This window comes from Streptomyces sp. NPDC057694 (assembly GCF_042799415.1).
Taxonomy (GTDB): domain Bacteria; phylum Actinomycetota; class Actinomycetes; order Streptomycetales; family Streptomycetaceae; genus Streptomyces.
In genome coordinates, this window is sequence record NZ_JBHVIX010000006.1 from 248,368 (window position 1) to 355,608 (window position 107,241).

The following is a 107,241-nucleotide window of genomic DNA, read 5'->3' on the forward strand; positions in this document are numbered from 1 at the left end:
CTCGTCGTCGCGCGGGCCCGTCCCGCCCTCAGCCCGACCGTCGCGATCGCCGAGAGCACCGCCCCCGATCTGTACCGGCTGGTGCGCGACCTGGCCGACCGGCTCGACGTCCCGGCGCCGTCGGCGATAGCGCTCACCCCGGACTGCGACAGCTGGCTGGAGGACCGGACGCACCCGGCCCACGGCCCGCCCCGCGGCCGCCGCGGGACACCGGCGGACACGACACCGGGGGCCACCGCCCCCGTCGGCCCCGTCGCTCCCGTTCTCGTCATCGGCTCCCCGTTCCTGTGGTGGATGCGGGTGGGCGAGCTGCGCGCGGTCCTCGCCCCGGTCGTCGCCGGTACGGGACCGAGCGCCCACCCCGACATAGCCGCCGCCCGGCGCTTCGTGCGCGGCCTGGACGCCGCCGTGGCGGTCGGCTCGGCACCCGAGCGCGGGCCCCTCACCCGGAGCGTCCTGGGCGCCGTCGGCTGGGTCGCCCGGCAGATGCTGAGCGGCTGCCGGATCCACGCCGCCGAGATGGAGCGCGGGGTCGCCGCGGCCGCCGCCGAGCGCGCACAGGCTGTGGACTACGGCCTGCGGATCGTCGCCCAGGAGCAGGTCGGACTCGCCTACGCGGGCTGGGACCGCCTCCTGACCCGGGTCGCACTGCCCGCCTGGCGGATGGGCCGCTGGCCGTCCCGCCTCGACGCCGGCGTCGTCGCCGCCCTGACCGAGCTGTCCCGCCGCGACCGCCTGGCCGCGCAGAACGGGACCTTCGCGTCCCGGCTCGGCGAGCGCCCCGCCTGCGATCTGCTGGAGGAGCCCGGCACCATCGACGAGGCGGCCAGCCTGCTCGCCGCCCGCCTCTTCCACGGCGGCCCCGCCGAGTCCGGGCCCGACTGGGCCCCGGTGGACTGGCAGGAGTACCCGGACGAGGTCGTGGACCGCAAGTGGCGCACCGACGCCGCCCGCCTGCACCGGGTGCTCGACACCCTCGGCGTGGACTCCGGGACCGCCCCCGCGGCGACCCCCGAGGCCCCGACCCTGGCCCGGATCCTCGACCACCTGGCGACGCCCGCCGACCCTGCCGCGGACGCCCCCGAGACCCTGGTCGGCACCACGGACACCCACCCCGCGAACCAGTCGTCCACGGACGGCTCCGAGGGCCGCCTCCCCCAGAACCCGATCGACACCGACCCGGACGCCGTCGCCCCGGACGCCGTCGCCCCGGACGGCACCGGCCTGGACCTCGACCTGGACCCCGACGCCATCCCCCGCCCCGAGGCGGACAGCCTCTCGGCAGGGCTCACCGCCGAGCTGGCCCGCGAGGAGCAGGAGCGTCCGGCGCCGCCGGTCACCGCGGCGGGGCAGGGCCCGGACGGCGCGCTGTGGGACGAGGGCGCTCTCCCGCTCTTCCCGCTCCAGCCCCCGCGCAGCGGGCGCGAGCTGCTGGCCGACCACGTCACCGCGATGGTGTGCTGCGCCGCCGTGGACACGGCCGGCGCGGCCCCCGGCCTGGACTGGCTGGACGGCCCGTCGCTGCTGGTCGGCGGCGAGCGGGCGGCCGACCTCGCGCCGCGCGTCCTGAGCCTGGTGGAGGACGGCGACCCCGAGCCGCTGAAGGGCTGGCTCACCCGCCTCGGGATCCGGCCGGAGAAGCCCGTACGCCTGGTATGACCCCATGCGTGCCGAAGCGCGCCCCGGAGGGAATCGTTCCTGTCCCGTCAATTCACGACGAACGGTGACGGACCGCGTGCGTAATGTGATGTGCTGGGACCGGTCGCGGACACAACAGACGGACGTGACGGACGGACCTGACGGACGGCCGTGACAGACGTACGTGACGGACGGCCGTACAGGCGGACGTGACAGACACGGACGTGACAGACACGGACGTGGAGAAGTGCGCGACGAGCGGGCGTGCCAGACCGGCGCGCCGAGCGGACCCGACATCCGCGCTCGGCTCGGGGGAGCGAGGGAGGGGAACACACATGGCGCTGGGTCCGGACAGGGCAGAGCACCCCGAGGAGCCGACCGGACGGGGCCCCGCGCCGCGCCCCCGCACCCGCCGCTGGGAGTCCGGCGCGATGGCGCACGCCGTCAGCGACCCCTTCGGCCAGGGCCCGCTGCCCTGGCTGCGCGGCAGTGAGCACTACTTCGACGACACGGGCCAGGTCGTCGCCTGGTACGTCGATCCGGACCACACCGCGCAGCCCGGCTCCACGAACACCGCGGCCATCCCCAGCCCGCGCACCGGCGGCCCCCGCACCGCCGACGACGTGCACCGCCAGATCAAGGGCTTCACGTCCACCGGCGCGGCCGCGCCCGGCGAGGCGATCGACTTCCACATCACGGTCGACCCGCCCCAGCAGTTCAGCGTGGACATCTACCGGATCGGGCACTACGGCGGGGACGGCGCCTCGAAGATCACCACGAGCCCCCGGCTCTCCGGCATCGTCCAGCCCGCGCCCCTGTCGGTGGACCGCACGGTCTCCTGTCACAACTGGTGGCAGTCCTGGCGGCTGCAGATCCCGTCGTTCTGGAACGTGGGGGCGTACGTGGCCGTCCTGACCACCGTCGGGGGCCACCGCTCGCACGTCCCCTTCACGGTGCGGGACAACCGCCCCGCGGATCTGCTCCTGCTGCTGCCGGACATCACCTGGCAGGCGTACAACCTGTACCCGGAGGACGGCCACACCGGCGCCAGCCTCTACCACGCGTGGGACGACGAGGGCCGGCTGCTCGGCGAGAGCGAGGCCGCGATCACGGTCTCCTTCGACCGCCCGTACGCGGGCGCGGGCCTGCCGCTGCACGTCGGCCACGCCTACGACTTCATCCGCTGGGCGGAGCGCTACGGCTACGACCTTGCGTACGCCGACGCCCGCGACCTGCACGCGGGCCGGGTCGACCCGACGCGCTACCGGGGCCTGGTCTTCCCCGGCCACGACGAGTACTGGTCGGCGAACATGCGGCGTACGACCGAGCTGGCCCGCGAGCACGGCACGTCCCTCGTCTTCCTGTCGGCCAACACCATGTACTGGCAGGTCGAGTTGGCCCCGTCCGCGTCCGGCGTCCCGGACCGGCTGCTGACCTGCCGCAAGCGCCGCGGCCCGGGGAAGCCGACGCTGTGGCGGGAGATCGACCGGCCCGAGCAGCAGCTCATGGGCATCCAGTACGCGGGCCGGGTCCCCGAGCCGCACCCGCTGGTCGTGCGCAACGCGGACCACTGGCTGTGGGAGGCGACGGGCGCGCACGAGGGCGACGAGATCGAGGGCCTGGTGGCCGGCGAGGCCGACCGCTACTTCCCGCGCACCGCCCTGCCCGACCACGAGGACCGCATACTCCTGGCCCACTCCCCCTACCGGGACGGCGACAAGGTCCGCCGGCACCAGGAGACCTCCCTGTACCGGGCACCGTCCGGGGCGCTGGTCTTCGCGTCCGGGACGTTCGCCTGGTCCCCGGCCCTGGACCGGCCCGGGCACGTGGACCCCCGTATCCAACGAGCGACGGCCAACCTCCTGGACCGCATCTGCAAACGGGACTGAGAGCGGACCCCTGGCCAGAGCCCACCCCCTCGTACGGGACAATCAACAGCACTCGTACAGAACCACGGGGAGGAACCGTGTCCGGATTCGTCGAAAAGCCCGAGCCGCTTCAGGTGCCGGGCCTGGTGCATCTCCACACCGGCAAGGTGCGGGACCTGTACCGAAACGAGGCGGGCGACCTCGTGATGGTCGCCACCGACCGCATCTCCGCCTACGACTGGGTGCTGCCCAGCCCCATCCCGGACAAGGGCAAGGTGCTCACCCAGCTCTCGCTGTGGTGGTTCGACCAGCTCAAGGACCTGATCCCGAACCACGTGCTCTCCACCGAGCTGCCCGAGGGCGCCCCCGCCGACTGGGCGGGCCGCACCCTCGTCTGCAAGAGCCTGGACATGGTCCCGGTCGAGGCGGTCGCCCGCGGCTATCTCACCGGCTCGGGCCTGCTGGAGTACAACGCGTCGCGCACGGTCTGCGGCCTCGCCCTCCCCGAGGGCCTGGAGGACGGCTCGGAGCTGCCCGCCCCGATCTTCACGCCCGCCACCAAGGCCGAGGTCGGCGAGCACGACGAGAACGTGAGCTACGAGGAAGTGGCCCGCCAGGTCGGCGCGGAGACCGCCACCCAGCTGCGCCAGGCCACCCTCGCCGTGTACAGCCGGGCCCGGGACATCGCGCGCGAGCGCGGGATCATCCTGGCGGACACCAAGTTCGAGTTCGGCTTCGACAAGGACGGCACGCTGATCCTCGCCGACGAGGTGCTGACCCCGGACTCGTCCCGGTTCTGGCCGGCCGACCAGTGGCAGCCGGGCCGTGCGCAGCCCAGCTACGACAAGCAGTTCGTACGGGACTGGCTGACGTCGCCCGCGTCCGGCTGGGACCGCAAGAGCGAGACCCCGCCGCCGGCCCTCCCGGACGAGGTCGTCGCGGCGACCCGCGCCAAGTACATCGAGGCGTTCGAGCTGCTGACCGGGACGCCCTGGACCCTGTAGCGGACAATCTGCGGCGAACAGCGAGAAGGCCCCCGGTCCGTGGACCGGGGGCCTTCTTAGTGCGGAGCGAACGACCGGGTTCGAACCGGCGACCTCAACCTTGGCAAGGTTGCGCTCTACCAACTGAGCTACGTTCGCAAAGCGCCGCTTTCGCGGTGCTCCGTGCGCCGAAGCGCGACGCCAACTATACCCAACCCCGCTCGCGTGCGAGACGCACGGCCGCGTGCCGGTTCTCGACCCCGAGCTTCGAGACGGCCGACGACAGATAGTTGCGGACCGTCCCCTGGGACAGGGCGGCGCGCTCGGCGATCTCCGCGACCGGCGCCCCGTCCGCCGCCAGCTCCAGCACCTCGGCCTCGCGCGCGGTCAGCGGGGAGTCGCCCGAGGAGATCGCGTCGGCGGCCAACTCCGGGTCCACATAGCGGTTTCCCGCGTGCACGGTCCGGATGATCTCGGCGAGCCGCTGGGCGCTCACGGTCTTCGGCACGAAGCCGCGCACCCCGGCGGCGAGCGCCCGCTTGAGGTGCCCGGGCCGCCCGTGGCTGGTGACGATCATGGTCCGGCAGTCGGGCAGCTCCGTCCTGATCGATGTGGCCACCCTCACACCGTCGGCGCCCGGCATCTGCAGATCGAGCACGGCGACGTCCGGCCGGTGCGCCCGCGCCATGGCGAGCGCCTCGGGCCCGGTGGCGGCCTCGGCGACCACCACCAGGTCCTCCTCAAGGGCGAGGAGGGCGGCGAGAGCACCGCGGATCAGGTGCTCGTCGTCGGCGAGCAGTACGCGTACGGTCATCGGGCGCTCTCCCTCTCCTGCCGGTGTACGAGGTCGGGTGCGGCCCCGGGCAGGGGGACGCGTGCCCGCACCCGGAACACCCCCTTGCGGACCGCTCCCGCGGTCAACTCCCCGTCCAGGACGGCGAGCCGCTCCCGCAGCCCGGCGAGCCCGGAGCCCGAACCGCTCTCCGTGCCGTCCCCGGCCCCGTCGTTCTCCACGGTCAGCACCACTTCCTCCGCCTCGGTCTCCAGCTCCACCCGGCAGGTCTTCGCGTCTCCGTGCCGCAGCACATTGGTCGTCGCCTCCCGCACCACCCAGCCGAGCGCCGCCTGCACCTCGTCGGGCAGCCCGGCCGCCGTCCCCGTCACCGTGCAGGTGATCCCGGCGGCGTCCAACACTCCTTGCGCGCCGGCCAGTTCGACCGTGAGATCGGCCTCGCGATATCCCCGTACGACATCGCGCACCTCCTTCTGCGACTCGCGCGCGATGCGCTGCACCTCGACCATCTGTGCGACGGCCGCCTCGGTCCGCCCGCGCCGGGCGAGCTGGACCGCCAGCTCGCTCTTGAGGGCGACGACGGAGAGATTGCGGCCCATGACGTCGTGCAGATCCCGGCCGAACCGCAGCCGCTCCTCGGCGACGGCGAGCAGCGCCTTGGTCTCGCGGGCCCGTTCGGACTCCCACATGACGGAGAGGTTCCAGGCGCTGCACCGGTAGGAGCCGAGCGCCAACGCGGCGCCCAGGGTGAGGACCGCGGCCTCGGCGATCAGGCCCGTCGAGACGTTCCCGAGGGCCGCGCTGACCGCGAGGACGACCACGATGACCACAGCCGACTCCCGGACGAACCGGCGGACCGGCACCATCAGCGAGTACGCCCCGCCGAAGGGCATCGGCGCGAACAGCAGCGGCATCGCGATCAGTCCGCCCCGGTTGCTGTCGGTGGTCACGATGGCCGCGATCAGCGCGAACGCGACGACCGTGAGGGCCCCGGCGGTGGCCGTCAGGGCCCGGGGCACCTGCCCGCGCCCGAGGTACTGGTCGAGGGCGAGGCCGGTGTGCCGCCCGGCGACCAGGCACTGCGCGATGTTCACCACGACGAGCGCGATCCCGAGGGCGAACGCGGTGGACTCACCGCGCAGGCTGCCCGCGAGGCCACTTCCCGACCACGCGAGCAGGAACAACCAGTTCACCGCAGCCAAGGTGAAGCGGCTCTGCCACTCCACCCGCTCGATCTTGCTGCGGTCCCGCCACCGAACCCGCGCCACCGAAGATCCTCCCGCCGTCAGCGCCGCGGTTCCCACCGGAACCGCTTCTGGACAGCAAACACCGCGATCCCGATCCAGGCCACCGCCAGCACGATCGCCTTCAGGGCCTCCCCGCCGGACAGGGATCCGCTCCAGCCGCCCCGTACGAGCGTGAGCGCCGAGGTCAGCGGCAGGAACTCGCACACGGCCGCCAGCCGGTCCGGGAAGATCTCCAGCGGCACGACGCCGCCGGAGCCGATCATCGAGACGATCAGCATCGGCATCGCGGCGACCTGCGCGCTCTCCACGCTGCGGCTGAACACCGTGGTGAGGGCGGCGAGCGCCACACACAGCGGGATGCCCAGGAGAACGCCGAGCAGTACCAGTTGGGGCGCGGCGGGCGTCCCCGCGTCGAGTGCCGCCGCGCACACGGCGGCCACCGCGGCGCACTGGACGAGCCCGATCGTCACGGACGGCACCGCGGCTCCGGCGAGGATCTCCAGATCGCGCAGCTCCCCGGTGCGCAGCCGCTTGAGGACGAGTTCCTCGCGCCGTGACGCGTAGACGCTCACCAGCGAGCTGTACACGGCGAACAGCAGGGAGAAGGCGATCGCCGAGGAGATCATGACGGTGCCGAGGTTCAGCCCGGCGTCCTTCAGAGCGCCCTTGTCGACGGTCCGGGAGACGCTGAAGGGCAGCACCAGCGGTACGAACAGTGCTGTGAACAGGACGCCCTTGCTGCGCCCGAGGAGGGTGAACTCGGCCCGCGCGAGCGAGGCGAGCCGCCCCGGGGAGGTCGTCGTCGCCACCGTGCTCATGCCGCCATCTCCTTCTGCTCCTTCTGCCGGACCGGTTCCGTGCCGTCCTGCGGGTCCTTCGCTTCTCGCGCGATCCGCAGGAACGCCTCTTCGAGGGAGGCCCCGCGCACATCGAGCCGGCGCAGCTCCACCTGCGCGTCGCGGGCCCAGAGCAGCAGCCCGGTCGCGGCGCGCTGCAGTTCGTCGGTGCGCAGCCGGACGGTGCGGCCCTCCATCTCGTGCCCGGTGATCCCGAGCGGGGCGAGCGGCGGCAGATCGCCGGGCAGATAGCCCTCGGGCAGTTCGAAGGAGATGTGCGAGGGCTGCGCGGCGACGACCTCGGCGACGCGCCCCTCGGCTGCGATCCGCCCCTCGTGCAGGATCGCGAGCCGGTCGGCGAGGTCCTCGGCCTCTTCGAGGTAGTGCGTGGTCAGCAGCACGGTGGTGCCCTCGGCACGCAGCCCGCGCACCAACTCCCAGGTCTCCCGGCGCCCTTCGGCGTCGAGCCCGGTGGTGGGTTCGTCGAGGAAGAGCACCTCGGGCCGCCCGAGCAGCGCGAGCGCCAGGTCGAGGCGCCGCTTCTCGCCGCCGGACAGCTGCTTGACCCGGACCGTGCCACGGCCGCCGAGTCCGACCATCTCCAGTGCTTCCCCGACGGGCCGTGCCCCGCTGGTGCAGCCGGCCCACATCCGGACGGTCTCGGTGACGCTCAGCTCCGAGGGGAATCCGCCCTCCTGGAGCATCACGCCGATCCGCGGCCGCACCCGGTCGCGCTCGGTGTACGGGTCGTGCCCGAGGATCCGCACCTGTCCGGCGGCCGGGGCCGCGAGCCCTTCGAGGAGCTCGACGGTGGAGGTCTTGCCCGCGCCGTTGGTGCCGAGGAGTGCGAAGAGTTCGCCGCGCCCCACGGAGAAGCTCACTCCGCGAACCGCCTCGAAGGAACCCCGTTCGTCCCCGTACACGCGGCGCAGATCAGTGACGTCGATCACGCGCTCGTTGTTGGTCATGACTCAAGCCTTCCGCCGGCCGGGGCCGGGCGGCAGTGCGCGCTGTCATCGACGTACATGACAAATGTCAGAGGGCCAGAAGGAGCGGCGGGGAACGCCGAAGGCCCGGATCCCTGGGGGATCCGGGCCTTCGGAACTGGAGCGAACGACCGGGTTCGAACCGGCGACCTCAACCTTGGCAAGGTTGCGCTCTACCAACTGAGCTACGTTCGCACTGCATCCGATCAGCTCTCACTGAGCGGCGCGAGCATCAGCCTACCGCACCCCCAAGGGGGTTCGATACGCGATGCGGAGCGGGTGACAGGAATTGCACACTGCGCCTTCCCCCTGGAAGGGGGATGTTCTACTACTGAACTACACCCGCATGTACTCCGTGGGGTCCGGCCCTGCGGCCTTGCCCCTCGGCGTGCTCCGAACTGTAGCCGACCGTCGGGGGTGCAGCGCAAGTCGGTTGCCGCGAGGGGCATCTGACGGGGTGGCCGCGGGCCGCGCCCCGCCCTCAGTTGGCCTTGGCGAACTCCTCGTAGATCCGCTTGGGGATGCGGCCGCGCGGCGGCACGTCCAGCTGGTTCGAGCGGGCCCAGGCGCGCACGGCGGCCGGGTCCGGGCTCACGGCTGTGTGCTTGAACACCTTGGCCGCCCTGTCCGGCCTGCCCGCCTTGCCGTTCCGCTTGCGGCCGGCCTGGAGGTACGGGGCCAGCGCCTTGCGGAGCTGTTTCGCATTGGCCGGGTTCAGGTCGATCTCGTACGACTTGCCGTCGAGACCGAAGGCGACCGTTTCCGCCGCTTCTGAGCCGTCGATGTCGTCAAAGAGAGTGACTACGACACGCTGCGCCACGAATATCGGTCCCTTCGTCCGGCATCCCGCTTTGACGTGCGGAGATGTCGACTGTTCCGGTCTGTTTCCGGTTTCTGCCCATTCCTTTTTACCCTGTCCGGCAATGTAGAGGGAAGACCATTTAAAAACCTCCGCGTGTCCGCCCTCGTGGATATGCCAGGGTCTTTCGGTGTCTTTCCCTTAATTTTCCGTGCGGATCTCATGTCGTTGCCGTAACGTGATCCGGCTCTCGTAGATTCCTACCGTCTACGCGAGTAGAAGATTTGGGCGGGTACTCTGAACGGACCTGCTCAGCACCACACACCGGGAGTGCCAGTGGCACGCGTCGTAGTCGACGTCATGCTCAAGCCGGAGATCCTCGACCCCCAGGGCCAGGCGGTGCAGCGTGCGCTGCCGCGCCTCGGTTTCGACGGCATCTCCGACGTCCGCCAGGGAAAGCGTTTCGAGCTCGAAGTGGACGGGCCGGTGGATGACGCCGCGCTCGCCCGTATCCACGAGCTGGCGGAAACCTTCCTCGCCAACACCGTGATCGAGAACTTCACCGTCAAGGTCGAGGAGCTTGTCACGGGAGCCGAAAAGTGACCGCTCGTATTGGCGTCGTCACCTTTCCGGGCTCCCTCGACGACAGGGACACCCAGCGTGCGATCCGCCTCGCGGGCGCTGAGCCGGTCGCTCTCTGGCACAAGGACAAGGACCTGAAGCAGGTCGACGCGGTGGTCCTGCCGGGCGGTTTCAGTTACGGCGATTACCTGCGCGCGGGCGCCATTTCGCGGTTCTCGCCGGTCATGGAGACCTTGATCGACCAGGCGAAGGCCGGCCTCCCGGTGCTGGGAATCTGCAACGGGTTCCAGGTCCTCACCGAGGCCCACCTGCTCCCGGGCGCGATGCTCGGCAACGACCACCTGCACTTCATCTGCCGCGACCAGAAGCTGCGGGTGGAGAACGCGGGCACGGCCTGGACGTCCGACTACGAGGCGGGCCAGGAGATCCACATCCCGCTGAAGAACATGGACGGCCGCTACGTCGCCGACGAGCACACGCTCGACATGCTGGAGGCGGAGGGCCGCGTCGTCTTCCGGTACGTGGACGTCAATCCGAACGGCTCGCTCCGCGACATCGCCGGCATCACGAACGAGGCGGGCAACGTCGTCGGTCTGATGCCGCACCCGGAGCACGCCGTCGAGCCCCTCATCGGGTCCGGCCGCACCGACGGCCTCCCCTTCTTCACCTCGATCCTCAAGAAGCTGGTCGCCGCCTCATGAGCCTCGACACCGTAGAGAACGCAAGCAAGACCCCCGACGTCGAGCTCCCCTGGGCCGAACTCGGCCTGAAGAAGGACGAGTACGAGCGCGTCGTGGAGATCCTCGGCCGCCGCCCGACCGGCGCCGAGCTCGCCATGTACTCGGTCATGTGGTCCGAGCACTGCTCCTACAAGTCGTCCAAGGTGCACCTGCGCCAGTTCGGCGAGAAGGCCCCGCAGTCCGACGCGATGCTCGTCGGCATCGGGGAGAACGCGGGCGTCGTGGACGTCGGCCAGGGCTACGCGGTCACCTTCAAGGTCGAGTCGCACAACCACCCCTCCTACGTCGAGCCCTACCAGGGCGCGGCCACGGGCGTGGGCGGCATCGTGCGCGACATCATCGCGATGGGCGCCCGCCCGGTCGCGGTCGTGGACCCGCTGCGCTTCGGCGCGGCCGACCACCCCGACACCAAGCGCGTGCTCCCGGGTGTCGTCGCGGGCATCGGCGGCTACGGCAACTGCCTGGGCCTGCCGAACATCGGCGGCGAGGTCGTCTTCGACTCCTGCTACCAGGGAAACCCGCTGGTCAACGCCGGCGCGATCGGCGTCATGCGGCACGAGGACATCCACCTCGCGAAGGCGTCCGGCTCGGGCAACAAGGTCATCATGTACGGCGCCCGCACGGGCGGCGACGGCATCGGCGGCGCCTCCATCCTGGCCTCCGAGACCTTCGACGACGCCAAGCCGTCGAAGCGCCCCGCCGTGCAGGTCGGCGACCCGTTCCAGGAGAAGCTCCTCATCGAGTGCACCCTGGAGGCGTTCGCCGAGAAGCTCGTCGTCGGCATCCAGGACCTCGGCGCGGCCGGTATCTCCTGCGCCACGAGCGAGCTGGCGTCGAACGGCTCGGGCGGTATGCGCGTCGAACTGGACGACGTACCGCTGCGCGACTCCACGCTCTCTCCTGAGGAGATCCTCATGAGCGAGTCGCAGGAGCGCATGTGCGCCGTCGTGGAGCCGGAGAAGGTCGCCCGCTTCCTGGAGATCTGCGAGAAGTGGGACGTCATCGCCACCGTCATCGGTGAGGTGACCGACGGCGACCGCCTGGAGATCTTCTGGCACGGCGAGAAGATCGTCGACGTCGACCCGCGCACGGTCGCGCACGACGGCCCGGTCTACGAGCGTCCCTACGCCCGCCCCGAGTGGCAGGACGCGCTCCAGGCGGACGACGCGAACAAGCTGCCCCGGCCTTCGTCGAGCGACGAGCTGAAGCGACAGGTCCTCGCGCTCGTCGCGTCGCCGAACCAGGCGTCCAAGAAGTGGATCACCTCGCAGTACGACCACTTCGTGCAGGGCAACACCGTCCTCGCGCAGCCCGAGGACTCGGGCATGATCCGCATCGACGAGGAGTCCGGCCTCGGCGTCGCCATCGCGACGGACGGCAACGGCCGGTTCGCGAAGCTCGACCCGTACACGGGCGCGCAGCTCGCGCTGGCGGAGGCGTACCGCAACGTCGCCACCACCGGCGCCAAGCCCCTCGCCGTCTCGGACTGTCTGAACTTCGGTTCGCCCGAGGACCCGGCCGTCATGTGGCAGTTCGCGGAGGCCATCCGTGGTCTCGCCGACGGCTGCCTCCAGCTCGGCACCCCGGTGACCGGCGGCAACGTCTCGCTGTACAACCAGACGGGCGAGGCGGCGATCCACCCGACGCCGGTCGTCGCCGTCCTGGGCGTCATCGACGATGTCGCCCGGCGCACCCCGGTCGCCTTCCAGGAAGAGGGCCAGCTCCTCTACCTGCTCGGTGACACGAAGGAAGAGTTCGGCGGTTCGGCCTGGTCGCAGGTCGTGCACGACCACCTCGGCGGGCTGCCCCCGCAGGTCGACCTGGAGCGCGAGCGCCTGCTCGGCGAGATCCTGATCTCCGCCTCCCGCGACGGCATGATCGATGCCGCGCACGACCTGTCCGACGGCGGTCTGATCCAGGCCGTGGTCGAGTCGGCGCTGCTCGGGGAGAAGGGCGCGCGCCTGGTCGTCCCGGACGGGCTCGACGCGTTCACCTTCCTCTTCTCGGAGTCGGCGGGCCGCGCGGTCGTGTCCGTGCCGCGCAGCGAGGAGCTGCGGTTCAACGACATGTGCGGGGCGCGCGGGCTGCCCGTCACCCGCATCGGTGTCGTGGACGGTGCCGGCGACGACGCGGCGGTGGACGTGCAGGGCGAGTTCGCCCTGTCGCTCGCCGAGCTGCGCGTGGCGCACGAGGAGACGCTGCCGGGCATCTTCGCCTGACGGCTCTGCCGCTTGTACGTGGTCGAAGGCCCCGCCCGGTTCGTTCCGGGCGGGGCCTTCCCGCCTTTCTTCGGCCACGGCTGTGCTGTCAGTGGCAGTTGATAGCTTCGGCGGTGCAGGGGACCACGGGGGACGGGGGAGCGGTGCGGGTACCGGAGCGTGCGCGGAAGTTCGTCAATGTGCTGTTCTGCCTGGTCGCCGTTGTCGGCATCGGCTGGAGCGGCAAGGAGATCTGGCAGGTCCTGAGCGCTCGGCACCAGATCGACGAGGCGTGCGCGGGCCTGGTGCCCGCCGGCCGCGTGCTGGCCCTGTCCCCGGCGGGCGGCACCGTCACGCACCGGGTCGCCGACGAGGGCACCGTGCAGCTCGACAGCCTGATATCGGGCGAGGACTGCGAGATATTCAGCACCGAGGCCGGGGAGAAGTCGGGCACGAGCAGCGGCGAGCGCTGGTTCTTCACCGGGGCGATGGGGTCGGTGGTCCGGGAGTCGCCCTACACCCCCGAGGATCCCTGGGACGACCTGCTCGATGCCGGCGGCCCCTACACCTCTCACGTCTACCCGGACCAGCCGCTCGGCGGCGGCATCGCGGGCACCGTCAGTGACACCGGGGTGACGGTCCAACTGCCGTGTTCCAAGGGCTGGTTGAACGGGGAGCCGGTGGGGTCGCTGTGGGCGTCGGCAGGTCTCATGGAGCCCGACTCGCCGTTCGCCGACGAGGGCCAGCTGACCGGCCACGACCGGGCGGTCCTCGCGGACACCGCCGTGATCACCGCCAACCGTCTCGCCGAGCGCGCGGGCTGTGCCGACCGGCTGCCCGACGCCCCGGACGACATCCCCGCGCTCACCGAGGGCCCGACGCCCGCCGCCGAGGCCGACGGCACCTGCGCCTGGTACCGGAGCAGCGGTCTCGCGGAAGGGGGCGAGTCCGCCGACCAGATCCTGGAGAGCCGCACCGACGCCAGGGCCTGGGACGAGCGGTGCGCCCTCGTGTTCTCCGCGCAGCGGGCGAACACCATGTGGAAGGTCCGGGGCGACGGCCTGGACAGCGTCTACTCCCCGGACCGTCCCGGCAAGTACTTCGTGTCCTTCCACACCTACTCGGGCGACGCCGCGCGGAACGTCCGGTTGCGCAGATCGACCGCTTCGCACGCCTCGGCCGAGGCCGAGCCGGGCGAAGCGGGCCGAGACGTAGAGGAGCCGGTCTGGTGGGCCTCCTCGGTCTGCGCCGGGAAGCCCCGGATCCACACCATGACCATGTCCTTCGGGTTCGGGAGACTGGCCTCGCGCCAGTACGAGCGGATCTTCCGGACCTACATCGACGACCAGGCCCGCCGCCACGGCTGCACCGACATCACCTTCCCGGACACCGCGACCTTCGACGAGGAGTACTGAGCCGGGCTCAGCCCTGTCCGGCGACCGCCGGTGCCGCCTTCGTGAAGCTCACGGTGTCAAGCGGCCGCCGCCGACCGCGCCGAGCGGGCGTTCGCCCTGGTCGAAAAGGGCCTGAACGGCTTCGCGGTACGGGCGTAGGGTCACCGCCATGGCCCCGCCCAGGACACCCAAGAAGCGCCCGCGCACCTACGATGCCGCCAAGATCCGCACGGCGGTCCTGACCCAGTTCGGGCACGTACGGGAAGCGGCCGCGGAGCTGACGCCGCAGCAGCTCGACGCCCCGACGCGGCTCGACGGGTGGACCGTACGGGACCTGCTCGCGCACACCTCGATGGCGCTCGGCGCGGTCGACCGGTTCCTCGCGCTGCCGGAGCCCGCCAAGGCGGAGAAGGCCGCGCTCGACTGGCCGTTCGCCACGGCCGCGAACGCGCCGGGCATCGCGGACCGCAGCCGCGAGATCGCCGCCGAACACCCGGATGTGACCGCCCTGCTGGCCGCCACCGAACAGCGCTTCGCCGAGATCCTGGCCGCGACCGCCGACACCCGCGTGCTCCCGGTGCAGGCCGGCCCCATGACGCTCGCCGACTACCTGGTCACCCGCACCGTCGAACTCGTCGTCCACACCGACGACCTGAACGACGCGGTGCCCGGCCTCGACGTCCCTCTCGATCGCCAGGCGCTGGCCGCCTGCACCCGGCTGCTCGCCGACGCGCTCGCCACCAAGGCACCCGGGGGCTCCACCGAGGTACGGATCCCGCCGTTCGCGGTCGTCCAGTGCGTGGAGGGCCCCCGGCACACCCGCGGCACCCCGCCCAACGTGGTGGAGACCGATCCGCTCACCTGGCTCCGCCTGGCCACGGGACGTACGTCGTGGAAGGCGGCGCTCGACGACGCGCTCGTCAGCGCCAGTGGCGAGCGGGCCGATCTGGAAGCCCTGCTGCCGATCATGGCCTGAACCGGGCAGCCGGACGGAACCGATCGGCGGGGCGATCCCGTCGAATCGGCATGTTCACGCAACGCAAACCCCGCGCCCCCCGTTTCCTGCTCCTCGCGGCCCTGCCCGTGGCCGCCCTCGGCACGGTCACGGCCTGCGGAAACGAGAAGGCTCCCGGCTCGGTGAAGGTCGGCGGAGCCCCGGTCACCGGCGTCCACTGGACCGTGCGGAGCATGACGGTGGACGGGACGACGACCAAGGCGCCGAACGGCGCGTACCTGCAGTTCGTCTCGGACGACCGTGTCAGCGGCAACTACGGCTGCAACCGGTTCGACGCCCCGGCCACCGTCACCGACGCCAGCGTCGAACTGGGCAGGTCCACCGCCACGAAGATGTACTGCGAGGACGCCAAGCAGCGCGCGTTCGAGAAGAGCCTCGCCCACGCCCTGGCCGCCGAGAACACCGTCAAGTCCTCCGGCGACCACGCCCGGCTGACCCTCACCGGCCCGGACGGCGCCACGATCTCGCTGGTCAAGCAGCGCGACGCCCGGCTCGTCGGCACCCGGTGGACCGTCACGGAACTGGGCGCTAACGACGACGCCGCCCAGGCCCTGCCGAAGGCCGCCGAGGGCCGGGCCCGCCTCGTCTTCGCCAAGGACGGCACGGTCAGCGCCCGCCTCGGCTGCAACAGCGGCGACGCCAAGGCCACGGTGGCGGACGGCCACATCACCTTCGGCCCCCTCACCTCCACCAAGATGGGCTGTGTCGGCGAGGCGTCCGACGTGGAGCAAACGATGCGGACCGTCCTCAAGGGCAGGACGACCTACGACATCCAGGGCGACGCCCTGATCCTGACGGGGGCCGACGGCACCGCGATCACCCTGACCGCGGGCACCTGACGGCGGGCACCCGACCGCGGGCACCTGACGGCGCCACCGGCTCAGGACGGGTATGGCAGCAGCGTCTTGTCCGTCTTCTCCCACACCGCCTTCAGCTCGGCCAGCAGCGCGGGCTCGTCGGCGGCCCGGTCCGCCTGCTCGCGCCGGTCGGCCGCGAGGTCGAACAGCTGGTCGGTGCCACTCTTGCCCCGGTAGTACTTCCAGTCGCCCCGGCGCACGGCCCGCTCCCCGCGCACCCGCCAGAACAGGTCGCGCTCCTTCAGCTCCGCGCCGCGCAGCAGATATCCGGCGAGGCTGGTGCCGTCGAGCGGGTGGGCCGGGTCGGGCCGGGCGCCGCCGATCTCCAGCAGCGTCGCCGTCCAGTCCGGCGTGAAGACCGGCTCGTGGCTGACCTGCCCGCCGTCGATCCGGGCCGGCCACCGCACGATCGTCGGCACGCGGATGCCGCCCTCCTGGAGCGACGCCTTGTTGCCGGACAGCGGCCAGTTGTACGAGAAGCGCTCTCCGCCGTTGTCGGAGGCGAAGAAGACCAGGGTGTCCTTCTCCTGGCCCGACTCCTTCAGCGCGGCGAGCACCTTGCCCACCGACCGGTCCAGGTCCTCGACCATCTCCGTGTACTTCTCCACGGACCCGCCGTCGGTGTGGAAGAGCGCCCGCGCGTCCCCGGCCCTGATCTTCCGCGCGACCTCGGCGCTCTCCTTCTCGTCCCCGTCGGCGATCCACGGCCAGTGCGGGGTGGTGAAGTTCAGGTTGAGCAGCCACGGGGTGTCCCCGTGGTCGCGGCGCACGTACTCGCTCGCCCGCTCGGTCAGGATCCGCGTGTAGTACCGCAGGTCCTTGTACTCGGCGTCGCCCTCCTTCACGTCCCCCTCGAACAGGTCGTACTCGCCGCCGAGCCCCAGCTTCGAGTAGTACTCCAGGGCCCCGCCGAAGTTGCCGAAGAACTCGTCCCAGCCCGACTTGGTGGGCGAGTAGTCCGGCAGATAGCCGCAGTGCCACTTGCCGATCAGCGCGGTCGCGTATCCGGCGCCGCGCAGCAGCGAGGCGAGGGTGGGGTGGTTCGGGTCGAGCCCGACGGACCGGTCGGCGATCGGCTCGGCGAGCCCGCCCTTCGTGCGCCCCGGAAAGCGGCCCGTATACAGGCTGAAACGGGTCGGCGAGCAGGTCGCCGACCCGCTGTAGGCATCGGTGAAACGGACACCCTGCCGGGCCAGCCTGTCCAGGTTCGGGGTCTTGATGTGGGGCGCGCCGTACGAGGACAGATCGGCCCACCCCAGGTCGTCCCCCAGGATGAACAGAATGTTGGGCCGCCGGGACCTGCGGTGATCGGCGGCACGGAACGGCCGCTCCTGAGCGGACGCGGAGGGGGCTGAAACCCCGAGTGCGGCAACGGCGGCCCCACCCAGGGCAGCACGACGGGACAAGGCATGCGGAGGCATAGAAGGAACTCCGGGGGAAGTGGCGCCCCGTAAGGGGCGCGGGGAACGGCGCGAGCAACCACGGAAAACCGGCAGCCCGGCACAAAGAGGACGGGGCACGTGGAACCGGCCCCAAACAGCCCTCAGCCGCGCATCACGGCCAAGGGAAAAAGATCAGGCGACGAGCGGAGCTCACACGCAGCGACAGATGGCGCTCGCGACACGGACCAGGTCGACGTGGCGGCGCTCCACAAGGGTGACCGTGCGATCACTGAGGGGCTGCATGACCCGGAACCTTGCCGAGAGTGACGTGCCACTGTCAACGGGGCGTCCGCACTCCGGACCGCGGCCCCGCCGTGGGCAGCGACATGGGTCACATTCGGCGCCGCGACCGCCCGGCCGCCGTACTCATGGAGTTCGTGCTGGTCAGAAGGGTGGGCTTGGATCTTCGTCCAGCTTCGGACGGCACCGCCGACACCACCGCGAACCGGTGCACCGACGCGCTGCCACGGCCTGTCAACGGTCAAACCCCATGTCCCCAATTCGGACCAGTGGTCGATCACGTCTACACTCGGTCGCGTGCCACGTGGTGACGGTCGACTCAATCATGATCTGCTCCCCGGCGAGAAAGGCCCCCAGGACGCTTGCGGCGTCTTCGGTGTCTGGGCTCCGGGTGAAGAGGTCGCCAAGCTCACTTACTTCGGGCTCTACGCCCTCCAACACCGGGGTCAGGAATCCGCGGGAATCGCGGTCAGCAATGGCTCCCAGATCCTCGTCTTCAAGGACATGGGCCTCGTGTCCCAGGTCTTCGACGAGACTTCCCTAGGTTCCCTCCAAGGTCATATCGCGGTCGGTCACGCCCGCTACTCGACCACCGGGGCCTCCGTGTGGGAGAACGCCCAGCCGACGTTCCGCGCCACCGCGCACGGTTCGATCGCGCTCGGTCACAACGGCAACCTGGTCAACACGGCGCAGCTCGCCGAGATGGTCGCCGACCTCCCCAAGGAGAACGGCCGCGCCACTCAGGTGGCGGCCACCAACGACACGGACCTGGTCACGGCGCTGCTCGCCGGTCAGGTCGACGACGACGGCAAGCCGCTGACCCTGGAGGAGGCGGCCGGCAAGGTGCTGCCCCAGGTCAAGGGCGCCTTCTCGCTCGTCTACATGGACGAGCACACGCTGTACGCGGCCCGCGACCCGCAGGGCATCCGCCCGCTGGTCCTCGGCCGCCTGGAGCGCGGCTGGGTGGTGGCCTCCGAGTCCGCCGCCCTCGACATCTGCGGCGCCGCGTACGTCCGCGAGATCGAGCCGGGCGAGTTCGTCGCCATCGACGAGAACGGCCTGCGAACGTCCCGCTTCGCCGAAGCAAAGCCCAAGGGCTGTGTCTTCGAGTACGTGTATCTGGCCCGCCCGGACACCGACATCGCGGGCCGGAACGTCTATCTCTCCCGAGTGGAGATGGGCCGAAAGCTCGCCAAGGAAGCTCCCGCCGAGGCCGATCTCGTCATAGCGACTCCGGAATCGGGCACTCCCGCCGCGATCGGATACGCGGAGGCGTCCGGCATCCCGTTCGGCGCGGGCCTGGTGAAGAACGCCTATGTGGGCCGTACCTTCATCCAGCCCTCCCAGACGATCCGCCAGCTCGGCATCCGTCTGAAGCTGAACCCGCTCAAGGAAGTCATCAAGGGCAAGCGTCTGGTCGTCGTCGACGACTCGATCGTGCGCGGCAACACCCAGCGCGCCCTGGTCCGCATGCTCCGCGAGGCCGGCGCGGCGGAGGTCCACATCCGGATCTCGTCCCCGCCGGTGAAGTGGCCCTGCTTCTTCGGCATCGACTTCGCGACCCGCGCCGAGCTGATCGCCAACGGCATGTCGGTCGAGGAGATCGGCACCTCGCTCGGGGCGGACTCCCTCTCCTACATCTCCATCGACGGCATGATCGAGGCCACGACCATCGACAAGCCGAACCTCTGCCGCGCCTGCTTCGACGGCGAGTACCCGATGGATCTCCCCGACCCGGAACTGCTCGGCAAGCAGCTCCTGGAGACGGAACTGGCCGCGGGACCCGCTGCCACGGCTGCGGCCGACGCGATCCGTCGCCCGTAGACCCGTATTTTCACCAACCCGAAAGATCCCAGGCAATGTCTGAGACCACTGGTGCCAGCTATGCGTCCGCAGGCGTGGACATCGAAGCCGGCGACCACGCCGTAGAACTCATGAAGGAGTGGGTGAAGAAGACGCGGCGCCCCGAGGTCCTCGGCGGCCTCGGCGGCTTCGCCGGCCTCTTCGACGCCTCCGCACTCAAGAAGTACGAGCGCCCGCTCCTCGCCTCCGCCACGGACGGCGTCGGCACGAAGGTCGACATCGCCCGGCAGCTGGGCGTCTACGACACGATCGGCCACGACCTCGTCGCGATGGTCATGGACGACATCGTCGTCTGCGGTGCCGAGCCGCTCTTCATGACCGACTACATCTGCGTCGGCAAGGTGCACCCCGAGCGTGTCGCCGCCATCGTGAAGGGCATCGCCGAGGGCTGCGTGCTCGCCGGCTGCGCCCTGGTCGGCGGCGAGACGGCCGAGCACCCGGGCCTGCTGGGCCCCGACGACTTCGACGTCGCGGGCGCCGGTACGGGCGTCGTGGAGTACGACAACCTGCTGGGCCCGGACCTTATCCGTACGGGTGACGCGGTGATCGCCATGGCGTCCTCCGGTCTTCACTCGAACGGGTACTCGCTGGTCCGCCACGTCCTCTTCGACCGCGCGGGCATGACGCTCGACCGGCACGTGGACGAGCTGGGCCGCACGCTCGGCGAGGAGCTCCTGGAGCCCACCAAGATCTACTCGCTGGACTGCCTGTCGCTCACCAGCACCACCCAGGTCCACGCCTACAGCCACATCACGGGCGGCGGCCTCGCGGCCAACCTGGCCCGGGTGATCCCGGACGGCCTGCACGCCACGGTCGACCGCGCCACCTGGACCCCGGACCCGATCTTCGACCTCGTCGGCAAGGCCGGCCAGGTGGAGCGTCTGGAGCTGGAGAAGACGCTGAACATGGGCGTCGGCATGATGGCGATCGTCCCGCAGGACTCGGTGGACGTCGCCCTCGCGACCCTCGCCGACCGGGGGGTCGACTCCTGGGTGGCCGGCGAGATCACCGAGCGCGGCGACCACGCGACGGGCGCCGAGCTCACGGGTACGTACGCGAGCTGAGGCGCCGCGAGGCAGCACAAAACCCGGTCCGGCGTGGTGACCACCCTGGACCGGGCAAGTGCAGCGTTCGCCAGCAGCGGGTTACGCGCTGAGAACGCTCAATGTGATCAATGTATTCAATGTGCTCTGTGCTCGATGTATTACGAGGTCAAGCGCCGCGGCGCTGCGACGAAGGGCCTGACTCGTCAGAGTCGTCTTCCTCGTCGTCGTCGTACATATCCGCATAGCGGGCGTACGGGTCGTCTTCCTCGTCGTCGTCCTCGAAAGGCTCGCCGTTCGGCGGCTGATTCGATACTGGATCCGACGTCGATGCGCCCAGCTCATTGGCCAGACGCGAGAGGTCAGTCCCGCCGCTGCTGTACTTCAGCTGGCGGGCGACCTTCGTCTGCTTGGCCTTTGCCCGGCCGCGCCCCATGGCTCGACCCCCTCGGTGATGGGGCTTCACGGCCCCAGAGTCTTGACACGCGTTCATGATCTGGAACGGGCTCTCCGCAGAGAGACCGGTCCGTAGGGCTTCCACGGTACCTGAGCCCACGCCCATACGGTACGTCGCCCGCAGGACGCGCCTGTGCACAGGACCAGCCAGGAGCCCCGTCCTCGCTGGTCAGCTGCGATTTTAACCTCTTCTCGGCGGGCGACCCGCCGATCGGCGTGACTCTTCTTACGCGAGGAGCCGCGATCACCCCCTGCCGCGTGCCTCCGCCATCCGCTGTTCGGCGATCCGGTCGGCCGCCGCGGCCGGCGGAATCCCGTCAGACTTTGCGCGAGCGAAGATTCCGAGCGTGGTGTCGAAGATCTTCGCGGCCTTCGCCTTGCAGCGGTCGAAGTCGAAGCCGTGCAGCTCGTCGGCGACCTGGATGACGCCGCCCGCGTTGACCACGTAGTCCGGCGCGTAGAGGATCCCGCGGTCGGCGAGGTCCTTCTCGACGCCCGGGTGCGCGAGCTGGTTGTTGGCCGCGCCGCACACCACCTTCGCGGTCAGGACGGGCACGGTGTCGTCGTTCAGGGCCGCACCGAGGGCGCACGGCGCGTAGATGTCGAGACCCGGCTCCCGGATCAGCGCGTCCGTGTCGGCCGCGACCCGCACCCCGGGGTGCTGATCGGTGATCCGGCGCACCGACTCGGGGCGCACATCGGTGATCACGACCTCGGCGCCGTCGGCCAGCAGATGCTCGACCAGGTGGTGCCCCACCTTGCCCACGCCCGCGATGCCGACCGTGCGCCCGCGCAGCGACGGGTCGCCCCACAGGTGCTGGGCGCTGGCCCGCATCCCCTGGAAGACGCCGAAGGCGGTGAGCACGGACGAGTCGCCCGCCCCGCCGTTCTGCGGCGAGCGTCCGGTCGTCCAGCGGCACTCGCGCGCGACGACGTCCATGTCGGCCACATAGGTGCCGACGTCGCACGCGGTCACGTAGCGCCCGCCGAGCGAGGCCACGAACCGGCCGTAGGCGAGCAGCAGTTCCTCGCTCTTCACGATGTCCGGGTCGCCGATGATGACGGCCTTGCCGCCGCCGTGGTCCAGCCCGGCCATGGCGTTCTTGTACGACATGCCGCGGGCGAGGTTGAGCGCGTCGGCGACGGCCTCCGCCTCGGAGGCGTAGGGGTAGAAGCGCGTGCCGCCGAGGGCCGGGCCCAGGGCGGTGGAGTGGATGGCGATGACGGCCTTGAGGCCGCTGGTCCGGTCCTGGCAGAGAACGACCTGCTCGTGGCCCCCTTGATCCGAGTGGAAGAGGGTGTGCAGAACGTCAGCAGGCGCGCCGGTCACATCGGTCACTGTGGTGACTCCCAAGTACATAGCGGCGGTTGAGCGGATTCCCGTGCGGGTGGCGGGCGTCCGTGGTGGTGCGTGAGCAAGAGATTAGAACCTGTGCGGGCCCGCCACGGGCGCAGTGCCGAGGATCACTCTCTCGCGTCGTGGGCCCGCGGACGTACCGTCGAATCCCGCCGTGTCCCGGCGCCGGGGCGGGTGGGACGATATGCAGTGCTTTCAGGGTTTCCAGCCTTCGGGCGGGGGAGGGAACAACCGTGCCCAAGGTGTCGTCGGTGACCGTCCCGTACGCGGCGTATCTGCGCGTCTATGAGCCGCTCGCGGCGTTCCCGCAGCCGGAGCGCGGCCACTGGGAGCGTTATGCGCGCCGTGAGCGCCGTCCGTCGTACCAGGACGAACTCCGGCGCTCTTTGGCCGACTTGCTCCCCACGCCGCCCGTCGCGGTGCCGGTGCACGAGAGCGACGACGCGTTCGTGATCGAGGTCGGGGGCGTGCTGTGCGTGTGCCCGTGGCGGACCCGGCTGCGCGGCTGGCAGGCGCTCGGCGAGCTGCCGGAGCAGCTGCCCGCCCCGGTCCTGGACGCGGTGCTGCCGCCGGTGGTGCGCCGGCAGGCGGCGGCCGACTACGAGCGCTGGCTGGAGCGCAACCCCGACGCCCGTCCCTGGATCCGTACGTCGATCTGGCAGGTGCCTCTGAACTGGTTCGTGCTCGTCGCGGACGAGGAGCGGGAGTACGAGCCGAAGGGCGGCGAGGGCGGTGAGGGCGCCGAGGCCGGAGCCGCCGCCCCGTATCTGCGCTACCGGACCCCCATGGTGCAGGCCCGGCGGCGGGTGGCGCGCGGGCTGCGGGCGCTGCGCGAGGCGATCGACGAGGGGCCGCTCATCGACGGCCTGGTAGATGTGGGGCGCTGGCTCGAGGAGTTCCACCCGCGTTCGTACGTCGAACTGGACTACGGCGGTCTGGTGCACGCGCTGCCGGCCGGGCTGCTCGACGAGGACCACTCGGCGGCGGACGTGGCCGAGGGCATCGCGGCGCTGCGCTCCGGTGACGGGGACGGCGCGGGCGAGGCGTACACGCGGCTCGTGGAGCGCTGGCGTGCGGTGCGGGACCGGCAGTACGCCAACTGACGCCTTGTGCGGAGGTCTTAGGACCTACGTCCTGATCCGGGCTTATGACTCAAGCGTGACGGACCGCACTTACAGGGCTCTTGCGCCCATCACCCCTCCTCGTGCCAAAATAGGACAAGGAGTCCGGGGAGGGCTCCATCCGTCCATCTAAGTCCAACCATGGACGGATTACTCAGCATTGCACTGTCTGTGGGGGGTCTGACGACTCCTGATCGCTCTGTGACTGATCGTCACTGTGGCGTGACTGTCCGCTATGGCATGGTCCATCGGCTTCCGTCGCTGATGAACACCTGGGAGGGCAATTCCATCGGTTTGGCCGACGCGGCTGGACGGATGGTGTAGTTGTAGTGCCGAGGACAAGCCGTTCGTCCTATAACCGACTCGACCCGTGTCCGCCATATCGGGCAACGCGGGTCAAGGTGCAGAATTTAAAGGAAAGAACCGAGAAGGTTCGGTTCTCCCGAGGAGGCCGCTCATGACCGCTCGCACCCCTGATGCCGAGCCGCTGCTGACCCCGGCTGAGGTCGCCACGATGTTCCGCGTCGACCCGAAGACGGTCACGCGCTGGGCGAAGGCTGGCAAGCTCACGTCGATCCGCACGCTCGGCGGACACCGCCGCTACCGCGAGGCCGAGGTCCGCGCACTGCTGGCGGGCATCCCCCAGCAGCGCAGCGAGGCCTGAGGCATCGCATATCGCTGCATTACCGGGCGTTTCGGGTCCCCCAACCCGTACCGCGCCCACCCCTAGCTCCACTTGACGCGGGTCTGCCCCAACAGACCCCCTTCTTTCGAAGAGCCCGCTGAAGCGTCATCTCCACAGCATCACGGGCGCGTCGTCGATCGCGCTGGACTCCGCCGGGTCCAGCGCGATCTTTTTTGTGCGCCCGGCCCGGCCTGCGGCGGGGATCTGTGCGTGCTCTTGTCGGACCTTGATCGGTCCCTGGGGGATGCCTGTGAAGGTAGTGCAATTGCACATATTAAATTGAGCAGTTGTAGGAGGGGTGTAAGAAACGGTGTTTCCAAAACTAGTTCGGTGACACCCGTCACACGCCCGGCGGCTTGTTGAGGATGACACGGGTGCGCTAGAGGAGGTTCCGGTGCCTCCGTGCCGCTCCCGCTTCTCCCGACTCTCCTCAGGCTCCCACCAGTTGAGGGGCTCGTGGGTCGGCTTTGGTCATGCCTTCGGGGGACTTTCGTCCCCGCCGCCCTCTGGGGTGCTCTCACGGCCCTCCAGGGCCTCTCCCGCGGCACCCCTGGCCGGATCCGCCGGATGATCCGCCGCCGGGGCCATGGCGAGCCGCAGGAGGCGGTGGCAGACCGGGCAGTGGCGGGTGAGGTGGCGGTGACCGGACGCGGCGGAGAGGTGGGCGCGCAGCAGGGCGCGCGTCTCGTGCCCGGGTTCGTGCCTCGCCGCCGTCATGTGCCACCTCCTGGCCTCGGCCGGCTCGTGGTTCCGGCCTACCGGGAGGGCGGAACGCCGTCAAGAGCGCCCCGGGCAACGCAAGAAGCCCCGCACCAACGGTGCGGGGCTTCTCTACTGCGGTCCTGACGGGATTTGAACCCGCGGCCTCCACCTTGACAGGGTGGCGAGCACTCCAAACTGCTCCACAGGACCAGGCTTTGCGGCGCTTTGTTCGTTCCCTGCGCTGCGAGAAGGACTCTACAGCAGTGCTGGCCCAGCGGTCGAACTCACCCACCGTGCCTGCTCCGTCACGGCACTTGGGCGTCGATCGCCTTCACGATCCGCTTGTCCGAGACCGGGTACGCGGTGCCCAGCGCGTGCGCGAAATAGCTGACCCGCAGCTCCTCGATCATCCAGCGGATGTCCAGGACCTCCCGCGGCACGGGCCGGCCCTGCGGCATCTGCTCCAGCAGCCACGCGTACTCGTCCCGCATCTCGTGGACCTTCTCCATGCGGGAGGTGTCCCGCTGGGCGCCCGTCGGCATCTGCTGAAGGCGCCGGTCGGCCGCGACGAGATAGCGCATCAGGTCGCCGAGGCGCCGCAGCCCGGTGGCCGTGACGAAGCCGGGCTTCACCAGGGCGTCCAGCTGGGCCCGCACGTCCTGGAGGTTGGCCAGCAGCGTCGGGCTCCGCATCGACTTCAGGCGGCGCTCGCAGGCCTGCCAGGCGGCGAGCACCTGCCGCACCTGGTCGACGGTGTGCACGGTCGTGTCGACGATCTCCGCGCGCACCTTCTCGTACAGCTTGCGGTACGACTCCTCGTCCCAGGCCGGGCCGCCGAAGTCCGCGATGAGCTTGTCCGCGGCGGCCGTCGCGCAGTCCTCGAAGAGGGCCTGGACGGAGCCGTGCGGGTTCGCCGACAGGGCCAGCTTCGCCGCGTTGTTCAGCTTGTCCGAGGCGAACTTCGCCGGGTTCACCGGGATGGAGCGCAGGATGAGCCGGCGGGTGCCCTTCCACATGGCCTGCGCCTGCTCGGCCTCGCTGTCGAAGAGCCGTACGGACACGGTGTTCGCCGTCGGTCCGTCGTCGACCAGGGCCGGGTACGCCTTCACCGGCTGGCCGGCCCGCCGGGTCTCGAAGACCTTCGACAGGGTGCCGATCGTCCAGTCCGTCAGGCCCTGCTGCTCGACCGACGGGCCGCCCGCGCGCTCGGCCGTGGCCGCCGCGGCCTTGGAGATGGCCTGCCGGGCCTTCGGCCGCAGCTGGAGCTTCAGCGCCTCCAGGTCCTTGTCCTCGGCGAGGTTGCGGCGCCGCTCGTCGACGATCCGGAAGGTGATCTTCAGGTGGTCCGGTACGCGCGTGAGGTCGAAGTCCTCGGCCTTCACCGGCACCCCCACCATCCGCTGCAACTCGCGCGCCAGCGTGAGCGGCAGCGGCTCCTGGAGCGGTACGGCGCGCTCCAGGAACGCCTTCGCGAAGTTCGGCGCGGGCACGTAGTTGCGCCGGATCGGCTTGGGCAGCGAGCGGATCAGCTCCACCACCACGTCCTCGCGCAGGCCCGGGATCTGCCAGTCGAAGCCCTCGTCCGTGACCTGGTTGAGCACCTGGAGCGGGATGTGGACGGTGACACCGTCGGCATCCGCGCCGGGCTCGAACTGGTACGTCACCCGGAACTTGAGCCCGCCCTGCCGCCAGCTGTCCGGGTAGTCGGCCTTGGTGACCGCCTCCGCGGACTCGCGGATGAGCATGGAGCGCTCGAAGTCGAGGAGTTCGGGCTCCTCCTTCTGCTTGTGCTTCCACCACGAGTCGAAGTGCGCGCCCGAGACGACGTGCTCGGGGACCCGCTGCTCGTAGAAGTCGAACAGGGTGTCGTCGTCGACCACGATGTCGCGGCGCCGCGCCCGGTGCTCCAGCTCCTCGACCTCGGTGAGGAGCCGGCGGTTGTCGGCGTAGAACTTGTGGTGCGTACGCCAGTCGCCCTCCACCAGCGCGTTGCGAATGAACAGTTCGCGCGAGACCTCGGGGTCGATCCGGCCGTAGTTGATCTTCCGCTGGGCGACGAGCGGGACGCCGTACAGCGTCACCTTCTCGTACGCCATCACGGCGGCCTGGTCCTTCTCCCAGTGCGGCTCGCTGTACGTGCGCTTGAGGAGGTGCTCGGCGAGCGGCTCGACCCACTCGGGCTCGATCCGCGCGTTCACCCGCGCCCAGAGCCGGGACGTCTCGACCAGCTCGGCCGACATCACGAACCGCGGCGGCTTCTTGAAGAGGGCCGAGCCCGGGAAGATCGCGAACTTCGCGTTGCGCGCGCCGATGTACTCGTTGCGCCCGCGGTCGCGGCCCGCCTGCTTGGGGTCCTTCTGCGCGGACTCCTTGGTCTCCTTCACGTCCTTCATGCCGATGTGCGAGAGCAGGCCGGCGAGGAGGGAGACGTGGATGGAGTCGCCCGGGGCGTCGTCCTCGTTGAGATGGATGCCCATCTGCTTCGCCACGGTCCGCAGCTGCGTGTAGATGTCCTGCCATTCGCGGATGCGCAGGAAGTTCAGGAACTCGCGTTTGCACATGCGGCGGAACGCCGAGGAGCCCAGCTCCTTCTGCTGCTCGCGCACATGGCGCCACAGGTTCAGGAACGCCAGGAAGTCACTGGTCTCGTCCTTGAAGCGGGCGTGCTGCTGGTCGGCCTGCGCCTGCTTGTCGGAGGGGCGCTCGCGCGGGTCCTGGATGGACAGCGCGGCCGCGATCACCATGACCTCGCGCGCACAGCCGTTCTTGTCGGCCTCCAGGACCATCCGGGCCAGGCGCGGGTCGACGGGCAGCTGGGAGAGCTTGCGGCCCTGCTGCGTGAGGCGCTTGCGGTGGTCCTTCTCGGCGGGGTCGAGCGCTCCCAGCTCCTGGAGGAGCTGCACGCCGTCGCGGATGTTGCGGTGGTCCGGCGGGTCGATGAAGGGGAACTTCTCGATGTCGCCGAGGCCGGCCGCGGTCATCTGGAGGATGACGGAGGCCAGGTTCGTGCGCAGGATCTCGGCGTCCGTGAACTCCGGACGTCCGAGGAAGTCGTCCTCCGAGTACAGCCGGATGCAGATGCCGTCGCTCGTCCGGCCGCAGCGGCCCTTGCGCTGGTTGGCACTGGCCTGGCTGACCGGCTCGATGGGCAGCCGCTGCACCTTCGTACGGTGGCTGTAGCGCGAGATGCGGGCGGTGCCCGGGTCGATGACGTACTTGATGCCCGGGACGGTCAGCGAGGTCTCCGCGACGTTCGTCGCCAGCACGATCCGTCTGCCCGTGTGCTGCTGGAAGACGCGGTGCTGCTCGGCGTGCGACAGCCGCGCGTACAGCGGCAGCACCTCGGTGAACCGGTACTTCTTCTTCTCCAGCGCGTCCGCCGTGTCACGGATCTCGCGCTCGCCGGAGAGGAACACGAGGATGTCGCCGTCGGCGCCCTCGGCCATCAGCTCCTCGCACGCGTCCGTGATCGCGGTGATCTGGTCGCGGTCGGAGTCGTCCGAATCCTCTTCGAGGAGCGGGCGGTAGCGCACCTCCACCGGGTACGTGCGGCCGCTGACCTCGACGATCGGGGCGTCGCCGAAGTGCCGGGAGAAGCGCTCGGGGTCGATGGTCGCCGAGGTGATGACGACCTTCAGGTCCGGGCGCTTCGGCAGCAGCTGGGCCAGGTACCCCAGCAGGAAGTCGATGTTGAGGGACCGCTCGTGGGCCTCGTCGATGATGATCGTGTCGTAGGCGCGCAGCTCGCGGTCCGTCTGGATCTCGGCGAGCAGGATGCCGTCGGTCATCAGCTTGACGAACGTACCGTCCTGGTCGACCTGGTCCGTGAACCGGACCTTCCAGCCGACCGCCTCGCCCAGCGGCGTGTGCAGCTCGTCGGCGACGCGCTCGGCGACCGTGCGGGCCGCGATCCGGCGGGGCTGGGTGTGGCCGATCATGCCGCGTACGCCGCGGCCGAGGTCCAGGCAGATCTTGGGGATCTGCGTGGTCTTGCCGGAGCCGGTTTCACCGGCCACGATCACGACCTGGTGGTCGCGGATCGCGTCGGCGATCTCGTCCTTCTTCTGGCTGACCGGAAGCTGCTCGGGGTACGTGACGGCGAGGGCCTCGCGGCGCTCGCGGCGCACGTCGGTGCGCCGCGAGGCCTTCTCGGCCTCGGCGTCGATCTCCGCCACGACGGCGGCACGGGCCTCTGGCTTACGGATCTTGCGGGCACCCTCGAGCCTGCGCCCGAGCCGGTGCGCGTCGCGGAGGGACAGCTCGGACAGCCGCCGCGCGAGGGCGGCGAACTGATCGGCGGCGGCGGGAGCAGGCTGCGTAGACATACGTGCTCCAGGATCTCACCTCGGGGAAATCCGTGGCGAACGGTTTTGGCTGCGTCCGAGTTACGTGCCGCTCTCGGGATGTATGCGGCTTATGACTGAATTAGCGTGCAGGTATGTCGCACTTGCCCGACGAGGAACAGCCGCGCCCCCACCCGCCGCACGACGAGGGCGGTGCCCCCGGCGATCAGGGCGCGCACGACGCACACGGCGGGCACGGTGCGCACGGCCGTCCGCCGACCCGGGCGGACCGCTGGGCGGGCTTCAAGAAGTCGCCGTTCCTGCCCGCGCTCGTCCTGACGTTCATCCTGGCGGCGGCAGCGGCCCTGTTCGCGGCGTCCTATACGTACTCCATGGCGAACCCGACCCCGCACCACATCCCGACCGGCGTCACCGGCGAGCGGGACGCGGCGCGACGCAGCGCGTTCGTCGGGGCGATGGAGAAGGCGCTGGACGCCCAGCTCGACCTGAAGCACTACGACACCCGGGAGGCGGCCCGGAACGCCATCGACGAGCAGCGGATCTACGCGGTCCTGGACGTGCGGGACGACGGCGCCCGGGTCGATCTGGAGGTCTCCGGCGCGTCCGGGGTCTCGGTCGCCCAGGTCTTCACGGAGTCGGCGCCCCAGGTCAGCAAGGAGACCGGGATCCCGGTGACGGTGAAGGACCTGAACCCGTTGCAGAGCGGCGATCCGCGCGGCCTGGCGATCTTCTACATCTCGCTCGCGGCCGTGATCATCGGCTTCGTCGGGGCGATCCAGCTGAGCGTGCACGCGCGCGGCCTGAACCCGGCGGAGCGGATCGTGGCCACGGTCGCGTACGCGCTGCTCGGCGGGTTCGCGGTGGCGGCGGTCGTCGACTGGGGGCTCGGCGCGCTCGATCTGCCGTTCGTGGAGTCCTGGCTGATCCTCGCGCTGACGATGTTCACGTGCGGAATGGTCTTCACGATGTTCAACACGTTCTTCCACCGCTGGGCGATGATCCCGACCTGGGGCCTGCTGGTCCTGGTCGGCAACCCGGCGTCGGGCGGCGCGGTGGCGCCCCCGCTGCTGCCGACGGTCCTCGGCCGCATCGGCCAGTGGCTGCCGCCGGGCGCGTCCGTGAACGCGCAGCACACGGCGGTCTACTTCCAGGGCCACCAGCACGCGTTCCCGTTCCTGGTGCTCGGGGGCTGGGCGCTGCTCTCGTCGGGCCTGTTCTGGTTCTGGCGGCACCGGCATCCGGGCGGCCGGGGCACCCAGCCGCTGCACGCGGCGGCCGTCTGAGCCGTCCCAGGTGCGGCCTGGTAACGCCGAAGGCCCCGTCCGCGGACGGGGCCTTCGAGGAAGTGGCTGGGGCCGGGATCGAACCGGCGACCTATCGCTTTTCAGGCGATCGCTCGTACCAACTGAGCTACCCAGCCACGCAGTTCACAAGAAACTGCAGCGGTCCTGACGGGATTTGAACCCGCGGCCTCCACCTTGACAGGGTGGCGAGCACTCCAAACTGCTCCACAGGACCAAGCTTTGCGTGCAACAGTGTCGCACACGGTTTTACGTGCCCCCAACGGGATTCGAACCCGTGCTACCGCCTTGAAAGGGCGGCGTCCTAGGCCGCTAGACGATGAGGGCTATCGGCCCGCCTGCGCGCTTCGCAGCGCGTCGGGGACGTGAGAAGCATATGGGATGCGGGGAGCTATCGCCAAAACGGTTTACGGGGACCCGCTGGGCGCGCTCGGCGAGGGGGTGGCGCCGGGCTGGTTCTCCTTGGGGAGATGGCGGCTGACCTCGGCCTTCGTCAGGCCCAGACCGCCCAGCCGGATCTCGTCCCAGGCCTGGAGGCGCTTGGTGTCGCGGTCCAGATAGAGCACCGACGCCTCGACCGGATCGGGATGGCCGCCCGCGTTCTCGACGGCGCGCAGGCCGCTGCCGCCGGTCGAGCCCTCGATGCGCAGCCGGGTGCCGAGCGGGAGGATGTCCATCTCCTCGTGGTGGACGTGCCCGGCCAGGACCAGCGGGACGGTGCCGTCGACCTCCTTCGCGGCGGCCGGCTCGTGCGCGAGGGCGATGTCGACCGGGGTGCCCGCCGCCTCCTGGTCGCGGATGGCCGAGGCGAGGCGCAGCCCCGCCATCCGTTCGGCCGGGTCGCCCTGGGCCACGGTGGAGCGGTCCGGGGTGTACTGCGGGTCGCCGGTGCCGGCGAAGCGCAGACCGGCGACCGTGGCCGCCTTCCCGTCGTCGAGGACGTGGACGTTCTTGAAGCGCTTCTTGTCGGAGAGGTACTTCTGCGTCGCCGTCTTCGAGTCGTGGTTGCCGCGGATCCAGACGTAGGGCGCGCCGAGGTCCTTGATGGGGTCGAGGAAGGCGTTCTCGGCGGCCGAGCCGTGGTCCATCGTGTCGCCGGTGTCGACGATCACCGAGATCTTGTACTGCTCCACGAGCGACGCGATGATCTTCCAGGACGCCGGGTTGAGGTGGATGTCCGAGACGTGCAGGACGCGGATGGTCGAGGGGTCCGGCTGGTACGTGGGCAGCGTGGACGTCACGTCGTAGAGCTGGGTGACGTTGGTGACGAGCCGGGCCAACTCCTTTTGGTAGACGTCGAATTCGGTGACGATCGAGCGCGCGTTGCCGACGACGGACGGCGCCGAGGAGAGCAGTCCGGAGAACTTCGGCTCCAGGACCGACTTCGGGTTCCAGGTCGCGTACGCGGTCGCGCCCGATGCCGCGAGGAGGGCGAGGGCCAGTCCGCCGGCGGCCAGGGCGCGGCGCGGGCGGCGGTAGACCGCGAGGCCCAGCGCCGTCGCGCCGGAGACCACCGCCACGCAGGAGCGGATCGCCAGATCGGCGGTGCCGTGCTCGACGTCGCGGGCCACCTCGTCCTGGAGCCCCGACAGGCGCTCCGGGTGGTCGACCAGTGCCTGGGAGCGGGCCGGGTCGAGCTGGTCGACGTCCACGTCCAGACGGATGGGGGCCGTGTGGGAGTCCAGCTCCAGGGCGCCCAGCGGGGACACGTTGATCTTGGTGCCGCCGGTGAGGGACGGGCGCAGGGTCATCTTGGTGTCCATGGGGCCCACCGGCGCCCGCACGCTGCCGACGATCAGCAGGCCCAGCCAGGCGCCCAGCAGGACCACGGCGACGAGGCCGAGGGCGCGGGCGAAGGGGTGGGGCTGGTGGACCAGTTCCAGGGTGAGGCGCGAGGGGCGGCGGGCCCGCGATGATCTCGGGCCGCCGGCGGTCTCCTGTGCGCCGCGGACCGGGCGGAGCGCTCGGATCCGGCGGAGGGCTCGACGTGTCGCTGCTGCGGGCGAGCGGGCCATTGCTCCCGTATGCCCAAGTGGACGGGTCGATATGCGGGTTGTACCGGACAATGGACGGGTGCTGGAGATGACGCGCGAGGAGTTCGAGGAACTGGTGGCCGAGGCGCTCGACCGGATTCCGCCCGAGTTGACGCGGCTCATGGACAACGTCGCGGTGTTCGTGGAGGACGAGCCGCCCGCGGACGATCCCGAACTGCTCGGGCTCTACGAGGGCACGCCGCTGACCGACCGGGGCGAGTGGTACGCCGGGGTGCTCCCGGACCGGATCACGGTCTACCGGGGGCCGACGCTGCGCATGTGCGCGTCCCGGGAGGAGGTGGTCGCGGAGACCGAGATCACCGTGGTGCACGAGATCGCGCACCACTTCGGGATCGACGACGCGCGGCTGCACGCCCTGGGATACGGCTGACGGTCGCCCGTGACTCGCCGCGCGACCCGCTCCGCGTCGCCGCTCGTGCCGGGTTTGTGTGGTGCTCGTGACGGGCGTGTCCCGTCCGTGTGCCGCTGCGTGTCCTCCCGAGGGGCGTGCCAGTTGGGGACGGTGACCTCGTCTCCTGCCGGATTCCCCGGAGGTGCTCGCCCGTGCGCCAGCTGTCCGTTCCCCGCGATAGTTCCCGCGATACCCGTTCCCGCGATCCCCGCGCGCTGCTCCGGTCCGTCGGCCGGCTCGCCGTGACCACGATGGCCGTCGCCGCGGCCGCCGGGTGCATGAGCGTCGCCGACGACGGCCGTCCCGCGGCGCCGTCGCCGTCCGCCTCGCCGCGGAGCGCGGGCACCGCCCCGGACGGCGGGACGGTGGTCTCCGACGGTGGGGACGGGGTGGGGACGCAGGCCGGCGCGTCCTCCCCGTCGCCGGGCGAGACCTCCGGCGCCGCCACCCCGACGCCCTCGGCGACCGGGTCGGGGCCGGCCCACGCGTCGCCGAGCCGGGGGGCCGTGACGTCCGCGCGGGCCTCGGCGTCGTCGGCGAAGCCTCCGTCGCCGCGCGATACGCCGTCCTCGCCGGAGCCCACCCAGGAGCCGCCGACGCCGTCGCCGACCCCGTCGCCCACGACCGCCGAGCCCTCGTCGTCCGCCCACGAGCAGTCCGGGCCCGCGGCGGACGGGGTGCCCGAGCCCCGGGCCGGGGACCCCGTCTAGGCGGGATTCCGGGGGTCTGTGACCCGAGTCTCAGGGAGGCGGTTTGCCTTGGGGGGTGGGGGGTGCGTATGGTGGTAGATCGTTTGATCCCATTTGCCCGGCGCCGTTAAGAGAGCGCCGTGTGGCGCGTACTCTCCCTTGCCGTGGCTGGACCGCATTGAGGCGGTCGACTTGCGAAAGCGCAATTACACGGAGTTGACGGGCGCGTGCCGAAACTCCGGAAGGTTTCGCATTTCGCATGTCCATTTCCACTGAAAACACCGTGTCCGAGCAGGCCGAGTCCGAGCAGCCCGTCGTGGCTGTCGAGACCGCCGTCGCCATCGACACGAACGACGGCACGACCGTCGAGAACACCGAGAACACCGAGATCGTCACCGACGAGGCCGTCGAGTCCGACGAGGACGCCGAGCCCAGCCTCACCTTCGCGGACCTCGGCCTGCCCGAGCCCGTCGTGCGCAAGCTCGCGCAGAACGGTGTGACGACCCCCTTCCCGATCCAGGCCGCGACCATCCCGGACGCCCTGGCCGGCAAGGACATCCTCGGCCGTGGCCGCACCGGCTCCGGCAAGACCCTCTCCTTCGGCCTCCCGGTCCTGGCGCGCCTGGAAGGCGCCCGTTCCGAGAAGCACAAGCCGCGCGCCGTCATCCTCACGCCGACGCGTGAGCTCGCGATGCAGGTCGCGGACGCGCTCCAGCCGTACGGCGACCAGGTCGGCCTGAAGATGAAGGTCGTCTGCGGCGGTACCTCGATGGGCAACCAGATCTACGCCCTGGAGCGCGGCGTCGACATCCTCGTCGCCACCCCGGGCCGCCTGCGCGACCTCATCAACCGCGGCGCCTGTGACCTGAGCAACATCGAGGTCGCCGTGCTCGACGAGGCCGACCAGATGTCCGACCTGGGCTTCCTGCCCGAGGTCACCGAGCTGCTCGACCAGGTCCCGGCCGGCGGCCAGCGCATGCTGTTCTCCGCCACGATGGAGAACGAGATCAAGACCCTGGTCTCGCGCTACCTGAACAACCCGGTCAGCCACGAGGTCGACAGCGCCCAGGGCAACGTCACGACGATGTCGCACCACATCCTCATCGTGAAGCCGAAGGACAAGGCGCCGGTCACCGCGGCGATCGCCGCCCGCAAGGGCCGCACGATCATCTTCGTCCGCACCCAGCTGGGCGCCGACCGCATCGCGGAGCAGCTGCGCGAGTCCGGTGTGCAGGCCGACGCGCTGCACGGCGGCATGACGCAGGGCGCGCGTACGCGCGTTCTCGAGGACTTCAAGAAGGGCTACGTCAACGCGCTGGTCGCGACCGACGTCGCCGCCCGAGGCATCCACGTCGACGGCATCGACCTGGTCCTGAACGTGGACCCGGCCGGCGACCACAAGGACTACCTGCACCGCGCGGGCCGCACCGCCCGTGCCGGCCGCACCGGCACGGTCGTCTCCCTGTCGCTGCCGCACCAGCGCCGCCAGATCTTCCGCCTCATGGAGGACGCGGGCGTCGACGCCGGTCGCCACATCATCCAGGGCGGCGCCGCGTTCGACCCGGAGGTCGCCGACATCACCGGCGCCCGTTCGATGACCGAGGTCCAGGCCGAGTCCGCGGGCAACGCCGCGCAGCAGGCCGAGCGCGAGGTCTCGTCCCTGACCAAGCAGCTGGAGCGCGCCACCCGTCGCGCCGCCGAGCTGCGCGAGGAGGCCGACCGCCTCACCGCTCGCGCCGCCCGTGACCGTGGCGAGGACGAGGAGGGCGTGGCCGCGGCCGTCGCCGCCGCGACCGAGGCCGCCGCAGCGGCCGTCGCCGCCGCCGAGGTGCCGCGTCAGGAGGAGCGCACCGAGCGCTCGAACTCGTACGAGCCGCGCCAGCGTCGTGACGAGCGGGGCAACTTCGAGCGCCGTGACCGTCGTGACGGTGACCGTGGCGGCTTCCGCCGTGACAACGACCGGGGTGGCGACCGTGGCGGTCGTTCCTTCGAGCGTCGTGACGACCGTGGCGGCGACCGTGGTGGCCGTCCCTTCGAGCGTCGTGACAACGACCGTGGCGGCTTCCGCCGCGACGACCGTCGTGACAACGACCGGGGTGGCGACCGTGGCGGTCGTTCCTTCGAGCGTCGTGACGACCGCGGTGGCGACCGTGGTGGCCGTCCCTTCGAGCGTCGTGACAACGACCGTGGCGGCTTCCGCCGCGACGACCGTCGTGACAACGACCGCGGTGGTTTCGAGCGTCGTGACAACGGCGGCGACCGGGGTGGCGACCGTGGTGGCCGTCCCTTCGAGCGCCGTGACAACGACCGTGGCGGCTTCCGCCGTGACGACCGCCCCGCCGGCGGTCACCGGGGCAGCGACCGCCCGTTCAACCGCGACCGCCGCGACGACCGCCCCGCCAGCGGCCACCGTCCCTACGGCCGCCGTGACGACCGCGCCGGTTCCGGCTCGGGTGCCGGTGCCGGCTCGTCGTTCCGCCGCGACGACAAGCCGCGCTGGAAGCGCAACGGCTGACACGTACTGATGTGAAAGGGCCGTGGCCCCCACCCTCGCGGGGTGGGGGCCACGGCCTTTTCCGTGGACCGGGGCGGGAGAGCCGGGGCGGGAGCTAGGATCGGACGACTTCTGGGGAGGAAGCGACGGCCGGGGGTCACGAGGCCGTTCCGCTGCACCGCACACGCGCCTCCCTGCGCCCTGGGGAGGGAACTCGTGGTTCGTCACGTCCTTGTACGTCGCCGTGGAGCGAGACGGTTCGGCGTCGCCGTGGCCGTCGCCCTGGCGGCCGGAACGATTCCGCTGCTGCCGACGGTGTCCGCGGCGGCGGTGCCGCTCGCCGAGGCGGTGGTCCCCGCGACGCCACGCACCGCCGACCTGGCGGCCACGCTCTTCGCTCCCGAGCAGCTCAAGGGAGCGGACGGGGCGGGCGCGCAAGGGGTCTTCCACCGGATGGAGACCGCCGAGGACACCCGGGCGTCGGAGATCTACTGGACGCGCTACGCGGACGGCAGGTCGTTCCCCGTCCCGGCGGCCTACACCACGACCACGGCGAAGCCCACCGGCAGCGACCTCCTCGCGAGAACGCGGGACGACGGGGCCGTCGAGCTGTGGGACGCGACGGACGACACCACCCGCATCGTGCAGGTGCCGGAAGGGCAGACGTTCCTCGCCGTCTACGGGTCCACGGTGGTGACCTACACGAAGACCACCGCGTCCGACGGCACCTCGGTCAACACCCTGCACCTGCTGTCGCCCGGCTCGGACGGGGCGGCCCGGGACGTGTCCGTGCACGGGCTGCCCGACGGCAGCACCGTCGGCGCCCCGGTCGGCGGCGACGAGAAGTCCGTGTTCTTCCTCGCGCGGGTGGACGGCACTCCGCGCGTCGTCGAAGCGGATCTCACCGACGGCGAGGTGACGGACCGGTCCGGTGCCCTGCCGGACGGTTACACGCTCGCGGCGCTCTCGTCCGGCCGCGTGGCCATGTTCAGCCGGAGCGCCGCGGAGGTGCTGGTCCTCGACCGCGACGACCTGTCCGCCGCTCCGGTGTCCGTACTGCTCGACGGCGGCGCGGTGAAGCCGGCGTACGACCTCGCGGTGGTCGGCGACCGGCTCCTGTACCGCCCGTACACCGGCGCCAACGCCGGGACGGTGCGGGCTGCGCCGATCGCGGGCGGCAGCCCCGTCACGCTCGTCACGAAGATGAACCGTGCCGCCATCTCGGCGGGCCCCGGCGGTACGGCGGTCGTGATCGCCAAGACCGGCGCCGACCAGGCGATCCAGCGCATCGTGGCCGACGACACGGGCCGCCCGGTGGTGAAGACGGCCAAGACGCTGCCGCGGCCGGTGTCGGAGATCCGTGGAGTGGCCCTGAGCCAGGGCAGGCTGCTCGTCACCGACACGTCCAGTGGACGGCGCGACGACTACGTCCGCACCGTGGACGGCCTGCCGTCGACCGGCACCCCGCAGTTCGGTGGCCGCTCGGACTTCACGCCCGGCTCGAACATCGTGATCGGCACCGACTGCCAGGCGACGGACGCCGCGTGTTCCGCGATCCACAGCACGACCGACGGCCGGATCGTGTGGCAGGAGCACCAGCAGACCGACGATCTGATCCGGGTGGACGGGCCGGGAGACTACGACTTCTTCCAGTACTCCGTCCCCGCCGGCGGCACGATCACCGACGTGTCCGGCGACTACATCGTCTACACGACGGACACCAAGCAGTACGTCCAGCGCATCGGCAACTCCGCCGCGCCCACGGTCACCCGCGCCGCGGGTGCCGCCGCCGTCTGGGGCGATGTGCTCTGGACGCCGGGTGACACCCCCGGCACGGTCACGGGGTACGACCTGACGGCGAAGAAGACGGTGGCGACCGTTTCGACCGGGGCCGACTGCGACCCGGCCGAACTGCAGGCCCTGGGGCGCCTGTTGTACTGGAACTGCGGTCCCGCCGGTCCTGCGGGGGTGTACGACCGTACGGCGGGGACGACGGCCTCCGTTCCCTCCGGCGAGGCCCTGCTCGGGGACGGTTACGTCGTCACCCACGACAAGAAGGCCGGAAAGCTCGAACTGACCACGGTGGCCGGTGCGGCGACCTCGACCCGCGCCGTCGGGGACCTGCCCGACACCGGTGTCTCCCAGCGCCATGTGCGCTGGACGGTCGACAAGTCCGGGTCGACGATCGCCTATGTCGACGCGCAACAGCAGGTGCACCTCGTCGCGTCCGGTCAGCCCACGCAGAACCTCGCGCTGATGGCGTCGCCCGAGAACGCGACGGCCGTCGACGCGACCACGGACGACGTGACGCCCGACACGCTCACGACACTGCTCCTGTCCAAGCCCACGGCCGACTGGACACTGACGGTCCGCTCCCGTGTCACCAAGGCGGTGGTGGCCTCCAGCACCGGCAGTTCGGCGCACGGTCGCCTGACGGTGGGCTGGCACGGCCGGGACAACCGCTACATCGGTGATCGGTTCCTGCCGCGGGGCATGTACGACTGGACGCTGACGGTGCGGCCCGCCGACGGGACCGCCGGGCTGGAGACGCGGGGCTCGGTGGAGCTGCGCAACGGCGCCGCCGTCCAGCGTGACCACGCGGGCCCCAACGCCGCGCCCGACGGCATCGGCGACCTGCTGACGCTGAACTCCAGCGGCACCTTCACCTTCCAGCAGGGCAACGGCGCGGGGGCGTTCAGCGGCAAGACGTACGCCTCGGGCTGGGCCACCTCGGCGGTCGCCGTGCCGTTCGGGGACCTGAACGGCGACAACTGCAACGACGTGCTCGTCCGCCTCTCCAGCGGTGAACTGCGCGGCTACCGGCCCGGCTGCGGCAAGGCGCTCACCACGTCGACCGCGTACACCAAGCTCGGCACCGGCTGGAACGCGTACGACGTCCTCACCTCGCCCGGCGACCTGAACCGCGACGGCCTGCCCGACCTGCTCGCCCGCAAGACGTCCACCGGAGACATCTACGTCTTCGCGGGCAAGAGCGACGGGACGCTGGCGGCGGGCAAGAAGATCCGCTCCGCCTGGACGACGTACACGCACATCGTGGGCGTCGGCGACCTGAACGGTGACGGGATCGGGGACGTCCTCGCCCGGCGCGAGGACGGCACGCTGTTCCGCTACGACGGCGCCGGGGACGGGACGCTGAAGGACCGGGTCACCGTGTTCACCGCCTGGGGGTCGACGTACAAGACGATCGTCGGGGTCGGTGACATCACCGGCGACGGGAAGAACGACCTCGTCGTGCGGGACACGTCGGGGAACCTGTACCGCAATGACGGCAAGGGGAACGGTTCGTTCACGTCCCGGACGAAGATCGCGAGCGGCTGGAGCACGTACAAGGGCGTTTTCTAGCCGCACAGTTGGGGCTTGATCGCCCGCATGTCACGCCCCCGGCGAGGGAATCGCTGGGGGCATGACAAGAGATGCAGGCGACGCCGCTGACGTGAAACCGCCCCCGGAGCAGTCCCCGAACCAGCCCCCGGCACCGCCCGGCTCCGACGAGGAACGTCTCGCTCAGCTCGGGTACACCCAGGTCCTCGCCCGCCGGATGTCGGCGTTCTCCAACTACGCCGTCTCCTTCACGATCATCTCGGTGCTCTCCGGCTGTCTGACGATGTACCTGTTCGGCATGAACACGGGCGGCCCGGTGCTGATCACGTGGGGCTGGGTCGGGGTCGGCCTGATGACGCTGTTCGTCGGGCTCGCGATGGCCGAGATCTGTTCGGCCTACCCGACGTCCGCCGGGCTGTACTTCTGGGCGCACCGGCTGGCACCGGAGAAGAGCGCCGCCGCGTGGGCCTGGTTCACGGGCTGGTTCAACGTGCTCGGGCAGGTCGCCGTGACCGCCGGCATCGACTTCGGCGCGGCGTCCTTCCTGGGCGCGTACCTGAACCTCCAGTTCGACTTCGGGGTGACGCCGGGCCGCACGATCCTGCTGTTCGCGGCGATCCTGGTCCTGCACGGCCTGCTCAACACCTTCGGCGTCCGCATCGTCGCGTTCCTGAACGCGGTCAGCGTGTGGTGGCACGTGCTCGGCGTCGCGGTCATCGTGGGCGCTCTCGCCTTCGCGCCGGACAGTCACCAGTCGGCGTCGTTCGTCTTCGGCGAGTTCGTGAACAACACCGGGTGGGGGAGCAGCGCGTACGTCGTCCTCATCGGTCTGCTGATGGCGCAGTACACCTTCACCGGCTACGACGCCTCCGCCCACATGACCGAGGAGACGCACGACGCCGCGACGGCCGGGCCGAAGGGCATCGTCACCTCGATCTGGACATCTTGGATCGCCGGATTCGTCTTGCTCCTGGGCTTCACCTTCGCGATCCAGTCGTACAAGGGCGCCCTCGACTCACCGACGGGCGCGCCTCCGGCGCAGATCCTGCTCGACGCGCTGGGCGCGACGGCGGGCAAGCTCCTGCTCCTGGTGGTGATCGGCGCCCAGCTCTTCTGCGGCATGGCGTCGGTGACGGCCAACTCCCGCATGATCTACGCCTTCTCGCGCGACGGCGCCCTGCCGTTCTCCCGCGTGTGGCACACGGTCAGCCCGCGCACCCGGACACCGGTCGCGGCGGTGTGGCTGGCGGCGGCGGGCGCGCTGGTCCTCGGCCTGCCCTACCTGATCAACGTGACCGCGTACACGGCGGTGACGTCGATCGCGGTCATCGGCCTCTACATCGCGTACGTCATCCCGACGCTGCTGCGGCTGCGCAAGGGCTCGTCCTTCGAGCGCGGGCCGTGGCACCTGGGCCGCTGGTCCGGGGCGGTGGGCGTGGTCGCGGTGACCTGGGTGGCCGTCATCACGGTCCTCTTCATGCTCCCGCAGGTCTCCCCGGTGACCTGGGAGACCTTCAACTACGCGCCCGTCGCGGTGCTCGTGGTGCTCGGTTTCGCGGGCGTGTGGTGGCTGGCATCGGCCCGCCACTGGTTCCTCAACCGCTCCTGACCCGCGCCGGAACACCGATACCCGATCGGTGTTCCGGGCCCGGCGGGCTATGCTCGGGAGTGCGTCGGCCCGGGCCGGCGTGTGGACCGTTAGCTCAATTGGCAGAGCAGTGGACTTTTAATCCATTGGTTGTGGGTTCGAGTCCCACACGGTCTACGGGTGCGGGGGAGGGGATGAACCCCCTCTGACCTGCTGAGCAGCGCCTGAGTCGGCTTCGGTCGGCTCGGGCGCTGTCTCGTTTCCGGGGCGGGTCCTCAGGAGCCGAGGACCCGCGCCTTCTCGGTCTCGAACTCCGCGTCCGTCAGCAGTCCCTGGGCCTTGAGGTCGGCGAGTGCGGTGAGCTGCGAGACCCGGTCCGTCGCCGGGGCCGGGGCCGGGGCGACTTCCGGCGCGGGCGGGGGCGCGGGCGCGGCCTGGGCCTGCTGGCGCATGTCGCGCTCGGCCATGCCGCGGTTGACGCGGTTGGAGACCGCCGAGGCCGTGCCGGAGATCACCGCGGTGCGTGCGATGGTGCCCAAAAGGCCGGGCCGTCCGAATCGCTGGGGCATGTCGATCCTCCCTCTGTTTGGCTCGCCGTCACTCGTCGCCGAGCGCGGCGACGGCTTCGGCGACGGCATCCCGCGGGACGCGCTCGAAGAGCAGCAGTTCGCCGCTCGATTCCCGCACCGCCGTCGCGAGCCGCGCGGCCCAGGTGTTCTCCCAGGCGACGACCAGCGCCGACGAGTCCGGGGGGAGGTTGTCCGCGACGGTGCGCAGGTCCTCGTCGCTGAGCAGGTCGAACTGTGCGTCGGTGACCTCTCCGAACGCTTCCGCCACTTCGTCGTCGGCCAGTTCGACGACGTCGACGGAGCCGGCGCCGGTCTTGTGGATGAAGCTCAGGTCCAGGATGCGTACGGTGCCGCTCTCTTGCAGCTCCCGCAGTGCCGGAGCGACGTCACCGTTGAAGCGGTTGCCTTCGAAGGCGACCACGGCGACATCGACCGGTCCGACGGCGTCGGCGTTCAGGTCACTGGGCACGAGCGGGACCGCCTTCCCTGAAGTGCATAGAAGTGCATAAAAGTGCACAACTGACAATTCGCAGCATAAGGCGACGGGTGTGGGTGGCGCGAGCCGCGCCCAGGAGGTGTGCGCAGGGGCCGTGGCCGACGTCGTCGTGTTGTTCCGCGTCATATCCTCGCGGCGGTCCTGCCGGGACGCACCGCCATTCCGCGCCACCTGCTGATCGTCCCGGCGGCGGGGCGGTGTGGCCGGTCAGACGAGGACGGGGACGGTCTCTGAGGGGTCGGTGGACCAGTTGGTGACGATGGGCTTGTCGACGGTGGCGGTGCGGGGGAGCTTCAGCTCGGCCGGGTTGGGATCGGCGTCGGTGAGGGAGACGATGACGTTCTCGAACTGGACGCCGCCGTTGGTGTCGGTCGACTTGGGGCTGATGCCGGTGTACGCGACGGCGGACCCGCTGAGCTTGATGGGGTCTTCGCCGCCCTGCCCGACGGGGGAGGCGACACCCTCGGTGCCCGAGCCGAAAGCCACGCTGGGGGTGTTGACGTCCAGGTAGCAGCTGATGCCGGACTTCGCCCTGGCGGCCACCTGGTAGTAGCCGCCGGCCTGGGTCTCCTCGGTGAGCGTGAAGGTCAGGTCGTTGGTGCCGCAGGACTGTCCGTAGCCGCTCTTGCCGTCGCCGGTCCCGGACCCCGTCCCGGTGCCGGAACCGGTCTTGTCCTTGGACGCGGTCGAGCCGGAGCCGGAGTCGCCGGACGGGCTCTTCTCGGAGAGCGTCCCGGTCCTGCCGCTGTCCGCGGAGGTGGGCGAGGAGGCGCCGGCGCTCTTGGTGTCGTCGGGGCCGCACGCGGTGGCGGTCGCCGCGAGGGCCGTCACCGCGACCGCGGCGAGGACGAGGCGGGTGGACCGGGCGGCACGACGCGAGCGCATGAGGATCTCCAGGACTGTCGGTGGTGGTGGCTCCTGCTGACACCACCGACATTAGGTCCGCCGTGATCTTCAACTGATCCTGAGAGTGTCTGCGTTCTGTACCAGCGACCACGCTGCCGCGAAGTGGTGTTGGTGCGGTGATCCGGACCCGTCCGGCAGGCGTGTGGCAACGGATTACCAGTGAGAGCCCCTGCGGCACCGGTGAGGTGAGTGCGATGACGAAGGAAGAGTTCAGGCGGCTCATGGAGCAGGCCCGTGCGGAGGCGCGGCGTACCGCCTTCGTGCGGCGGGATGTCAGCCCCGGCGATCTGTACGAGGCGCGGGCGCGGCACGCGGAGTTCGGGGCCGGCGCGCACTGAGGCCGGTCCCTCGGGGCCGGTACGCACGGGCGGGGGCGGTGACACCGGTTGCCCGGTCGTCACACGCCCCCTCCCGCCGGACACGACCGGCCGAGCAGGCACCGCAACCCGCCCGGCCCGTCCCCGCCTGCCTCTGTGCCCCGGACTCCCCAGGAACCGTCCGGGGCGGGCACGTGTGGGGGCCGTTCGACGCGGACCGGCCCGCCGGCCGGTCCGCGCGGTCGTGTCAGCTCTCGGGCCGTCAGCCCTTTGGCATCAGCCCTTTGGCATCAGCTCCATGGCAGTCAGCTCTTGGGCATGAGGACCGAGTCGATGATGTAGACGTTGGCGTTGGCCGTCTTCACGTTGCCGCAGACGACGTTGGCCGAGTCGTTGACCTTGTAGGACTCGCCCGAGCCGGACGTGGTGAGCTTCGACTTCTCCAGGGTGTCGAAGGAGCCGTTCGCCAGGTCCTTGGGCGCGAGCTTCTGGCCCACGACGTGGTACGTGAGGATCTGGGTGAGCTTGGCCTTGTCGGCCAGGACCTTGTCCAGGTCGGCCTTCGGGATCTTCGCGAAGGCGTCGTTGGTGGGCGCGAACACGGTGATGTTCTTGGCGTTGTTGAGCGTGTCGACCAGGCCGGCCTTCTTCACGGCGGTGACCAGCGTCGACAGGGCCGGGTTGTTGGACGCGGCGGTGGCGACCGGGTCCTTGGCCATCCCGTCGAACGAACCCGCACCGTCCTTGGGCACGGACGAACAGGCCGAGCCGAACGGCTCGTCCGCGGTGTTCGTGTCGCCCGACGGGCTGGCCATGTCCGACCCCTTGGAGGAGGCCGCGGACGAACTGTCGGACGCCTTGTCCTTGGAGTCGCTGTCGGAGCACGCGGTCAGGGCCAGCGGCAGCATGGCGGCGGCGGCGACGGCTACGGCAACACGACGAACTCGACTCTGCATGGAAATCCCTCGACGATCGGCTCTGTGAAGGCCATCCGCCTCCATCGCCGGGAATCCGGTGCGGTCGCCGGTGCGGATTGGTGGAGTTCTCGAAAGAGTGACGCCGTGGTGACAGAGCCGCTCTCGGGGCGCCGTGGCCCCGGATCCGAAGAAATTCGCAAAAAAGGGCAATCCATACCAATCCGCCTCTCGTGCGGTGACGAATTCCTGATGTGAGGGCGTGAATGACGCGCCGGCCCCCGGTAGCCCGCGCCCTCACCGGCCCCGGGCCGCTCGGGGGCCCGGCGGGTCCGCAGCCCGCCGCAAAGGAGTGTTGATCATGACCGCTCATCGAGTAAGCACCCGGATCCTGGTCGGAGCGGCGGCGCTCACCATGCCGCTCTCGCTGGCCGTACTGGCTCCGTCCGCCTCCGCCGACGACATGTCCGGCCCGTTCGGCCCGGCCTGTTCGTCGGTGCCCAAGGACGGTGCCGGTTCGTTCGACGGTATGGCCAAGGACCCGGTGGCGACGGCGGCGTCCCACAACCCCGACCTGTCGACGCTGGTCACAGCGGTGAAGAAGGCCGGTCTCGTGGACACGCTGAACAACGCCAAGGACATCACGGTCTTCGCGCCCACCAACGAGGCGTTCGCGAAGATCCCGAAGGCCGACCTGGACAAGGTCCTGGGCGACAAGGCCCAGCTCACCAAGATCCTCACGTACCACGTGGTGGGTGAGAAGGTCACTCAGGACAAACTGGCCGACGGCAGCTTCAAGACGCTGGAGGGCAGCAAGCTGACGACCTCCGGCTCCGGCGCCACGTACAAGGTCAACGACACCGCGAACATCGTCTGCGGCGACGTACAGACCTCGAACGCCACCGTCCACATCATCGACAGCGTCCTCATGCCCAAGAGCTGACCGCCTGACCGCCTGACCGAAGCCGAGGGGTGCGCCGTGGCCGTGGCGCACCCCTTTTCACGTGCGCGAGAAGACAGCCCGGCTCAGTCCACGGTGACGACGACGGAGTGCCAGCCGGAGGCGCCGTCGGGGATGGTGTTCGTACGCTTCTCGGTCTGGGTCTCGCCGGTGCGGTCGGTGGCCCGCACGGTCAGGGTGTGGCCGCCCTTGGTGGCGTCCCAGGGGTAGGACCACTGGCGCCAGGTGTCCCGGGTGTCCTCGGTGGCGAGCCGGGCCTCCTCCCACGCCCCGTCGTCGACGCGCACCTCGACCTTGTCGATGCCGCGGTGCTGGGCCCAGGCGACCCCGGCGACCATGACCGTGCCGGACTTCGGGCGGCCGAACGGCTTGGGCGTGTCGATGCGCGACTCGGTCTTGATCGGCGCCTTGCGCGCCCAGTCCCGCTTGACCCAGTACGAGTCGTAGGAGTCGAAGGTGGTCAGCTCGATGTCCTGGATCCACTTGCAGGCCGATACGTAGCCGTAGAGACCCGGCACCAGCATGCGCACGGGGAAGCCGTGCTCGAAGGGGAGCGGCCGGCCGTTCATGCCGAGGGCGAGCATCGCGTCCCGGCCGTCCATCACGTCCTCGACGGGACTGCCGATGGTCATGCCGTCGACGGAACGCGCGACGAGCTGGTCGGCGGGGCCGCCCTTCGACGGCGGCTTCACTCCGCACTGCTTGAGCAGGTCGGCCAGACGGACGCCGATCCAGCGGGCGTTGCCGACGTAGGGGCCGCCGACCTCGTTGGAGACGCAGGTCAGGGTGATGTTCCGTTCGATGAGCGGCATCTTCAGCAGGTCGGCGAAGGACACGGTCAGCTCGCGGTCGACGCCCTTGCCGTGGATCCGGAGCTTCCAGGTGGTGGCGTCGACCTTGGGCACGACCAGGGCGGTGTCGACGCGGTAGAAGTCGCCGTTCGGCGTCATGAACGGGCTGATGTCCTTGATCCGCAGGGCGGCGCCGCGCGGCACCGGGGCCGCCGCCGACGCTGGTGCGGGCAGTACCACCTTGTTGCGGGAGGCGACGGCGCCCTGTCCCTGCGAACTGTTCAGCGCGCGGCCCGCGAGCCCCGCGCCGGTGGACGCCGCCGCGGCCGCGGTCGCGGCGAGGATGAAGCCGCGCCGGTCCCACCCGGATTCCGGCGTGTCCGCCACCGGCTCGGCGGAGTCGCTGTCCGGTGCCGAGGCCCGGCGTCCGAGCCGCCCGACGAGCCAGTACAGCAGCCCCGCGCCGACCAGACAGCCGATCACGGACGGCAGCGCGTCGGTGACGCTGGTGGAGTCGGGCCGGCCGGTGGCGGCCAGCGCCCCGACCACGCCGAACGCGAGCACCCCCAGCGACCCGGCCAGCCGCCACCGCGTCGCCAGCATCCCCAGGACCAGCGCCAGCACGGTGAGCACGGCCAGGATGCCGAGTTGCAGGACGAGTTTGTCGTTGGTGCCGAAGTGCCGGATCGCCCAGTCCTTCACCGCCGGCGGCGTGCGGTCGATCGCCGCGCCGCCCACCGCGATGACGGGCCCGGACTCGGGCCGTACCGCGGCCGAGACCAGCTCCGCCACGGCGATCGCCGCGTAACCGGCGAGCAGGCCGCTCAGCGCGCCCAGGGACAGGCGCTTGAAACCGCGCGCCGGTTGGTGTGATGCGTCGTGGTCCATGCCGGGAATCCGTCCTGCCGACCCGTTCGGATTGGTCGTTCACGCCAACGGGGCATGAAACGCCTCGCCGAAGCAGTACCAACCCGGAGCATCGATCCGCCGTGACGGCTCCGCCGGGCAGGGCCGGTTCCGCTGATCGGACGCACTCCGGGCCCCGGCCGTCCGGATTCAGTCCGCGTCCCCCGCGGGCAGTTCGAGCCGCAGCACGAAGCCGCCCTCCGGCGTCGGCCCCGACGTCACGCTCCCGCCCAGGAGTTCGGCGCGCTGGCCCAGGCCGATGAGGCCGTGGTGGGCGCCGGGCAGGCGCAGGGCCGGGCGGGTGGGGGTGGTGTTCGTGACGGTGACGCGCAGCCGCGGGCCGCGGCGCTGGATGCGGACGGTGGCGGCGGCGCCGGGCGCGTGTTTGCGTACGTTGGTGAGGGCTTCCTGGACCGTGCGGTAGACGGCGCGCTGGAGTCTCGGGGGCAGCTCGCCGGAGAGGTTGGTCACCACTTCCGTCTCGATTCCGCTGGCCCCGATCAGCTGATGGAGATCGGCGAGGGAGGGCTGCGGGGTGAGTTCGGTGGGGCGGCTGCCGGAGGCGCGCAGCACCCCGATCATGTGCCGCAGCTCGTCCAGGGTCTGCACGCTGAGCCGCCGGATCGTGGCCCCCGCGGCCCGGGCGTCGGAGTCCCGGCTGCTCACCTGGAGCGCCCCTGCCTGCACGGCGATCAGGCTGACCTGGTGCGAGACGACGTCGTGCATCTCCCGGGCGAGCTGGGCGCGCTCCTTCGCCAGCACCGCCTGAGTGGTGAGCAGTTGCTGGTGCTCACGGGCCTCGGTGATCTCGGCGAGGCGGAGCGAGAGCTCCCGGTGGGCCTGGACGAGCTGGCCCAGGAAGACCGGGGCGGCCGCCGTGGCCAGGGTGTACGTGATGTTGACGAGGACATGGGGCCGGCCGAGATCGCCGGTCTCCAGGGACGACCACGGCCACGGCATGAAGTCGCAGACCGTGAACGTGAGGGCGCAGCCCACCAGCAGGCTGCGGTGCCGGGAGAGCGAGGAGAGCGTGTAGAGCGCGGCCAGGGTGGCGAAGACCGCGTCGGTGAGCAGGGCCGTGGGCAGGGTCAGCGCGAAGGCGAGGAGGGGCTGGTACCGGCGCAGGGTGAGCGCGGCGACTCCGAGGAGCGCGGCGGCGACGGCGCCCCGGTCCCCTTGGTCGACATTGGCCCATACGTCCGCCAGGGCGACGGCCACGAGCGCCGCGTCGGAGGGCTTCACCGCTCGTCCCGGCCCCGGTCGCGGCAGAGGACGCCCGCACGCTCGGCGAGCAGCGCCGCCTGCACCCGGCTGCCGACCTCCAGCTTCTCCAGCAGGGCGCTGACGTGCCCTTTGACCGTGCCGACGCTCAGGTGCAGCCGGTCACCGATGTCCGCGTTCGCGAGCCCGTCGGCCATGAGGACCAGGACGTCCCGCTCGCGCTCGGTCAGCCGTCCGACGAGCAGGGCGGCGCCCGGCTCGCGCCCGCCCTGGCCCAGGAACCCCTTCACCACCGTGCGCGTCACCCGCGAGGACAGCACGGTCCCGCCCTCGGCCAGCGTCCGGATCAGGTACGGCAGTTGCTCCGGATCCGTGTCCTTGAGGAGGAAGCCGGCGGCGCCCGAGCGCAGCGCGGCGTCGATGTACTCGTCGGCGTCGAACGTGGTGAGCATGGCCACCACCGGAGGGCTCTCCAGTCGGCGCAGCTCGGCCAGCACGGTGAGCCCGTCCACGTCGGGCATCCGGATGTCCAGGAGGACGACATCCGGATCAAGCTCCCGCACCGATGGCAGGGCTTGCCCGCCGGAGACCGCCGCCACCACCTCGACGCCGTCGGTCGCGTCGAGGATGTGCGTGAAGCCCGTACGGACGAGTGCCTCGTCGTCGACCACCAGAACCCGGATCATGCGCGCTCCACTCGCCACCGGCCGTCATCCGATGCGTACCACGCGCGCGGGCGGCCGTCTGCGGTGTCCGTGGATACGCGGGCGGGTGGACCGCAGAAATCCGGCCGGTCGGCGGGCGGGTCCCCGTCGACCGGCCGGAGAGGCTTCGGCCGGTCGACGGGTGGGGCCGGGCGGGCCGAGCGCCCAACCCTGGGAGCCATGACAGATGAAAGCTCTCCGGTCTTGCCGCTCGCGGCGCTGCGCGAGGCGGCGGCGGTCCCCTCTCCTCTCTCCTCCGCCGCCGCCTCTCCCTCTCCGTCGGCCTCACCCCCGACGCCGACTCCGGACACGACATCGGTCCCGGCCGCGAAACCGGTGCGGGCCTCGGCCCAGCCGGGCCGCCTGATCGGTGTCGATCTGGCCCGTGGCCTCGCTGTCTTCGGCATGTTCGCCGTCCACATCGGTCCCGAGCCCTCGGTGGGCGGGCCCATGGGCTTCCTGATGGAGGCGGCGCGCGGCCGTCCGGCCAACCTGTTCGGCGTACTCGCCGGGTTCTCGCTGGTCATCATCATGGGCAGGCCCCGCCCGCACACGGGGCGGGCCGGCCGGCGGGCGGCGGTGCGGATCGTGATCCGCTCCGTGGCGCTCATCGCCCTCGGCTACGCCCTGACGGCGCTGGACACCGACATCGACGTGATCCTCAGTGCCTACGGACTGCTCTTCCTGATGGTCCTGCCGCTGTACCGGTTGCGGGCCGCGACACTTGCGCTCCTCGCCGCCGCCGGAGCACTGCTCCTGCCGCAGATCCTCTACGCGGTACGGGTGGCCCTCGACGAGGGATCGTGGGGAGACACGCTCATCTCCTGGGACCCGCTGGCCCGGCTCACCGGCACGGACGGCTTCGTGGAACTGCTGTTCACCGGCGAGTACCCGGTCCTGACCTGGGCGCCGTTCCTGCTCGCGGGCATGGCGGTCGCCCGCCTGGACCTGAACCGCCCGGGGATCCGTGCCCGGCTCGCCATGGTCGGCACCGGCCTCGCGGTCGCGGGCTACGGCCTGTCGTGGCTGGCCCTGCACCTCGTCCCCGGCGCGCTGAACATGATCGCCTCGGCCACGGACGGCGGTTCGGCGTCCTCGGCGTGGTGGTCCGACACGGTCGGCGAGCCCTACAACGCGGCGAGCACCCCGCTCGCCTGGCTGCTGGTGGCCGTCCCGCACAGCCAGACCACGTTCTCCATCGTCGGCAACACCGGTGTCGCGCTCGTGGTCCTGGCCGGCTGCCTGTACATCGCCGACCGTATGCCGCGCCTCACCCGGGCCACCGCGCCGATCGCGGCGGTCGGCAGCATGGCGCTGACCGTCTACACCCTGCACGTCGTCGCGCTCTGGCTGCTGACCGAGGTCTGGTACGTGCCCGCGGCCGACAGCGACACGATGGCGGCGCTCCCGACGCTGCTCGCCTTCATCGCGGGCGCGGCGCTGCTCGCCGTCCTGTGGTCCGCCCGCTTCCGGCGCGGCCCGCTGGAATACCTGCTGCACACCGCCACGCTCCCGGCGCGCCGCGTCCGGTGACCCCGCTAGGGCCTGTCTTCAAACTCCCCTCTGCCTCGCGACGCCTGGCACGCACTCTCGCCGCACCGGGCACAAGGCCAAGTACGTCCAGTACGAGGCCTTGCACCCGGCGCACCGAGAGCACGCACCAGACGCCGCGAGGCCGCCCTCCGGGCGACGAGGGGAGTTTGAAGACACGCCCTAGGGCCGGACCGGCCGGCCCGGACACACGTGTCCGCTGTCAGCGGCCGCACGCGGCGGCGCTGACAGCGGACACGCGAGCTACGGTGTTTAGCCGTTCACGCAGGCGTTGCCGAACGCCGGGTTGAGCAGGCCGATCACGTCGATCGAGTTGCCGCAGGCGTTGATCGGAACGTCGATCGGAACCTGGACGACGTTCCCGGACAGGACGCCCGGGCTGTTCGCGGCGAACCCGGCGGCGGTGGCCCCGTCGGGACCGTCCTGCGCGGAGGCGACGGCAGCGGAGCCCAGAACAGCGGTACCGGCGAGGACCGCGGCGGCTGCGAATGCGCGAAGACGCATCGTTTCTCCCTAAAAGGTTGAGGGAATATGACTCGCCAATCACACCGCCGCCGGGCGCGCGGAACAGCGAATTGAGCCGTAGGCGGGCGTGTCCCGCCGGCGCTCAGTGCCCCCGGTGCGCCGCCGGATCCACCCGCACCCAGCCGCGCGAGGGCCGGGCCGGCCGGGAGGGCGCGGCCCCTGGCACCGTCCTCCCGTGGGCCTGCCACAGGCGCACCACGGTCTCGTAGATCGGAGTGTCCGACGGATGATCCGACATGGTTGTCGGATCGTTTCTCTTCATCTCCATGGCCTGCTCAACGAAGTGCGGCGGCCGGAAGAACGGACCGTTATCCCGGTGCAATCAAAGTGGCCGACATCCGCCAATGACGGACATCGGCGTCGGTCGTTCGGTCAGTCCTTCTGAAGGAACCGGGCGAGATGCGGGCCGAGCCGGCGCTTCAGTGAGCGCAGCGCACCGCTCCCGTCGACCGCCCTGTTCACCTGGTAGTACAGCCGGGGCGGGACGTGCGGCAGCAGCGGGGAGTGGCGCTGCCCGAGCAGGGCGAACATCTGGGCCGGGGGCAGACCGACGTAGCGCGGCAGGTTCTCGTACCAGGCGGCGCTGTGCCGGGCCGCGCTCTGCACCGGCAGCAGCGCGTGCCGCCGGGTCCGCTCGTAGCCGCCGAGGGCGGAGGCGAGCGGGGCGTCGCCGTGCAGGGCCCGCGCCAGTGCCATCGCGTCCTGCATCGCCAGGGTGGTCCCCGCGCCGATGGAGTAGTGCGTGGTGTGGGCGGCGTCGCCCAGCAGGACCAGATTGCCGCGGGACCAGGTCCGGTTGGTGACCGTGCCGAACCGCTGCCACTGCGCGGGGCCGTCCACATCGGTCCGGCCGATCAGGGGGTGCCCGCGCAGCGGTTCGGCGAAGAGGCCGCCGAGCAGCTTCAGGGCGACGTCCCGTTCCAGCGTGTCGAGGCCGAGGCCCTCCCAGGTGGCGGGCGAGCACTCGACGATGAAGGTGCTGTGCTCGCCGTCGAAGCCGTACGCGTAGGCCCAGATCCAGCCGTGGTCGCTCTCCACGAAGGCGAAGGTGAAGGACCGGAACACCTGGGTCGTGCCGAGCCAGACGAACCGGTTGTGCCCCGGCACGACCCGGGTGCCGAAGTGCTCGGCGTGCGCGTCGCGCAGCACGCTGCGGGCGCCGTCACCGGCCACGATCAGATCGCCGTCGAGGTCGGGGTCCCCGGGCGCGACCGTCCGGTCGAAGGACACCTCGACGCCCAGCGAGGACGCCCGGTCGCCCAGGATCTCGAGGAGGCGGCGGCGCCCGATCGCGAAACCCGTGTCGCCGTGGTGGACCGTGGTCCGGCCGCCGATGTGCGCCACGCCGTCGGTCCACCGCACCGAGTGCTCCTCGATGGCGCGCGCGGACACCGGGTCGTGCTCGGTGAGGGTGGCGAGCATGTCCGGCCAGTAGGTGACGCCCCAGCCGTACGTCGCCCCGGCGGGGTTGCGTTCGTGGACGGTGACCTCGCGGCGCCGGTCCTGCAGTTTCAACAGGATGGACAAGTACAGCGACGCGGGCCCTCCACCGGCGCAGACAACCTTCATACGTCCTCCTCCACTGCGGGCGACTACGGGGGATACCCGGGAAACGACGCGGCGCCCGTCTGGTTCCTGATGCACAGTGGGACGGGGGCGACGGAAAGGCGTACCCAAGGATGTTCCTCACTCGGTGTGCGGCCCTGCTCGCGGCAGCGGCCCTCGCCTGGCTTCCCGTGTCCGCCGCGGCGGACCCCCAGAACGACCAGGACCCGCCGGCGCTGCTGACGGCGGCTCAGTGCCGGGCGCAGGGCGGCGCTCCCGCCTTCCGCGTCTTCGGCGGCGGCGACGCCTACCGGTGCGTCAAGCACGCCGAGGGAGCCGGTCCCACCGCCGGCGGCACGGACACGGGGTTCGCCTATGTCCGTCGCCCGCGCTTCGACCTGGACTATCTGGCGCCCGCCGAATGCCAGGCCGGCGGTGGTGTCCTGCGCTGGGAGGACGACGGCGACGCGGGCGGCGGGGCGCAGATGTGCCGGGGCGGCGTGTACGACAAGAAGACGGTGGCTCCCGCCTTCTGAGGTGCGCAGGCCGCCGAATTCCTGCCCTTTTCAGGATGTATCCGCGTAAAAGCCGTTACTGCTCATGGGGCGCGGCCGTTGAGCACGCCGACGGCTGCGACCACGCGGCCGCACTGCCAAGCAGAAGGAGAACGTGATGTCTCGCATCGCGAAGGCAGCCGCTGTCGCACTCGGCACGGGTGCCGTGGTGATCAGCGGCGCCGGTCTGGCCATGGCCGACGCGGGCGCCCAGGGCGCTGCCACCAACTCGCCCGGCGTCCTGTCGGGCAACCTGGTCCAGGTCCCCGTCCACGTTCCGGTCAACGCCTGCGGCAACACCGTGGACGTCATCGGCCTGCTGAACCCGGCGTTCGGCAACACCTGCGTGAACAGCGACGGCGGCGACGCCGGCTACGGCGGCTGATTCACCGCAGCGTACGCGGACTGACGAGGGCCCCCGGCACACGGTGCCGGGGGCCCTCGTGCGCGTACCCGAGGTGAGGCGTCGTCAGCGGGCCCTACACGTACCGGTACAGGCTCTTGTGTTCGAGCATGTCGCGGATCGGTGTGCCCCAGGGCCGCATGGTGTCCTTGGCGGCCAGGACCCGGTTGCGCTGCGCGTCGCCGAGCCCGGGGCGCTCGGCGGGCAGATAGGGCGCCGCGTCGGGGTTGCGCTGCCGCCACCGCGACCAGCACAGGTCGACGAAGGCGTGGTGCAGCCAGAACACCGGATCGTTCACCGAACCGGCGCCCAGCATGTGCCCGCTCACCCAGCGGTGCACCCGGTTGTGGTTGTACCAGGTGCGGTCGCCGAGACGGCTGGGCCATCCCTCGAACGCGTTGCGGAACCCGCTGGAGGACGTCGAGTTCCACGGTGACGCGTCGTACGCGGACTCCCGCATCGCCGACGCCAGCTCGGCGCTGCTCGGCAGCTCGACCGGGGCCTGCGGCCGGCCGAAGTCCCGCATCAGGAAGTCCCCGTCGGTCACGGCCACCGTGACGGTCCAGTGGCCGTGCCCGCGCGCGAACGGCCCGGTCGTCACCCGCCGGTCGCCGCCGCTGCCGTTGCCGCCCAGGAAGTCCTCGCTCCACAGCGACGCGGCCGACGTACGGTCCGCCGTCCAGTCCCAGTACGGGACGGTGACCCCCGAGTCCACCTTCTGCAGGGCCCTTTCGAACTCCAGCAGGAACTTGCGGTGCCAGGGGAAGAACGACGGGGCCATGTGCGCGACGCGCAGACCGCCGTCACCGTCCCCCTGGTAGAACTCGATGTGGGTCTTCACGAACTCGTCGTAGCGGCCGCTCTTCTTGACCGCCAGCACGGCGTCGACGAAGCGCCGCTTCTGCGCCTTGGTGAGCGTGTTCTGGTTCTGCCGGGTGTGCACCATCGGTCCTCACACCTCCCCGACGTGGGGGCGGAGTTGCTGGCCGCCGAGCTCGGCCACGGCCCCTCTCGCCGCGGCGAGAGGGGTGGCGTACGAGTCGTAGTGGTCGACCATGCTCAGGTACGAGCCGTCGGCCCGGCGCATCAGGTGCAGCGGCCGGCCGTCCACCATGACCTGCCAGGCGCCCGCGGTCCGGCTCCCCGTGATCCGCCGCCCCCGGTACATCTCGTCGAACACCTCGGCCGCCCCGGCCCCCGCGGCCCCCGCGGCCTGTGGGGCGGACGGCTGCGGACGGGGACGCATCCGCAGGACGGCGGCGGTGGCGGAGAGCGCGCCCAGAAGGACCAGGCCCGCGCTGCGCCGGGTGAGCAGTGCTCTCCCGGTCGTCGTCCGGCCCGTGGCCAAGGGAAGTTGGGGTTTCACGACCATGTCCTCCTGGAGTTCCGGGGGCCGGGGGACCGGCCCCTCTCGGTTCAGCCCATCGCCAGGTCCGCCCCCGGCTCGGCCTGGACGTCGGGGGCGCCGAGCGCGGCCTGCGGGGCCGACACCTGCGGCAGCCCGAGGCGCTCGGGCCGGGGACCGCTCAGCGGCGGGTTCACGGAGGCGCCCGGCGTCAGGGTGTGCACGGGGGACCCCTCGGTGCTCAGCCCGATCCGGTCGGTCCGCTCGGCGGGCAGAAGCTGAGGCACCGTCATACCGGCCTCGGTGGCGGGCAGATCGGTGCTCACCGGCAGCCGCGGCAGCGTGTGCTGCGGCAGTACGTGGTCCTGGGAGTAGCTCGGTCCCTCGGGAGCCCCCGGGATCGGGACGGGAGCCTCGGTGCGCAGCTCCGGCAGGTCCGTGTGCAGCGCGCTCTCCACGCCGCCGAGGGGTACCTCGATGGGCACGTTCGCCGACGCGAACGCGGGCGTGGCGCCGGTTGCGGCGGCGAGGCAGCCGGCCAACACAGCGATCGTTCCTCGTACGTTGATGCTCATTTGGGATGCTGTCTCTTTCCATTCGGGATTGATGACGCATCAGGGACAACGAACCTTCTTGCGTATCAGTGCAGAATTCCCTCAGGGGGACTAATCCGCAGATAGTGCACCTCCCGAACCGCCGATCTGCAGGACAATCAATCTGTCGGCGCGGCGGAAAAGATCGAGGTCTTCCAAAGTGAAAATTCTGCTGATCGATGAATGCGCCTTGGGCATCAAGGCGTTGGAGGCGGCGCTCGTCCCGCTGGACGTCCCGACCGCCAGTGCCTCTTCCAACGACGCGGCGCTCAAGTCGCTGATACGGGGCGGCGTGGGCCTGGTCGTCCTGGCGATGGGGCGGCCCGGGGCGGACCGGCTCGAAGTCGTCCGGTACATGCGGCGGATCGGCCCCATGCGCTGCATCCCGGTCATCACGGTGTCCGACCGCCGGTATCTGCCCGGGTTCGTGGTCGAGGCGGCCCAGTTGGAGGTCGCGGACGTGCTGACGACGCCGCTGGACCCGCAGGCGCTGCGGTTCAAGGCCCGCTACCTCCTCACGGTCCACGGACGCTGCGCGACCGATCACCCGTCCTGTCCCTGAGGGCCGTCAACTGGCCGCGAGCAGGGGCGATTACATGGAGTCACGATCTGTGACGCTCGGCGCGACAAGGGCGGGTCGCGGCATTAGCGTCGCTTGTGTCCCGAAAGAACACAGATTGGACTTCCCTCATGAAGCAGATCGTCCGGCGGACCTCCGTGGCCGCCCTGATCGCTGCCGCCGCCCTCGTGCCCCTCTCGGGTGCCGCTCAGGCGGCCACGTCCGAGGCGCCCGCCCGGTCGGTGGCCGCCGCCCACCCGTGCGACGACCACTGGGGCTGCCACGACCACTGGCACCACCACGGTCTCGACCTGGGTCTGGGCCTCGGTCTGGGTCTCGGCTGACCGAGTCACAGGGAAGCAGTGCGCCGCGGTGCGGCGGGGCAGGCCGTCGATCGGCCCGCCACCGCCGCACCGCGGACGCGTGTGTACGGCCTCAGTTGCGGATGCGCCGGATGGGCAGGATGCAGTGGGCGGCCGCCGTCAGGGTCTCCTCGGCGCCCGCGAACTTCTCCAGTTCGCCCTCGGCGACCGGCTGTCCGGGGGGAGCGGTCGGCCAGGGGCGGGTGGTGAAGACGAAGTACGCGCTGCCCCGGGCCTCGGCGGCCTCCAGCCACTCGGGGGGCACCTGGCACTGGGCGTTCAGCATCGGCATCGTGACGACGGCCTGGCCCGCCTCGACGAGCAGCGAGACCGGGAAACTCGGATGCCGGGAACCGTCGTGGACCGTGGTGCCCACGGTCAGCCCGTTGTTGAGCAGAAGCGCCCGCACGGCCGCCTCCGAACCTTCGGGGCCCGCCGGGGAATCCCCCATGGAGTAGGCGAGGAGGAAGGGCATGTCGTCTTCCTCACCGACGTGTTCCCCACTCCAGGCGATGACAGCGAGTGTCCCCAGATCCGCTGCCCGAAACGTGGTGTCAATACTCGACGTTGAAGTCACCGAGGAAGCCTAGCGAGACAAAGACCGCCGCTTGCCGCGCTGTCACTCCATTGGTGGAACGCGGTGCACTCGAATTGATGTCGGAGAACGCCGAAGGCTGGTTCGGGAACAGGTGAGTTCCGAACCAGCCTTCGATACGTGGCTCGACGTGCGCGGGGAAGACGCTGCGTCGTGACGTCGTCTCAGTTGTTGGCGGCCGTGTTGCCGAAGGCCGGGTTGAGCGCGCCGATCACGTTGGCGGTGTTGCCGGAGACGTTGACCGGGACGTGGACCGGGAGCTGGCCGAGGTTGCCCGAGGCGACACCGGGGGACCCGATCGCGGCACCCTCGGCACCGGCGTCGGCGAAGGCGGCACCGGAAGCGGCACCCGCCGCGAGGCCGGCGGTGGCGAGGACGATGGCGGCCTTCTTGGCAGTGTTCATTTCACGAACCTTCCTTCGGGGGGTTTCCGGGATCGTATGGGCGCGCTCCGTGCGAAAAGCCGCAAAGACACACCCTCGTGGACCCTTCGCCCGTTCGGATCAACGGACGGGGGGTGCTCAGTTGCCGAGCGGGAGACCGCCGAGCAGGTCGCCGGGGGCCGCGGCGCCACCCGGGTTCAGCTGGTCCGCGGCGCCCGTGACGGTGTCCACGGCGCCGCCCTTCGGGTCGAGCAGGTTGCTGCTCACCGGCTGGGCGTCGAGCGTCGGCTGGCTGGCGATGGTGTCCAGGGCGCCGTTCAGGCTCATCGGGGTGAGGTCCGAGGCAAAGGCGGGGGCGGCGGCACCGGCGATGACCATGGAACCGGCGATAACGGCAGCGGCCTTCAAAGACTTCATTGTTTACCCTTTCTTCGATGACTTCTTCGCCATCGGCGTGGAATATTCACCGCAGGGCATTCTGAATGCGCGGTGTCCGGCTTCTGCTTGCTCAACGATCGTCTTCGCCGACGGAAACTCCGGTGTGCGCCTGTTCATTGATCCCCACTCGAAAGAACGGTTCAGCGCCGTAAATATGAAGGTACGTGCGCATGCCAAAAACCCCGCCGGGGCAGGTCGTGTGACCTGCCCCGGCGGGTTCTGTGGACCGGGGTTACGGGAGGGCGGGCGCCTGCGGGAGGGCGGCCGGCGCCTGGGGGAGGGCCGGGGCCGCCGGGACGGCCGGCGTCTGCGGCAGGGACGGCGTCTGGGGGAGCGAGGGGGTGCTCGCGGCCGGCAGCGTCGGCAGCGCGGGCAGGCCCGGCAGGTCGGGGGCCGGGAGCGCGCCGCTCAGCAGCGTGGCGGCGAGGAAGTTGACCAGGCCGGTCACGACGGCGGGCGCCTGCGTGGCGATGGCGGTGACATCACCGGCCGTCGCCGACTTCACCAGGGCGTCGACCGCGGACTGCAGTGCGGTCAGGGCGTCGCCCTTCACGTCGAGCGGTGCTTTCGAATCGTCGGGGACGGCCTTCTCGGGAACCTTCGGCACCGGAGCCGCGGCGGCCTGTGTCTTCGCGGTGTCGATGGCGGACTTGATCGCGTCGGCGTGCTTCTGGGCCTCGTCCGCGGGCAGCTTGCCGTCCTTCGTCTTGAGGACGGCGTCGAGCAGGCCGGTGACCGGGGTCAGGACGCCACCGGTGTCCTGAAGGGTCTTGACCTGGTTCAGCAGGGCGGCGGCGTCGGGAACGGCGGCGGATGACACAACCGTGCGGCTGGCGCGCTCATCGTGGGAGTCCGTGGCGAACACGGGGGCCGCCGCACCGATCAGGAGGGACGCGCAGAGAGCGGAGGTCGCGAGGCGCCGTACGGGCAGAGCAGGCATGTCTTTTTCCTTTGCGAGGGCGTGTTGGTGCTTGAGATCACCGTGGGATGACCCGCGACAGCCCGCAACCGAGTGACTGCCCTGCGTGATCACCACTGCCCTGCGTCCATGCCGTTCTTCCTGGTGGGGCGCCTGCGGCCAGCTGTTCGACCCTGCGTCCGAATGGGGCAGGGAACGAAGCAGCCGCCCCTGGGAAAGGGGCGGCTGAGGAAGAGTCAGGCTCCGCGGGTCAGCTGTTGACGCAGCTGTTGCCGAAGGCCGGGTTCAGCAGACCGATCACGTTGACGGTGTTCCCGCAGACGTTGACCGGCACGTGCACGGGCACCTGCACGACGTTGCCCGACACGACGCCGGGGGAGTTGGTGGCGGCACCCTGCGCGCCGCTGTCGGCGGCGGCGATGCCGGCGGATCCGGCCACGGCGGCGGCGGCCATGGCGGAGAAGACGACTGCCTTCGCGGTACGCGACATGAACATGCTCCTTGGTTCCATACGGCCGGGACAGGTGCCCGGCTCGTGGTGCAACGGGCGACGCGCCAAGGAGTTTCGGCTCCGAACGGGTGAATACCGATTGGTTCGTTGAAGTGGCTCGCGGAGTGTCGACACCGGGGGACCGGGAATTTCACAACTCCAACACACATCGTGTATGAAGTGAAACTCACTTTCTGGCCGCTATTGTGGGCCGCTCCCTGAGCAAAGGGTCTGGCCCCCGTAGGGCGGTTGGATAAGTGTGACTTTCTTATTTCCTGGGTGCTGTAGACGTCTGCTCATTCCTGAAAGGGACGCCGGCCGTGCGTAATTCGAAAGGTTGTTTCCTGCGTCGGGTGACAGTGGGTCTGCTGTCGCTCGCGGCGCTGCCCTCGCTGTGCCAGACGACGGCGACGGCCACCCCCACGACGGACAAGCCCGCGGCGGAGAAGCCCGCCATCCCGTTCACCAGCCGCTACGACGCGGTGCTGCACGGCGGCTTCGTGCGCGCGGCGAACTCCGCCATCACGTGCCGGGGCGCGGCGTCGGCCAAGAAGGTCGGCTGCTCCGCGGCGCGGGCGGGCGCGACGGCGGCCAACGGCGACTTCGACATGTTCTACACGGACGTCGACCGCGATCCGAACACCTACAACTCGACCCGCGCGGAGGTCCGCGTCCCCGAGGGCGCGCGCGTCACCTACGCGCGCCTGTACTGGGGCGGCAACCTCCGCGTCGGGGAACAGAAGCCCGCGCGCGACAACGGACGCGTCCTCTTCGCGGAGCCCGGCGGCGAGTACAAGCAGGTGCTCGCCGACACCGTGGTCGGCCACCGCGTCGCCAACGGCGCGGACGCCTACCAGGCCTCGGCGGACGTCACCGATCTGGTGCGCTCCAGCGGGGCCGGGCTCTACACCGTGGCGCAGCTGAACGTCGCCATGGGGCGTACCGCCGCGGGCGCCTGGGGCGGGTGGACGCTCGTGGCCGCGTACGAGAAGCCGTCCGAGCCGCTGCGCCATCTGTTCCTGCGGGACGGCTTCGACACCTTCACGCGGCAGCACTCCGCCGAGAAGCTGCACGTCAAGACCGCGTTCGCCAAGGGGGCGCGCGGCTACGCGGGCCTGGTCGCCTACAACGGCGACCGCGGCCGGACCGGTGACTCCCTGACCGTCTCGGCGGGCCGGGGCGTTCCGGTGGCGCTGTCCGACCGGGCCAACCCGGCGCACGACGTCCTCAACTCGACCATCAGCCAGCCGGGGACCCAGCCGGAGCGTGTCCCCGCGCACGACAACACCCTCGGCTACGACTCCGACGTGTTCCCGCTCGACCGGGCCGTGGCCCGCGGCGGCGAGGCGCTGGACTTCCGTCTGGCGTCGACCGGGGATCCGGCCTGGGTCGGGGTGCTCTTCGGCGCCGTCGACGCCGACTCCTAGGCCGGGCACGACCCGGCCGCTCTCTCCCAGTTCTGCCAAAAGAGGCGATGCATGTGACGTCCCCACCCTTGCCGCCGCACGTTCTGCACGTGACCCAACCGGTCGACGGCGGAGTGGCGCGTGTGGTGGCCGACCTGGTGCGCAGCCAGCGCGCCGCGGGGATGCAGGTGTCGGTGGCCTGCCCCGCCTCGGGCGAGCTTCCCGGCCGTCTCGCCGCCCTCGGCTGCGAGGTCCTGGAGTGGGAGGCCTCGCGCGCGCCGGGCCGGGGAGTGCCGGGCGAGTGCCGCCGGCTGGCCCGTGTCGTGCGTCGTACCCGGCCGCAGATCATCCATGCGCACAGCGCCAAGGCGGGCCTGGTCAGCAGGCTCGTCGTGCGGGGCCGGATCCCCACCGTCTTCCAGCCGCACGCCTGGTCCTTCGAAGCGGTCGGCGGGCTCGGCGCCCGCCTCGCCCTGACCTGGGAACGGCGGGGCGCGCGCTGGGCCTCCCGGCTGATCTGCGTCAGCCGGGCCGAGCAGCGCACCGGCAGCGAGCACGGGATCGAGGCGCCGTGGCGGCTGGTCCCCAACGGCGTCGACCTCAAGCGGTTCAGCCCCGAGGGCCCCGCCGCCGACGCCGCCGGAGCGGGTCCGCTCGTCGTGTGCGTGGGGCGGCTGTGCCGGCAGAAGGGCCAGGACGTCCTCGTCGAGGCGTGGCGCGACGTGCTCGCCGACGTGCCCGGGGCGCGTCTTGTGCTGGTCGGCGACGGCCCCGACCTGGACCGGCTGCGGGCCGCGGCGCCGCCGTCGGTGCTCTTCGCGGGGGCGGTCGAGGATCCCGCCCCCTGGTACCGGGCGGCCGACCTGGTCGTCCTGCCCTCGCGGTGGGAGGGCATAGCGCTCGCCCCGCTGGAAGCCATGGCCTGCGGGAAGCCGGTGCTTCTCACGGACGTGGACGGCGCCCGCGAAAGCCTGCCGCCCCCGCTGGCACCCCGGTGCCTCGCCCCGCCGGACGACCCCGCGGCCCTGGCCCGGGCCCTGTCCGGACTGCTGCGCGACGCCGACGCGCTGCGCGCCCTCGGCCGCGCCGCCCAGGGCCATGTGCACGCGCACCACGACGTCCGGCGCACGGCGGGAGCCGTCACGGACGTCTATCGCGAACTTCTGGGTCTGGAGACCATCGAGTGCAGAGAGCCGGTCGCGACGTGACCCAGGAACGAACCGTGTCCGCCACCGCCGCTCAGCGGCGCGCCGTGGACGACACCGGACCGCTCGCCACCGTCATCGCGCAGCGGACCGCCGTCAGCAACCGGATCACCTTCATCGGGGGCCCCGCCCAGGGCCACTCCTCGCGTGCCTTCCTGCTCGCGACGGACAGCACGGCCGCACTGCTCGGCACCCTCGTCCTGACGCCCGTACAGCGCCATCCGCTGCTGGTGGCCGCGTTCGTCGTCCTCGTCCTCGCCCTGTACCGCAACGCCGGTCTCCACCGCCGCTTCGACGAGCGGTACATGCTCGACGACCTGCCCGTCGTCGCCGGCCGGCTCGCGGTGGCGTGGTGCGTGCTGATGGCCGCGGCGGCTGCGATGCCGTCGCTGGAGCGGATCTCCCCGCACGCGGTGCTCACGGGCTTCGCCGTGCAGGGCGTCCTCACCTTCCTGGGGCGCTCCGTCGTCTACCGGCAGCGCAGGGCGACCCTCGTCCGGCGGCCCTGCACCACGCTCCTGGTGGGTCCTGAACAGACCGCCGCGCGGGTCGCGGCCGCGCTCCAGCGCAGCCCGCGCAGCGGTGTCAGCCTCGTGGGCATCGTCAGCGACGGCGCCGCCGAGCAGCCGCAGAAGCAGCAGCAGCGCGCGGACGACCCGGCGCCCCTGCCGGTGCTGACGACCGTCGGCGACATGCGGCGCGCGGTGATCCAGAACGGGGTCCGGCGCGCGATCGTCCTCGGCAGCGCCAACGCCCCCGAGCAGCTGCCCTGGGTCCGCAGCCTGAGCGAACTGCGCTGCGAGATCTGGGAGTTGGACCCCGAGCCGGCGCCGTACGTCCCGCAGCACCGCGAGCCGGGCCGGTACCTGGCGGGATACCGCTGCCGGCCGCTCGTGGCGCCGCCGTATCCGCTGCACCCCGGCAAGCGCGTCCTGGACCTGGCGATCTCCGCCGTCCTGCTGGTGCTGGCCAGTCCGGTGCTCCTGACGTGCGCCGTGTGGCTGCGCCTCAGCGAGGGGCCCGGTGTGGTGTTCCGGCAGGAGCGCATCGGCAAGGACGGCCGCCCCTTCACTCTGCTGAAGTTCCGCACCCACCGCCCGGCCGACCCGCTGGAGTCCGCGACCCGCTGGAGCGTCGCCAACGAGCACCGCATGCCGTGGTTCTGCCGGTTCCTGCGGCGCACCTCGATGGACGAGCTGCTCCAGCTGTGGAACGTCTTCCGCGGGGACATGAGCCTGGTCGGCCCCCGGCCCGAACGCCCGTACTTCGTCGTGCAGTTCAGCGAGACGCACCCCGGCTACGGCGAGCGGCACCGGATGCCGACCGGCATCACCGGACTCGCCCAGATCAACGGGCTGCGCGGGGACACCTCCATCGAGGACCGCTGCCGGTTCGACAACGCGTACATCGACAACTGGTCGCTGTGGCGGGACATCAGCATCCTCCTGCGCACGGCGTCCGAGTTCTTCCGCCCGACGGGAAGCTGATCCGTGACCGTCCTCCCCGCCGTCACCGGCCCGCGCGCCGGCGCCGCGGCGCCCGTCCTCCGGGCGGCGCGCCGCCACTGGCCCGTACTCCCGGTCCTGCTGCTGATCGCGATGCTCGCCCTGCCCCTGGGAGCGGGCGCGGAGCAGGAGGGCAGCGGGGGCACCGGCGGCCTCGCCGACGCCGTCTCCGGGCTCGTCGTGCTGTTCTGCGCCGTGCGCGCCGTGCGGTACCGGCAGCGCCCGCTGACGCGTACCGCCCTCGTCGTGCTCGGGCTGCCCGTCGTCGCCGTCGCGGTGGCCGCGCTCGGCGCCGACTCGGTGTCCAACGCCCTGGTGGGGATGGCCCGTTACTACCAGATCCTGGTGCTCGTCCCGGCCGCCGTGCTGATCCTCGTCCGCGACCGCGACGACTTCCGGCTCGTCGCCTGGGGGCTGGTGGCGCTGGGCCTGTGGCAGGGCGCGATCGGCGTCTACCAGTACCTGACCGGGACCGGCGCCAGCTACGCGGGCGAGGACATCCGGGCCGTCGGCACCTTCGGCGCCACCGACGTGATGGGCATGTCCACCGTCGTCGCGTACGGGCTCGTGTGCGCGGTCGCCCTGGCGCTCGGCGGCGGGACGCCCCGGGTCCGGCTCGGCGCGCTGCTCTGCGCGGCCGGGCTCGTGGTGCCCCTCGCGCTCTCCTTCAGCCGCGGCGCCTGGATCGCGACGGCCGTGGTCTGCGTGCTCCAGATCGGCTGTGCCGGACTGCGCCGGGCCGTCCGCCTGGTCGCGATCGGGGTCGCCGCCGCGATCGTCCTCGTCGGCGGTTTCGGCGTGGGCACCTCGATGCTGGAGGAGCGCCTCAGCAGCATCACGCAGGTCACCGCCGCCCCCGACCAGTCCGTGACGGACCGGTACACGATGTGGGCCGCGGCGATCGACATGTGGGAGGAGCACCCGGCCACCGGCGTCGGGCTCAAGAACTTCCCCGCCTACCGCGACAGCCACGCCTCCATCGCGCTGTCCGCGGGCAGCGACGTGGCCGGCGCCGGCGCGGCCTTCCGCCGCCAGCCGCTGCTCTCCCCGCACAACATGTACCTCCTCGTCCTCAGCGAGCAGGGGCTGCTCAGCCTCTGCGCCATCGCGGGGGCATGGCTGGCGATGCTGGTCCTCGGGGTGCGGCGGCTCGGCACGGCGCACCGCGGGGCCGACGGGCTCGACTGCGCGCTCATCGCCTGCGGACTGCTCGTCTGGCAGCTCATCGACTTCGTGTACGCGGACATCGGCGGGCCCTCCACGGTGCTCACCTCCGTCGTGTTCGGCCTGGCCGCATGGTGGGCCCTCGCGCCCAAGGCCGGAAGCGCCCTCGACGATGCGGCGGCCGGGCGATGAAACCGACCCTTCCCGCCGACGGCGACGAGACCGTACGCCCGCACGCGGTCCCGGCCCAGCAGACGGCCGAGAACACGGCCGAGCAGAGCCGCGAGTCCCACGGCACGTCGAGCAACTTCCTCGCCAGGGCCGCGCTCCTGACGGCCGTGCTCTCCGCCGCCGGCTCGCTGCTTGGCCTCGTCCGCGACCAGACGCTGGCCCACCTCTTCGGAGCGGGCAGCGAGACGGACGCCTTCCTCGTGGCGTGGACCGTGCCCGAGGTCGCCGCGACCCTCCTCATCGAGGACGGCCTGGCCTTCATGCTCGTGCCCGCCTTCAGCGCGGCGATCGCCCTGCGCGGCAGCCGGGCGGGACACGGGCAGGACCCGGTGCGGGCGCTGGTGGCCGGCTCACTGCCCCGGCTGACGCTGGCCTTCCTCGCCTCGGGACTGGCCCTGATGGCCGGCGCGCCCCAGCTGGTGGAGCTGCTCGCGCCGGGCCTGCCCGATCCGCAACTCGCCGTCGACTGCACCCGGCTGACCGCGACCTGCGTCCTGACCTTCGGGCTCACCGGATACTGCAGCGCCGCCCTGCGCGCCCACAGCAGCTACCTCGCCCCGGCCGCCATCTACGTCGCGTACAACGCCGGCATCATCGTCACCCTCCTCGTGCTGGCCGACCGGTGGGGCGTGCGCGCCGCGGCGGCCGGGGTCGCGGTGGGCGGCTGCCTGATGGTGCTGGTGCAGGCGCCGGTGCTGCGCCGCTGCCTGACCCGCGCCGAGGCCGGGGAGCAGGCGGGCAAGGGGGCGTCCGGCGACAGCGGCCCGGTGCAGAAGCAGCGGCTGAACATGATGCTGATCTGGACCGTGCTGCTCTTCGCGCTGTGCCGTCAGTCGCAGGTGTTCATCGAGCGCTTCCTCGCCTCGTCCCTGCCGTCCGGGGCCATCTCGCACCTCAACTACGCCCAGAAGGTCGCGCAGTTGCCGATGGTGCTGTCCCTGATGCTGTGCACGGTCACCTTCCCCGTGGTGGCGAAGGCGCTGGCGCGCGGCGACATCGAGCGGGCCCGCGACCGGGTCGAGCGCGACATCGCGCTCGCGGCCTGCATCGTGCTGTCCGGCGCGGCCGTGGTCTTCGCCTGCGCCCCGCAGATCATTCAACTGCTGTTCCAGCGCGGCGCGTTCACCGGCGCGGACACCGCCGCCACCGCGTCCATCATGCGCATCTACTCGCTGGGCCTGCTCGGGCATTGCCTCGTCGGGGCGCTGGTGCGCTCCTACTTCTCCGCGGGCCGGCCCACCTGGTACCCGGTGGTCTCGATGGCGCTCGGGATGACCCTCACCGCCGGGGTCGGCACCCTGACCGTCGGCACCTGGGGCGTCGGCGGCATCGCCGCGGCCAACGCCCTCGGCATCACCTTCACCGCCGTGCTGCTGCTGACGGCGATGGACCGGCGCAGCGTCCCCGTCCGGCTGCCCGTGGTGCTCCTCGAACTCGGCAAGACGCTGCTCGCGGCCGTGGCCGCCACGGCCGCCGGCCTGGTGTGCGCGGCGCGGGTCGGGCAGCCGCTGGGATCCCTCGCCGCCGGGTGCCTGGCCATCGGGACCGTGTTCGGCCTGCTCCTGTGGGCCCTGAACGTCCAGGCGTTCGTACCCGCCGTCCGCTTCGCGACCAGAAAGCTCCGCCATGTCCGCTGAAACAGCGCTGAAGGAAACCCCGGGACTCAGATCGAGAGAACTGCTGCCGGGCCGCTCCCCCTGGGTGGCGATGTACCACTCGGTGGACGACTGCGCCGACGACCCGTACAACGTCACCGTCACCCCCGACCGGCTCCAGCAGCAACTGCGCTGGCTGCGCTCGCGCGGGCTGCGCGGCGTCAGCGTCGCCGAACTCCTGCGGGCCCGCGGCCGGGGTGCCGGGCGCGGCCTGGTCGGCCTCACCTTCGACGACGGCTACGGCGACTTCGTCGAGAACGCGCTGCCGCTGCTGCGCCACTACGAATGCTCGGCCACCGTCTTCGTCCTCGCGGGTCGCCTCGGCGGCGAGAACGCCTGGGACACCGAAGGCCCCCGCAAGCCGCTGCTGACCCCGCAGGGCATCAGGAAAGCGGCCGCGGCCGGCATGGAGATCGGCTCCCACGGGCTGATGCACGTCGACCTCACGCACGCCGACGAGGACCAGCGCCGGGCCGAGATCCAGCGCAGCAAGGCGCAGATCGAGGAGATCGTCGGCGCCGAGGTCCTCGGCTTCTGCTACCCGTACGGATATGTGGACTCCGCGACGGTGGAGGCGGTCCGCCGGGCCGGCTACCGCTACGGCTGCGCCATCTCCCCGGGCCCGCTGACCAGCGTGCACGCCATGCCGCGCGTCTACGTGGGGCAGCGGGACACCCCGTGGCGGCTCGAACTCAAGCGCCGGGCCCACCGCGTGCTGCGGCGCCCCTGGCAGGTCGGGGAGTGCGCGCGGTGAAGGTGCTGCACGTCATCACCGGTCTGGGCGCGGGCGGCGCGGAACAGCAACTGCGGCTGCTGCTGCGCCATCTGCCGGGCACGCACGACGTCGTGACCCTGACCAATCCGGGCCAGGTCGCCGACGGGCTGCGCCGCGACGGGGTGCGCGTCACCCACCTCGGCATGGCCGGCAACCGCGACGGCCGCGCGCTGCCCCGCCTGGTGCGGCTGATCCGCGCCGGCCGCTACGACCTCGTCCACACCCACCTCTACCGGGCCTGTCTGTACGGCCGGATCGCGGCCCGCCTCGCCGGGGTCCGGGCGGTCGTCGCCACCGAGCACTCCCTCGGCGACACCCAGATCGAGGGGCGCCCGCTGACCCGCTCGGTGCGCGCCCTGTACCGGACGGGGGAGCGGCTCGGCCGCACGACCATCGCCGTGTCCCCCGCGGTGGCCGACCGTCTCGCCGCGTGGGGCGTGGCCCGGGACCGGGTGCGGATCGTCCCCAACGGCGTGGACGTGCCGCGCTTCGCCTACGACCCCGAGGCGCGCGCCGCCGCCCGGAAGGACCTGGGCCTGCCCGCCGACGCGTACGTCGTCGGCGGGGTGGGCCGCCTCGTCGAGGGCAAGCGGTTCGGCGTCCTGATCGAGGCGCTGCGCGAACTCCCCGACGACGTCCACCTGTTGCTGGTCGGCACCGGCCCGCAGGAGGAGACCCTGCGCCGGGCCGCGCGGCACGCCGGAGTGTCCGGCCGGGTCGTCCTCGCCGGGGAGCGTCCGCACATCGAGGCGGAGCGCACCGGCGCGCTCGACCTGCCCGCGCTGCTGTCCGCGATGGACCTGCTCGCCTCCCCTTCGAGCGACGAGGCGTTCGGCCTCGCCGTGGTGGAGGCGCAGGCCAGCGGGCTGCCGGTGCTCTATGTGACCTGCCCCGCGGTCGACGACCTGCCCCCGGGCACGGGGGCTCGCGCCGTCCGTGTCCCGGGTGACGCCACCTCGTTCGTCCGTGAGATCCGCGAGACCTGTGAGTTGCCAAGAAGCCGCGCGGAACCGGGCGGCGCCAGGCAGCCGTCACCGGCCGCTCTCCACTACAGCATCGCCCGTAGCGCCGCACTGCACCACGACGTGTACGTGACGGCCGCGGGCGCACCGACATCAGGAGTGAGTACGTGATGACCGAAGCCGCCCAGGACAGGAGTGCCCCGCGCGCCCCGCTCGCCCGCGCGACCGCCCGCGGCAGGAGGCTGCCCCGGTGGTGGCCGCTGCCCGTGGGCCTCGTTGTCGGCGCGCTGGCCGGCGGGGTGTACGGCGTGGTCAGCACGCCGCAGTACACGGCGACCAGCTATGTGATCGCCGTGCCGACGAAGGACTCGGACTCGATGTCCGCGCTCGGCTTCGCCCAGGCGTACAGCCGGGTCGCCACTCAGGTCGCGGTGCTCAGCGACGCCCAGGTCGCGGCGGGCGTGCCGATCAGCACGCTCCAGGCGAACGTGCGGGCGGAGACCTCGCCGGACGCGCCCATGGTCTCCATCTCGGCGTCCTCGGCGCGGCCCGCGCAGGCGATGGAGATGGCCAACGCGGTCGCCCGCGCGCTCACCGCCAACGCCAGCCACACCAAGGACGACACCCACGTGGAGCTGCTGCGCTTCACCCGGGCCGTGAAGCCGACCGAGCCGTCCTCGGCCTCCGCCGCGCTGACCACCCTCGTCGGCGCCAGCGCGGGCGGGCTGCTCGGCGGGCTCGCGCTGCTGGTCAGGCCGCGCAAGGCCGTCGCCCCCGCCACGGCCACGGTGCCGGCCCCCGCGGTCGCCTCCGAAGTGCGCGGCGCCTGATGCCGAGCGGCGCGGCGGCCCCCGTCGTCTCGGTGTGCGCGGACCAGGCCGCGTTCGGGGCGCTGCGCGAGGAGTGGAACAGGCTGCACCGGTCCTGCACGACCGCGACCCCGTTCCAGAGCCACGCCTGGCTCCACTCGTGGTGGCTGTCCTACGGCAGCGCGGGCCGGCTGCGCGTCGTCCTCGTACGCCGGGACGGGCGGCTCGTGGCGGCCGCGCCCCTCATGCGACGGCTGCGCCCCTTCCCGACACTGACGCCGCTCGGCACCGACATCTCCGACTTCAGCGACGTCCTGGTCGACGCCGACCCGCCGGGCGGGGCCGACGCCGTGCTCGACGCGCTCGGTGCCGGACTGTGGCGGCTCGCGCGGACCGCCGTCATCGACTTCCGCGAGGTGCGGCCCGGCTCCACGGTGGAGACCCTGCACGACCGGTGGCGCGGACCGCGGCGCAGGCTGGACGACTCGGCGTGCCTGGAACTGCCCGCGCTGCCCATGGACGACCTGGTGCAGCGGCTGCCCCGGCCGCGCGCGCAGCGGGCCCGCGCCAAGATGCGCAAGCTGGACGCGACCGGCATCGAGCGCCGGGTCGTGCCCCCGGCCGAGGTCGGCGCCTCCGTACGCCGCCTGCTGGAACTGCATCAATTGCAGTGGCAGGAGCGGAAGGTGACGACGGAGCACGTCAAGCCGCGGTTCGCCGAGCACCTGAGCCGCTCGGCGACGCTCATGGCCGAGACCGGCGACGCCGTCGTCACCGAGTTCACCCTGGACGGCGCCGTCGTCGCCGCCGACCTGACCTTCGTCTCGCCGCGGCTCGCGGGCGGCTATCTCTACGGCGCGCACCCCCAGCTGCGCGAACAGAAGATCGACGTCGCCACGATGCTGCTGCGCAGTTGCGCCCAGCACCTCCAGGACGGCTCCCCGGCCGGGGTGCTGAGCCTGCTGCGCGGCACCGAGCCCTACAAGCTGCACTGGCGGCCCGAGCGGCTGGTCAACCAGCGGCTGCTGCTGGCGCGCGGCGGTTCGGCACCCCAGCTCGCGGCCCTGCTCGCCGACGTGCGCGCCCGGTCGCTGGCCCGGGCGGCACGGCGGGCATGGAAGGAGCGCGGTGGCGACGGGACCTCGACGTAGAGGACCGGCCGCCACCGCGCTCAGCGGTTCCGGCGGCTCAGGAGCGGCGCTGGAACCAGTCGAACCGCAGGCACAGCTTGCCGCCGAGCCAGTGCTCGACCCAGTCACCGAGGTCGACCGGCGAACACTGCGGAGGCGTCGTCGGGTTGGTGGGCTCGGTCGGGACCGTGGGCTCCGTCGGCTGGTCGGTCGGCGCGTCGCGGCCGGTCAGCGCCGCCCGGTAGACCTCCGCCGCCTTCGGGTTCTTGTCGCACTGCCACACACCGTGCGGGCAGTAGTCCGTCAGGGTGTTGTAGAGCGGCTTGTGCTCGTCCATCCAGTCGAGCATCCGCTTCATGTACTCGGAGTTGTCGCCGTTGCGGAACAGCCCCCACTCCGGGTACGAGATCGGCTTCTTGTGCTCCGCTGCGAAGTCGACCTGGGCCTGGAGCCCGTACGGCTCGGAGACCTGCTCGTCGAAGGACTTGCCCTCCGGCTGGTCGTAGGAGTCCATGCCGACGATGTCGACGACGTCGTCACCGGGGTAGCAGTCGGTCCACGGCACGGCGTCCCGGCCGCGGCTCGGCGTGAAGTCGAAGCGGAACTTCTGCCCCGGCACCGACCGCATCACCGTCACGATCCGTTTCCAGTACTTCTTCCAGGACTCGGGATCGGGACCGCAGCGGTGCGTGTACGTCGTGCCGTTCATCTCCCAGCCGAGCACGACCACGGTGTCCGGCACGTCCAGGTCGACCAGGTTCTCGGCCAGGGCCCGGTAGTGCTGGTCGAAGTCGCCCCGCGCGCCCTGCTGGAGCAGATTGCGCACCTCGGCGTCCGGCACGCCCTCCTCGTTGCGCTCCAGCATGGGCACGTTGAGGACGAGGAGCCGGTCGTCGCGCTCCTTGCGCCACTTGGCCCAGCTGTCGAGGAACGACTGGCCGCCCTCGATGTTGCTCCACTTGTCGCCGGGCAGATAGGTGTGCCCGACCCGCAGATCGGCTCCGCCGAGCCACTGGGACAGCTGTGTCATCCGGGTCACGCCCCGGGGCCCGTAGTCCAGGTAGGCGCCGAACGCGGGGAACTTGTCCGCGCTCTTGCCGGGCTCCTGGCTCGGGGACGCCTCCGCGGCGGGTGTCCCGGTCGGTTCCCCGGTCGGTGTGGCGGACGGTACCGGGTCCTGGCTGCCTGACGGGCTGGCCTGCGGCGCGGGCGGTTCGCTCGCCGCGGCCGGCTCCTGGGCGGGGGGACTGGGGTCCTCCGAGCCGGCCGGCCACCACGGGACGGGGCCCGTTCCGGTGGTAGGGGCCGGGTCGGGGCGTGGGCTGGCGTCCGCGGGCTCCGTCGTCACGGATCCTGAGGCGACCACCAGCGAGACCAGGACTCCCGCCGTGATCAGTGGAAGTCGTCCGTGCTTCGTCCATCGGCGTTCTGCGGCCATGCCTGCTCCTCGTGCGCGGTTACTCCATTTCTGACAATCAGTCATATATATGCCCAATGCGCCAACCGTGGACCGGCCGATGGCCGTCCTTCATCACCCTCGCGGGCTAGTTCCTGGAAAGGAATCGACACGTGCTCGAACCCTGTGTCCCGGTTGTGCTGCTGAGGATCGACCCCAACCCCTTCCACCACGGCACCCTGGGGGCGGTGAGATCCCTGGGGCGCTGCGGCGTGGAGGTCCACGTGGCGGCGGAGTCGGACCGCAGCCCGGTCGCCCGCTCGCGCTTCGTCAGCCAGATGCATCCGCCACCGCCACCCGGGGCCCCGCTGAGCGAGATCGCCGCGTCCCTGCGGCGCACCGCGGCCCGGATCGGCCGGCCGGCGGTGCTGATCCCGATGGACGACGCCGGAGCCATCGCGGTGAGCAGGCTGCGCGAGGAGCTGTCCGGCACGTTCCTCCTCCCGGAGCAGCCCGGGGACCTGGCCGAGCACGTCGCGGACAAGGCGCGGCTGCCCGAGCTCTGCCGCGGCGTCGGCATCGCCCACCCGGCCACGGTGCTGCCGCGCGACGAGCAGGAGGCGGCCGCCGCGATCGGTGAGCTCGGCCCGCCCGTCGTGGCCAAGTGGAGCCGCCCGTGGCTGCTGCCCCCCGACGCGGGCCTGCGCAGCACCTGCCTGATCAGCACCCCGCAGGAGGCCAGGAGCCTGTACCGCAGGGGCCTGGGGACCGGCAGCACCCTGCTGCTCCAGAAGCACCTGGCGGCCGGCGGCGGCGACTGGTTCTTCCACGGATACGTCGACCGGCTCGGCCGGCTGCACGGCGGCGGCGCGGGGAGCAAGCACCAGGCGTGGCCCCGCGGCGCGGGCCTGACCGCGGTGGGCCGCTGGGCCCCGGTCCCCGAACTGCGGGCCGTGGTCGAGCGCCTGGTCGGGGAGTTGCGGTACCGGGGCATCTTCGACATCGACTTCAGGGTGGATCCGGAATCGGGCCGGTACTGCCTGCTGGACTTCAACCCCCGGCCCGGCGCGCAGTTCCGGCTGTTCGCGGACGGCAACGGCCTCGACGTCGTACGCGCCCAGTACCTCGACCTGACGGAGCAGCCGCTGCCCGCCGGGCACGCCCTGCCGGGACGGACCTTCGTCGTGGAGAACTACGCGCCGCTGACCGCGCTCAAAGCCCTGCTGACCGCCGCCCTGCCCAGCCGGCGACGCTCCCCGCTGCGCGAGTTCGCCTGGCACGCCCAGGACGACCCGGCGCCCGCCCGGAACATGGCCGCCGAGTGGTCCCGGCACGCGGCGCGCCGCCTGCTGCGCCGGCCCGCGCCGACGCCGGTCCCGGTCCCGCTCGACCACCGCACCGAACCCGCTGTCCCCGCCCGCACGACTCCGGCTGAACGAAAGGCGAGCTGCTGATGTACGACCTGTTGATCGTGGGGGCGGGCCCGTACGGCCTGTCCATCGCCGCGCACGCCGAGGCCAGGGGACTGCGCACCGCGGTCTTCGGCAGGCCGATGCAGTCGTGGCGCCACCACATGCCGCGCGGCATGTTCCTCAAGTCGGAGCCGTGGGCCTCGAACCTCTCCGCGCCCGGCACGGCCTTCCGCCTGGAGCAGTACTGCGCCGGCCTCGGGACGACCGCGACGCACGGGCACCCCATCCCCGTGGAGACGTTCGCGTCGTACGGACTGTGGTTCGCGCGCCAGGCGGTGACGCACCTGGACGAACGGATGATCACGCGCATCGACGCGGCGCCCGAGGGATTCACGCTGGAGACCGAGGACGGCGAGACCCTGCGCGCCAGATCGGTCGCCCTGGCCACCGGCGTACTGCCGTACATGCATCTCCCGGAAGCCCTGCGCGGACTGACGGAGGATCACGTCACGCACAGCAGCGGCCACAGCGACCTGGACCGCTTCGCCGGGGCCGACGTCACCGTGGTCGGCGGGGGCCAGGCCGCCCTGGAGACCGCGGCGCTGCTCGCCGAACAGTCCACCCGGGTACGGCTGGTCGCCCGCGCCCCCGGCCTGGTGTGGAACAGCGTCCCGCCGCCCTGGGAGCGCCCCTGGTGGAAGAGCCTGCGCGCGCCGCACAGCGGCCTCGGCTGCGGCTGGCGCAACTGGTTCTACGCGGAACGGCCGGGCGCCTTCCGCAGGCTGCCGGAGCGCACCCGGGCGGGCATCTCCGCGACGGCGCTGGGCCCCGCGGGCGCCTGGTGGGTCAGGGACCGGGTGGCGGCGGCGGGCATCGACATCCGGCTGGGGCGGACGATCGTGGAGGCCCGGCTCGCGTCGGGCCGGGTGCGGGTGCGCACGGCGGGACCGGGGGCGGACGTGGAGGACTTCACGACCGATCACGTCATCGCGGCCACCGGCTTCGAGGCGAGCTGCGCCCGGATGACGGTGCTCGCGCCGCGGGTGCGGAACCTGCTCGCGCCGAACCCCGAGGGCGCGCCGCGGGTGCGCCGGGGCTTCGAGTCCGCCTACCCGGGGCTCTTCCTCGCGGGCCTGGTCACGGCGGCCGACTTCGGTCCCTCGATGCGGTTCGTCCACGGGGCGACCTATACGGCGCCCGCACTGGTGGACGGGGTCGAGCGGCATCTCGGACGACAGCCGCTGCGGGGCGGCCCGGTGGTTCCCGGGGGCCGCAGGCACTCGGCGGACACCGTCCCGGAGACGGTCGCGGCGGCGTCCGACGGCGGGCGGCCGGGGGCCGGTGGCCCGTTGGGGTGACGTTGCGTGCGAATGGGTGAACCGGTTCTTCAGGGGGGAACCGGCGGTGGTGCACTGGACGTCGTCATGAGAATCGCCGCGCTGCCTTCCTCCCAGCCGTCGGCGTCACGCCGTGGGGAGGCAGCCTGTGTTCGCGGCTTCCTCTGTGGGTCGGGAAGAGCTTTTGCGTAGTTCTTCCCGACCCGGCACTCGGCCCTTCTGACACTCAGCGCCGCGTGGCACTCGACCTGCGGTACAGGATTCCGCCGCCGACGAGCAGCCCGGCGCTGGCGGCCGCGGCGGCCAGCAGGTTCGGATCGGCGCCCGTGTCGGCCAGCCGCTCACGCGCCCCCGGCGCCCGCACCTCGGCCGGCGCCGCCGCCGGGGACAGCACCTCTCGTCCCGCCTCCGGCCGGTCCACGTGGACCGGCGCAGGTACGGGAACGGACCGGCCGGTGGGCGGCTGCACGGGGGTGCTGGGAGCCACCGGGGTGACGGGAGTCGCGGGCGTGGCAGGGGCGCTCGGCGGAAGGTGCTCCTCGGCGGGCGCGGGGGCGGCCGACGCGTCACCGGAGCCCGCACACGCATTGCCCGTCGACGGGTTGAGCGCGCCGACCACATCGGCGGTGTTCCCGCAGAGGTTCAGGCCGATGTCCACGGGGGCCTGCACCGTGTTCCCCGACAGCAGCCCCGGGGAGTTCGCGGTGGTCTCGGACGGCGACGTCTCGCCGTAGCCGTGCTCCTCCGGTTGAGTGTCGGCCGCGGACGTGGACGCGCCCGCGTCCCCCTCGTCACCGGTCAGGGCCGCGGCGCTCGCGCCGGGCATGGAGAGCATGCCCGTCGCGGCCGCGGCGGCCATGACACCGATCTTCAGTGCCTGCCTCAATGCGTTTCCCTTCCTGCTGAAGTGCTGCGTGAAGTCGTGCTTGGCGTCGTGTCGTGAAAGTGCGGCCGGCCCTGGATCCCGAGGGTGTCCAGGGCCGGCCGGTGGCTGAGTGCCGGGGTATTTCAGACGTTGGCGCAGGAGTTGCCGAACGCCGGGTTCAGCAGCGCGATGACGTTGACGCTGTTGCCGCAGACGTTGACCGGCACGTGGACCGGGACCTGCACGACGTTGCCGGACAGGACGCCCGGGGAGCCCACGGCCGCACCCTCGGCGCCGGCGTCGGCGAACGCGGGGGCCGCCATGCCGAGGGCCATGATGACGCCGGCGACAACGGTGGCGCTCTTCTTCATGGACATGTGTCTCTCCTTATTTCTGAGAAATATGAATGAGGTGCCTGTTCGAAAGGGGATCACTTTCTCGCCCGGCCCCTCGGGAAAGAAAACGAGGCAAGTGTGGGCGAGGAAACTGTGGGCCCACTTAATTGATGAAACGGTGCGGCCATTCGGGCACAAAAAAACCCGGGCCGCCCGCGATCCGAAGAAGCGGGCGGCCCGAGCTGTCCGTGCGGCGGCCGATCAGCCGTTCGCCACGCCGTTGCCGGCGAGGACCGGGATGTCGCTCAGGATGTGCGACAGCGGCTCGTCGCCCTTGGCCTGCGTCGAGTTCTCCGTGCACTGCTGGTTCTGCGGGGCCGACAGGACCGGGATGTCCTGGACGGCCACCGGCACGACGCCGACGAGCGAGCCGACGTTGCCCTTGACGGGCAGGCCGATGCACGGCTTGTTCAGCGACCCCTGGACCAGGCCGAGCTGCGGGCTCATGTCACCCTCGGTCATGGAGTTGCCGAAGGCCTGCTTCGCGCCGTTGCCGCTGAGCGAGGTGGTACCGCCGTCGTCACCGATGGCGAGGGCCGGGGAGGCCGCGGCCGCGGAGACACCGACGACGGAAACGGCGACTGCTGCGGCAGCCATAGCCTTCTTGAGCATTGATGTGTTCCTTTTCTGACAGGCACCGGTTTGCTGCGCAGGGAACAACTACGGCTGGGTGCGAATAGTTCTTCAGGTTCACTCGTTTGCCCGCAGGGCGCACGACGGGTCCGGATCCCCCGGTGGGTCGGATAGTCATTTCTTCTGCCCCGGGCCGGGCCCCCGTCCGGGTGAACGTGGACAACCGATCCGAAGAAACGGAGTTGTTCACGGTGCTCCCAAAACGCAAATGAAGGGGAACTTCTCATGATGAAGAAGGCTATGGCTGCCGCAGCGGTCGCCGCCTCCGTCGTCGGTGTCTCGGCGGCCGTGGCTGCGCCTGCGATGGCGATCGGCGACGACGGCGGCACCACCTCGCTCAGCGGCAACGGCGCCGAGCAGGCGTACGGCAACTCCGCCACGTACGGCAGCATGAGCCCGCAGATGGCGCTCATCCAGGGCTCGCTCAACAAGCCCTGTGTCGGCCTGCCGGCCAAGGTCAACGCCGGTTCGCTCGTCGGTGTCGTGCCGGTGTCGCTCCAGGACATCCCCGTCCTGTCGGCCCCGCAGAACCAGCAGTGCACCGAGAACTCCACCCAGGCCAAGGGTGACGAGCCGCTGTCGCACATCCTGGACGACATCCCGGTGCTCTCCGGCAACGGTGCTGCCAACCACTGACGCAGCACGCATTTCCCGTTGGGCCGCCGTTTTCCGGCGGCCCAACGTCTTTTCCGGCCCATGAGGCGAAAGAGTTGTTTTCGCTCCGGCGTGCGCGGGCTGCCCGGAGGGAAAAGAAGATGTGCCTACGATCCTGGCGCATCGACCCCTTCGCCAGTGGAGTGCACGATGAGGAAAAGGTTTCTTCGGGGCGGCCGCAGCAGGATCGCAATCGGCGCTCTCGCGCTCGGATTCCTGGCCTTTTCCGGCGCGGCGGCCGGACAGGTGGCGGGTGCTCTGCCCGCACAGGTGGACGCTTTCAGCGGTCTGCAGAATCGTCCCGCCGGTGGCGCGGGCACCAATATTCTCCTGATGGGAACAGACAGCCGCGACACCATCACCCGTGCGGAGAAAGAGAAATTCCACGCCGGCGGAGTCGCCTGCAATTGCAGCGACTCGATGATGCTGGTTCATCTGTCGCAGAAGCACGACCGGGTCAGCGTCATCAGCCTGCCACGGGACTCGTACACGGAGATTCCCGCGCACGAGGAGCCCGACGGCACGACGCGCGAGGCCCACCCGGCGAAGATCAACGCCGCGTATGCGGAGGGCGGTCCCTCGCTCGCCGTGGCGACGGTCGAGTCCATGACCGGGCTGCGCATCGATCACTTCCTCCAGATCGACTTCCGCCGGTTCATCGACAGTGTCGACGCCGTCGACGGCGTGACCGTGTGCACCAAGCGCCGGCTCTCGGACCAGGCGACGAAGCTGAACCTCGCTCCCGGGCGGCACCGCCTCGCTGGGGGCCCGTCCCTGCAGTACGTGCGCTCGCGCCATGTGGACACCAGCGCCGACCTGGGACGCGTACAGCGCCAGCAGCGGTTCCTGGTCAACGCCCTGCGCGGCGCCGGGCTGAAGTCGACTCTCGCCGACCCGGTCAAGGCCGCGCGCCTGGCCAGGACCATGCTCGGATCGGCAACGGTCGAACAGGGCTTCACCGCGTCCGATCTCGTCGCCCTGGCCCGGGAACTGCACCGCATCCCGCTCAAGAACATGGAGTTCGGGACGGTGCCCATCGGCGGGTTCAACGACGTGATCGAGAACGTCGGCTCCACGCTCCGCTGGGACGAGGAGCGCGCCGACCGGCTCTTCACGACGCTGCGGGAGGACCGCCAGGTGACGTCGCCCGGGTCCCGCACCGAGCCGCTCGACCCGCCGCGTCTCCAGGACCAGCCCGTCGTGCGCGGTGACAAGTACGCCTGCGCCTGACGCGCGGCGTACTGGGCCGAACGGGTCGCGCTCCGCAACTGTCCGAATCCTCATCAGTTGACCATGTGTGGCTCCGCAATCGGAGTCGTTCATCGAAGGGAAAACACATGAACCAGAAGCTGTGGGCGACCGCAACGCTCGCCGTGTCCGTCGCCGGTCTGTCCGCCGTGGCCGCCCCGCAGGCGCTGGCCATCGGTGACGACGGCGGCACGACGTCCATCAGCGGCAACGGCGCGGAGCAGGAGTACGGCAACTCCGCGACCCACGGCGACATGAGCCCGCAGCTCGGTCTCGTGCAGGGTTCGCTGAACAAGCCGTGCATCGGCCTGCCGGCCAAGGCCAACGTCGGTTCGCTCGTCGGCGTCGTGCCGGTCTCGCTCCAGGACATCCCGATCCTGTCGGCGCCGCAGAACCAGCAGTGCACCGAGAACTCCACCCAGGCCAAGGGCGACGAGCCGCTGTCGCACGTCCTGGACGACATCCCGGTCCTGTCCGGCAACGGTGCCGCGAACCACTGAAGGACCTGAGGGGGCAGTCGCCGCGCGCGGCTGCCCCTCTCCCGTTCGCGGACACGACGACGGCGGCGGATCACCAGTGATCCGCCGCCGTCGTCGTGTCGTGGGGGACTGCCGCCCGGGCCCTACTGGACCGAGGGCAGCACGCCGGTGACCGGCGCCACCAGGTCCGTCAGCTGGTGCAGCTCGTCCAGCCGGTTCAGCCCGCCCAGCTGGGACGTGGCGCTGGGCACCTCGGCGCGGCGCTCCTCCGGGATCGCCATCGTCGACACCGAGTCGAGCGTCGCGGCGGGGGAGATGGCTTCGCCGTCAGGGGTCAGCGGAAGGGGAGCGGCGCCTGCCGTCGGGACCGCGATCGCGGTGGCACCGACGGCGAGCAGGACAGCGGTCAGGGCACGTCGAGTTGAGGTCATGCCTCTACAACGGTGCGCCCGTCCGAGCAGATACGGGGGCCGAAGGGCGCCCACCCGTCAGGTCTAAGAGGCGTCCCGTCCGTTCGATCCCGGTGGCCGGTCCTTCTTTCCCAACAGGCAGCGTGCCGATGTCCGTTGAGGCACGCTGAGGGTGCCGATCCGGATCTTCGACGTACTGGGAGACACCCGCATGACCACGATAGGCATCGTCCTCGGCAGCACCCGCCCCGGCCGCGTCGGGCCGCAGATCGGGGAGTGGATCGAGAAGGCGGGGCGGGCGCGGACGGACCTGGACGTCGAGGTCGTCGATGTCGCCGCGTACGGCCTGCCGCTGTTCGACGAACCGCGCTCGCCGCGGCTCGGACAGTACGAGCACGAGCACACCCGCGCCTGGGCCGCCAGGATCGACTCGCTCGACGGGTTCGTCTTCGTCACGCCCGAGTACAACCGGTCGATCCCCGCCGCCCTGAAGAACGCCATCGACTTCGTGTACAACGAGTGGAACAACAAGGCCGCCGGGTTCGTCGGGTACGGCAGCAACGTCGGCGGGGCCCGCGCCGTCGACCACCTGCGGCACATCGCCGGGGCCGTCCAGCTGTCGGCCGTGCACACCCAGCTCCACCTGTCGTTGCAGAGCGACTTCGAGCAGTACGCGACCTTCGCGCCCGCCGAGCGCCACGAGGCGGCGCTGCAACAGATGCTCACCGAAGTGCTCACCCTGAGCGAGGCGTTGGCGCCGATGCGACAGGGCTGAGCCGCGCCGTGGTGAGCGAGGTGGGGCTGGCTCTCGTCGTCGCGGTCGCGGGATGCGTCCAATGGCTGACCGGGATGGGGTTCGCGCTGGTCGCCGCGCCCGCCCTGGTGCTGCTGCTCGGCCCCTCCGACGGGGTGCTGCTCGCCAACTGTGCCGGGGGAGTGGTGAGTTGTGCCGGGCTCGTGGGCGGCTGGCGGCGGGTGCGGCCGCGGGACATGGTGCCGTTCGTGGCAGCGGCCGTGTGCACGGTGCCGATCGGTACGTGGACGGCGGCGCGGCTGTCCGAACCGGTGCTGATGATGGTGTTCGGCTCGCTCGTGTGCGCGGCCGTGGCGCTGGTCGCGCGGGGCGCGCGGATGCCGGGGCTCGGCGGGACCGGGGGCGCCGTGGTCGCCGGGGGCGCGGGCGGGTTCATGAACGCGGCGGCCGGGGTGGGCGGGCCGCCGTTCTCCCTGTACGCCGTGAACGCGGGCTGGCCCATGCGGGAGTTCGTGCCGAACGCGCAGTTCTACGGCGTGGTGGTGAACGTCGTGTCGGTCGCCTCGGGCGGGCTGCCGGGGCTCGGGGCGCGGGCGTGGGGTGTCGCGGGCGGGGCGCTGTTCGTGGGGGCCCTTGTGGGGTGGGGGCTGGCGGGGCGGGTGCCGGAGCGGGGGATGCGGTGGCTTGTTCTGGGGTTGGCGTTGGGGGGCGGGGTTGTGGCCGTGGGGAAGGGGGTGTGGGGGTTGTAAGGAGCCCGGGGGTGGGTGGGATCTCCATCGGCGCAACAGATACTGCGGGCCCCTTGCGTACAGGTCAGGCTGCCAATGACCGGACGTAGGCGGAGGTAGGGCATGGCAGCGGCGTGGGTGCGACGCGTTCTTCTGGGGGGACTGGTGCCCCTCGTCACCATCGCGGCGTCGGGCTGCGGCTCGGGGCCGGCACAGGACAGCGGTGCGGCGCGGGCCGTCGCCGCGCCCCGGGCCGCGGGCGGGGCGTTCACCCACCCCGGGGTGCTCGTCGGCAAGGACCAGCTGGCGGCCGCCCGCGACCATGTGGCCCGCAAGGAAGAGCCGTGGCTGTCGGCGTACCGGGGGATGAGCCGCAGCAAGTACGCCGCGCTCGACTACAAGCCCAAGGCGTACGAGACGGTGGAGTGCCCGCCCGACACCCGCCCTGGGCAGGGCTGTGTGGAGGAGCGCGAGGACGCCATCGCCGCGTACACCCAGGCCTTGCTGTGGAACATCACCCACGACAAGACCCACGCCGAGAAGGCCGTCGAGATCATGGACGCCTGGTCGGACAAGGTGAAGCGGCACACCGAGGGCAACGCCGGGCTCCAGACCGCCTGGGCCGGCAGCTCCTGGGCGAAGGCCGCCGAGCTGATGCAGTACACGTACGGCGGCTGGCCGGACGGGCAGGAGCTGAAGTTCCAGCGGATGCTGCGCGAGGTGTACCTGCCCGTGGTGCAGCCCGGCTCCGCCGACTTCAACGGCAACTGGGACCTGGTCATGGCCGACGCCACCATGAACATGGCCGTCTACCTCAACGACCACAGCGCCTTCGACAAGGCCGTGCACCACTTCCGCGCCCGCGTCCCCGCCTACTTCTACCTCTCCTCCGACGGAGCGCTCCCGGTGAAGCCCGAGGGCAGCGACATCGACACCCCGGCGAAGCTGCGGACGTACTGGTTCGGGCAGAGCACCTTCAAGGACGGCCTCGCCCAGGAGACCTGCCGCAACTTCAAGCACGCCAGCTACTCACTGGCCGCCACCTCGCACATCGCCGAGACCGCCTGGCACCAGGGCGTCGACCTGTACGGCGAGGTGAAGGACCGGCTGGCGGCCGCCCTCGAGTTCCACTCCAAGTACCAGCTCGGCGCCGCCGCCCCGTCCTGGCTGTGCGGCGGCAAGGTGCAGCGGGACATGGGACCCGACACCGAGGTCGGCCTCAGCCATCTGCGCGGCCGGCTGAAGATGGATCTTCCGCAGACCGAGAAGCTGACCCGCAAGGAGCGGCCCGAGGGCACCGACGACCTCTTCGTGGCCTGGGAAACCCTGACCCACGCGAGCGCCGCGTAGCCGATTCGCGTTCTCGTCCCCCGATGGCGTAGAGTCAGGTTTACCGACGCGGGGTGGAGCAGCTCGGTAGCTCGCTGGGCTCATAACCCAGAGGTCGCAGGTTCAAATCCTGTCCCCGCTACTGAAGGCCGAGGCCGGAATCTCATCGAGATTCCGGCCTCGGTTCTTTTGCGCGTCCGCCACCCGTACGGCCCACACCAGGTCGCCTCCGCCGCGCTCCGCGGGAACCCTTGACGAGACGCCGGAAACCGGGCGCGGACGTGGCAGGAGACGAACGGTGGGGAAGCGCGGAGGGCGGCACAGATCGGTGGCGGACAGCGTCGGCACCCGGTGGTTCCTGCGCGTGCTGCCGGTTCTGCTGATCGTGGGCGGCGCCTGCTACGAGTACGTCACGCCCTCCGGCTTCTCCGGGGCTCCGCTGTTCAGCGCGGCGCCCCTGGTCGCCGCCCCGTTCTTCCCGCTGCGCAGCACGATCCTGGCCGGGCTCGGGTCGATCCTCGCCATCCTCGTCGTGCACTTCAGATACACCCAGCGGGTCGGCACCGACATCGTCACCGAGATGGCCACCGTGGCGACCGTCTGCGTGCTCGCCTGCTTCATCAACCAGATCGTGCGGCGCAGCAACGAACAGCTGGACTCCGCCCGGCGGATCGCGCAGGCCGCCCAGTTCGCCGTCCTGCCCGAACCGGCCGACCGGATCGGCGGCCTCGCCATCGCCGCGCGCTACGAGGCCGCGCAGGCCGGCGCCTTCATCGGCGGTGACCTGTACGCCGTCCAGGACACCCCGCACGGGGTGCGCATCGTCGTCGGTGACGTCCGGGGCAAGGGCATGGGCGCGGTCTCCGCCGTCGCCGTCGTCATCGGGGCGTTCCGGGAGGCCGCCGAGCAGGAGGGCAGCCTGGAGGCGGTCGCCCTGCGCCTGGAGCGGGCCCTGGCCCGCGAGGGCACCCGGCGCGACGGCATCGACGACTTCGAGGGCTTCACCACCGCGGTGCTCGCCGAGATCCCGCACGGCGACTCCCGCGTCCGCGTCGTCAACCGCGGCCACCCCGAGCCGATCCTGCTGCTCGACGACGGCACCGTACACATGATCCCGATCGTCGACGGCGTGGGGGCGCTGCCGCTCGGGATGGGGGAGCTGGGGTCCTGGCCGGACCGGGTCGCCGAGGCCGAGTTCCCGGCGGGGGCGACGCTGCTGCTCTACACCGACGGGCTCTCCGAGGCGCGGGACGCCGCGGGCGTCTTCTACGATCCGGCGGCCCGGCTGTCGGGGCGGATCTTCCCCGGGCCCGAGGAACTCCTCCTCTCCCTCGCCGCCGAGGTGCGCGCGCACACCGGGGGCGGCGCGACGGACGACATGGCGCTCCTCGCCGTACGGCGGCCGTGACTCTCCGCAGATGCCGCGGATAACAATTGACGAACCGTCAGAAACGTGGCCGGTTCACACCGTCGGTCAAGTCGACCCGTTCCGCCCGGCCTTGACCCGTTAAATCCCGGGCCAGGACGTGAACGATCAGTAGGAAGAGCTTGGAATTACTGTCGGCTGTCTATTAACGTTCGATAACGCAGCGCGGTCGTCCCAGCCGTCACCAGCGATGGCTCCGCGCGCACGCGCTTAATCCCGCAAGGGAGCCGGGGAACCACCAACTTGGGGTGAATCGGGCATCTTTTGGTGCTCGTAGGAGACCTTCCTGCTCCGAACCCGTCAGCTAACCCGGTAGGCGAGAAGGAAGGAAAGGAGAGCGCCCCCGTGGCGTCGAACCGGCCTGCCCCCGAGTTCTCCTCATTGAAGGATCCGTCGAACGACGCGTTCGGCCCCCAGCCGGAGAGCTGGGAGGAGTGGAACCCCACCGAGGAGTCCGTCCGCCCCGTCCGCGGCAGGCACCGCGTGGCCCGCCAGCGCGGCGGCCTCGCACGCAGCTCCACCGTTCTCGGCGTCGGCGTGATCGCCGCCGTCGGCGCGGGCGGCATCGCCACCGCGCAGGGCGGCAAGCCCGCCGTCCACATCTCCATGCCGGACCTCTCGGCCGTGAAGGACTCGCTGCCCGCGGCCAAGTCGCTGCCCGGCGTCGGCGCGCTCATATCCGACGGCTCCGACAGCTCCGACTCCGGCGCCGCCGCCACCCCGCTCACCACGGTCGGCAACGGCACGTCGGACGCGGGCGAGGCGCTGCGCACCCGGATCCTGGCCCAGGCCGAGACCCAGCAGGACGCCGCCGACGCCGCCGCGAAGAAGGAGGCCGAGGAGGCCGCCGCCAAGAAGGCCGCCGACGAGGCCGTCGCGAAGAAGGAGGCGGCCGACAAGAAGGAGGCCGCCGCCAAGAAGAAGGCGGAGGAAGAGGCCAAGAAGAAGGCCGAGGCCGAGCGCCTCGCCAAGCTGGCCAAGAGCTTCAAGCTCCCCGTCGCCTCCTACACGATCACCGGCACCTTCGGGCAGCCCGGCGCCATGTGGTCCTCCGGCTATCACACGGGCCTGGACTTCGCCGCTTCCACAGGTACCCCGATCTACGCCGTCCACTCCGGCACCGTCACCGAGGCCGGCTGGGCGGGCGCGTACGGCTACCGCACGGTCATCACCCTCGACGACGGCACCGAGCTGTGGTTCTGCCACCAGTCGTCGATCAATGTCAGCGCCGGCCAGAAGGTCACCACCGGCGATGTCATCGGCCGTGTCGGCGCCACCGGCAACGTCACAGGCCCCCACCTCCACCTGGAGGTCCACCCCGGCGGGGACGCCACCGGCATCGACCCGGCCGCCTGGCTGCGCGAGCGGGGCCTGACGCCCTGAGGGGCCTTCTCCGAGAACTCCGGCGGTCCTGGCGGCAACCCCCCGACGCCAGGGCTGCCGGTTTTGCCTGCCCTTGAGACGCGTACCGCCGTCCCCACGGAATTCCATGCTCCGGAAGGGTGTTGGACTGGAGCATGACTTCTTCCGTACTTCGCCCCCTCGGCTCCTCCGGCCTCGACGTCTTCCCGCTCTGCCTCGGCGGCAACGTCTTCGGCTTCACCGCCGACGAGGCCGCCAGCTTCGAGGTGCTCGACGCCTATGTCGCGGGCGGCGGCAACTTCATCGACACCGCCGACTCGTACTCGTCCTGGGCGCCGGGCAACAAGGGCGGTGAGTCCGAGACCCTCATCGGCCGGTGGGCCAAGGCGCGCGGCCGGCGCGACGACGTCGTCATCGCCACCAAGGTCGGCCGCCACCCCGACTTCCCCGGCCTGCGCGGCGACAACATCAAGGCCGCCGCCGACGCCTCGCTGCGCCGCCTCGACACCGACTACATCGACCTCTACTACACGCACTTCGACGACGACGAGACGATCCCGGTCGACGAGATCATCGGCGCGCTCGACGAGCTGGTGAAGGCGGGCAAGGTGCGGCACATCGCCGTCTCCAACATCTCGCCGGAGCGGCTCCAGGAGTCGCTGGACTTCTCCGACCGCGAGGGCCTGGCCCGTTACGTGGCCATCCAGCCGCACTACAACCTCGTCTCGCGCGACACCTACGAGGGCGCCCGCCAGGACATCGCCTCCCGCGCGGGCCTGGGCGCCGCCCCGTACTGGTCGCTGGCCTCCGGCTTCCTCACCGGCAAGTACCGGTCCGGCGTGAGCGTCGACAGCGTCCGCGCCGACAAGGCCGGCCCCCATCTGGAGACCGAGCGCGGCCAGAAGGTCCTCGTGGCGCTCGACGAGGTCGCGCAGGCGCACAACGCCGAGGTCGCCACCGTCGCCCTCGCCTGGCTCGCCTCCCGGCCCACCGTCACCGCCCCGATCGCCTCCGCGCGCACCGCCGCGCAGCTGCCGGCGCTGATGGCCGTCGCCGAGCTGGAGCTGACGGAGGCCGAGCTGGCGCGGCTGACCGAGGCGTCGGCCTAGGGTGCGCAGCTAATACCGGTACGGGTTGTACGCGGGGCCGTGCGTCATCGGCGGGCCCGCGTACACCGGCGGGCGCCACATCGGGGCCGCGGACCGTGAGCCGTACGCGAGGGCGGGCCGGGCGGCGGCGCGCCGCTCCCACAGCGCCTCGAGCAGCTCCCGCTCCCGTACGACGAAGTCGGCGCCGGCCCGGCCCCGGCGCCCGCGGCGCCGCAGCAGCGCCAGGGACGTCGCGTACGACTCGTACGCGGCGACCGACTCCGCCGCCTCCCTGCCGCCGTAGTGCGTGGCGAACTCGCGTGCCAGGCGCCGCGCCTTGAGCGAGCCGAGCGCGAACGGCTCGGGCGGGGTGAGCCAGCCCGCCGCGACATACGCGGGCAGCTCCTCGCGCACGGTGCGCAGCTCGCGCTGGCGCACGTACACCGCGAGCCAGGTGATCAGGCCGAACACCGGCACCATGAAAGCCGCGTAGACGGCGAAGAAGCCGTACTCGCCGAGCGACGACGAGCCGTTCCAGAAGGCGTGCATGCCCATCGCGGCGAGCAGGCCCGTCAGCGGCAGCAGGAGGCGGCGGACCGGGCCCCGGTCGCGCGCGGTGACCGCCGCGATGCCGAAGCCGATGCCGGTGAGCACGGTGAAGAGCGGGTGCGCGAACGGGGACATCACGACGCGCACGAAGAAGGTGGCGGCGGTGACCGAGCTGAGGCCCGGTCCGGTACCCGCCAACTGGTCGGTGCCGAAGGCGTTCCCGAGATAGAGGATGTTCTCGGTGAACGCGAAGCCGGTCGCGGTGACCCCGGCGATCACGATGCCGTCGACGACGGAGCTGAAGTCCCGTCTGCGGAAGAGGAAGACGAGCAGCACGGCCGCCGCCTTCGCGGACTCCTCGACGATCGGGGCGATGACGGTGGCGCCGAGGGTGTCGGCGCCGGTCGGGTCGGCGGTGGCGGTCTCTATCCAGCGCGTCGCGAAGCTGTTGGCGACGATGGCTATCAGGGCCGCGGCACAGGCGCCCCACGCGAAGGCGAAGATCATGTTCCGCCAGGGACCGGGCCGCACCCGGTCCAGCCAGCGGAACGCGGCTATCAGGAGCGGGACGGGCACGACGGCGAGGCCGAGCCCGACCAGAAACCCCTCGGTGCCGGTCTGTTCCCGCACCAGCGCCGCGATCACCACCCCGGACACCGCGAGCAGCGTGGCGAGCGCCGTGACCCGTACGCCCTTCCGCTCCCACCAGCGCGGGTGCCGGACCGCGCCGCCCGGGGGTGTGCCGAGGGCGTGGTCGTGGTGGGGCTGGTAGGCGGGATACGGATCCACAGGTTGACCCTAACGAGGGATGACGGTCCGCGCGACGGGGTCCTGAGACAGGCTGCTACTTCCGCCGGAACAGCAGGTCGTGCACCACATGACTCTTGTCCAGGCCCTTGCCCTCGAAGCGGGTCAGCGGCCGGAACCCGGGGCGCGGGGCGTACCCGCCGTCCGCCACCGTGTTCTCGTAGTCGGGGTGGGCGCTGAGCACGTCGAGCATCTGCTCGGCGTAGTCCTCCCAGTCCGTCGCGCAGTGCAGGACCGCCCCGGGCTTCATCGGGCCCGCGACGAGGGAGAGGAACTCCGGCTGGATCAGGCGCCGTTTGACGTGCCGCTTCTTGGGCCAGGGGTCGGGGAAGAAGACGCGTACCCCGTCGAGGCTGTCGGCGGGGAGCATCGAGCGCAGCAGGATGATCGCGTCGCCGTTGGCCACGCGGACGTTCGTGAGGCCGTTCTTGTCGGCCAGGTTGAGCAGATTGCCCTGGCCCGGGGTGTGCACGTCGACGGCGAGGATGCCGGTCGTCGGGTCCTCCGCCGCCATCTGCGCCGTCGCCTCGCCCATGCCGAAGCCGATCTCCAGGACGATCCGGTCGACACCGGGAGCGCCGTCCCGCGCGAAGAGCGCGGGGAGGTCGAGCACGCGCTGTCCGTCGACGTCCAGGCCCCACTGGCCCCACAGCCGCTGCAGCGCGTCGCTCTGCGCGGTGGTGACCCGGCCGCGGCGCGGCTGGAAGCTGCGGATGCGCCGCTCGTGGTGCGAGTCGGCGGGATCGGGCTTGGGGCCGTCGGGGAACCGGGGCTCGTTCGGGCGCGCGGGCGGCGCCGACTGCTCGGCCGGCTCGCTCGGCTCGGGCGTCACGGACGTGGGGTGCTCAACAGACTCAGACACAGTGGGGAGATTTTACGCGTCCGGCGCTCGCGGCGCGGATCGCCGCCGCCCGCCCGGACGGCCCCCGGTCCCCGCCCGGACGGCCCCCGGTCCCCGACCGGCCGGTCACAGCGCGCCGAGCGCGTCCAGGGCCCGCCGGGCCACCTCTCTGCCGATGGGGAGCGAGGCGGTGGCGGCCGGCGACGGCGCGTTCAGCACATGGACCGTGCGGGCGCCCTCCCGGATCAGGAAGTCGTCCACGAGGGTGCCGTCCCGCAGGACGGCCTGGGCGCGCACCCCGGCGGGGGCGGGCCGCAGATCGTCCGCCGTGACCGCCGGGACCAGCCGGCGCACGGCGGCGGCGAACGCGGACCGGGACGCGGAGCGCCGCAACTCCCCGGCCCCGTACCGCCAGTGCCGCCGGGCGATGTGCCACGATCCGGGCCAGGCCAGCGTCCGGGCCAGCTCCCGGGGCTGCACGACGCCCCAGTCGTAGCCCTCACGGGCCAGCGCGGGCACCGCGTTCGGCCCGACGTGGACGCCGCCGTCGATACCGCGGGTCAGGTGCACGCCGAGGAACGGGAACGCCGGGTCCGGCACCGGATAGACGAGCCCGCGCACCAGCTCGGGCCGGGCCAGTTCGAAGTACTCGCCCCGGAACGGCACGATCCGCATCTGCGGGTCGTCCCCGGCGAGGCGGGCCACCTGGTCGCACTGCAGCCCCGCGCAGTTCACCAGGACGCGGCCGCGCACGATGTCCCCGGTGCTCGTGCGCACCGCGACACCGCGGTCGGGGCGCCGGTCGATCTGCAGGACCTCCGCGCCGTAGCGGATCTCCGCGCCGGAGGCCTCGGCGAGCCGCTCGGCGACCGCGCGGTAGTCGGCGATGCCGGTGGTGCCGACGTGGATGGCGGCGAGGCCGCGCACCTCGGGCTCGTACTCCCCTATCTGGGCGGGGCCCAGCTCGCGCACCGGAATCCCGTTCTCCCTGCCGCGCTGGACCAGGGCGTGCAGGCGGGGGAGCTCGGCGCGGCCGGTCGCGACGATCAGCTTTCCGGTGACCTCGTGCGCGATCCCGTACTCCGCGCAGAACTTGACCATCTCGGCGGCGCCGCGCACCGCGAACTCGGCCTTGAGCGACCCGGGGCGGTAGTAGATCCCGCTGTGGATCACCCCGCTGTTGCGTCCCGTCTGGTGCCGGGCGGGGCCGGACTCCTTCTCCAGGACGACGACCCGGGTGCCCGGCGCGATCCGGGACACGGCATAAGCGGTGGACAGCCCGACGATCCCGCCGCCGACCACCACCACGTCCCCGTCATACGCGACCGTCCCCACCGGGCCTCACCTCCACTCCCAGCATCTTGCCCGACGCCACTGACAATGCGGCGGGCCGCCCGTCCCCGGCCGGTCCGCCGCTCCGCGCCCACCCGCCGGGCGCCCTTACGCCGGTGCCACCAGCAAGGGACGCGCCCGCTCCCGCAGCTCGGCGACCCTGGGCTCGTCCCCGTAGGGCTCCAGGCGGTGCAGCAGATCCCGCACGTACTCGGTGGTCCGCGCCGAGGAGATCCGTCCGGCCACCTCCAGCGCGCGCGTGCCCTGCTCGCAGGCCGCGTCCAGGTTCCCCGACTCCAGCTCCGCGACGGCCGACACCACGAGCCGCAGCCCGTGCGAGCGTACGAACTCCTCCGTCGGACGCGAGAGCGCCTGCTCCGTGAATCTGCGTACTTGCCGGGGCGCCTTCAGGTCCCGGTAGCACTCGGCGGCGTCCGCGGCGAAGCGGTCGTACGAGTAGAAGCCCAGCCACGAGGGATCGCTGTCGCCCTCACGGGCCCGCTCCAGCCAGCCTTCGGCGGCCCGCAGCGCGGTGCCCGCCGCCTGCGCGTCTCCGGCGCGCGCGTGCGCGCGTGCCTCCACGAGGCGGAAGAAGCTCATGGTCCGCGCGGTGGAGAGACCACGGTTGCGCTCCAGGGCGGCCTGCGCCAGGTCGACGCCCTCGTCCCCGAAGCCCCGGTAGGTGGCCTGGAGGGACATGGAGGCGAGCACATAGCCGCCGAGCGGCACATCGGCGGCGGCCCGCGCCAGCCGCAGCGCCTGGATGTAGTACCGCTGGGCCGCCTCCTGCTGCCCGGTGTCGAACGCCATCCAGCCTGCGAGCCGGGTCAGCTCGGCCGCGGCCCCGAACAGCGAGCGCCCCACCTCGTCCGAGTACGAGCCGAGCAGCAGCGGCGCCGCCTCGACCCGCAGGCACTCCGGCACCATCGACGAACGCCAGTCGCCGCCGCCGTACTTGGAGTCCCAGCGCCGCGCGTCCTCCGCCGCCTCGCGCAATTTCTGTACGTCGCTGTGGCCGACCTTCTGGACCTTCGAGCCGTCCTCGGTGCTCTCCGCCCCGGCGGCCACGTGCGGCTCGCGCGCGACCGACGAGTCGGCCGGTGTTATCAGCCACCGGGAAGCGGGCGTCGCGTAAGCGCTCACCGCGAACGATCCGGCCAGCGACTGCCAGATCCCGCCGCTGCCGGCCCGCCGCCCGGCGAGGTCGAGGCGGTACAGCTCGGTCGCCGACTTCACCGCCGCACGCACGTCGCGCGGGAAGGCGAGACCCACTTCGGGCGCGGGGTCGGCGTCGGCGAGCCCGATCTCGTGCAGCGGCACGGGACGGCCCAGCTTCTGCCCGATGGCCGCGGCGATCAGGTGTGGGGCGGCGCCCTGCGGCACCATGCCCTTCGACACCCACCGCGCCACCGACGTCTTGTCGTAGCGAAGCGTCAGACCGCGCTGGCTTCCTAAATCGTTCACGCGCCGCGCGAGTCCGGCGTTGCTGATTCCCGCGAGGGCGAGAACGGCGCCGAGTTTCTCGTTCGGCCCGCGTTGCTCCCTGGACATGCGCCACCCCTCGACACAGACGGCTGCCGCGTCAGGCGTCACCCAGACTGATACTGACCACTTCGGTGTGGCATAACCGCGCGGCATTCGTACACCCAGCGTAGTTCGCCGAATCCCAAGCGTTAAGGGTCGCTATTCCGGATGGCGGGATTGTTGTCCGCACTGAAGTACGGCGCAGGCCACGCCGTGTGACCGTGTGCTCCGTGCGTGGTGCCGTGCGCCCGTGCGTGCGCTCTTACTCGGACACCCGCGGAGGGCTTCCATGGAACCTGCGTGGGTCGGCCCGCTGTACTGGATCCAGTGGGCTGGGGGACACCGCCGCCTTCATCCCCGCGGGCGGCGGACCGGTCCGGGAGGCGGTGTGCGCCTCCCGGACTGTGCGTTGCACAGTGCGTTGCGCGCTGTGGCCGAAGCGGGGTGTCCACCTCCGGCCATCCCGGGCCGATTTGGCCGAAAGTCGCCCCTGCCGTCCTATGCGGGCCAGGTAGTACCACGGTTCAACCACGGCTCGAACAGGGCGCATTGGGGGGAGCGTACGCCATCTCGCGCTCTGCACTTGCCCCTTCACTTGGCCCCTCCTGAGCGCCTCCTTCGTGGCAGCATGGGGACCTCTTGGTTGTCCACAGCTTGTGGAGGCGGCGATGCGGTGGTTGGTGGGGTGGAGCAGTACCGCCCCTGGAGCCGTTGCCTTCGACTCCGCGGGGGCCATGGGCAAGGACGGCGAAACGGTACATCCGGTGGGCTCCCAACTCCTGTGGGGCGACCCGGATCCGCTGTGGGCGGTGGGTGACTGGCGCGCCGACGAGGTGCGCGTCGTCAGTGCCGACGACCGGACGCGGATCGCGGTGCTCGGCGTGTGCGGCGCCACCGACGAACAACTGAGGGTGGGCCTGTTCGCCGCGCGGGGCGGCGCCCTGCGCCACCTGACGGCCTGGCCCGGCAGCTACACCGCGGTCGTCCAGGTGGGCCGCCGCGTCATGGTCGCCGGCGATCTCGCGGGCGCCCGCCCGGTCTTCTACACGCCCTGGGCGGGCGGCACCGCCTACGCCACCGCCGCGCTCCCGCTCGCCGACCTCATCGAAGCCCACCTGGACGTCGGGCACTTGGCCGCGCTGCTCGCCGCCCCCGACGTCCCGGAGGCGCTGCACGACTCGACGCCGTACCAGGGCGTGCGCCGCATCCCGCCGGGCCACGCGCTGATCCTGCGCGCGGGCGCCCGCGAGATCGCCGGTTACGAGCCCGTGGCGTCCCTCGCGGTGGCCGCGGCACCCGCCGACCCGGACCGCGCCGTGGACGCCGTCCGGGAGGCCCTGGTGGACGCCGTACGGGCCCGCCTCGCCGCGCCCCGGCACATCCCCGGCACCGACCTGGACCCCGGACCCGTGCCCGGCATGGGGCCCGCCGCGCGCCGGGCCGCCCGCGGCATGCCGGTGCCCGGCATCGGCGCCGACCTCTCCGGCGGCCCCGCCTCCGGCACCCTCGCCCTGCTCGCCGCGGGCCTGCCCGGGATGCCCGGCACGGTCCTCGGGCACGGCACCGGCGCGGGCGAACGCCTCCTCGCGGTCACCTTCAACGACCTGTCGACCACGACGATCCACCGCGAGGCCGAACTCGAACGCGCGGGGGCGATCGCGTCCAACCCCCGCCTGCACCACGTGGTGGTGACCGGGGGCGAGGAGACACTGCCCTACGCGGACCTCGACGGCCCGCTCACCGACGAACCCAGCGCCACCCTCGTCTCCGCCTCCCGCCACCGCGCGCGCCTCGCCTCCGGCAGCGCCGACCACTTCACCGGCTACGGCGCCCGCCAGGTCCTGGACGCCCACCCGGCCCGCCTCGCCGACCTCCTGATGGACCGCAGGCGCCGCCACATGGTCCGTCCCGTGGCCGCGCTCACCAAGGCCGAGGGCGGCTCGCTCCGGGTGCCGGCGCGCGTCTACGGAGCGGCCAGAAAACTCGCCCGCACGCCCTACAAGACGGGCCTGGACCACCTGGCCGACCGCCTCCTGCAACGCAGCTTCGACGAACCCGGCGGTGCCGTCGGCGCCTCGCTCGCCGCGCTCGCGTGGGCCAGACCCGGGCCCGCCGCCCGCTGGCTGACCGGCGAGGCACTGGCTGAAGTATCGGTTCGCCTCCAGGAGGGCAGGGTCCGCCCCGGCATGAGTCCCGGGCAGCGTCCCGGCGCGTTCCGGGCCCGCGCGGCCCTCGCCCGGCACGCGGCGGACCTGCGCATCCTGGAGCAGGCCGCCGAGGTCCGCTCCCAGCGCCTGCACGCGCCCTTCCTCGACAACGCGGTGGTCCGCGCCTGCCAGGCCCTCCCCGAGGCGCTGCGCGTCCAGCCGGGGGCCCGCGCGGTCATCCTGCGCACGGTGCTCGAAGGCGCGGGCGTCAGGGACCTGCCGCACGGCTGGGGAGCCCCCTCGCACGCGACGGCGGCGGCCGCGGCCCGCACCGGCCTTCGCGTCTCCGCCGACCACCTCATCACCCTCTTCGACACGCCCCTGCTGGCGCAGACCGGCCTGATCGAGGCACGCGTGGTCCGCAAGGCGCTGCGCGCGGCGGCCGACGGCGAACCCCTCCCGCTCGACGGCCTCGCCGACCTCGTCGGCCTGGAACTGTGGCTGCGCCGCCTCATGGCCCGCCGAGGCACCTGCTGGACCGGCACCCCGGCCCGCGCCCGCGCCGTCCCAACGGGCAGCGTGGTCCCGGAACGAGCCTTGGGCGCGGGCCCGCGCTGACGCGGCGCCTTGCTGCGTCCGCCGCGGCTTTACCTGCTTGCCCCGCCGCCTTGGGCAATCTGCCGCCAGGGGCGGCAGGGTGGGCAAGGCGGCCCCCCAGCGCGGGGCGAGCGCTTCGGCAGGCCCGAGCCCCAGCCCCGCCCGCCCGGCCCACGGCCCCGCCCGACCACCCCACGGCCCGGCCCCGCAGAACCACCCCAGGGCCGCGCCTCGCCGAGCACCACAAACCCCGAGGCACAGCCCCGCCCGCCCGGCGACAATGTCCCGGTGCAGTACACAATCCTGGGAACCACAAAGGCGTACGACAACGAAGGCACCCCCGTCCCCGTAGGCGGCCCCCGCCTCCGCGCCCTCCTCACATCCCTGGCCCTGCACACCCCCCGCCCGGCCCCGGTCACCACCCTCATCGACGACGTCTGGGAGGACGCCCCGCCTGCCGACGCCCCGGCCGCCCTCCAGGCCCTGGTGGGCCGCCTGCGCCGCGCCCTGGGCAAGGACGCCGTCACCTCCGAACCGGGCGGCTACCGCCTCACCGCCTCCCGTGACGACATCGACCTGTACGTCTTCGAACGCCTGGCCCGCCAGGGCACCGCGGCCCTGGCGGCACACGACCCGGAGACCGCGGCCCGCACCCTGCGCGAAGCCCTCGCCCTGTGGCACGGCCCGGCCCTGGCCGACCTGCCCGGCCACACCGCGGCCACCCGCCCCGAGGCCCAGCGTCTGGAGACCACCCGCGCGCGGGTCCAGGCCGACCTGGATCTGGGCCGCGCCCCCGACCTCGTACCGGAACTGCGGGAACTCACCACGGCGCACCCCTACGACGAGCCGCTGCACGCCCTCCTCATCCGGGCCCTGCGCGCGACGGGCCGGCGGGCGGACGCGCTGGCCGCGTACGAGACGGCCCGCCGCACCCTGGCGGACGGCCTGGGCACGGACCCGGGCCCGGAACTGACCGGTCTGCACACCGAGTTGCTGACGGAACCGGCGGCACCACTCGCCACACCCGAACCACCAGCCCCCGCCGCCACGGAGAGCGCCCCCCGCCCAGGAGCCCGCACCGGCAACCTCCGCCCCCGGCTGAATTCGTTCGTCGGCCGGGAACCCGAACTCGACGCGATCCGTTCCGACTTGCGAGGAGCACGCCTGGTCACGCTCACGGGCCCGGGCGGCTCCGGCAAGACCCGCCTGGCCGAGCAGGCAGCAGCCCCCGAGCCCCAGGCCTGGCTGGTCGAGCTGGCGCCGCTGGACGACCCGCGGGGAGTGCCGGGCGCGGTCGTCAGCGCACTCGGCCTGCGCGAGACGGTGCTGATGACCACCGAGCTGTCGGGCCTGCACGACGACCCGACCAGGCTCCTCCTCGAGCACTGCGCCCATCGCGGCCTGCTCTTGATCCTTGACAACTGCGAGCATGTGATCGACGCGGCGGCGGAGCTCGCCGAGACCCTGCTGACGCACTGCCCGGGGCTCACGATCCTCGCCACCAGCCGTGAACCCCTGGGCGTTCCGGGGGAGTCCGTGCGCCCGGTCGAGCCGCTGCCCCCGGACCCCGCCCACCGCCTGTTCGCCGAGCGGGCCGCCGCGGTCCGCCCCGGTTTCGATCCCGCTCAGGACGCCGACGCCGTCGCCGAGATCTGCCGCCGCCTGGACGGCCTGCCGCTCGCCATCGAGCTGGCGGCGGCCCGCCTGCGGCTGCTCACCCCGCGCCAGATCGCCGACCGCCTCGACGACCGTTTCCGCCTGCTGACCAGCGGCAGCCGCACCGTCCTGCCCCGCCAGCAGACCCTGCGCGCCGTCGTCGACTGGTCCTGGGACCTGCTCGACGACAGCGAGCGCACCGCCCTGTGCGAGCTGTCGGTCTTCGCGGGCGGCTGGACCCTGGAGGCCGCCGAAGCCGTCTGCTCCCCGCCCGGTGGCGCCGAAGCCGTCGGCTCCCTCGTGGACAAGTCCCTGCTGATCGCGGCCCCGGGCGACCGCGGGCTGCCCGGTATGCGCTTCCGCATGCTGGAGACCATCCACGAGTACGCCACCGAGCGCGCCGCCGAGGCGCCCGAGCTGCGGCTGGCCGCCGAGCGCCGGCACCTCGCGTACGTGCGCGCCCTGGCCGCGCAGGCCGACCCCAAACTGCGCTCGGGGGAGCAGCTTCCGTGGATCCAGCGCCTGGAGACGGAGCTGGACAACATCAGGGCGGCCCTGACCCGGGTCACGACCCAGCCCGCCCTCGTCGACGAGGAAGCGGCGATCGACCTGGCGCTGCACATGGGCTGGTTCTGGTGGCTGCGCAACTACCGCCCGGAGGGCGGCGGTTGGGTGCAGACCATCCGCGGCATGCTGACGGACGACATCGAGCCGGGAGACCCCGAGGACCCGCTCTACTGGCCGCGGATGAAGCTGCGGCTGCTCGCGCTCTTCCTCGTCACCGAGTCCACCCCGCAGGAGGTCATCCGCAGCGAGGACGACCGGGCGTACATGGTGCGGGTGCGGACCGCCTTCGAGCCGCCGAGCCCGCAGGGCGCCACTTTCCCGGGGATCATCTGGCCGTTCACGCTCTTCGTCCTCGAAGGAATGGTCGATGTGCGCGAGGCGCTGGACCGGGCCGTCGCCAACTGCCGTCGTTTCGGCGGGGACTGGGAGGTCGGCGTCACGCTGATGTTCCGTACCCACACGGTCGTGGACATGGCGGGTCAGATGGAGGGCGTCGACGAGGACCTCGCCGAGCTGCGGGACATCAGCCGCCGGGTGGGCGACCGCTGGATGCGCGCCCAGGTGTGCAGCGCGGCGGCCGAGGTCGCCATGGGGCGCGGCAGCTACCGGGAGGCGCAGGGCGAGTTCGAGGAGGCGCTGCGGCTCGCCTACGAGGTGGGGGCGTACGCGGAGACCCCGTTCCTGATGGCGCGGATCTCCGAGATCGCCTACCGGGAGGGCGACCGGGACGGCGCCCGCAAGGCGCTCGACGCGGCGAGCGAGGAGGCGGATCGGTACGGGATCGCCGACACGGCGGCCTTCATCGGGGTGCTGCAGGCCCATCTGGCCCTGGCCGAAGGGGAGGTGGCCCGCGCGCGCGAGCTGTGCGACAGGTCCCGCGCGGTGGCCGAGCAGAGCACACCGCCCCCGCAGTTCGGCGCGTCCCTCGGTCTGATCGACGCCCGCGTCACGGCGGCGGAGTCGGGCCCCGAGCCCGGTCTGACGCTCCTCACCGACGCTCTGCGCGACGCGCTGGCCGGGCGCTGCGCGGAGAGCGTCGTCGCGGGGCTGGTCGACGTCGGGGCCGAGCTGCACGCGCGCCGTGACGACGTGGCGCGCGCGGTCCGGCTGTTCGCGGCGTCGGACGGGCTGCGCGACGGCAAGCCCCGGCCGCTGCCGGAGCGCGACGAGTGCGCGGCCGTGGACGCCCGCGCGCGGGCCGAGCTGGGCGACGCGCGGTACGAGGCCGAGCGCGCGGCGGGCGCGGCGCTCACTTCCGAGGAGCTCCTGGCCGAGGTGGCGGTACCCGCCGGAGAAGGCTGACCGCCGGGCACGACAGCCGCCCCGAAGAGCCCGGCCCGCGCCCGGTCAGCCGCAGCTGAACCGGGACTCCGCCCAGTCCGCGACCGCCACCGCACCGCCCGGCCCCTCCGGTTCGACCACGAGCCGGATCGTCCGGTGCCCGCTGAGGTTCACATGCACCGGCACCGCCGGATCATGGCCGTGGACCACCGGCGACTGCCAGGCGCGCGCCCCGTCGACGTACACGGAGAACCGGACGGCGCCCAGGCCGAGCGTCACGTCGTCGACGCCGACGAAGGCGTCGTACGCGGTGCAGGTGCGGTTCAGATCGACGGTGACCGAGGACCGGGAGTGCACCGAGACGCCGTGCGCGTACTGCTTGCGGGCGATCGACATGCCGTAGCGCTGCCAGACCCAGCTGCTCTCGGCGAGCCGGATCTCCGGCTTGTCGCCGTCGCCCGCGACGCCGTAGGCCAGCGTGCTCAGCTGGTAGACGGCGGGGGCGGGCGGGGGAGTGGGCTTCGGCCTGGGCTTCTGCGGGGTGGGCTTCGGTGTCGGTTTCGGCGTGGGCCTGGGCTTGGCCGGTTTCGGCTCGGGCTTGGGCTTCGCCGATGGCGTCGGTGTGGGCTTGGGGGTCGGAGTCGGCGTCGGCGTGGGGGTCGGCTTCGGCTCGGGCGGAGGCGGCTTGGGCGTCGGCTTCTGCGGCGCCGGCGTGATCGGCTGCGAGACCGGCGGCTTCTCCTTCCGCGCCTCCGGCTCCTGCTTCGGCTCACCGCCGGTGAGCGCGATGGCCAGCGCGGCGGCGGTCGCGGCCGCCACCACCCCGGCGGCGATCCCGGCCTTCGCGGGCGCGCCGAGCCCCTCGGACGCGGCGGCGCCGGCCGCGCCGCCGGACGTACCGCCGCTCGCCGCGGCGGCCGCACCGGCGCCCGCCGCACTCGCGGCGCCACCGCCGATGAAGGCGGCCGCCTTCGCGTACCCGGCGGCGCCGAACCAGCCGATGACGGCGATCGGCACGACCCCCGGGATCCCGCTGGCGACTTCCTTGATCTGCCCGGCCGCGAGGCGGCACTTGGCGCACTCCTCCATGTGCTTGCGCAGGCCCCGCTCGGCCCGCGTGCGCAGGCTGCCGCGCGCGTAGGCGCCGAGCCGGTCCGCGTACCGGGAGCACTCCTCGGACTCGGTGAGGGTGGTCGAGACGTGCGCCTGGAGGTAGGCCTCCTTCAGGCCCTCGCGGGCGCGCTTGGCGAGCACCCGGGTGCCGTTGGCATCGAGTCCGAAGAGGGTGGCGACGTCGCTGGGCGACTCGTCCTCGACCTCGGTGTGCCACAGCACGGCCTGCCAGCGCTCGGGCAGCGAGCGGAAGGCCTGCATGGCCATCGACTGCTCGGCCTCCTGCATGGCCCGTACGTCCGCGCCGAGTTCGAGCGTGTCGTCGTCCAGGACCTCGGTCGACCGGGAGGCCTGGTCGGCGAAGAGGGCGAAGTCGTCGACGAGCTGCTCGCGCTTGGCCGACTTCGTCCATGACGCGGCGACGCGCCGCACGGTGGTCAGCAGATAGGCGCGCACCGCGTGCTCGGGCCCGCTGCCGCCGCGCACGGCCTGCAGCATGCGGGCGAACACCTCGGCCGTCAGGTCGTCGGCGGTGTGCCCGTCGCGGCAGCAGGTGCGGGCGTAACGGCGCACGGCGGCGGCGTGCCTGCGGTACAGCTCCTCGTACGCGCTGTCGTCGCCCGCGCGCATCCGCCCGATCAGATCGGCGTCGGACGGCGGCCTGTCACCGCCGTCGGCGGCGGCGGACACGACCTCGCGCTGAGCGGGTACGGACACATCGGCATCTGTCAGGGGAACCGCGGCGGGTCCGCCGCGGGCCCGCTCGGGGCCGCCCTGGCTCGGTACCTGCTGCGCGGTGAGGTCCTCCGCGTCCGTCCCCCCACCGTCGGGCCGCTGCTCGCCCTGCCCGTCAACGCTCATCGCGGAAGCCCCCGCCTGCCCACTCACGGCCGATCACCGGGAAAGCGTGCCACACGGGAAGTGCGCGGCGGATGTGTCTGCACGGCAACCACTCATCCGTGGAGATTTCCCGTACCCGAGCACTACGTGTCACCCGGCCGGGGCGACGCAACCAGCCGTTTTCGCACATGAGTTGACCGCGGGTGACCTGATTCGGTCACCCGCGGTCCAGGCCGTTCGACGAAGCCCTCGGCCTCTGCCGTCCTGTGAGCGGACGGGACGCGCTATGCGGGCCGCGAGCGCAGCCCTTCGAGCAGGATGTCGAGCAGCCGGGCCGAGGCCGCCGCCTGCTGCGCGGCGTCCGGCAGTGACGGCGCCGCCGTCGCGATGACGAGCAGCACGTCCGACACGGTCACATCGGCCCGCAGCTCACCGGCCTCCCGGGCCCGGTCCACCAGATGCCCCACGACCTCCAGCAGCGCCGCGGCCCCCGAGTCGTCGGGGCCCAGCGCGTCCACGGCCTCGTCGCCCGGTGTCGCCCGCCGCTCCACGAGCCGCAGTTCGGGCGCGCCGCTGCGCTGTTCAGGAACCCGCGCCTCGCCCCGTACGGCATCCTGTGCGGGCTCGTCGGCCACGCCCACCCGCAGCACCTGCGGCGGAAGCAGCCGGCCCGCGCCGGAGGCGACCGAGGTCCGCAGGAAGCGCGAGAGCGCCGACCACGGCTCGTCCTCCTGCCCGAGTGCCGTCCGTGCCTGGTCGGTCAGCCGGGAGGTCTCCTCCTCGGCTATCCGTCGCACCAGTACGTCCTTGCTGGGAAAGCGCCGGTAGACCGTGCCCACGCCGACGCGGGCGCGCCGCGCCACGTCCTCCATGGGTGCGCCGTACCCCAGCTCGCCGAAGACCTCGCGGGCCGCCCGCAGCACATGCTCCAGATTGCGCTGGGCATCCACCCGCAGCGGTGTCGAGCGCGAACTGTCGCCCGCCGCCCGTCCGTTGGCCCCACCCGAGGCGCCCGACGGCGCGACGGCTGACGCAGAGGTCCAATGAGTGTCCTGAATGTGCATATGCGTTCCCCCGGTAATGACGTCTCCCCCCGGAGACACTCCCCGCCATTGTCCGCCGGAGCGTGAGGAACAGACAGTGATTTCCGGGCCCGACCCTGCGGGCCCGTCAGTGCATCCCCCGACACCCCGACAGCACACGAACATAGTTGAGCCGGAGTCAATTCAGAAGGGGCAGGTTCCGCACGGAGCGCCCCCCGAACGGAGTACGCGCCGATTCCGCCCCGATTGCACCCCTCGCGCCCACCCCCGTGCCCCGCGCTGACCTGCGGATATTTCCAAAAGCCCGTACACGCGCGGGATCGGTACGGCGCGTTCCGCCGCCATCCACAGGCCACACAATTTGCCGGGGCTGTGGACAAAATCAAGGGTCCGATGCGTCATGGGACGGTGACGATGCCAAGGACGCCATCCCCGGAACCCGCCCGCATCCTGGTCGTCGGTGGCGGTTATGTCGGGATGTACACCGCCCTGCGCCTGCAGAAAAGGCTCAAACCCGAACTGCGCGGCGGCGCCGTGGAGATCGTCGTCGTCACGCCCGACCCGTACATGACGTACCAGCCGTTCCTGCCGGAGGCCGCGGCCGGATCCATCTCCCCGCGCCACGTGGTCGTCCCGCTGCGCCGCGTCCTCGGCCACTGCAGAGTGATCGTCGGCGAGGTCTCCTCCGTCGACCACGCCAAGCGCACGGCGATGTACACCACCCTCGCCAGCGACGAGGAGGGCACGGGCCCGGCCCCGCTGCGCTACGACGAGATCGTCCTGGCCCCCGGTTCGATCTCGCGCACCCTGCCGATCCCCGGACTCGCCGACCACGGCATCGGCTTCAAGACGGTCGAGGAGGCCATCGGCCTGCGCAACCACGTCATCGAGCAGCTCGACATCGCCTCCTCCACGCGCGACCCGGCGATCCGCGACGCAGCCCTGACCTTCGTCTTCGTGGGCGGCGGCTACGCGGGCGTGGAGGCGCTCGGCGAGCTGGAGGACATGGCCCGGTACGCGGCGAAGTACTACCACAACGTCAAACCCGAGGACCTGAAGTGGATCCTGGTCGAGGCCAGCGACCGGATCCTGCCCGAAGTCGGCCCGGAGATGGGGCAGTACACGATCCGCGAACTGCGCGGCCGCAACATCGACGTACGCCTCGAAACCCGCCTGGAGTCCTGCGAGAACCGGGTGGCGGTCCTCTCCGACGGCTCCCGCCTTCCCACCCGTACGGTCGTGTGGACGGCCGGGGTGAAACCGAGCCCCCTGCTGGCCGCCACCGGCCTGCCGCTGACCGACCGGGGCCGGCTCCGGTGCACCCCCGCCCTCGCCGTCGACGGCGCGCCGCACGCCTGGGGCGCGGGCGACGCCGCGGCGGTCCCGGACGTCACGGCGCCGGGCAAGGAGTGCGCGCCCAACGCCCAGCACGCCGTCCGCCAGGCCAGGACACTCGCCGACAACATCACGGCGTCCCTGCGCGGCGAACCGCTGACCGACTACCGGCACGCGTACGTGGGATCCGTGGCCTCACTCGGTCTGCACAAAGGTGTCGCACACGTCTACGGACGGAAGGTGAAGGGCTACCCTGCCTGGTTCATGCACCGCGTCTACCACCTCAGCAGGGTGCCCACCGCCAACCGGAAGGCCCGCGTCCTGACCGAATGGTCCCTGTCCGGCCTGTTCAAACGGGAGATCGTCTCGCTCGGCTCGCTGGAACGGCCACGCGCCGAGTTCGAACTGGCAGCCGGTGACGTCCCCCCTGAGGATCCTTCCGCTCCACCCTCCGGAGGCCCGAAAGGGTCCCCCTGATCTCAGCCGTCCCTCAGCCGACGCCCTGCTCACCGGAGCGCGGAACTCCCGCCCCCACACCGGCGTCTGACGTTTGTCAGTACGGTCGGCCAGACTGGTCCACGACCATGGGCGGGCCAAGCGCCCTCCCTCGACCCCACGAGGCTTTTCCCAAGTGAACTTCACGCGCTGGAGCGCCCGACTTCCCGGAACGCAGCGCCGCGCCGCAGCGCGGGCCGACCACGGCGTAACCCAGCGAGGCGACGGCGCGGTGCCGTCCGCCCGCGCCGAGCATCTTCCCGACGACGACCAGCAGACCGCGCAGGGCACAGAAGGCACAGAAGGCACGGAGAACGCAGAGGGCACAGCGGCCACGGGCACCGGCGTGACGAGCGGCGCGGGGGTGGACGGGCTGCCGGTCCGCGCCGTCCTCGACCGCATCCCCGGTCTCGTCGCCCTGGTGCACGGCCCCGAGCACCGCGTCGCGTACGTCAACGACGCGTATGTCGCGGCCTTCGGCGACCGCCCACCGGGCGAGCCGGCCCGCGAGGCCCTGCCCGAACTCGACGAGCTGAGCCTGCTCCCGCTCCTCGACCAGGTCCTGCGCAGCTCCAAGCCCCGTACGGTCAAGTCCCGCAAGACGTCCGGCGGCCGTTCGTACACGGTGACCTGCACCCCGCTGGAGACGGCCGAGGGCCCCGGCGTCCTGGTCTTCGCGGCCGACGTCACCGACCACGCGGAGGCGGCCGAGCGCCTGCGCACCAGCGAGCGCCGCCAGCGCGAGACCGCGGTCACCCTCCAGCGCTCCCTGCTGCCCCAGGAGCTGGAGGAGCCCGACGACCTGCGCATCGCCGCCACGTACCAGCCCGGCGGCACCGAGGCCGCGGTCGGCGGCGACTGGTACGACGTCATCACCCTCGGCGGCGGCCGCACCGCCCTGGTCATCGGCGACGTCATGGGCCGCGGCGTCCGCGCGGCGGCGGTGATGGGCCAGCTCCGCACGGCGGTCCGCGCCTATGCACGCCTGGACCTGCCGCCGCACGAGGTACTGCAACTGCTGGACGGTCTCGCTACGGAGATCGACCCGCAGCAGATCGCCACCTGCGTCTACGCCGTCCACGACCCGAACGAGGGCCGGCTCGTCTACGCGTCGGCGGGCCATCTCCCCATCCTGGTAAGGGACGAGAACGGCACGATCCACCGCGGCGACGAACCGACCGGCCCGCCGCTCGGCACCGGCGGCTGGCTGCACGCGTCGGGCTCGGTGCCGCTCGGCCCCGGCTCGACCGCGGTCCTCTACACCGACGGCCTCGTCGAGCGCAGGGACGAGGACATCGACGAGGGCGTGGCCGCGCTCGAGAACGCCCTGGCGGGCGCGACGGGCACCCCGCAGGTGATCTGCGACCGGCTGATCCGCGCCGCGGGCGTCACCGCCGACCACGACGACGACGTGGCGGTCCTGGTCCTCCAGCACCCGGCCCGCAAGGGCTCCGACGGCGAGCTGTTCCGCAACGCGGCGCTCGAACTCCTCGGCGGCATCGAGGCGGCACCACGCGCGCGTGCCTTCGCGTCCGGCGTCCTGACCAGCTGGCGCTTCGCCCCCGAACTGCACGACCTGGGCGTCCTGGCGGCCAGTGAACTCGTGGCGAACTCGCTCCAGCACGGCATCCCGCCGATGCGCCTGCGGCTGCGCCGCACCGACCGCCGCCTGATCATCGAGGTCACCGACGGCGACGACCACCTCCCGCGCCGCCGCCGTGCGGAGCCGGCGGACGAGACGGGCCGCGGCATCGCCATCGTCGCCACCATCGCCTCGAACTGGGGCTCGCGCCGCACACCGGGCGGCGGAAAGGCGGTGTGGTGCGAATTCGTGCTGCCGGACAGAACGTAGGCCCGGCGCGGGACCCCTGGGCAAGTCGGCCCCCGGCTGCTATCAGCTCCGTATGACAGACGCAGCAGATGCCGCACCCGTCTCAGGTTTCCGCCCCACCGGCAGCGCGCCCGAGCGCTACGAGAGTTACGTCGCCCCGCTCATGGCGCCCTTCGTCATCGCGCTCGTGGACGCCGCCGCCCTGTGCCCCGGCGACACCGTGCTCGACCTGGCGTGCGGTACGGGGTTCACGGCCCGGCTCGCCGCGGCCCGGGTCGGCCCGGCAGGCCGTGTCCACGGCACCGATGTCAGCGCCGGGATGCTGCGGGTGGCGGTGGCGCACCGGCCGCACCTGTATCCCGACATCGAGTTCACCGAGGCTCCGGCGGACCGGCTGCCGCACGAGGACGCCACGTTCGACGTGGTCCTGTGCCAGCAGGGCGCCCAGTTCTTCCCCGACCTGGCGGCCGTGTGCGCGGAGGCGGCCCGGGTGACCGCGCCGGGCGGCCGCTTCGCCGCCACGACCTGGAGCCACCTGGACCGCTCCCCGTACTTCCTCGCCCAGCGGGAGACCCTCGCCGAACACGCGGGCGAACAGGCGGCGGCCGATTTCACCCGCGCCTTCGCCGTCACCGGCGACGTCCTCACGACAGCGCTGAACCGGGCGGGTTTCCACGAGGTGGAGTCCCGCCCGGTGACCCTCGACGTGTCGCTCCCGCCGCTCGTCGACTACGTACCCGGCCATTTCTCGGCGCTCCCCTGGAGCGCGCTCGCGGAGCCGGACGCCCTGCGCACGGCGGGGCACCGCTTCGCCGCCCGCTTCGCGGACCGGGCGGCCCCCGACGGCTCGGTGACGCTCCCCTTCACGGCGACGCTGACGACAGCGGTCCGCTGACGTCAGCCCCGCTCAGGCGTCGGCCGCCGCCGGCTCGGGCTTGCTGACCATCACCACGCGGGTCCCGGCCAGCGACGGCTGGTCCTGCAGCGGGGTGAGCCGCTTCCCGAGCCGCAGCGCCAGCACGGTGATGCCCAGCGAGAACAGCAGGAAGGTCACGATGTACGGGCCGTGCAGCGCGGCGCCCATGGGCCCGCCGACGGCCGGACCGACGGCGAGCGCGAGCTGCTTCACCAGCGCGAAGGCCGAGTTGTACGAGCCGACCATGCCCGCGGGGGCGAGGTCGGCGACCAGCGGCGCGACGGTCGGCGACAGCATCGACTCACCGAGCCCGAAGAGCGCGTACGTGGAGATGAAGGCGGCGGTGGCCATGGTCTGGCTGCCGTGCCCGAGCCCCGCGTATCCGGCTGCGGCCCACGCGACGGCCCAGATGAGCCCGACGCCGGCGATCACCCGCGACCGCTTGCGCCGCTCGACGAACTTCAGCACGGCGAACTGCGCGACGACGATCATCGCGGTGTTGGCGGCGAGCGCGATCCCGAGCGTGGACGCCGAGATCCCGGCAGCCTCCACGCCGTAGGCGCTGAGCCCCGACTCGAACTGCCCGTAGCAGGCGAAGAACAGTACGAACCCGAGTCCGCACAGCTGCACCATCGCCCGGTGCCCGAGCAGCGTCCGCAGTCCGCCCTTGGCGGCGTCCTTCGGCTTGGCCTCGCCGAGCGCGGCGCCCTCCGGCATCCGCACGGTCCACACGATCGCGGCGAGCACCAGGAACATCACGGCCTCGATGGCGAACAGCCGCAGGAAGCTCTCCGGGCGGCTCTCGTCGACGATCTGGCCGCCGATGAGCCCGCCGATGCCGAGTCCGAGGTTCTGCAGGAAGAACTGCGTGGCGAAGGACCGCGTCCGGGTCTCCGGCGTCGAGCACCACACGATCATGGTGGCGAGCGCCGGCTGGAGCACCGCGGTACCAGCGCCGAGGACGGCGGCGGCCGCGATGGCGGCAGGCTCACTGCCCGCGAGTCCGAGCCCGAGAGCACCCACGGCCGCGACACCCGAGGCCACGAGCAGTACGGGCATGGGGCCGCGCCGGTCGATGGCGCGACCGGTGAAGGGCAGGACGACCAGGGCGGCCATGGCGAAGGCGGCCAGCACGATCCCCGCCGCACTGGCGCCGAGATCCCGCACTTCCGCCACGTAGACGTAGAGGAACGGAACCGTGAAACCCACGCCGAACGAACTCAGCGCGCTACCCACCTGCACACGCCGCATCGCGGCGCCCATCGCCCTGGTCACTTTCACCTGCCCTTTCGTGGTGCTCACACAAGGAGTGCTCGCACAAGAAGAAGCCCCCAGGGAGCGGCCAGCGCTCAACCCTGAAGACTTCGAAGCTAAAGTTAGAAGCTAAACAGTACAGCGCGAAGGACTTCAATGCCAACCGACGTCGTGCCATACTTCGCCGCATGGCAGCCGAGCCGACCATCGAAGAGCAGATCGCCGCGTACCAGCGGGAGTTCCAGGACCTCGACCCCCAGGTGGAGCAGATCGTCTCGGCACTGGGCAGACTCAACCGCCGGATGAACGTCGCCTACGGCAGGCAGACCTCCGAGATCGGCATCAGCAACGCCGAGTGGGAGGTCCTCAAGGCCCTGGTCCTCTCCGGCGCTCCCTACCGCATGGGCCCCGGCGAACTGGCCAAGCGGCTCGGCCTCACCCCGGCCGCGATGACCCACCGCATCGACCGCATGGTCCAGGAGGGCCTGGTCACCCGGGACCGGGACGAGAACAACCGGGTCCGCGTCATCGTGGAGCTGACCGCCGACGGCCGCGAGAAGTGGCTCGACGCCATGCGGCTTGCGACGGTCTTCGAGGAGGACCTCCTCCAAGACCTCTCCCCGACGGAGCGCACCGCCCTCGGCGAGGTCCTGACCCGCCTCCTGCGCCGCGTGGAGCACGCCCAGCCGGACGCCGGCGGCCGGCTCAACGACCTTGATTGAGCCGCTGCCTGAGACGCCGACGGGGGCGACCCGGGTGGGGGTTGACACGGGTCGGCCGAGTCCGTAAGGTTCTTCGGGTTGCCACGGAGCCGTAACGGTTCTCCGGCAGCAACTCCAGCCGCTGATGCGGCACTCAAACACCAGCACGATCTCCCCAAGGGATTGCTTTCGGCTTGCCCGAATTCAATTCGAAATTGGGTGGCGAGCGTCCCGATCACCTCGATTAGGAACTGCCGCCGGGATCCGCTAAAGTTTGAGACGTCGGAACGGCCCAACAGCCCGGAAGACAAGCCCCGCTGACTGGGAATCAGGCCCGAAAGGATCTGATAGAGTCGGACTCGCCGGAAAGCCGAAAGGCCGGAAAGCGAAGCAAGACCCCGAGGAAATCGGCCGGTGAAACGGTCTGATAGAGTCGGAAACACGAAATACCGAAGGGAAGCGCCCGGAGGAAAGCCCGAGAGGGTGAGTACAAAGGAAGCGTCCGTTCCTTGAGAACTCAACAGCGTGCCAAAAATCAACGCCAGATATGTTGATACCCCGTCTCCGGCCTTCATGGTCGAAGATGAGGTTCCTTTGAAAAAGTCCTGCCGGTCATCTGACTGGTAGGCGCACAGCGAGGACGCTGTGAACATCGGGATTATTCCTCCCGGTGTTCCGCTCTCGTGGTGTCACCCCGATTACGGGGAAACATTCACGGAGAGTTTGATCCTGGCTCAGGACGAACGCTGGCGGCGTGCTTAACACATGCAAGTCGAACGATGAACCACTTCGGTGGGGATTAGTGGCGAACGGGTGAGTAACACGTGGGCAATCTGCCCTTCACTCTGGGACAAGCCCTGGAAACGGGGTCTAATACCGGATACCACTCCGCAAGGCATCTTGTGGGGTTGAAAGCTCCGGCGGTGAAGGATGAGCCCGCGGCCTATCAGCTTGTTGGTGAGGTAGTGGCTCACCAAGGCGACGACGGGTAGCCGGCCT

At 71.6% G+C, this 107,241-nt stretch carries 93 protein-coding genes, 9 tRNA genes, 1 rRNA gene and 1 riboswitch (1 of these 104 only partly in view); of the genes, 55 read left to right on the forward strand and 48 right to left on the reverse strand.

Annotated elements, in window-relative coordinates; all coding sequences use genetic code 11:
* The 3 genes from ACFVDP_RS17375 to ACFVDP_RS17385 form a co-directional block, all read left to right on the forward strand.
* Window positions 1-1,659, forward strand: the 3' portion of a protein-coding gene (locus ACFVDP_RS17375) for a hypothetical protein (protein ID WP_383490435.1). It extends 222 nt beyond the left edge of the window; only the last 1,659 of its 1,881 coding nucleotides appear in the window; its start codon lies beyond the left edge, outside the window; its stop codon occupies window positions 1,657-1,659.
* A gap of 410 nt (window positions 1,660-2,069) precedes the next feature.
* Entirely contained in the window at window positions 2,070-3,527 is a 1,458-nt protein-coding gene (locus ACFVDP_RS17380; protein WP_383490438.1) for a N,N-dimethylformamidase beta subunit family domain-containing protein, read from the forward strand.
* 77 nt (window positions 3,528-3,604) lie between these two features.
* Window positions 3,605-4,510 (forward strand): phosphoribosylaminoimidazolesuccinocarboxamide synthase, encoded by a 906-nt coding sequence (locus ACFVDP_RS17385; RefSeq protein WP_383490156.1) that lies wholly within the window; start codon window positions 3,605-3,607, stop codon window positions 4,508-4,510.
* A gap of 65 nt (window positions 4,511-4,575) precedes the next feature.
* On the opposite strand, the gene ACFVDP_RS17390 is transcribed toward ACFVDP_RS17385, so the two are convergent.
* The 8 genes from ACFVDP_RS17390 to ACFVDP_RS17425 form a co-directional block, all read right to left on the reverse strand.
* Window positions 4,576-4,648, reverse strand: a tRNA-Gly gene (locus tag ACFVDP_RS17390).
* 46 nt (window positions 4,649-4,694) lie between these two features.
* Window positions 4,695-5,303 carry a response regulator gene (locus ACFVDP_RS17395; RefSeq protein ID WP_383490159.1) on the reverse strand — a complete coding sequence of 203 codons (609 nt, stop codon included), beginning with the start codon at window positions 5,301-5,303 and terminating at the stop codon, window positions 4,695-4,697.
* On the reverse strand, window positions 5,300-6,550 hold the full coding sequence (locus ACFVDP_RS17400; protein WP_383490162.1) for a sensor histidine kinase: 1,251 nt from the start codon (window positions 6,548-6,550) through the stop codon (window positions 5,300-5,302). Before ACFVDP_RS17400 ends, ACFVDP_RS17395 begins: the two co-directional genes overlap by 4 nt.
* Before the next feature lie 17 nt (window positions 6,551-6,567).
* Window positions 6,568-7,347, reverse strand: coding sequence for an ABC transporter permease (locus ACFVDP_RS17405; RefSeq protein ID WP_383490165.1), 780 nt, complete (start codon window positions 7,345-7,347; stop codon window positions 6,568-6,570).
* Window positions 7,344-8,333, reverse strand: a complete 990-nt coding sequence (locus ACFVDP_RS17410; protein ID WP_383490168.1) for an ABC transporter ATP-binding protein — start codon at window positions 8,331-8,333, stop codon at window positions 7,344-7,346. The genes ACFVDP_RS17405 and ACFVDP_RS17410 overlap by 4 nt, the downstream gene beginning before the upstream one ends.
* A gap of 137 nt (window positions 8,334-8,470) precedes the next feature.
* Window positions 8,471-8,546: transfer RNA gene (locus tag ACFVDP_RS17415), tRNA-Gly, on the reverse strand.
* 79 nt (window positions 8,547-8,625) lie between these two features.
* Window positions 8,626-8,697: transfer RNA gene (locus tag ACFVDP_RS17420), tRNA-Gly, on the reverse strand.
* 135 nt (window positions 8,698-8,832) lie between these two features.
* Entirely contained in the window at window positions 8,833-9,171 is a 339-nt protein-coding gene (locus ACFVDP_RS17425; RefSeq protein WP_383490171.1) for an Lsr2 family protein, read from the reverse strand.
* 315 nt (window positions 9,172-9,486) lie between these two features.
* On the opposite strand from ACFVDP_RS17425, the gene purS reads away from it, so the two are divergent.
* The 6 genes from purS (at window position 9,487) to ACFVDP_RS17455 (ending at window position 15,918) form a co-directional block, all read left to right on the forward strand.
* Window positions 9,487-9,753 carry a phosphoribosylformylglycinamidine synthase subunit PurS gene (purS, locus tag ACFVDP_RS17430; RefSeq protein WP_383490174.1) on the forward strand — a complete coding sequence of 89 codons (267 nt, stop codon included), beginning with the start codon at window positions 9,487-9,489 and terminating at the stop codon, window positions 9,751-9,753.
* Window positions 9,750-10,433, forward strand: coding sequence for a phosphoribosylformylglycinamidine synthase subunit PurQ (purQ, locus tag ACFVDP_RS17435; RefSeq protein ID WP_383490177.1), 684 nt, complete (start codon window positions 9,750-9,752; stop codon window positions 10,431-10,433). The genes purS and purQ overlap by 4 nt, the downstream gene beginning before the upstream one ends.
* Window positions 10,430-12,691 (forward strand): phosphoribosylformylglycinamidine synthase subunit PurL, encoded by a 2,262-nt coding sequence (purL, locus tag ACFVDP_RS17440; RefSeq protein ID WP_383490180.1) that lies wholly within the window; start codon window positions 10,430-10,432, stop codon window positions 12,689-12,691. The genes purQ and purL overlap by 4 nt, the downstream gene beginning before the upstream one ends.
* Before the next feature lie 113 nt (window positions 12,692-12,804).
* On the forward strand, window positions 12,805-14,085 hold the full coding sequence (locus ACFVDP_RS17445) for a hypothetical protein (protein ID WP_383490183.1): 1,281 nt from the start codon (window positions 12,805-12,807) through the stop codon (window positions 14,083-14,085).
* 148 nt (window positions 14,086-14,233) lie between these two features.
* Window positions 14,234-15,040 (forward strand): sterol carrier family protein, encoded by an 807-nt coding sequence (locus ACFVDP_RS17450; protein WP_383490186.1) that lies wholly within the window; start codon window positions 14,234-14,236, stop codon window positions 15,038-15,040.
* A gap of 50 nt (window positions 15,041-15,090) precedes the next feature.
* On the forward strand, window positions 15,091-15,918 hold the full coding sequence (locus ACFVDP_RS17455; RefSeq protein WP_383490189.1) for an META domain-containing protein: 828 nt from the start codon (window positions 15,091-15,093) through the stop codon (window positions 15,916-15,918).
* Between the two features lie 41 nt (window positions 15,919-15,959).
* Here ACFVDP_RS17455 and ACFVDP_RS17460 read toward each other — a convergent pair whose 3' ends face one another.
* Window positions 15,960-17,357 (reverse strand): sulfatase, encoded by a 1,398-nt coding sequence (locus tag ACFVDP_RS17460; RefSeq protein ID WP_383490192.1) that lies wholly within the window; start codon window positions 17,355-17,357, stop codon window positions 15,960-15,962.
* A 171-nt stretch (window positions 17,358-17,528) separates the two neighbouring features.
* Entirely contained in the window at window positions 17,529-17,621 is a 93-nt protein-coding gene (locus ACFVDP_RS17465) for a putative leader peptide (RefSeq protein ID WP_343238130.1), read from the reverse strand.
* 294 nt (window positions 17,622-17,915) lie between these two features.
* On the opposite strand from ACFVDP_RS17465, the gene purF reads away from it, so the two are divergent.
* Window positions 17,916-19,442, forward strand: coding sequence for an amidophosphoribosyltransferase (gene purF / locus ACFVDP_RS17470; RefSeq protein WP_383490195.1), 1,527 nt, complete (start codon window positions 17,916-17,918; stop codon window positions 19,440-19,442).
* 35 nt (window positions 19,443-19,477) lie between these two features.
* A complete protein-coding gene (gene purM, locus ACFVDP_RS17475) occupies window positions 19,478-20,545 on the forward strand; it encodes a phosphoribosylformylglycinamidine cyclo-ligase (protein ID WP_383490198.1) in 1,068 nt (355 codons plus the stop codon).
* Between the two features lie 148 nt (window positions 20,546-20,693).
* Here the strand turns inward: purM and ACFVDP_RS17480 are convergent, their stop codons facing one another.
* Entirely contained in the window at window positions 20,694-20,960 is a 267-nt protein-coding gene (locus tag ACFVDP_RS17480) for a DUF3073 domain-containing protein (protein ID WP_383490201.1), read from the reverse strand.
* Window positions 20,961-21,224: 264 nt separating this feature from the next.
* The gene (locus ACFVDP_RS17485) at window positions 21,225-22,319 is read right to left on the reverse strand and encodes a Leu/Phe/Val dehydrogenase (protein WP_383490204.1); all 1,095 of its coding nucleotides are present in this window, start codon (window positions 22,317-22,319) and stop codon (window positions 21,225-21,227) included.
* Between the two features lie 251 nt (window positions 22,320-22,570).
* Between ACFVDP_RS17485 and ACFVDP_RS17490 the strand changes: the two genes are divergently transcribed.
* The gene (locus ACFVDP_RS17490) at window positions 22,571-23,440 is read left to right on the forward strand and encodes a hypothetical protein (protein WP_383490207.1); all 870 of its coding nucleotides are present in this window, start codon (window positions 22,571-22,573) and stop codon (window positions 23,438-23,440) included.
* Between the two features lie 475 nt (window positions 23,441-23,915).
* On the forward strand, window positions 23,916-24,122 hold the full coding sequence (gene bldC / locus ACFVDP_RS17495; RefSeq protein WP_003949541.1) for a developmental transcriptional regulator BldC: 207 nt from the start codon (window positions 23,916-23,918) through the stop codon (window positions 24,120-24,122).
* A 492-nt stretch (window positions 24,123-24,614) separates the two neighbouring features.
* Here bldC and ACFVDP_RS17500 read toward each other — a convergent pair whose 3' ends face one another.
* The 3 genes from ACFVDP_RS17500 to hrpA form a co-directional block, all read right to left on the reverse strand.
* Window positions 24,615-24,860, reverse strand: a complete 246-nt coding sequence (locus ACFVDP_RS17500; RefSeq protein ID WP_383490209.1) for a DUF6274 family protein — start codon at window positions 24,858-24,860, stop codon at window positions 24,615-24,617.
* Window positions 24,861-24,980: 120 nt separating this feature from the next.
* Window positions 24,981-25,055, reverse strand: a tRNA-Asp gene (locus ACFVDP_RS17505).
* Between the two features lie 95 nt (window positions 25,056-25,150).
* Window positions 25,151-29,170: an ATP-dependent RNA helicase HrpA gene (gene hrpA / locus ACFVDP_RS17510; protein WP_383490212.1), complete on the reverse strand. Its 4,020-nt coding sequence runs from the start codon at window positions 29,168-29,170 to the stop codon at window positions 25,151-25,153.
* 113 nt (window positions 29,171-29,283) lie between these two features.
* On the opposite strand from hrpA, the gene ACFVDP_RS17515 reads away from it, so the two are divergent.
* Entirely contained in the window at window positions 29,284-30,432 is a 1,149-nt protein-coding gene (locus ACFVDP_RS17515) for an ABC transporter permease (protein WP_383490215.1), read from the forward strand.
* Between the two features lie 63 nt (window positions 30,433-30,495).
* Here ACFVDP_RS17515 and ACFVDP_RS17520 read toward each other — a convergent pair.
* From ACFVDP_RS17520 to ACFVDP_RS17535, 4 genes are all read right to left on the reverse strand, one after another.
* A tRNA-Phe gene (locus ACFVDP_RS17520) sits at window positions 30,496-30,569 on the reverse strand.
* 23 nt (window positions 30,570-30,592) lie between these two features.
* A tRNA-Asp gene (locus ACFVDP_RS17525) sits at window positions 30,593-30,667 on the reverse strand.
* Window positions 30,668-30,704: 37 nt separating this feature from the next.
* Window positions 30,705-30,777: transfer RNA gene (locus ACFVDP_RS17530), tRNA-Glu, on the reverse strand.
* An 80-nt stretch (window positions 30,778-30,857) separates the two neighbouring features.
* Complete coding sequence (locus tag ACFVDP_RS17535) at window positions 30,858-32,465, reverse strand: metallophosphoesterase (RefSeq protein ID WP_383490218.1); 1,608 nt, start codon at window positions 32,463-32,465, stop codon at window positions 30,858-30,860.
* A gap of 58 nt (window positions 32,466-32,523) precedes the next feature.
* Here ACFVDP_RS17535 and ACFVDP_RS17540 point away from each other — a divergent pair, with 58 nt between their 5' ends.
* From ACFVDP_RS17540 to ACFVDP_RS17565, 6 genes are all read left to right on the forward strand, one after another.
* A complete protein-coding gene (locus ACFVDP_RS17540; RefSeq protein WP_383490221.1) occupies window positions 32,524-32,874 on the forward strand; it encodes a metallopeptidase family protein in 351 nt (116 codons plus the stop codon).
* Between the two features lie 173 nt (window positions 32,875-33,047).
* Window positions 33,048-33,605 (forward strand): hypothetical protein, encoded by a 558-nt coding sequence (locus ACFVDP_RS17545; RefSeq protein WP_383490224.1) that lies wholly within the window; start codon window positions 33,048-33,050, stop codon window positions 33,603-33,605.
* Window positions 33,606-33,843: 238 nt separating this feature from the next.
* On the forward strand, window positions 33,844-36,099 hold the full coding sequence (locus ACFVDP_RS17550; protein ID WP_383490227.1) for a DEAD/DEAH box helicase: 2,256 nt from the start codon (window positions 33,844-33,846) through the stop codon (window positions 36,097-36,099).
* Between the two features lie 249 nt (window positions 36,100-36,348).
* Window positions 36,349-39,441, forward strand: a complete 3,093-nt coding sequence (locus tag ACFVDP_RS17555; RefSeq protein WP_383490230.1) for an FG-GAP repeat domain-containing protein — start codon at window positions 36,349-36,351, stop codon at window positions 39,439-39,441.
* 61 nt (window positions 39,442-39,502) lie between these two features.
* Window positions 39,503-41,029 (forward strand): amino acid permease, encoded by a 1,527-nt coding sequence (locus tag ACFVDP_RS17560; RefSeq protein WP_383490233.1) that lies wholly within the window; start codon window positions 39,503-39,505, stop codon window positions 41,027-41,029.
* An 83-nt stretch (window positions 41,030-41,112) separates the two neighbouring features.
* Window positions 41,113-41,185, forward strand: a tRNA-Lys gene (locus ACFVDP_RS17565).
* 98 nt (window positions 41,186-41,283) lie between these two features.
* Here the strand turns inward: ACFVDP_RS17565 and ACFVDP_RS17570 are convergent.
* The 3 genes from ACFVDP_RS17570 to ACFVDP_RS17580 all read right to left on the reverse strand — a co-directional run bounded on the left by ACFVDP_RS17570 (window position 41,284) and on the right by ACFVDP_RS17580 (window position 42,958).
* Window positions 41,284-41,577 carry an SHOCT domain-containing protein gene (locus tag ACFVDP_RS17570; protein WP_383490235.1) on the reverse strand — a complete coding sequence of 98 codons (294 nt, stop codon included), beginning with the start codon at window positions 41,575-41,577 and terminating at the stop codon, window positions 41,284-41,286.
* A 28-nt stretch (window positions 41,578-41,605) separates the two neighbouring features.
* Window positions 41,606-42,046, reverse strand: coding sequence for a DUF6325 family protein (locus ACFVDP_RS17575; protein WP_383490238.1), 441 nt, complete (start codon window positions 42,044-42,046; stop codon window positions 41,606-41,608).
* A gap of 234 nt (window positions 42,047-42,280) precedes the next feature.
* A complete protein-coding gene (locus tag ACFVDP_RS17580; RefSeq protein WP_383490241.1) occupies window positions 42,281-42,958 on the reverse strand; it encodes a hypothetical protein in 678 nt (225 codons plus the stop codon).
* 215 nt (window positions 42,959-43,173) lie between these two features.
* On the opposite strand from ACFVDP_RS17580, the gene ACFVDP_RS17585 reads away from it, so the two are divergent.
* Window positions 43,174-43,317 carry a hypothetical protein gene (locus ACFVDP_RS17585; RefSeq protein WP_383490244.1) on the forward strand — a complete coding sequence of 48 codons (144 nt, stop codon included), beginning with the start codon at window positions 43,174-43,176 and terminating at the stop codon, window positions 43,315-43,317.
* Window positions 43,318-43,601: 284 nt separating this feature from the next.
* Here ACFVDP_RS17585 and ACFVDP_RS17590 read toward each other — a convergent pair whose 3' ends face one another.
* On the reverse strand, window positions 43,602-44,252 hold the full coding sequence (locus ACFVDP_RS17590; RefSeq protein ID WP_383490247.1) for a fasciclin domain-containing protein: 651 nt from the start codon (window positions 44,250-44,252) through the stop codon (window positions 43,602-43,604).
* A gap of 319 nt (window positions 44,253-44,571) precedes the next feature.
* Here ACFVDP_RS17590 and ACFVDP_RS17595 point away from each other — a divergent pair, with 319 nt between their 5' ends.
* Window positions 44,572-45,153, forward strand: a complete 582-nt coding sequence (locus ACFVDP_RS17595; protein WP_383490250.1) for a fasciclin domain-containing protein — start codon at window positions 44,572-44,574, stop codon at window positions 45,151-45,153.
* Window positions 45,154-45,236: 83 nt separating this feature from the next.
* On the opposite strand, the gene ACFVDP_RS17600 is transcribed toward ACFVDP_RS17595, so the two are convergent.
* The 3 genes from ACFVDP_RS17600 to ACFVDP_RS17610 form a co-directional block, all read right to left on the reverse strand.
* The gene (locus ACFVDP_RS17600) at window positions 45,237-46,850 is read right to left on the reverse strand and encodes a sulfite oxidase (RefSeq protein WP_383490253.1); all 1,614 of its coding nucleotides are present in this window, start codon (window positions 46,848-46,850) and stop codon (window positions 45,237-45,239) included.
* 168 nt (window positions 46,851-47,018) lie between these two features.
* Window positions 47,019-48,110 (reverse strand): sensor histidine kinase, encoded by a 1,092-nt coding sequence (locus tag ACFVDP_RS17605; RefSeq protein ID WP_383490256.1) that lies wholly within the window; start codon window positions 48,108-48,110, stop codon window positions 47,019-47,021.
* Window positions 48,107-48,775, reverse strand: a complete 669-nt coding sequence (locus ACFVDP_RS17610) for a response regulator (protein ID WP_383490260.1) — start codon at window positions 48,773-48,775, stop codon at window positions 48,107-48,109. The genes ACFVDP_RS17605 and ACFVDP_RS17610 overlap by 4 nt, the downstream gene beginning before the upstream one ends.
* A 198-nt stretch (window positions 48,776-48,973) precedes the next feature.
* Between ACFVDP_RS17610 and ACFVDP_RS17615 the strand changes: the two genes are divergently transcribed.
* Window positions 48,974-50,326 (forward strand): DUF418 domain-containing protein, encoded by a 1,353-nt coding sequence (locus ACFVDP_RS17615; RefSeq protein WP_383490263.1) that lies wholly within the window; start codon window positions 48,974-48,976, stop codon window positions 50,324-50,326.
* Between the two features lie 270 nt (window positions 50,327-50,596).
* Here ACFVDP_RS17615 and ACFVDP_RS17620 read toward each other — a convergent pair whose 3' ends face one another.
* Window positions 50,597-50,848: a chaplin gene (locus ACFVDP_RS17620; RefSeq protein ID WP_383490266.1), complete on the reverse strand. Its 252-nt coding sequence runs from the start codon at window positions 50,846-50,848 to the stop codon at window positions 50,597-50,599.
* A 393-nt stretch (window positions 50,849-51,241) separates the two neighbouring features.
* A complete protein-coding gene (locus ACFVDP_RS17625; protein WP_383490269.1) occupies window positions 51,242-52,438 on the reverse strand; it encodes an FAD-dependent monooxygenase in 1,197 nt (398 codons plus the stop codon).
* 110 nt (window positions 52,439-52,548) lie between these two features.
* On the opposite strand from ACFVDP_RS17625, the gene ACFVDP_RS17630 reads away from it, so the two are divergent.
* Both ACFVDP_RS17630 and ACFVDP_RS17635 read left to right on the forward strand, forming a co-directional pair.
* Window positions 52,549-52,950 carry a hypothetical protein gene (locus ACFVDP_RS17630; protein ID WP_383490272.1) on the forward strand — a complete coding sequence of 134 codons (402 nt, stop codon included), beginning with the start codon at window positions 52,549-52,551 and terminating at the stop codon, window positions 52,948-52,950.
* A 136-nt stretch (window positions 52,951-53,086) separates the two neighbouring features.
* Window positions 53,087-53,353 carry a chaplin gene (locus ACFVDP_RS17635; RefSeq protein ID WP_383490274.1) on the forward strand — a complete coding sequence of 89 codons (267 nt, stop codon included), beginning with the start codon at window positions 53,087-53,089 and terminating at the stop codon, window positions 53,351-53,353.
* Between the two features lie 94 nt (window positions 53,354-53,447).
* On the opposite strand, the gene ACFVDP_RS17640 is transcribed toward ACFVDP_RS17635, so the two are convergent.
* From ACFVDP_RS17640 to ACFVDP_RS17650, 3 genes are read right to left on the reverse strand one after another with little or no spacing between them, the layout of a single operon-like run.
* Window positions 53,448-54,317 carry a tyrosinase family protein gene (locus tag ACFVDP_RS17640; protein WP_383490277.1) on the reverse strand — a complete coding sequence of 290 codons (870 nt, stop codon included), beginning with the start codon at window positions 54,315-54,317 and terminating at the stop codon, window positions 53,448-53,450.
* Between the two features lie 6 nt (window positions 54,318-54,323).
* Complete coding sequence (locus ACFVDP_RS17645) at window positions 54,324-54,743, reverse strand: tyrosinase cofactor (protein WP_383490280.1); 420 nt, start codon at window positions 54,741-54,743, stop codon at window positions 54,324-54,326.
* A 44-nt stretch (window positions 54,744-54,787) separates the two neighbouring features.
* Window positions 54,788-55,291, reverse strand: a complete 504-nt coding sequence (locus tag ACFVDP_RS17650; protein ID WP_383490283.1) for a hypothetical protein — start codon at window positions 55,289-55,291, stop codon at window positions 54,788-54,790.
* Window positions 55,292-55,469: 178 nt separating this feature from the next.
* On the opposite strand from ACFVDP_RS17650, the gene ACFVDP_RS17655 reads away from it, so the two are divergent.
* Both ACFVDP_RS17655 and ACFVDP_RS17660 read left to right on the forward strand, forming a co-directional pair.
* Complete coding sequence (locus ACFVDP_RS17655) at window positions 55,470-55,871, forward strand: two-component system response regulator (protein WP_383490285.1); 402 nt, start codon at window positions 55,470-55,472, stop codon at window positions 55,869-55,871.
* A gap of 128 nt (window positions 55,872-55,999) precedes the next feature.
* Window positions 56,000-56,212 carry a hypothetical protein gene (locus ACFVDP_RS17660; protein ID WP_383490288.1) on the forward strand — a complete coding sequence of 71 codons (213 nt, stop codon included), beginning with the start codon at window positions 56,000-56,002 and terminating at the stop codon, window positions 56,210-56,212.
* A 91-nt stretch (window positions 56,213-56,303) separates the two neighbouring features.
* Here the strand turns inward: ACFVDP_RS17660 and ACFVDP_RS17665 are convergent, their stop codons facing one another.
* The 5 genes from ACFVDP_RS17665 to ACFVDP_RS17685 form a co-directional block, all read right to left on the reverse strand.
* Window positions 56,304-56,807, reverse strand: coding sequence for a DUF5949 family protein (locus ACFVDP_RS17665; RefSeq protein WP_383490291.1), 504 nt, complete (start codon window positions 56,805-56,807; stop codon window positions 56,304-56,306).
* Window positions 56,808-56,989: 182 nt separating this feature from the next.
* Window positions 56,990-57,229, reverse strand: a complete 240-nt coding sequence (locus tag ACFVDP_RS17670) for a chaplin (protein WP_383490294.1) — start codon at window positions 57,227-57,229, stop codon at window positions 56,990-56,992.
* Window positions 57,230-57,346: 117 nt separating this feature from the next.
* Window positions 57,347-57,625, reverse strand: coding sequence for a hypothetical protein (locus tag ACFVDP_RS17675; protein ID WP_383490297.1), 279 nt, complete (start codon window positions 57,623-57,625; stop codon window positions 57,347-57,349).
* Window positions 57,626-57,878: 253 nt separating this feature from the next.
* Window positions 57,879-58,586, reverse strand: coding sequence for a hypothetical protein (locus tag ACFVDP_RS17680; RefSeq protein WP_383490300.1), 708 nt, complete (start codon window positions 58,584-58,586; stop codon window positions 57,879-57,881).
* Window positions 58,587-58,815: 229 nt separating this feature from the next.
* The gene (locus tag ACFVDP_RS17685; RefSeq protein ID WP_383490302.1) at window positions 58,816-59,055 is read right to left on the reverse strand and encodes a chaplin; all 240 of its coding nucleotides are present in this window, start codon (window positions 59,053-59,055) and stop codon (window positions 58,816-58,818) included.
* Between the two features lie 353 nt (window positions 59,056-59,408).
* Here ACFVDP_RS17685 and ACFVDP_RS17690 point away from each other — a divergent pair, with 353 nt between their 5' ends.
* The 9 genes from ACFVDP_RS17690 to ACFVDP_RS17730 are packed head-to-tail and all read left to right on the forward strand — an operon-like array spanning window position 59,409 to window position 69,918.
* Window positions 59,409-60,482, forward strand: a complete 1,074-nt coding sequence (locus ACFVDP_RS17690) for a DUF3344 domain-containing protein (protein WP_383490305.1) — start codon at window positions 59,409-59,411, stop codon at window positions 60,480-60,482.
* Window positions 60,483-60,529: 47 nt separating this feature from the next.
* A complete protein-coding gene (locus ACFVDP_RS17695; protein ID WP_383490308.1) occupies window positions 60,530-61,669 on the forward strand; it encodes a glycosyltransferase in 1,140 nt (379 codons plus the stop codon).
* A complete protein-coding gene (locus ACFVDP_RS17700; protein WP_383490311.1) occupies window positions 61,666-63,153 on the forward strand; it encodes a sugar transferase in 1,488 nt (495 codons plus the stop codon). Before ACFVDP_RS17695 ends, ACFVDP_RS17700 begins: the two co-directional genes overlap by 4 nt.
* 3 nt (window positions 63,154-63,156) lie before the next feature.
* Window positions 63,157-64,527: an O-antigen ligase family protein gene (locus ACFVDP_RS17705; protein WP_383490314.1), complete on the forward strand. Its 1,371-nt coding sequence runs from the start codon at window positions 63,157-63,159 to the stop codon at window positions 64,525-64,527.
* Complete coding sequence (gene murJ, locus ACFVDP_RS17710; RefSeq protein WP_383490317.1) at window positions 64,524-66,203, forward strand: murein biosynthesis integral membrane protein MurJ; 1,680 nt, start codon at window positions 64,524-64,526, stop codon at window positions 66,201-66,203. The genes ACFVDP_RS17705 and murJ overlap by 4 nt, the downstream gene beginning before the upstream one ends.
* The gene (locus tag ACFVDP_RS17715) at window positions 66,193-66,975 is read left to right on the forward strand and encodes a polysaccharide deacetylase family protein (RefSeq protein WP_383490320.1); all 783 of its coding nucleotides are present in this window, start codon (window positions 66,193-66,195) and stop codon (window positions 66,973-66,975) included. Before murJ ends, ACFVDP_RS17715 begins: the two co-directional genes overlap by 11 nt.
* A complete protein-coding gene (locus ACFVDP_RS17720) occupies window positions 66,972-68,129 on the forward strand; it encodes a glycosyltransferase (RefSeq protein ID WP_383490324.1) in 1,158 nt (385 codons plus the stop codon). The genes ACFVDP_RS17715 and ACFVDP_RS17720 overlap by 4 nt, the downstream gene beginning before the upstream one ends.
* Window positions 68,129-68,788, forward strand: coding sequence for a lipopolysaccharide biosynthesis protein (locus tag ACFVDP_RS17725; protein WP_383490327.1), 660 nt, complete (start codon window positions 68,129-68,131; stop codon window positions 68,786-68,788). The genes ACFVDP_RS17720 and ACFVDP_RS17725 overlap by 1 nt, the downstream gene beginning before the upstream one ends.
* Window positions 68,788-69,918 (forward strand): GNAT family N-acetyltransferase, encoded by a 1,131-nt coding sequence (locus ACFVDP_RS17730; protein WP_383490330.1) that lies wholly within the window; start codon window positions 68,788-68,790, stop codon window positions 69,916-69,918. The genes ACFVDP_RS17725 and ACFVDP_RS17730 overlap by 1 nt, the downstream gene beginning before the upstream one ends.
* Before the next feature lie 37 nt (window positions 69,919-69,955).
* Here ACFVDP_RS17730 and ACFVDP_RS17735 read toward each other — a convergent pair whose 3' ends face one another.
* Window positions 69,956-71,335 (reverse strand): glycosyl hydrolase, encoded by a 1,380-nt coding sequence (locus ACFVDP_RS17735; protein ID WP_383490333.1) that lies wholly within the window; start codon window positions 71,333-71,335, stop codon window positions 69,956-69,958.
* A gap of 131 nt (window positions 71,336-71,466) precedes the next feature.
* On the opposite strand from ACFVDP_RS17735, the gene ACFVDP_RS17740 reads away from it, so the two are divergent.
* Together ACFVDP_RS17740 and ACFVDP_RS17745 are read left to right on the forward strand one after the other, a co-directional pair.
* Entirely contained in the window at window positions 71,467-72,747 is a 1,281-nt protein-coding gene (locus ACFVDP_RS17740) for an ATP-grasp domain-containing protein (protein ID WP_383490335.1), read from the forward strand.
* Window positions 72,747-74,063 (forward strand): FAD-dependent oxidoreductase, encoded by a 1,317-nt coding sequence (locus ACFVDP_RS17745; RefSeq protein WP_383490338.1) that lies wholly within the window; start codon window positions 72,747-72,749, stop codon window positions 74,061-74,063. Before ACFVDP_RS17740 ends, ACFVDP_RS17745 begins: the two co-directional genes overlap by 1 nt.
* Before the next feature lie 205 nt (window positions 74,064-74,268).
* Here the strand turns inward: ACFVDP_RS17745 and ACFVDP_RS17750 are convergent, their stop codons facing one another.
* From ACFVDP_RS17750 to ACFVDP_RS17760, 3 genes are all read right to left on the reverse strand, one after another.
* A complete protein-coding gene (locus ACFVDP_RS17750; RefSeq protein ID WP_383490341.1) occupies window positions 74,269-74,928 on the reverse strand; it encodes a chaplin family protein in 660 nt (219 codons plus the stop codon).
* 122 nt (window positions 74,929-75,050) lie between these two features.
* On the reverse strand, window positions 75,051-75,278 hold the full coding sequence (gene chpD, locus ACFVDP_RS17755) for a chaplin ChpD (protein WP_351449903.1): 228 nt from the start codon (window positions 75,276-75,278) through the stop codon (window positions 75,051-75,053).
* Window positions 75,279-75,503: 225 nt separating this feature from the next.
* A complete protein-coding gene (locus tag ACFVDP_RS17760; protein ID WP_383490343.1) occupies window positions 75,504-75,914 on the reverse strand; it encodes a rodlin in 411 nt (136 codons plus the stop codon).
* A 246-nt stretch (window positions 75,915-76,160) separates the two neighbouring features.
* Here ACFVDP_RS17760 and ACFVDP_RS17765 point away from each other — a divergent pair, with 246 nt between their 5' ends.
* From ACFVDP_RS17765 to ACFVDP_RS17775, 3 genes are all read left to right on the forward strand, one after another.
* Window positions 76,161-76,571, forward strand: coding sequence for a rodlin (locus tag ACFVDP_RS17765; RefSeq protein WP_383490346.1), 411 nt, complete (start codon window positions 76,161-76,163; stop codon window positions 76,569-76,571).
* 351 nt (window positions 76,572-76,922) lie between these two features.
* A complete protein-coding gene (locus ACFVDP_RS17770) occupies window positions 76,923-77,819 on the forward strand; it encodes an LCP family protein (protein ID WP_383490349.1) in 897 nt (298 codons plus the stop codon).
* A gap of 107 nt (window positions 77,820-77,926) precedes the next feature.
* The gene (locus ACFVDP_RS17775) at window positions 77,927-78,337 is read left to right on the forward strand and encodes a rodlin (protein WP_383490352.1); all 411 of its coding nucleotides are present in this window, start codon (window positions 77,927-77,929) and stop codon (window positions 78,335-78,337) included.
* Between the two features lie 122 nt (window positions 78,338-78,459).
* Here ACFVDP_RS17775 and ACFVDP_RS17780 read toward each other — a convergent pair whose 3' ends face one another.
* Complete coding sequence (locus ACFVDP_RS17780; RefSeq protein WP_383490355.1) at window positions 78,460-78,747, reverse strand: hypothetical protein; 288 nt, start codon at window positions 78,745-78,747, stop codon at window positions 78,460-78,462.
* 190 nt (window positions 78,748-78,937) lie between these two features.
* Between ACFVDP_RS17780 and ACFVDP_RS17785 the strand changes: the two genes are divergently transcribed.
* The 7 genes from ACFVDP_RS17785 (at window position 78,938) to ACFVDP_RS17815 (ending at window position 85,434) form a co-directional block, all read left to right on the forward strand.
* A complete protein-coding gene (locus tag ACFVDP_RS17785) occupies window positions 78,938-79,501 on the forward strand; it encodes an NADPH-dependent FMN reductase (protein WP_383490358.1) in 564 nt (187 codons plus the stop codon).
* A gap of 20 nt (window positions 79,502-79,521) precedes the next feature.
* Window positions 79,522-80,229 carry a TSUP family transporter gene (locus ACFVDP_RS17790; RefSeq protein ID WP_383490361.1) on the forward strand — a complete coding sequence of 236 codons (708 nt, stop codon included), beginning with the start codon at window positions 79,522-79,524 and terminating at the stop codon, window positions 80,227-80,229.
* Window positions 80,230-80,331: 102 nt separating this feature from the next.
* Window positions 80,332-81,558, forward strand: coding sequence for an alginate lyase family protein (locus ACFVDP_RS17795; RefSeq protein ID WP_383490364.1), 1,227 nt, complete (start codon window positions 80,332-80,334; stop codon window positions 81,556-81,558).
* A 47-nt stretch (window positions 81,559-81,605) separates the two neighbouring features.
* A tRNA-Met gene (locus ACFVDP_RS17800) sits at window positions 81,606-81,679 on the forward strand.
* A gap of 156 nt (window positions 81,680-81,835) precedes the next feature.
* Window positions 81,836-82,945: a PP2C family protein-serine/threonine phosphatase gene (locus ACFVDP_RS17805; protein WP_383490367.1), complete on the forward strand. Its 1,110-nt coding sequence runs from the start codon at window positions 81,836-81,838 to the stop codon at window positions 82,943-82,945.
* 215 nt (window positions 82,946-83,160) lie between these two features.
* Window positions 83,161-83,297, forward strand: a riboswitch (cyclic di-AMP (ydaO/yuaA leader).
* 11 nt (window positions 83,298-83,308) lie between these two features.
* Window positions 83,309-84,346: a M23 family metallopeptidase gene (locus ACFVDP_RS17810; RefSeq protein WP_383490370.1), complete on the forward strand. Its 1,038-nt coding sequence runs from the start codon at window positions 83,309-83,311 to the stop codon at window positions 84,344-84,346.
* A 134-nt stretch (window positions 84,347-84,480) separates the two neighbouring features.
* Window positions 84,481-85,434 carry an aldo/keto reductase gene (locus ACFVDP_RS17815; protein ID WP_383490373.1) on the forward strand — a complete coding sequence of 318 codons (954 nt, stop codon included), beginning with the start codon at window positions 84,481-84,483 and terminating at the stop codon, window positions 85,432-85,434.
* A 9-nt stretch (window positions 85,435-85,443) separates the two neighbouring features.
* On the opposite strand, the gene ACFVDP_RS17820 is transcribed toward ACFVDP_RS17815, so the two are convergent.
* The 4 genes from ACFVDP_RS17820 to ACFVDP_RS17835 form a co-directional block, all read right to left on the reverse strand.
* Window positions 85,444-86,751 (reverse strand): PrsW family intramembrane metalloprotease, encoded by a 1,308-nt coding sequence (locus ACFVDP_RS17820; RefSeq protein ID WP_383490377.1) that lies wholly within the window; start codon window positions 86,749-86,751, stop codon window positions 85,444-85,446.
* A 55-nt stretch (window positions 86,752-86,806) separates the two neighbouring features.
* A complete protein-coding gene (trmB, locus tag ACFVDP_RS17825; RefSeq protein WP_383490441.1) occupies window positions 86,807-87,601 on the reverse strand; it encodes a tRNA (guanosine(46)-N7)-methyltransferase TrmB in 795 nt (264 codons plus the stop codon).
* A 135-nt stretch (window positions 87,602-87,736) separates the two neighbouring features.
* Window positions 87,737-88,945 carry an L-2-hydroxyglutarate oxidase gene (gene lhgO / locus ACFVDP_RS17830; protein ID WP_383490380.1) on the reverse strand — a complete coding sequence of 403 codons (1,209 nt, stop codon included), beginning with the start codon at window positions 88,943-88,945 and terminating at the stop codon, window positions 87,737-87,739.
* 105 nt (window positions 88,946-89,050) lie between these two features.
* Window positions 89,051-90,493 carry an MFS transporter gene (locus ACFVDP_RS17835; RefSeq protein ID WP_383490383.1) on the reverse strand — a complete coding sequence of 481 codons (1,443 nt, stop codon included), beginning with the start codon at window positions 90,491-90,493 and terminating at the stop codon, window positions 89,051-89,053.
* 641 nt (window positions 90,494-91,134) lie between these two features.
* Between ACFVDP_RS17835 and ACFVDP_RS17840 the strand changes: the two genes are divergently transcribed.
* Window positions 91,135-93,231, forward strand: a complete 2,097-nt coding sequence (locus ACFVDP_RS17840) for an asparagine synthase-related protein (protein WP_383490386.1) — start codon at window positions 91,135-91,137, stop codon at window positions 93,229-93,231.
* Window positions 93,232-93,498: 267 nt separating this feature from the next.
* The gene (locus tag ACFVDP_RS17845; protein ID WP_383490389.1) at window positions 93,499-96,735 is read left to right on the forward strand and encodes a BTAD domain-containing putative transcriptional regulator; all 3,237 of its coding nucleotides are present in this window, start codon (window positions 93,499-93,501) and stop codon (window positions 96,733-96,735) included.
* A gap of 45 nt (window positions 96,736-96,780) precedes the next feature.
* Here ACFVDP_RS17845 and ACFVDP_RS17850 read toward each other — a convergent pair whose 3' ends face one another.
* Both ACFVDP_RS17850 and ACFVDP_RS17855 read right to left on the reverse strand, forming a co-directional pair.
* Entirely contained in the window at window positions 96,781-98,688 is a 1,908-nt protein-coding gene (locus tag ACFVDP_RS17850; protein ID WP_383490392.1) for a sigma-70 family RNA polymerase sigma factor, read from the reverse strand.
* A 263-nt stretch (window positions 98,689-98,951) separates the two neighbouring features.
* The gene (locus tag ACFVDP_RS17855; protein ID WP_383490395.1) at window positions 98,952-99,731 is read right to left on the reverse strand and encodes a TetR/AcrR family transcriptional regulator; all 780 of its coding nucleotides are present in this window, start codon (window positions 99,729-99,731) and stop codon (window positions 98,952-98,954) included.
* 393 nt (window positions 99,732-100,124) lie between these two features.
* On the opposite strand from ACFVDP_RS17855, the gene ACFVDP_RS17860 reads away from it, so the two are divergent.
* The 3 genes from ACFVDP_RS17860 (at window position 100,125) to ACFVDP_RS17870 (ending at window position 104,266) form a co-directional block, all read left to right on the forward strand.
* A complete protein-coding gene (locus ACFVDP_RS17860) occupies window positions 100,125-101,522 on the forward strand; it encodes an NAD(P)/FAD-dependent oxidoreductase (protein WP_383490398.1) in 1,398 nt (465 codons plus the stop codon).
* Window positions 101,523-101,676: 154 nt separating this feature from the next.
* Entirely contained in the window at window positions 101,677-103,392 is a 1,716-nt protein-coding gene (locus ACFVDP_RS17865) for a SpoIIE family protein phosphatase (protein ID WP_383490401.1), read from the forward strand.
* 52 nt (window positions 103,393-103,444) lie between these two features.
* The gene (locus ACFVDP_RS17870; protein WP_383490404.1) at window positions 103,445-104,266 is read left to right on the forward strand and encodes a class I SAM-dependent methyltransferase; all 822 of its coding nucleotides are present in this window, start codon (window positions 103,445-103,447) and stop codon (window positions 104,264-104,266) included.
* A gap of 12 nt (window positions 104,267-104,278) precedes the next feature.
* Here the strand turns inward: ACFVDP_RS17870 and ACFVDP_RS17875 are convergent, their stop codons facing one another.
* Complete coding sequence (locus tag ACFVDP_RS17875) at window positions 104,279-105,550, reverse strand: MFS transporter (RefSeq protein WP_383490443.1); 1,272 nt, start codon at window positions 105,548-105,550, stop codon at window positions 104,279-104,281.
* Between the two features lie 179 nt (window positions 105,551-105,729).
* Between ACFVDP_RS17875 and ACFVDP_RS17880 the strand changes: the two genes are divergently transcribed.
* Window positions 105,730-106,263 (forward strand): MarR family winged helix-turn-helix transcriptional regulator, encoded by a 534-nt coding sequence (locus ACFVDP_RS17880; RefSeq protein ID WP_383490408.1) that lies wholly within the window; start codon window positions 105,730-105,732, stop codon window positions 106,261-106,263.
* Between the two features lie 690 nt (window positions 106,264-106,953).
* A 16S ribosomal RNA gene (locus ACFVDP_RS17885) occupies window positions 106,954-107,241 on the forward strand; the annotation flags it as partial.

Bases quoted from the DNA above. Each gene is read 5' to 3' on its own strand.
- ACFVDP_RS17380 (WP_383490438.1), top strand. From the start codon at position 2,070: ATGGCGCACGCCGTCAGCGACCCCTTCGGCCAGGGCCCGCTGCCCTGG.
- ACFVDP_RS17395 (WP_383490159.1), bottom strand. From the start codon at position 5,303: ATGACCGTACGCGTACTGCTCGCCGACGACGAGCACCTGATCCGCGGT.
- ACFVDP_RS17405 (WP_383490165.1), bottom strand. From the start codon at position 7,347: ATGAGCACGGTGGCGACGACGACCTCCCCGGGGCGGCTCGCCTCGCTC.
- ACFVDP_RS17410 (WP_383490168.1), bottom strand. From the start codon at position 8,333: ATGACCAACAACGAGCGCGTGATCGACGTCACTGATCTGCGCCGCGTG.
- purL (WP_383490180.1), top strand. From the start codon at position 10,430: ATGAGCCTCGACACCGTAGAGAACGCAAGCAAGACCCCCGACGTCGAG.
- ACFVDP_RS17450 (WP_383490186.1), top strand. From the start codon at position 14,234: ATGGCCCCGCCCAGGACACCCAAGAAGCGCCCGCGCACCTACGATGCC.
- ACFVDP_RS17455 (WP_383490189.1), top strand. From the start codon at position 15,091: ATGTTCACGCAACGCAAACCCCGCGCCCCCCGTTTCCTGCTCCTCGCG.
- ACFVDP_RS17460 (WP_383490192.1), bottom strand. From the start codon at position 17,357: ATGCCTCCGCATGCCTTGTCCCGTCGTGCTGCCCTGGGTGGGGCCGCC.
- ACFVDP_RS17465 (WP_343238130.1), bottom strand. From the start codon at position 17,621: ATGCAGCCCCTCAGTGATCGCACGGTCACCCTTGTGGAGCGCCGCCAC.
- purM (WP_383490198.1), top strand. From the start codon at position 19,478: ATGTCTGAGACCACTGGTGCCAGCTATGCGTCCGCAGGCGTGGACATC.
- ACFVDP_RS17480 (WP_383490201.1), bottom strand. From the start codon at position 20,960: ATGGGGCGCGGCCGGGCAAAGGCCAAGCAGACGAAGGTCGCCCGCCAG.
- bldC (WP_003949541.1), top strand. From the start codon at position 23,916: ATGACCGCTCGCACCCCTGATGCCGAGCCGCTGCTGACCCCGGCTGAG.
- ACFVDP_RS17500 (WP_383490209.1), bottom strand. From the start codon at position 24,860: ATGACGGCGGCGAGGCACGAACCCGGGCACGAGACGCGCGCCCTGCTG.
- hrpA (WP_383490212.1), bottom strand. From the start codon at position 29,170: ATGTCTACGCAGCCTGCTCCCGCCGCCGCCGATCAGTTCGCCGCCCTC.
- ACFVDP_RS17515 (WP_383490215.1), top strand. From the start codon at position 29,284: ATGTCGCACTTGCCCGACGAGGAACAGCCGCGCCCCCACCCGCCGCAC.
- ACFVDP_RS17535 (WP_383490218.1), bottom strand. From the start codon at position 32,465: ATGGCCCGCTCGCCCGCAGCAGCGACACGTCGAGCCCTCCGCCGGATC.
- ACFVDP_RS17550 (WP_383490227.1), top strand. From the start codon at position 33,844: ATGTCCATTTCCACTGAAAACACCGTGTCCGAGCAGGCCGAGTCCGAG.
- ACFVDP_RS17560 (WP_383490233.1), top strand. From the start codon at position 39,503: ATGACAAGAGATGCAGGCGACGCCGCTGACGTGAAACCGCCCCCGGAG.
- ACFVDP_RS17570 (WP_383490235.1), bottom strand. From the start codon at position 41,577: ATGCCCCAGCGATTCGGACGGCCCGGCCTTTTGGGCACCATCGCACGC.
- ACFVDP_RS17580 (WP_383490241.1), bottom strand. From the start codon at position 42,958: ATGCGCTCGCGTCGTGCCGCCCGGTCCACCCGCCTCGTCCTCGCCGCG.
- ACFVDP_RS17585 (WP_383490244.1), top strand. From the start codon at position 43,174: ATGACGAAGGAAGAGTTCAGGCGGCTCATGGAGCAGGCCCGTGCGGAG.
- ACFVDP_RS17590 (WP_383490247.1), bottom strand. From the start codon at position 44,252: ATGCAGAGTCGAGTTCGTCGTGTTGCCGTAGCCGTCGCCGCCGCCGCC.
- ACFVDP_RS17595 (WP_383490250.1), top strand. From the start codon at position 44,572: ATGACCGCTCATCGAGTAAGCACCCGGATCCTGGTCGGAGCGGCGGCG.
- ACFVDP_RS17600 (WP_383490253.1), bottom strand. From the start codon at position 46,850: ATGGACCACGACGCATCACACCAACCGGCGCGCGGTTTCAAGCGCCTG.
- ACFVDP_RS17610 (WP_383490260.1), bottom strand. From the start codon at position 48,775: ATGATCCGGGTTCTGGTGGTCGACGACGAGGCACTCGTCCGTACGGGC.
- ACFVDP_RS17615 (WP_383490263.1), top strand. From the start codon at position 48,974: ATGACAGATGAAAGCTCTCCGGTCTTGCCGCTCGCGGCGCTGCGCGAG.
- ACFVDP_RS17620 (WP_383490266.1), bottom strand. From the start codon at position 50,848: ATGCGTCTTCGCGCATTCGCAGCCGCCGCGGTCCTCGCCGGTACCGCT.
- ACFVDP_RS17625 (WP_383490269.1), bottom strand. From the start codon at position 52,438: ATGAAGGTTGTCTGCGCCGGTGGAGGGCCCGCGTCGCTGTACTTGTCC.
- ACFVDP_RS17630 (WP_383490272.1), top strand. From the start codon at position 52,549: ATGTTCCTCACTCGGTGTGCGGCCCTGCTCGCGGCAGCGGCCCTCGCC.
- ACFVDP_RS17635 (WP_383490274.1), top strand. From the start codon at position 53,087: ATGTCTCGCATCGCGAAGGCAGCCGCTGTCGCACTCGGCACGGGTGCC.
- ACFVDP_RS17640 (WP_383490277.1), bottom strand. From the start codon at position 54,317: ATGGTGCACACCCGGCAGAACCAGAACACGCTCACCAAGGCGCAGAAG.
- ACFVDP_RS17645 (WP_383490280.1), bottom strand. From the start codon at position 54,743: ATGGTCGTGAAACCCCAACTTCCCTTGGCCACGGGCCGGACGACGACC.
- ACFVDP_RS17650 (WP_383490283.1), bottom strand. From the start codon at position 55,291: ATGAGCATCAACGTACGAGGAACGATCGCTGTGTTGGCCGGCTGCCTC.
- ACFVDP_RS17660 (WP_383490288.1), top strand. From the start codon at position 56,000: ATGAAGCAGATCGTCCGGCGGACCTCCGTGGCCGCCCTGATCGCTGCC.
- ACFVDP_RS17670 (WP_383490294.1), bottom strand. From the start codon at position 57,229: ATGAACACTGCCAAGAAGGCCGCCATCGTCCTCGCCACCGCCGGCCTC.
- ACFVDP_RS17675 (WP_383490297.1), bottom strand. From the start codon at position 57,625: ATGAAGTCTTTGAAGGCCGCTGCCGTTATCGCCGGTTCCATGGTCATC.
- ACFVDP_RS17680 (WP_383490300.1), bottom strand. From the start codon at position 58,586: ATGCCTGCTCTGCCCGTACGGCGCCTCGCGACCTCCGCTCTCTGCGCG.
- ACFVDP_RS17685 (WP_383490302.1), bottom strand. From the start codon at position 59,055: ATGTCGCGTACCGCGAAGGCAGTCGTCTTCTCCGCCATGGCCGCCGCC.
- ACFVDP_RS17695 (WP_383490308.1), top strand. From the start codon at position 60,530: ATGCATGTGACGTCCCCACCCTTGCCGCCGCACGTTCTGCACGTGACC.
- murJ (WP_383490317.1), top strand. From the start codon at position 64,524: ATGAAACCGACCCTTCCCGCCGACGGCGACGAGACCGTACGCCCGCAC.
- ACFVDP_RS17715 (WP_383490320.1), top strand. From the start codon at position 66,193: ATGTCCGCTGAAACAGCGCTGAAGGAAACCCCGGGACTCAGATCGAGA.
- ACFVDP_RS17725 (WP_383490327.1), top strand. From the start codon at position 68,129: ATGACCGAAGCCGCCCAGGACAGGAGTGCCCCGCGCGCCCCGCTCGCC.
- ACFVDP_RS17730 (WP_383490330.1), top strand. From the start codon at position 68,788: ATGCCGAGCGGCGCGGCGGCCCCCGTCGTCTCGGTGTGCGCGGACCAG.
- ACFVDP_RS17735 (WP_383490333.1), bottom strand. From the start codon at position 71,335: ATGGCCGCAGAACGCCGATGGACGAAGCACGGACGACTTCCACTGATC.
- ACFVDP_RS17745 (WP_383490338.1), top strand. From the start codon at position 72,747: ATGTACGACCTGTTGATCGTGGGGGCGGGCCCGTACGGCCTGTCCATC.
- chpD (WP_351449903.1), bottom strand. From the start codon at position 75,278: ATGAAGAAGAGCGCCACCGTTGTCGCCGGCGTCATCATGGCCCTCGGC.
- ACFVDP_RS17760 (WP_383490343.1), bottom strand. From the start codon at position 75,914: ATGCTCAAGAAGGCTATGGCTGCCGCAGCAGTCGCCGTTTCCGTCGTC.
- ACFVDP_RS17765 (WP_383490346.1), top strand. From the start codon at position 76,161: ATGATGAAGAAGGCTATGGCTGCCGCAGCGGTCGCCGCCTCCGTCGTC.
- ACFVDP_RS17770 (WP_383490349.1), top strand. From the start codon at position 76,923: ATGGGAACAGACAGCCGCGACACCATCACCCGTGCGGAGAAAGAGAAA.
- ACFVDP_RS17775 (WP_383490352.1), top strand. From the start codon at position 77,927: ATGAACCAGAAGCTGTGGGCGACCGCAACGCTCGCCGTGTCCGTCGCC.
- ACFVDP_RS17780 (WP_383490355.1), bottom strand. From the start codon at position 78,747: ATGACCTCAACTCGACGTGCCCTGACCGCTGTCCTGCTCGCCGTCGGT.
- ACFVDP_RS17785 (WP_383490358.1), top strand. From the start codon at position 78,938: ATGACCACGATAGGCATCGTCCTCGGCAGCACCCGCCCCGGCCGCGTC.
- ACFVDP_RS17795 (WP_383490364.1), top strand. From the start codon at position 80,332: ATGGCAGCGGCGTGGGTGCGACGCGTTCTTCTGGGGGGACTGGTGCCC.
- ACFVDP_RS17815 (WP_383490373.1), top strand. From the start codon at position 84,481: ATGACTTCTTCCGTACTTCGCCCCCTCGGCTCCTCCGGCCTCGACGTC.
- ACFVDP_RS17835 (WP_383490383.1), bottom strand. From the start codon at position 90,493: ATGTCCAGGGAGCAACGCGGGCCGAACGAGAAACTCGGCGCCGTTCTC.
- ACFVDP_RS17840 (WP_383490386.1), top strand. From the start codon at position 91,135: ATGCGGTGGTTGGTGGGGTGGAGCAGTACCGCCCCTGGAGCCGTTGCC.
- ACFVDP_RS17850 (WP_383490392.1), bottom strand. From the start codon at position 98,688: ATGAGCGTTGACGGGCAGGGCGAGCAGCGGCCCGACGGTGGGGGGACG.
- ACFVDP_RS17855 (WP_383490395.1), bottom strand. From the start codon at position 99,731: ATGCACATTCAGGACACTCATTGGACCTCTGCGTCAGCCGTCGCGCCG.
- ACFVDP_RS17860 (WP_383490398.1), top strand. From the start codon at position 100,125: ATGCCAAGGACGCCATCCCCGGAACCCGCCCGCATCCTGGTCGTCGGT.
- ACFVDP_RS17870 (WP_383490404.1), top strand. From the start codon at position 103,445: ATGACAGACGCAGCAGATGCCGCACCCGTCTCAGGTTTCCGCCCCACC.
- ACFVDP_RS17875 (WP_383490443.1), bottom strand. From the start codon at position 105,550: ATGGGCGCCGCGATGCGGCGTGTGCAGGTGGGTAGCGCGCTGAGTTCG.
- ACFVDP_RS17880 (WP_383490408.1), top strand. From the start codon at position 105,730: ATGGCAGCCGAGCCGACCATCGAAGAGCAGATCGCCGCGTACCAGCGG.